This window comes from Listeria rocourtiae FSL F6-920 (assembly GCF_000525975.1).
GTDB classification, from domain to species: domain Bacteria; phylum Bacillota; class Bacilli; order Lactobacillales; family Listeriaceae; genus Listeria_A; species Listeria_A rocourtiae.
The window spans coordinates 1-115,343 of the sequence record NZ_AODK01000007.1; the positions used below are offsets into that span (position 1 = coordinate 1).

Sequence of the window (115,343 nt, forward strand, 5' to 3'; positions counted from 1 at the left end):
GCGTCAGCATCAGCATCGGCGTCAGCATCGGCGTCAGCATCGGCGTCAGCATCCGCATCGGCGTCAGCATCGGCGTCAGCATCCGCATCGGCGTCAGACTCTGGCACCTCAATAAAACCTTCCGCCCAATCAGAATTCAATAAATCCGCATCCACTAAAAAGTCATCAGCCACTCGACCGGTAAAATCTAAACGATCATCACCAATTCCAGCAGGTAAAGACATTACTCCTAATGCTTCTAAATCAATTGTCAGTGTAAAAGTAGTTAGCCCAGCTACCGATAATCCTAGTCCATTCGAAATATTAGTACCAATTGTTCCATTCATAGCATCCACTAGTATATCGTCGGCCGTGACAGTCCCACTATTCGATAATTGGACACCCAAAAAACCTAAATAAGGAATGTCATAAGCAATACTCGAATTAGCTTTTATAGCTGGATTGGATAGTAGTGTCTTCAGTTCGTCTGGCAACTTAAAATAGGGATGATAATTTTGTAATAACCCAATATTAGCAATTTGAGTTCCTTGAATTGTAATAATTAATTTTCCATCCACATAAGTTGGTTGCAAAGTAGTGCTCCCTAACAAGCTAATGCTTGCCGCTTCGGCCTGCGTCCCGCTCAATGAAAAACTACGATCAAATCCATCATAATTAATCGTTATTGGAGATGCTACGATTGTTGCAGCTGTAAACAACGTAGCCAGTACTTTTGCTTTCTGTTTATTTTTCAAATTCATTCTGCGCTTGTAATCTACCTGATTTCTTTTCATTGTTTTTCCCCCTTGAACCTTATCCCTGTAAGGTTTAATAAAAATCAACAAGTATTTACCAACTAGCAATCAAGTCATTTATTCCTATCAAGACACAGCGTTCACCCCTTAAAAACGTTAGTATTCTTACAAAAAACACTTTACCCTTATTTGTTAAAAATATTCAAAGATGATTAAAGAAGTTAAATTTAAATTTAATACGCATAACATTACTTAAATTTGAGTATAAATACCTATTATCTATTATCCCCTTTTTATTCAAATTCATCGTGTTCATTTTCTCAAGCGAGGCCCCCCCTTTTATTAAGTTATAAAAAAACATACTAAATACCTAGTTTAATTTTTTTATTTCTCTGTCTATTCATTATATATGACTCATTTCATTAAAAAAAGTGTAAAAACCCTAGATTGGATTCTTACACTTTTTTGATTTTCCATATCAAAATGGCAATTTAAAATTACCAAACCCGCCACGCTTTTTCTTTCCTTTACCGCCGCCTGCACCAGACATTTGTTTCATCATTTTTTTCATCTCATTGAACTGCTTTAAGAGCCGATTAACTTCTTGAATCGGGCGACCCGAACCACGTGCAATACGCTTCCGACGATTCGCATTAATGATATCTGGATGGTCTTTTTCCGCTTTTGTCATTGATTTAATAATGGCTTCAATATGCGTCAATTGCTTTTCATCAACATTCATATTATCGAGCCCTTTCATCTTGTTTGCGCCTGGCATCATTTTTAAAAGCTCATCTAATGGACCCATTTGGCGTACTTGTTGCAGTTGCTCCAAGAAATCATCGAGCGTCATTGACATATCTTTTACTTTCTGCTCCAGCTCACGTGCCTTATCCTCATCCACAGAAACTTGCGCCTTCTCAATAAGCGAAAGTACGTCCCCCATGCCGAGAATACGCGATGCCATCCGATCTGGGTGGAAACTTTCTAGCGCCTCCATCTTCTCACCCATCCCGACAAACTTAATCGGTTTTTGCGTAACTGAACGGATAGAAAGAGCCGCGCCTCCACGTGTATCGCCATCTAATTTTGTTAAAACAACACCCGTAATATCCAACTGCTCATTAAAACTTTCTGCCACATTGACAGCATCTTGCCCCGTCATTGAGTCAACAACGAGTAGAATTTCCGATGGGTTAGCAATCTCTTTTACTGCAACCAGTTCATCCATTAATTCCGTATCAATATGCAGGCGCCCTGCCGTATCAATTAGAACATAATCCAGATGATCTTCTTTTGCCTTTGCAATCGCCTGTTTCGCAATTTCGACAGGACTGACTTGATCACCTAAAGAAAAGACTGGCATATCTAGCTGACGTCCTAATGTTTCTAATTGTTTGATCGCAGCTGGTCGGTAAATATCAGCGGCAACAAGAAGTGGTTTACGATTATATTTTTTGCGCAGTAAATTAGCAAGCTTCCCGGTCGTTGTTGTCTTACCAGCACCTTGGAGTCCGACCATCATCACAACGGTTGGTGGCTTATCAGCAACCGCAATCTTGCTCTCCTCGCCACCCATCAATGATGTTAATTCTTCTTGTACAATTTTGATAACTTGCTGGCCTGGCGTTAAGCTTTTCATAACCTCACTGCCAACAGCGCGCTCACTTACTGTTTTAATAAATTGTTTGACCACTTTAAAGTTAACATCCGCTTCTAGTAAAGCAAGCCGGACTTCACGCATCATTTCTTTTACATCCGCCTCATTCACTTTCCCTTTTCCGCGGATTTTGTTCATCGTCTCTTGTAATCGGCCAGCTAATCCTTCAAATGCCATGTATGCCGCCTCCTAATCCATATTTTTAAGTTGTTGAAGCAAGGCAGCTATTTCGTTTTTCAACACCTGCTCCTCTTGTAATTGCTGCTCTAAGCGTTCAATCAATTGCTCGCGTTCCTGATATTTCTTTAAAACACCGAGCTTTTCTTCATAATTTTCGAGTACCGCCTCAGTTCGCTTAATATTATCATACACCGCTTGCCGACTCACTTCGTACTCCTCTGCGATCTCCCCAAGCGATAAATCCTCCAAATAATAAAGCGAAACATAGGATCGCTGCTTCTCTGTTAAAAGCGAATCATAGATATCAATCAAAAAATTCATTCGCGTCGTTTTCTCAAACACATCCGCACCATCCTTCCAAGCGAAAACTCGCTTACACTATATAAGAATACGTGTAAAAATGAGGGATGTCAAGCGCTGAAAGGCTGAAAGAGCCCGTTTAGATCCGAAAAAACTGAGCAAGGAACGAATGCTCCAGTTTTCGAGGAGTTGGCCGTTGAAGCTGGATCCGGAGGCGCATCACGTGATGCAGTACGTGGATTACATGCTCACTGCGTTCGCATGCATATTGAGGCTCTAATTCAGCAGAAGACGCTTCATAAGAGCCTCAACAATTTCCGAGAGGCTGGCTCTTGAAGCTAGACAAGACGTGAAGTACCCTCCAAACGAACGTAAAACATGATTTATAGAGCTTGGAATATAACAGAACATAATCTTTTATAAAATCATGAGATAATCGGGACTTTGACGCGACCTGGGAGATGCGTGGTGTATTAGCGAAAGTCATGGAACGAATGCTCGCTTTGCTCACACTCATATTGTGGCTCTAAATCAGCAAGGGAGGCTTCATAAGAGCCACAACAATGTATTTGCTTTTTTTTATAACTACATGAGATAATCAGGAATCTAACTAGGCTCTAAGGCACATGGTGTGACAGCTCATAGTTTGGAATGAATACCCACTCTGTTCACACTTATATTGTAAACTCTAATTCCAAAGGAGAGATAATACTATGCGAAAAGTAGTTTTTTACGGTGCTGTCAGTCTAGATGGCTACCTATCCGACCAAAATAATAATTTGACCTGGCTTTTCGAAACTGAAACTGGCGGGGAAACAACTTATGAGAAATTCATCCAAAACATCGATACGGTCATCATGGGTCGTGTTACTTACGAGGAAGTCCTAAAACTTCAACAAAGCGAGCCACTTTATCCAAATCAAGAAGTCATCGTCTTCACAAGGGACACCAATAAAAACTTTAAAGATGTACAAACCGTTCATGAAAACCCTGTTTCTTTTATCAACAAACTAAAAGAAAGAGATGGTAAACCAATCTGGGTTGTCGGTGGTGGTAATTTACTAAAACCACTTTTGGAAGCTAACATGATTGATGAGTGGTGGATTCAGATTACTCCTGTCCTATTAGGCACGGGAAAACGATTATTTGAAGAAGGTAACTACCTAGAACGATTAGAGCTAGTTGAAACAACGACATTTGGTCAGTTTGTCGAGCTTCACTATAAGAAATAGAAACAACCTGTTCACCATTTTCTGGTGAACAGGTTGCTTCTATTTCTAAATAATTTATTCTTTCGCTTCATCAATAATATCGGCAAATAATCCGTATACGTATTCATTTGCATCGAAAGCTTGCAGGTCATCCATCTTCTCACCTAAGCCGACAAATTTCACTGGAATATGTAGCTCATTGCGAATCGCAATCACGATTCCACCTTTTGCTGTCCCGTCTAGCTTGGTTAGCACAATTCCACTTACATCTGTCGCTTCTTTAAACTGTTTCGCTTGTACGAACGCATTTTGGCCAGTTGTCGCGTCTAAAACAAGCAGAACTTCATGGGGCGCATTTGGTACTTCGCGCGTAATCACACGCTTCACTTTTTCTAACTCATTCATCAAGTTTACTTTATTCTGTAAACGTCCAGCCGTATCACAGAGTAAAACATCCACTTGACGCGCTTTGGCCGCTTGTACTGCATCAAACATAACTGCTGCCGGATCACTGCCTTCTGCTTGCTTAATCACTTCCACACCAACACGCTCGCCCCACACATCTAGTTGATCAATGGCTCCAGCTCGGAACGTATCACCAGCTGCTAGAAGAACACTCTTACCTTGTGATTTCAAATGATGCGCCAGCTTTCCGATTGTTGTCGTTTTACCAACACCGTTCACGCCAACGAAAAGAATTACTGTCAGACCATCTGTTTGCATATTTAGTTCTGGCAATTCCTCCTCTTCCCCATGATAAATCGCAACTAGCTTCTCAACGATTACTTCTTGAACTTCTTTTGGATCTTGGATATTGCGCAATTTCACCTCTTCACGCAACTGCTCGACTAGCTCCATCACTGTCTCAAATCCAACATCTGCCTGAATCAGAATCTCTTCCAATTCTTCAAAGAACTCCTCATCCACCTTGCGATAACGCGCCACAAGTTCATTCATTTTCCCTGAAAAATTATCACGCGTTTTTGTCAAGCCTTCTTTAAATTTTTCTGTCACCGAATCGGTTTGTTTCGTTAACTTGTCTTTCATTTTCTTGAAAAATGTCATTGGGTTTGCACTCCTTTATTTGATTAGTTCAGCTGTTTCTTCTAAGCGCACTGAAACGAGCTTCGAGACACCTGATTCTTGCATTGTTACACCGTAGAGTACATCTGCTTCTTCCATCGTACCTTTACGGTGAGTAATGACGATGAATTGAATATTCGTTTCAAATTTCTTCAAGTAGCGACTAAAACGCGTTACATTCGCCTCATCAAGCGCTGCCTCTACTTCATCTAGGATACAAAACGGCATCGGACGTACACGAATAATCGCAAACAATAAGGCAATTGCAGTTAAAGCGCGTTCGCCACCTGAAAGTAAGCTAAGATTCTGCAGTTTTTTACCTGGTGGCTGCGCTTCGATATCCACACCAGTCGTTAAGACTTCATCCGGGTTTTGTAAAATTAATCGAGCTTGTCCGCCACCAAAAAGTTCAGGGAAAACAATCGCGAATTCGGCTTGAATCGCTGTGAAAGAAGCGTCAAACCGCTTCTTCATCTCTTCATCCATTTCATCCATCACTTGAAATAGCGTTGACTTCGCTTCGAGTAAGTCTGCTTGTTGCCCATTTAAGAAATCAAAACGTTCTTTAATCCGTTCAAATTCATCGATAGCACCTATATTCACTACACCCAGTTCATCGATAGAGCGTTTTAATAGACGTACTTTTGACCTTGTACTATCAATGTCCATATCCGCTACCGTCCGAGTTTTAGCCGTCTCAAATGTGAGTAAGTAAGCTTCTGATAAACGCTCTAAACGGTTGTCTACATCTGCATTTAATCGGCTCATACTAATCTCTGCCGTCGTTTTTTGCTCCATATAAAAACTTGCTTGGTTGTGTTTTTGTTGCAAGGATTCTTCTTGTTCTGCTAAGCTCTTTTGTAATGCTACTCGCTTTTCACGTAGTTGATCGCGGTTGATAACGGTTTGTTCTTTTTTATCACGCTCGTCCTCGATGGCCTCGGCTAACTCTTCTGTACTTGTATGAGCTGTTTCTAAGTTCGTTTGAAGCATCGCAAGCTTGGATGTGATTGCTTCTTTTTGGTTGCCGTAATCTGTTAGCTCGGTTTCCAAATTACGCAAAGCTTGCTCAGCGGTCTGCAATTGTTCACGACTAACTGCCACACGAGATTTAAGTGTCGAATAACTTTCTTGATCGCTTGTGCGGTTATGTTCTTGCTCCTTGCTTTGTTTAATCATCCGTTGAACTTGTTCATCTTTATCGACAATCTCAAGCGCTAACACCGCCAATTCTTGTTGCAATTTCTCTTTGCGCTCGGTTAGCTGCTGTTGTTCAGATGTGCCTTCTTCTTTTTCCATATCATAAATTTGGAGCTGTTTATTAGCGATTGCAAGGCGTTCTTCTGCACGTTCCTTTTTGCCGAGTAATTCGGTCTCTTGCAAACGCAATGTTTCGCCTACAGATCGTGCTTCTTCCAATTGCTCACGCTTTGTCTTTACTTCTTCTTTTAATGTTGCAAATTGCTTTTCTTTTTTCTCAACAGACATCGTCATTTGTGCAATGGTCTTACTCAAGTTCTCCAATTCGTGTTTGCGCGTCATAATCGATGACTTGCCCTGTGCTGTGGCACCACCAGTCATTGAACCACCAGCGTTCACAACATCACCTTCCAATGTCACAACCCGATATCGGAAATTAACTAGTTTGGCAAGTGCATTGGCGCCTTTTAAATCTTTCGCCAAAATTGTCGTTCCTAGCGCATTCAAAATCACATTTTCCACTTGGGCATCGTATGTTAAGACATCGCTAGCCAAAGCCACAAAAGCTGGTTGCTGTTCTAACGTATGTTTTGTTGCCATCGGGATTTGACGTGGCTGAATCGTTGTCAGCGGTAAAAATGTTGCCCTTCCAGCCCGCATTTGCTTCAAGTAGCCGATTGCTTCACGCGCAGCTTGATCATCGCGCACGATAATATGTTGCGCATTTGCACCCATTGCAATTTCCAATGCCTTCTGATAATGCTCAGGAATCTCCACCAGCTCGACGAAAGCACCCATAATCCCATTTAGTTTCTTCTTAGCCTTCAAAACTTCACGCACGCCTTGGAAAAATCCAGCATAATCATCAGCCAGTTCCGCCAACGTTTCCTGTCGTGATTTCGCCTGCTGAATTGCCTCATATTGTCGATACATTTCACGCTCTTCTTTCGTGAAAACAGCTTCTTGCTTCGCTAGTTCCTGCTGAACCATCTGATAATGCGTCATCTGATCGGCCAGTTTAACGCGCATGTCATCCACATGTTTTGTCAAAATTTCCACATTCGCGATAATTTCATTTCGCTCCGTAATATGTTGCTGATTCTCATGATCCAATTTTTCCGAACGACCTTGCATCTGTGATAATTGACGCTCTAAATAGCCAATATCATTTTTCATCGTCGTCTGTGTATGACGTAACTCAATGTAATCGCTCTTCATGTTCTCGATTTTTTCTTCGGATAGGTTGCTATACTCCGCTAGTTTAGCCTCCAAAGCTTTCTTTTCTTTTAAGAAGATTTCGAGCGCCGTCTCTTTTTCTAGCTTTTCTTGTAGGAGCACTTGTTTTTGCATCTCAAATGCTGTGATTTTTGCTTCCAACTGCTGTAAATTCTCGTGCATAGCCAACTCATTTTCATTGCTATGCTTTTTCCGCTCCAATGCTACATTTCGTTGTCCTTCCAATTGTTCCAGCCGTTCAGTCACACCCAAAAGCTCTGCCTGCATCAATTCCATCTGCTCATCAATATTTGCCAATCCCTGTTTCTGGTCGAAAAGCTGATCTTCTTCCTGTTTAATCTCTGCTTGTAACCCAATCAAAACCTCGCTATTCTTCTCAAATGCTGCTTTTTGGAGAGCAATTTTTTCTGTGAAGGCCTCAATTTCAGCTACAAGTAGCGTCACTTCATATTTCTCCAACTCTTCTTGCTGGAACAAATAATCCTTCGCCACACTCGCCTGCATCTCTAGCGGCTCCAACTGTCCCTCAAGCTCATATAAAATATCCTGAACCCGGTTTAAGTTCTCTTCCGTTTCAAAAAGTTTATTTTCTGCTTGTTTTTTCCGATGTTTATATTTTTAAAAACGCCTGCTGCTTCTTCAAAAATCGATCGTCGCTCTTCTGGTTTACTATTTAAAATCTCGTCAATTTTCCCTTGACTAATGATGGAAAACGATTCACGCCCAAGTCCAGAATCCATAAAAAGATCCACAATATCTTTCAGCCGACAAGATTGTTTGTTAATTAAATAATCGCTGTCTCCATTACGAAAAATACGTCTTGTCACCGAAACCTCACTATAATCAAGCGGTAAAAAGCGATCCTCATTCTCAAAAATAAGTGATACTTCCGCAAAATTAATCGGTTTTCGTGAATCACTCCCGGCAAAAATAACATCACCCATCCGGCCACCGCGAAGGCTTTTGGCAGATTGCTCACCAAGTACCCAGCGAATCGCCTCGGTAATATTACTTTTTCCACTTCCATTTGGGCCTACTACCGCTGTAGTGCCCGGTACAAAATCAATTACCGTTTTATCAGCAAAAGATTTGAAACCATTCATTTCTAACCGCTTTAATAACATGTCCGGACTCCTTACTGCTTAGTTTTGACGCAATGCTTGGATAGCACTTTTAGCGGCATTTTGTTCCGCTTGTTTCTTCGTTTTTCCAGTTCCAGCGCCTCGTTTTTCTTGATTGATTGCTACAATAGCTTCAAACGCCTTGCTGTGTGCCGGTCCTTTTTCGTCTAAAATAGTGTACGTGATAACGACATCGCGATCTTTTTGCACGATTTCTTGTAATTGCGTTTTGTAATCGACGGTTTGCTCGAAAAAGCCAGCATCGATTTTCGGAAACACGACGCGCTCTAAGAAACGAACTACCTTATCCAGCCCTTGATCGAGGAATAGCGCCCCAATAAAGGATTCAAATACATCAGCAAGTAGAGCTGGGCGCGTCCTGCCACCGGCACGCTCTTCCCCGCGTCCAAGCCGAACGTAACGCGAGAAGTTGACACTTTCTGCAAAATCAACGAGTGAAGGTTCACAAACAATTGCCGCACGCATTTTTGTCATTTGCCCTTCCGCCATTTTTGGAAATTTTGTGAATAGATAATGGGATACCGTAACCTCAAGCACCGCATCTCCCAGAAATTCCAAGCGTTCGTTATCCTCAAGTTTTTCCTTACGATGTTCATTAACGTAGGACGAGTGTGTAAAAGCCGTTTTTAGAAGATTCATATCCGTAAATGTAAAACCAACACTTTCCTGCAATTCTTCCCAAAGATTCATTTGTAAAGCCCCCATTTCGGTCAATTAGAAACACACATCAGAGCTTTATTTTCTAAACATCTTAAGATAAGAGTCTGCTTAGAAAATAAACTTTAATGTGGAAAAAAAAAGGATGCCCAGATTGCACCAGAATTTTTAACCGGAAAAACCGTCTAAAACAGTCTGTGCTACCTAGACACCCTCGTTCATTTGTTTAAACAAGTCGGAATTATGCGTTCGCCTCTATGTATTTCACAGCGTCCCCAACTTTTTCAATATTTGCTGCATCATCGTCTGAAATTTCTACACCAAATTCATCTTCAAGTTCCATAACCAATTCAACAACGTCTAGTGAATCTGCACCTAGATCGTCTTTGAAGGAAGCTTCTAAAGTTACTTTAGATTCCTCGACACCTAAACGGTCAACGATAATCTTAGTTACTTTCTCTAATACTTCTGCCATTGTTTACTTCACCTCCCTCCAAGTATTATATAGGATTTCTGCGTATTCGTAAACTATTAATTAAAAAAAGACAAGAAAATGTGCGTGAGACTAGAAATGTAAGAACGTTTTAGCCAAATTCTGACTAAACCCCTAATTCTTTCCGTGTCACCAAACCGCCGGGCGACGAGAAATGCCCAGATTCTAGGCAAAGTCCTCTAATGACTACAGACTCACTCTGTTCCTCTGCATATTGAGGTTCTAATTCGCTTTGCTTCAAAGAACCACAACAAAGACGGGTATTTCTCGTCGCCTGGCATGGCACGATTACATGGTCATGCCACCATCAACCGCAATCGTCTGCCCCGTCATATAGCTTGAAGTATCACTCGCCAAGAACAGAACCGCATTCGCAACATCTTCTACCGAACCATATTTACCAAGTGGAATTTGCGCTAACATTGCTTCTTTAGTCGCTTCGTCTAAATCACCAGTCATTTCTGTGGCGATAAAACCTGGTGCAACAGCGTTTACGTTAATACCACGCGAGGCTAATTCACGCGCTGTTGTTTTTGTAAGTCCGATAACGCCAGCTTTACTAGCTACGTAGTTTGCTTGACCTGCGTTTCCAATCAAGCCAACGACAGAGGTAATGTTGATAATCTTGCCGTAACGCTGCTTCATCATTGTACGTGAAACTGCTTTTGTGCATAGAAATACACCTTTTAGATTAGTATCGATAACTGCATCCCATTCATCGACTTTCATACGCATTAATAGATTATCGCGCGTAATTCCCGCATTGTTAACTAGAATATCAATGCGTCCATATTTGTCGACCGCTTCTTTGAATAATGCTTGTACATCTTCTTCTACTGCCACATTTGCTTTCATTGCTGCTGCTTCTCCACCAGCTTCTACAATTTCGTTGACGATGGCTTCTGCTGCTTCTTGAGAGCCGTTGTAGTTAAAAAATACCGTTGCTCCTTGTTTGGCTAATGTCATTACGATTTCGCGCCCAATACCGCGCGAACCGCCTGTTACTAATGCTACTTTTCCTGTTAATGTCATTTTGTAGGTGCCCCCTTTAATTGTGCTGCCACTTCTTTGACAGAGGAAACGTCTCCCGCTGCAAGAATTGTTACATCGCGATTAATTTTCTTGATTAGTCCAGAAAGTACTTTTCCTGAGCCAATTTCAACAAAAGTATCTACACCTTGCGCTATAAGGTTCATGACAATATCTTCCCATAAAACTGGTGAATAAATTTGTTGTACAAGCTTTTCTGGAATCACGTTTTTGTCAGTTGTCGGTTGTGCATCGACGTTGTTTACAACCGGAATGGCTCCGTCTTGGAACGCAACTTTATCTAGCTCTGATTGGAATTGCTCGGCTGCAGGAACCATTAATTTGGAATGGAATGGACCACTTACTGCAAGAGGTAACACGCGTTTAGCACCGGCAACTTTTGCTTGTTCGCCAGCTTTTTCAACACCTGCGATCGTCCCTGAAATGACGATTTGGCCTGGACAATTGAGGTTAGCTAACTGTACATCATCACCTTCTGCCGTTACAGCTTCTGTTATAGCGCTAAGTGCCTCACGATCTAGTCCTAAAACTGCTGCCATCGCGCCTTGTCCGTTTGGTACCGCTGCTTCCATCAGTTTCCCACGACGGTGAACTAAGTAAATCGCATCTTCTGCAGACAAAAAGCCACCTGCTACTAGCGCGCTGTATTCACCTAGACTATGCCCGGCAACAAAATCAGCCTTTACACCATATGTTTCTAATGCTTTTAAAATCGCCACACTTGTCGATACTAGAGCCGGTTGGGCGTTTTCTGATTTCGTTAAAAGTTCCATTGGACCTTTTTCAATGACTTCTGTGATAGCGTAACCTAATTTGGCGTCAGCAGCTTTATAAACAGCCTTAGCTTCTTTGTATTCGGCCGCGACATCTTGTCCCATGCCAACTTTTTGTGAGCCTTGGCCAGGGAATACGAATGCAATTTTATTCATTTTTCGTGCCTCCTTGATTTTCTTGTTCTGCTTTTAAATGACCGCTTGCGACTTCACTAACAATAGTCTCAACGACTTGCTTTTGAACCATATCGCGTGCTTGACGGATCGTTGAAAAAATAGCTTGGGCGTTCGATGATCCATGTGCTTTTATAACAGGAGCTTGGACACCAAATAGACATGCACCGCCGTACTCGCTGTAATCCATTTTAGCTTTTAGTTCCATCAAGTCTTTTTTCAAGAATGATGCTGCAATTTTATTTTTGAAGCCATTCATTAAACTCATTTTCATTAAACTAAAGAAGGCTCCCGCTGTTCCTTCAATCGATTTTAGAACCATATTTCCTGTAAAACCGTCTGTTACGATGACATCGGCAACATCCATCATCACATCGCGTGCTTCAATATTACCGATAAAATGGTATGCTTCTTGATTTTTCATCAGTTCAAAAGCGCGTTTCGTCAAATCATTTCCCTTGGTTTCTTCGGTTCCGATATTAAGCAGTGCCACGCGCGGACGCTCCATTTTACGAACTTTTTCTGCATAGACTGAGCCCATTAAGCCGAACTGCAAAAGATGTTCGGGTTTTGCTTCGGAATTCGCGCCTAAATCAAGCATGACAAAACCTTTTCCAGTGACAGTAGGCAAAGTTGGCGCTAATGCCGGACGTTCAATCCCTTTAATGCGACCAATCACAAATAAACCTGTTGCCATCAATGCTCCTGTGTTTCCAGCTGAGATACACGCATCGGCTTCCCCATCTTTTACGGCTTGCGCTGCTAATACCATGGAAGCCTTCTTTTTGCGTTTGACAGCGCGAACTGGTTCATCATCACTTTCGATTTTTTCATCTGTATGTATGACTTGAATGCGTGTTTTATCGGCTAAATATTCGTTAATTTTTACTTCATCACCAAAAAGGAGAAACTCTACATCTTTGTATTGTGCAGCTGCTTTCATGACACCTAACACAATTTCTTTAGGTGCATTATCCCCGCCCATTGCATCTATTGCAATTCTCATTTCACGTCACTCCTTTTTTCTTTTGTATGGTACATCTCAAACTTGCCTTTTAAAATCAATTCATCGCCGACATAGCTGTTCACATCAACAATTGTGATTGATTTACTATCACGACCTTCGCGTACTTTCGCTTTTGCAATCACTCGCTCGCCTTCTTTAACTGAATGAACAAATCGTACAGTTGCTTGAGTGGTCAAAGCTAAATCGTTCGGGATTATCGCGGTCGCAAGCGAGTTAGCTTGGGCAAATAAATGATGTCCGCGCGCAATTTTATTTCGTTTAAAAACATGTTCTGGACCTACTTCAAAAATCGAAATGGCGCCTTTATTTAATTCAATATCGATAATTTCACCAATGATTTCTTCAATTGGAAGGGAGCGAACGGCATCTGCATAATTTTTGGAAGCTACATGTTTAATTCGTTCGCGTAATTCTGGAATCGCGAGCGCAACTCGATCTAGCCGGACTGTCTGCACGCTTACTTGGAACTTTTCAGCCAATTGTTCATCTGTAATAAACGGATTTTCTTCAATTGCTTGGACCAAACGCGTTTGTCTTTCCTTTTTTGGATACTTTTTCATCCGCGTTCCCTCCTCCTCTTCTTGTTTGAATTTTAATACCAGATACTAAGAGTAATATATAAAAAATGCTCCCAACTTGCAAGTTATAAGGCTAGAAGTTGTCGTACCTCAGTCTAGTTTTTGTTCCCCAAAAACACCATTAGCTTCAAAAAAATCGCGTAATGAAGCGTATTCTTCTCGTTCTAAAAAGCCATCATGATAGATGATTTCAACAGCGTCTTGACGAGCAATTTCTAAAACCCGATAATCATGTACCATATCAGCAACTTTGAACTCTGGGATTCCACTCTGTTTTTTACCGAAAAAATCACCAGGACCTCGGAGTTCTAAATCACGCTCACTAACTATGAAACCGTCATTTGTTTCGGTCATGATAGTCATACGCTCTTTACCAACCTCCGTTTTAGGGTCAGCAATGAGTACGCAAAAGGATTGCTCAGCACCACGTCCAACCCGACCACGAAGTTGATGAAGTTGCGCGAGACCAAAACGGTCTGCATCATAAATGACCATCATTGTTGCGTTTGGGACATTGACACCGACTTCTACAACCGTCGTGGATATGAGACAGTCGATTTTGTGATCATTGAAGTCTCGCATAATTTGGTCTTTTTCCACCGATGGGAGTTTACCGTGCATCAGCCCTGCGGAGTGCTTTCCTTGCCATTTGCCATTCAAAATATTGTACATATCAATGGCATTTTGGACATCTAGTTTTTCGGATTCCTCGATGAGCGGACAAATAACATAAGCTTGACGCCCTTTCGTAATCTCCTGCTCAATGAAATCAATGACGCGATCGAGCATTTGGTGTTTCACCCAATACGTTTCGATTTGTTTACGACCAGCTGGCAATTCATCGATAACAGACACGTCCATTTCACCAAAAGCTGTGATAGCAAGCGTTCGTGGGATTGGTGTCGCTGTCATGAAGAGGACATCGGGAAATGAGCCTTTTTCACGTAAAACACGTCGCTGTTCGACACCGAATCGATGTTGCTCATCCGTAATAACAAGACCTAGCTTGTTAAAAATAACCTCGTCTTGAATGAGAGCATGCGTCCCAACTAAAACATCGATTTCTCCTGCTTCTAATAATGCTAACATTTCACGGCGCCTCTTTCCCTTGACACTACTTGTTAATAGTCCAACGGTGACATCGAAGGATTGCAATAAATCGACTAAAGAATTCGCGTGTTGCTCTGCCAAAATCTCAGTGGGAACCATTAACGCCCCTTGAAAACCGCTTTTTGCCGCCGCGTAGAGGGCAATCGAGGCTACAACTGTTTTTCCTGATCCCACATCCCCTTGAAGCAGGCGGTTCATGTGAAAATGGGATTTCATATCGCCACATATTTCATTGACCACTCGTTTTTGTGCATCAGTCAGCGGAAATGGTAGGCTTTCAATATAATGACGCAAATCATTGACATCGTAATCAATCGAAACACCGCCAGATCGTTCACGCTCGATTTTACGGAATAATTGCATTTTTAACTGAAACAATAAGAACTCCTCGTAAACTATTCGCCGCCGTGCCTGTTTCAACTCTTCTGGACTTTTCGGGAAATGTAAAAATTGAACAGCTTCCCGTCGCGAAATCAACTGATATTTTTGCAACCATTTTTCAGGTAAAATTTCAATAATGTAATCACCGTAAGCATCAAAAGCCGCAATCGTGAATTTCAACAGCGTCTTATTGCGAATCGTGCCTTTCAGCCTGTATACACCCTCTAGCGCCTCTTCTGAGGTTTGATGCCCCAATTTATATTTACTAGCTGTAATTTGTGCGCGTCCTTTATCCCATTTGCCAGAAACCGTGACTGCATCCCCAATCGCCAACTTTCCTTTTATATATGGCTGATTAAAAAAATCAATTTTCACGACTTGATTACCTGAAGCAACACGAAAAGACAGCTTCGATTTCTTCCTACCGTAGTAAGCCAGAGTAGGCTCCGTCAAGACATCGCCCTGAACAGTCACCCGCTCCTCATGTGCCACTTCGGACAAATCCCGTAGTCGATAATCCTCATATCGATACGGAAAATTGAAAAGTAAATCTGCTACTGTCTCAATATCCAATTCTTTTAACGTTTTTGCCGTTTCAGCGCCGACACCTTTCACGTCCGTCACTGGAATATCATTCAGATTCTTCACGTTCCTCTTGCGGCGACAAACCAAAAATCTTTCTTTGTACTGCCCTACCAGTAGGTGTTGCCGCTAGACCTCCTTCACCAGTTTCACGCAATGAACTAGGCATCTGTAGCCCTACACGGTACATCGCCTCAATGACTTCATCACATGGAATTCTACTTTTTATACCAGCCAGTGCCATATCAGCTGAAATCATTGCCTGTGAAGCCCCTAGCGCATTACGTTTCACACACGGAACTTCAACAAGACCAGCTACAGGATCGCAAACAAGCCCTAACATATTTTTCATTGTCATTGCCATTGCTTCTGCGGATTGCTCCGGAGTTCCACCTGCTGCCTCCACAATCGCAGCCGATGCCATCGCACTCGCCGATCCAATTTCCGCCTGACAACCGCCCGCTGCACCAGAGATAAATGCTTTGTTAGCCACGACAAAACCGAACGCACCTGCTGTGAATAAAAAGCGTAACATTGCCTCACGAGACATGTTCAAGCGATCTTTCACAGCGTATAGCACACCAGGAACGACTCCAGCACTACCAGCAGTCGGCGTCGCACAAATCACTCCCATAGCCGCATTGACCTCATTCGTTGCAATCGCTTTGGCAACCGCGTCTAAAATTGTTTCTCCAGACAACATATTTCCTTTGGCGATATACTCCTGCATAAGAACTGCATCGCCACCAGTTAGCCCAGTAGTTGATTCAACACCATCTTCCCCACGAACAATCGCCTCTTCCATCACCGTCAAATTACGATCCATGACCTCTAAAATAGTTTCTCGTGTATTGTTGGTGACATGCATTTCGCGCTCAATCATAATTTCTGAAATTGATTTATTGTCACGATTTGCAATGTCAATTAGTTCTGCAACTGAGTGGAACATTTTTCAACCTCCTCTACGCTAACGTTCTGTTTCATGCTTACAAAATAAAACTCGCTACCTGATAAATATCCGGTAATTCTTTAATTTCATCCAAAACCACTTGTTCCACGCGCTGATCGACCTCAAGTACCATCAAAGCCTCATCGCCCTTTACTTTCCTAGAAACCTTCATTTGCCCAATGTTAATCTCATGTTTGGCAAAAATCCCTGAGACAGCTGCAATCGCTCCGAATTGATCTTTATGTAACACTAAAACAGCAGGCGACATTCCCGTGAACTCAAGCTCAAACTCATTTAAACGCACGATTTCAATTTTGCCACCACCAATGGAAGCTCCAACAAGTGTTGTCTGCTGCATACCGTTTTTAAGTACTAGTTTTACAGTATTAGGGTGAGCTGCCTCTTCTAGCTCCTCGATGAAATTAATGTGCATTCCCCATTCTTTAGCCAATGTAATCGCATCTGGCATCCGCTCATCATCCGTCTCAAAACCCAGAAGTCCACCAATAAGCGCTACATCCGTCCCGTGACCCTTATACGTTTTCGCAAAAGAACCATATAAATGAATGTCCACCTGCATCGGCATCTCATTAAACACACTCCGAGCCACAGCACCAATTCGACAAGCCCCAGCCGTATGCGAACTTGAAGGTCCAATCATCACCGGTCCAATAATATCAAACACACTATTAAATTTCATCATCCTCACCCCTTCTATTAATATCTAAATCTTTTAAATCCCGATTCATCCACCAAACCGAAAAAGACGTGGCAAGTGTTTAATCTCTAGGTAAAGCTGAGCACCTGCCGTGCCTCTTATCACTCTACGGAGAAGATGTATGGATATACCGGCTGTCCACCCGAATGAATTTCAAACTCAATCTCTGGAAACTGATTTGACACAAGCTCAGCCACTTTTTCCGCATCTGCTTCTGTCACATCCTCACCGTACAGTAATGTGACGATTTCACTATATGCATCAACCATTTCAGAAAGCGTCGCAACTGCCGATTCCTCCAGACTCGGATTACTAACCTTAATATTACCTTCTATCATCCCAATAAATTCGTCTTTCTTAATCACAACGCCATCCACTGTCGTATCCCGAACTGCCGTTGTTACTTGCCCGCTTGAGACATCTTGAATGGCTGCAATCATTTCGTTCGCATTATCTTCAAAATTAGCATCAGCTTGGAAAACGAGTAAAGCTGCCAGTCCTTGAGGAATTGTCTTCGTTGGGATAATTTTAACCTTATCTTCTCCTAAAATTAGCGCAGCTTGGTCTGCTGCCATTTGAATATTTTTATTGTTTGGTAACACAAAAACTTGCTCCGCATTCGCTGATTCAATCGCCTTCACGATATCTTCGGTGCTTGGATTCATCGTTTGACCACCGGAAAGCACAACTGTTGCTCCGACACTTTCGAACAAACGCTTAATACCATCCCCAACTGAAACTGTCACAATACCGTACGGTGCTTTTGCAGACGCTTCAACTGGCGTATCTTTCACCACTTCACGATGTTGTTCCCGCATATTGTCAACTTTCATTTTAATTAGGCTACCATATTGCTGTCCATAATTAAAAACATTTCCAGGATGCTCCGTATGCACATGAACTTTGACAACCTCATCATCTGCAACAACCAATAAAGAGTCGCCCATTTCCGAAAGATCAGCGCGGAACTTCTCTTCACTAAATTTCTTTTGTCCCGGTTTATTTTCATTAATTCGCACCATAATCTCGGTGCAATACCCGTAGATAATTTCTTCAGTTGACATGACATCTTGCACGTGACGATGATGTTCTGCGTTAATCAATTCGCCCATAGAAGCCGTATAATTCGTGATGCCATCCTCATTCCCTGTTAAAGCCGCATAAAATCCTTCATAAATGATGATAAGACCTTGCCCACCACTATCTACAACGCCAACCTCTTTTAAAACAGGCAACATTTCTTGTGTTTTAGCCAGTACAATTCTACCTTTATCAAGTATTTGTTGCATTACAAATTCAATGTCCTCTGACTCCTTGGCTGCAATAACACCTGCTTTGGCAGCCTCACGAGCAACCGTCAAAATTGTTCCTTCTACTGGTTTCATCACTGCTTTATATGCGGTCTCAACACCAGCCGTAAAAGCCGCCGCCAACTCTTTCGTATTTAATTCCGTTTTTCCTTCAATAGACTTCGAAAAACCTCGGAAAAGTTGAGATAAAATAACCCCAGAATTTCCACGCGCACCCATCAAAAGACCTTTTGCCAAACTACTACCAACCACCCCTACAGTACTCAGACTATTTCGGCCAACCTCTTGGGCGCCGCTCGTCATAGAAAGGTTCATATTCGTTCCTGTATCCCCATCTGGAACTGGAAACACATTCAAAGAATCCACAAAATCGGCATTCTTAGCTAAATTTTCTGCTCCGGCTGCGATCATTGCCGCTAATTTTTCTCCATTTAACTGATACATACTCACGATTACGTATCCTCCCTTATGCTTCGTTCGTCACACGGACACCTTGGACATAGATATTCACAGAATCCACCGTGATGCCCAACGTTTTTTCTAATGTATATTTCACGCGCTCTTGAACGTTGTGAGCGACTTCTGAAATTTTGGTACCAAAACCAACAATAATATACATATCAATATTCAAACCGTCATCTTCTTGACGAACAATAACACCTTTCGTATAGTTCTCGCGACGCAAAATATCAGTCAAGCCATCACGTATTTGATGCTGACTCGCCATTCCTACAATACCGAAATTTTCTTCGGCTGCACCACCAGCAAGCGTTGCAATCACATCTGTCGTGATATCAATTTTGCCGAGCTTTGTTTCCATTTCAATTGTCATTTTTATAGTTCCTCCTTAGATTTAAGTAGGTTTTTTGAAGAAACTTATTTTGGCTAAGCTTCTCATTAGCTTTACTTGAAAATTGATACTAACATCTCTGTTCTTTTCTATTCTACTATAATTGGGGAAGGTTGGGAAGGAGTTTGTTGTTGTTGCGGCTCTTATGAAGCATCCTCTGCTGAATTAGAGCCTCAATATGCATGCGAATGTAGTGAGCATGTAATCCACCAGTGGCTCTTAGACGCTGAATTAGCATAACCATTAAATACAAAGCGTGATAAATGTAAGCGGTAGTGAGTATTCGTTCCATGCCCCCTCCATCATGCTCAGCGTCCGCTTGGCGCCTACTTCACATTCTGACCAGCTCCAACAGCCAACTCCTCGAAATTTTCGTGGTCTCCACAAAAACCAAGAACGGGTTTGCACTGCGGCCCCCTATGTTGAGGTTCTTAAGAAGCGTATTGTGCTGATTTAGAACCTCAATATGAGTACGAACGTAGTGAGTATTCGTTCCATGCTCTTTGCCATCATGCTCAGCGTTCGCTGGGCGCCTACTTCACGTTCTGGCTAGCTTCAACAGCCAACTCCTCGAAAACTTCACGCCCTCCATAAAAAGCAAGGGCGGCTTTTTACTGCGGCCGCTCCAGTTTTTGTCGGAGCTAAACGGGCTGTTTCCGCTTTTCTATCTGTCAAGTAAAAATTCTTTGCAGGTTTTTCGCTTTAGAGGTTGCAATTGGGAATAGTTTATGATAAATTATTGTAGTGTATGAAAAACAAAAAGCTATTTTTATGCGATAGATGGTAATTAACAGCTTTTTTGAAGTAGCTCTGTAAGGAGGGAAATAACGATGGCAAAAGTATGTGTAGTCACAGGTCGTAAAACTCGTTCTGGTAACAAACGTTCTCACGCAATGAACGCAAGCAAACGTACTTGGAAAGCAAACTTGCAAAAAGTTCGTATCTTAGTAAACGGCAAACCTAAAAAAGTTTGGGTTTCAGCTCGTGCGCTTAAATCCGGTAAAGTTGAACGTGTTTAATAAGAAAATGAGTGCAGGATCTTCGGATTGCTGCATTTTTTCTTTGTCTAAATAAGCAAACAGGACGAGTTTGGGATAAAAATCGAGTGCTTGAGAGCCGATTTATTTGGGCTATGTACCAATCTCATCCTGTTCTTTGTGCACTCTAAAGTAGTACTTTCATATGTGCTTCCCGCACCTTTTGATTATAACTACCATGTTCAAAATTATACAGTCGCATAAATTTATCAAACAGAGCATTTAGTTCCTCATCAGTTACAGCATCAATCACTGAAAATAAATCACCAATTCCAAAATAGTCAACAACCCAGCCAAATTGGATGTGCACTTCTACCTGTAAATATCAAATATTTCTTAGTCAGGACTTCTAAAAGTTTCTAGATAAAAAATCAGAACCTGACAAAATATACGTTTGCCAGATTCCACCTTCACATTCTCATAAAATTAGCACCACGTTCAAAAATCCGAACGTCCTCGCCTCTTCCTTTTCCTATCTTATTGTAGATTTCTTTTTCGGTCAGCTTTGTTCCTTTCGTATCCCACGAAGTTAAGGTTAGCAACTGCCAAGCATCATCCACTTTTTGCAAAGTCAGCTCTAATTTCTCTAATTTTTCGTTATCAATAAAGGTAAACAAATAATAAATCTTATCTTGTTGGTAATAGGCACCATATAAGTAGTCTTTAGCTTCCAGTATTTCTTGATAGCTACTTTTATATGTTGGCAAGTCAAGTTTCTCATTGCCAACCGTATTTTGTTGAACACCCACCGAACCTTTCTCAAAAACAGCTTGAATTGTCTGCGTCGCTAGTTCGTCCGCTGTTTTATCAGGACTCACACTCTTATTATCATTTAATCCATTCGGAGCAGTAGAACAAGCTGTAAGCGCGAAAATTAAACTCATTGATAATAAGATTTGAAAAATTTTTCTCATCATCGTTCGCCCTTTTCTAGTTTATCGACATTAGACGTGATAACTCCCCCGATAAGAATCGCAATTCCAGGGAACGGATTAACAAATATAGCGCAGGCAATTCCAGTTATAGTAAGCGTCAGACCAGCTTTATAATAGCTTTTCTTGATGAGAAATACCAGTCCAACTACTGCGATAACCATGAAAAATAGGCCAATATAAGTCATACTCATCATGGCATTATATAGCGGATTAGCATCACTTTTTCCGAGATTGATAAATGTCGAAATTTGTACAAGAACACTTAAAACAAGTCCTATAATAGTGATAATCAGGGCTATTTTTGATCTTTTTGCGATTAAAACTGTATTATCTTTCATTGCAATACTCCTCTAGTCGTTACTTTGAATAAATAAAATTAAGCCGGTTTGAAAAGAAAATGTACCCCGTTCTGCCGAAAATTCATTACTAGAAAGCGCGGCCCCAAACGGATAATTTGCTTCGGTCAACGGATATTTAAATCCTTTTAATGTAAGCTTCGTGACATTTGCCATTGTGATAAAGGCAGCATATTTTTTATCTTGGATCTTGGAAACAGTATATTCACCAGGTGTGTACATTTTAATATAATTATAGCGATCAATGAGTTCGATTTTCGAAATCACATCCAAGAATTCCGGTTGCATAAGCATCATGATATTGGCCAGCAAATGATCAAGTCGACCACCCGTTGCACCAAAGATACGAATGAGATCGGGCTTCTGATTCAGTGCCCATTTCAGACCAATTGCTGTATCTGTTTCATCTTTTTCAGCAGGAAATTCCGTAACTTCGGTAATCGTTTTTAAGTGCTCCAATTCGGATTTTGAAAGAGAATCAAAATCCCCCATCGCGATGATTGGTATAATTCCTCTCTCCGTAAGACGAATGGCACCACGATCCACACCGATCCATGGAACAGACGCATCATATACGGATAGATCAGGAAGTTCCGATTCTGGACCTCCGACCATGATATGTAGGATATTCATTAAGATAGTTTCACTCTCCCTTTGTTGAGGTTCTTACGAAGTGGGTACCACTGAATTAGAACCTCAATATGAGTACGAACGTATTGAGTATTCGTTCCATTCTCTTCTCCGCCATGCTTGGCGTTCGTCTGGCGGTTACTTCACGTTCTGGCTAGCTCCAACAGCCCACTCCTCGAAAACTTCACACCCTCCATAAAAAGCAAGGACGGCTTTTTACTGCGGCTGCTCCAGTTTTTGTCGGAGCTAAACGGGCTGTTTCCGCTTTTCGCTATTCCCCTACAATTTCTCTCAACTTATCCATAGCTTTCTCTCTATCCTTATTTCCATAAATATACGATCCCGCAACAAAAACATCAGCACCTGCTGCAACGCATAGTGGTGCAGTCTTATCATCTACACCGCCGTCAACTTCAATCTCAATGTCTAATCCTCTTTCTTCAATGATTTTCTTCACTGCCGTAATTTTCGGTAGTACTTCTTTAATAAAACTTTGCCCACCAAATCCGGGGTTAACTGTCATAAACAAAATTAAGTCCACTTCTTCCAATACATGTTGAATCATCTCAATCGGTGTCGCCGGGTTCAAAACAACACCCGCTTTCACGTCAAATGAACGAATTAGCTGTAATGTACGATGTAGATGTCGACATGCTTCTACATGTACCGTGATGTAGTCGGCGCCTGCTTTTGCGAATTCCGGAATATAGAGATCTGGATTTTCAATCATCAAATGTACATCTAATGGTAATTTCGTAACCGGTCGGATAGCTTTTACAACACTTGGGCCAAATGTAATGTTAGGTACGAAATGACCATCCATCACATCTACGTGAATATAGTCTGCACCATATCCTTCCACTTCTTTAATATCTGCTGCTAAGTTTGCAAAATCTGCGCTAAGTATCGATGGAGCTATTTTTCCCATGTTAATACCTCTCTTTTTTGTTTTTTACTTCCGTTAAAATCTGAATGTAGTGTTCGTATCGAAATGCTGCTATTTCACCATTTGCAACTGAAGTCTTCACAGCGCATTTCGGTTCGTTCTCATGTATGCAACCCCGAAACTTGCATTCGCCACGACGACGATCTATTTCTGGAAAACAAAATTGAAGATTCTCAGTCGTTAATTCGTCCATTTCAATCGAGCTAAAACCTGGTGTATCAGCAATAAATCCAGAACCAATCGTCATTAACTCCACGTGGCGGGTCGTATGTTTCCCGCGCCCCAATACAAAAGAGATGACGCCTGTTTCAATATCTAAATCAGGATTAAGCGTATTTAACAATGTCGATTTTCCAACACCCGATTGACCTGCAATCACGGCAATTTTACCAGCAATAACGTCCAGCACAGTTTTTTTATCAATTTCCGTATTCGTTAGTAAAACTTGATAGCCCGCCTCTTCATAAACCGCTTGATAGTCAGCAATTTCGGCTTTTCGCGCCTCATCTGCTAAATCCAGTTTACTAATACAAATAACAGGCGTAACATCTTCTAATTCAATGGCGACTAAAAATCGATCGGCTAAATTGGCTGAGAAGTCAGGCTCTACCGCAGAAAAAACAAGTAACGCTAAATCGACATTTGCAATCGGTGGTCGTACTAAAGTATTTTTCCGAGGCAGTAAATCCAGCACATAGCCTTCTTTCACATTATCAGCCTGAAAAACGACATGATCGCCAACAAGTGGTGTCAAACCACGCTTTCTAAAATTACCGCGTGCACGACATTGGTAGGTTTCGCCTTCACAATAAACGTAATAAAAACCGCTTAAAGCCTTCATAATTTGTCCTTCCAGAAAAGTCACCTTCATTTCTTATGAATTTGGATAATCAATCGTTTCTTCCAAAATGACGGTATTATCGCGAACGACTTTATACCCGCCTTGTGTGCCTTCTTCAATCTCAAAAGTAAGTGTTTCCGCTGTGTCTTTTGTGATATCCATTTCTTTATAGGCCTTCGTCATACTGTTGTTTTTGTCTTGAATGTATATTTGGATATGCTGTGGTACAGGCGGTGTTGCTGTAGGATCTTCTGGCTCATACTGAATATTAATCGTCCGTCTGACCGTTTTCACTTCTTTTTCTTTCGGGCCTTTACTCATCACAACCGTCACTTTGTCACCTTTATTTAGTGAAGCACCTGCTTCTGGTTTTTGTGAAATGACTTGGCCAGCGCCGACTGTATCGGAATATTCTTCGCTACTAACGGAAATTTCGATACCATTTGAACTCGCGTAGTCATCTAAACCGACTTGGTTAAATCCAGATAGATCTTTTAATGTCAACGGTTGCGCGCCTTTACTTACGACAAAAGAAATTTCAGTATCAGCTGCCACCACTTCCGTTCCTGATGATGGATCTTGTGAAATAATCACACCAGAATCAACGGAATCGCTATATTCTTCAGTGTAACTTACTTTTTTATATCCTTGCTGTTCTAAAACTTGTTTCACCGTGTCATATGTTTTGCCTGTATAATCTTCTACTGTGATTTTTTTTCGCACCAATGCTCACATATAAATTAACAGTGGCACCCTTTTCTTCACTCATTCCAATTTCAGGATCAGTCTCAATGATTTTCCCTTCGTCCACCTTATCGCTGTTCTTTTCAAAGGTTTCCCCGACAACGAAGCCAGCATCTTGGAGTTTTTGCACGGCGGTTTCTCTCGTGTCATTCGCCACATTGGGAATTTTGACAGTGGCTGGTGGTCGACCCATAAGCCAAAGGGCAACGATGATAATCGCGAATAGAGCAATGATTCCTGCAATAATCCAGATTTTCTTTTTATTGCTTTTTTTTCTTCTGTGGCTCTGCGGGTGCTTCCTCTTTTTCAGCAGCACTGACCATTGTATTATCCAGGTTCTGCATCGCATTTTTTGTCGCGATAATCGGTATCGTTTTTGTTTCACCATCATCCACCGGAAATACGTATTTGGCTTCATTACGTCGTTCGGAATCTAATGCCGTTTTTAAGTCCGCTTTCATTTCCTCCGCGGTTTGATATCGTAAAAAAGGATCTTTAGCTGTCGCGCGAATCACAATATTTTCTAGACTTTGTGGGACTTCTGGGTTTTGCTCACGAATCGATGGTATACTTGCTTGCAAATGCTTAATTGCAATCGAAACAGGTGATTCGCCATCATGCGGGACTTTCCCAACGAGTAATTCGTAAAGGACAATTCCAAGTGAGTAAATATCTGATTTTTGTGTCGCCATTCCGCCACGTGCTTGTTCCGGTGATAAATAATGCACGGAGCCAAGCAGTGAATTCGTTTGTGTAATTGATGTTTCGGAAAGCGCCATCGCAATACCGAAATCTGTAATTTTAACAGCACCATCATGGTCAATTAATATATTTTGTGGCTTTAAATCACGATGGACGATATGTGCACTGTGGGCTACCGCAACGGCTGAAACAATTTGAAGCATGATATCCACAGCTTTTTCGAATGGAATTGGGTTATTTTCATGAATGTATTGTTTTAAATCCATTCCATCTACGTATTCCATTACGATGTAGTGAAGATCGTTCTCCTCGCCTACATCGTAAATGCTAACAATGTTCGGATGCACCAAGCTTGTCGCTGATTGTGCTTCTCGCTGAAAACGGCGTATCAAATTGCTTTCATCTGCTAAATCGATGCGTAACACTTTGACAGCTACTTTGCGGTCCAAAATCATGTCATGTGCAAGAAAAACATTGGCCATTCCGCCGCCACCGATTGCGCTGACAACTTTGTAACGGTCATTTATTCGCTTGCCGATCATCATGATACATCCCTACCTTTCTCCCTTAAATTCCGTTCTAAAAGCAACACCGTGATGTTATCTTCCCCACCATTTGCATTTGCTTTTGTTATGAAAATGTCCGCTTTTTCTGCAAGCGTTCGTTTACTTGTTAGTACTGCTTCTATTTCTTGTTCAGTCAACATGTTTGATAAACCGTCGGAGCAAAGCAGTAGCTGATCTTTTGGCTGAAATGGCAAAATAAAGACATCTGTCTCGACATTCCCTTCTATTCCCAACGCTCGCAGTAAAATATTTTTGCGTGGATGATTCTCCGCGTCTTCTTTCGTAATTTCCCCTTTACGAAGCAATTCATTGACGAGCGAATGGTCTTCGGTAAGCTGTTCTAGCACACCGTTTTTCAGTAGATAACCACGACTATCCCCAACGTTCGCTACAATGATTTGACTGTTTGAAAAAATCGCTGCAACAAGCGTTGTCCCCATCCCTTTTAGCGTTGAATCTTGTTTGGCATGAGCCAATATTTGCTCGTTCACCGCTTGAATTGCCTCGCGGAACCACGAATCAATCTCTGTTGCGGACTTCAAATCGGTCACATTTTTCCAACTATCGCTAAGAAGTCTGACAGCCATTTCACTCGCGACATCACCCGCTTGGTGCCCCCCCATTCCATCTGCGACAATAACGAGCGGGATGCCCAGTTGATTCTCAAAAATACCACCGTTATCCTCATTATGATTTCTGATTCTTCCACGGTCTGTTCTAAATTCTGCATGCATACTTGCCTACACCTCACATTGCCGGGAAAACGTTCGAAATTTCTCAAACGCAACAAATGCAAAAATTCGTCTTCCCATTGCTTATTTGTTCGTTATTTTTCGGAATGCGGCGATAAAGAAACCGTCACTTCCGATGTCTGTTGGTACTAATTCCAGATAACCTTCCTGTACAAACGGAAGCATCTTTTCAGGCACATGTACTTGTTCTAAATGAAATTCCGGATGATTCGAAAGGAAGTTCGCTACAACACCACGATTTTCCACTTGATCAATCGTACAGGTGCTATATATTAATATACCATTTTCTTTTAGTAATGCGCCAACCTCAGCTAAAATTGCTTGCTGAATCCGTGCCAAATTTTCGATATCTGACTCAGTCTTGCTATATTTAATGTCTGGTTTTCGGCGCAAAACACCGAATCCTGAACAAGGGGCATCTACTAAAATACGGTCAAAACTCTCTGGTGCAAATAGTTCACTTGCTTTTCTGGCATCTAAAACTTCCGTTGTAACATTCGTCAAATCAAGGCGCTTAGCTGCTTTATTTACTAATTTTGTTTTATGTGGGTGGATATCAAGCGCGATAATTTCACCGGTGTTATGCATTTTTTCAGCAATATGTGTTGTTTTTCCACCTGGCGCCGAACACGCGTCAAGTACGCGCAAACCATCTTCTAGTTGTAAAGCATGCGCAACAAGCATCGAACTCTCATCTTGAATCGTGCAACGACCATTATGATAAGCTTGCGTATCAGCAATCGATCCCCGTTCCATCATGAGCGCTTCTGGAATATAGGCGTTTTGCTCTGTTTCAATACCTTGTGCGGAAAGTTCCTCTTGTAGCTCGGCGACAGTCACTTTGTTCTCATTCACACGAATACTTTGCGACGGCGACTCTAAAAAGGATAGGCCAATTTCACGCGTTTTGGCAGTGCCAAACTGCGCAATCCAGCGTTTTACGAGCCATGTTGGCAAGCTGGTCTCCACTGCGATTTTCGTTGTTTCATCACTGATATCCTCGATTTTTGGAACGCCATTACGAATGACATTCCGCAAAACGCCATTCACAAATTTTGTCACGCCATCGTGTCCACGTTCACGCGCAATTTCGCCCGCTTCGTGTAAAATCGCATGTTCTGGAATTTTATCGAGGAATTCCAATTGATATACCGATAGGCGCAATAAATTCAGCACCCAATTTTCCGGCGTCTTTCGTAAAAAAAGGCTCTAAATAAAAGTCTAGTGTAATGCGGCGTTGCGTTGTTCCGTAGACGAGCTCCGTCAAAAGCGCGCGGTCCATTTGGTTTAAATTACTATTTTTAAGCGCATCATTAATTAGTAGATGGCTGAATGACTGATTATTTTCGATTTTTTCAATTAAGTCGAGCGCAATTTCGCGGACTGTTTCTGGTTTTTTCATATGTCACCAAACCTTGTTTCTAAGTTTAGATGTTGCCCGGCTCCCGCCATATAATTAGCAACAGCCATTTTTTGCTTTCCTGCTGGTTGCACGATTTCAGGCACGATAATCGTTTTATCACCCGTTGCAATCGCAAAATCATGTTTGGTCGTGCGAACAACTTGTCCGGCTGGCGCTTGTTGCTCGCTTTCTTCGATATGCGCCTGCCAAATTTTAAAAGGATTTCCAGCAAGTGTTGTATAGGCAACAGGCCACGGCGAAAGCCCGCGAATCTGGTTGAAAATTACGCGACCATCACGCGTCCAATCAATTTTTTCCTGTTCCCGCTTAATATTCGGCGCGAATGTGACCAAGCTTGCATCTTGTGGTTCCGGCATCAACTTTCCAGCCAAAAGGTCCGGCAACGTATCCATTAGAAGCGAGGCACCAACCGCGCTTAGCTTCTCAAACATCGTTCCCACGTTATCCTCATCCGTAATCGGAATGCTACGACGCGCCAACATATCACCAGCATCTAGTTGCTCGACCATATACATGATGGTCACACCCGTCTCCGTCTTGCCATCCAGAATCGCATAATGCACCGGCGCACCACCACGATACTCCGGTAAAAGAGATGCATGCACGTTGATACAACCATGTTTCGGCGCGTCTAGTAACGCATTCGGCAAAATCTGCCCATATGCCGCGGTTACAATCAAATCCGCACCAAGTCCGATTAATTCATCCAATTCCGACGAACTCCGCAACTTCTCTGGTTGGTAAACTGGAATTCCCCTCGCAACCGCAGCCTCCTTCACTGGTGGTGGCGTCAAAACACGCTTACGTCCCACCGCGCGATCCGGTTGCGTAACGACCGCAATCACCTCATATTCATTCGCCACTTGCTCTAAAACAGGTACTGAAAAAGCTGGCGTACCCATAAAAATTATTTTTGTCATCCTCATTCTCCTTTACATCATCACAAACGGCTGCACATCCATTGTTATTGTCAACCCTTTAACCTGTTCTTTTTGGTAATGCAGTAAAATATTTTTTAGTTCCGCCTTTAATTCCGGCTCAACTTTGTATTTAATAATGCATTGATAGCGATACTTATTTTTAATTCGCGCAATCGAGCTCGGCACCGGCCCTAAAATAATCGCATCCGGCCCCAACTTTCCTTGCAAAAATTGCGTAATTTCTTGAATCGTCCGTACCGCTTTCATCTCGTCCTCATCGCTTACATTAATCAGCGTTAAATAATAAAATGGCGGATACGAGCCAATTTTACGAACCCGCATCTCATGGTTATAAAAGCCAATATAGTCATGCATCTTTGCAAACTGAATACTATAATGCTCTGGATTGTAGCTCTGCACAATTACCTCGCCCGTCAACTGATGCCGGCCTGCGCGACCACTCACCTGTGTCAACAATTGGAACGTTTTCTCTGACGCCCTAAAATCAGGCAAATTCAGCATCGTATCCGCATTCAACACCCCAACGAGCGTAATATCCGGGAAATCTAGGCCTTTTGCAATCATCTGTGTCCCTAGCAACACATCTGCTTCCTTATTCCGAAACTGATTTAGCAACTTCTCATGCGAACCTTTTTTCGTTGTCGTATCCACATCCATTCGAATGACACGCGCTTCTGGTATTAATTTCGTTAAACTTTCTTGCACCTTTTGCGTTCCTGTCCCAAAATATCGAATCTGCTCACTTTCACAACTCGGACAATGATGCGGTACGCCTTCCTGATAGCCACAATAATGGCACTTCATCTGATTATGCGCCTGATGGAAAGTTAGCGAAATACTACAATTCGGACATTCCACCACATAGCCACAATCCCGACACATCACAAATGACGAGTAGCCACGCCGATTAAGAAGCAACACAACCTGCTCCTTTTTCGCTAGCCGATCCTTGATTTTTTCCAACAACACTTGTGAAAATTCCGTCCGGTTCTCATTGCGTAATTCCTCACTCATGTCAACCACTTCAACCTCTGGAAGTGCCGTATCATTCACACGCGTAGGTAATTCCAGTAACGTATACCGCTTCTTTCCAGCCCTTGCAAACGACTCCAAAGAAGGTGTTGCACTACCAAGCACAACCGGGCAACCGTATCGTCTCGCTCGCTCAATCGCCACATCTCGCGCATGATACCGTGGATTATCCTCTTGCTTATAGCTCGTTTCGTGCTCCTCATCAATAATAATAATACCAAGATTCAAAAATGGTGCAAAAACCGCAGAGCGTGCCCCGACAACAACCTTAGCCTTCCCCTGCTCAATTTTGCGCCATTCATCATACTTTTCACCGGCTGAGAGGGCACTATGAAGCACCGCAACAAGCCTGCCAAAGCGGCGTTTAAAACGCTCAACCATCTGCGGTGTCAATGAAATTTCCGGCACGAGCACAATCGCCTCTTTTCCAGCCGCAAGCACCGCCTCAATCGACTGCAAATAGATTTCCGTTTTTCCGCTTCCAGTCACACCATGCAACAAGAACGTTTCCTGATTACCTGCAACAGCTGAGTTCACAATAGCATCCCGAGCCGCCTGTTGATCCGGCAACAACGGCAACGGAGTACTCGGCTTAAAATCATGATGTTCATACGGATCTCGCGACACATGCTGATCGGTTATTTCAATCAAACCAAGCCCCGCAACCTTCTGAATTGTTGCATCGGTCGTCTGCACTTTCTCCCGTAGCGCCTTCATCGAAATATATTCCTCATCAAACACTTGAAAAAATTGTAAAACTTTCAGCTGCGCCTTAGCACTTTTAGAGAGTCCTGAAATCGCGTCCTCGAACTGCTGAACAGACGCGATTGGCTTAACTACACGCATTGTTTTTTTCGTCACCTTATTTTTCACTTGGTAGACCAATTCGACAATGCCCTCTTTCATCCACTTTTGAAGCGTTGGTAAGGCTCCCAGCTGCTCCGCCCGTTTCCAATCCATCGTTTCATATCCTTCAAAAAGACGCTCTGCCTCATCATTCGCAGTATCCAGCAACCAAAAATACTTCTCATATTTTGCACGTAAAGCCGCCGGTAACATCGCCTGGTACGCCGTAATCCGGTAAGCTAACGTTTCCTGCGCCATCCAATCACCAAGCTCCAAAAGTTCCTCATTCAAAACCGGTGCCAAATCCATCATTTCCCGAATCTCTTTTAATTTTGTGAAATCACTCGTGTCCGATGTTCCAACGACAAATCCCTGTAGCGCCCGATTCCCAAAAGGTACCGAAACGCGCATCCCAGGACAAATAATGCCTTGCCAAGCATCGGGAATGAGATAATCAAACGGGCGATCAACCTGCATCGCTGGCACATCCACAATCACTTGAGCTACTTTTGCCATCTTACTTTTCCTCCAACAAACGCGCTGCCTGTTCGATAATTTCGCGCGCTACCTCTTGTTTAGACAATAACGGAAAAACTTTCTCCGTGTCTTCCTGCCCATAAAAAGTCACCTGATTCGTATCCACGCCAAAACCTGCACCAATTTGCGCCACATTATTCGCCACAATCAAATCCGCATTTTTCGCATGCAGTTTTTTCAGCGCGTTCTCTTTCACATTTTGCGTCTCCGCAGCGAAACCAATCACGACCTGCTCCGCCTTCTTATTCTGACCAATTTCCGCCAAAATATCCTTCGTGCGCACCATCTCGATTACGTAATCGCCCGGTTGCTTCTTAATTTTGTGCTCATGAATCACTTTTGGCGTATAATCAGCAACCGCAGCGCTCATTACAAAAACATCCGCCGAACCCTGATGTTGCATAACTTCCTCGTACATTTCCTGCGCCGTTTCAATATAAACCGCCTGAACGCCATGTGGCACCGCAAGTTTCGTAGACGATGTCACCAATACAACATCCGCACCATATCTCGCAGCTACTTCCGCGATTGCAAAGCCCATTTTTCCTGTTGAATGATTCGTAAAATAACGCACCGGGTCCAATTTTTCCATCGTTGCACCGGCCGTCACCACAACCTTCCGACCAGTAAGCAATGTATTTCTCTCCGCAAAAAAGCTCGTCAAATGCCCAACAATCCGTTCCGGTTCCTCCAAACGGCCACGCCCAACGTATCCACAAGCCAAATAACCCTCGCTCGGCTCGATAAAACGAACCCCATCCGCGTACAACTGATTAATATTCCGCACTACAGCTGGATGCGCAATCATGTGCACATTCATCGCTGGCGCTACCCAAATCGGCGCCTCCGTCGCAAGCAGCGTCGTTGTTACCATATCATCCGCAATCCCATTCGCCAGCTTCCCAATCACGTTCGCCGTCGCCGGTGCCACAATCACAAGATCTGCCCAATCCGCAAGATCAATATGCGCCACTACACGTGAGTCCTTCTCATCAAACGTATCCGTATACACATCATGTCGCGATAAAACCTGAAACGAAAGTGTCGGCACAAACTCCTGCGCACTTTTCGTCATCATCACCTTCACATTCGCGCCCGCCTGCGTTAATTTACTCGTAAGCGCCACAGCTTTATAAACAGCGATTCCACCAGAAACCGCGAGTAAGATATTTTTTCCATCTAACATCTAGGTCACCTCTTTCACCTTCCCGTTAATTATACCGTTTTAGCGCGGGAAAAAACAGTGTTGGAGGTTAGAAAGGTGAAGAAAAAGCTAGAAATCAGATTTTTTGTCTGATTCCTAGCTTACTAATCAAGGTACTGCTCTAAAATTGTATAACACACCTAGTTTGATTTCGATTTTATTACCTAACTTTCGATTCACTGAAATCATACACCCTAGTGAACACTTGATACAGACGTAAAGATGTTCCTATACTCTTATACTCTATTCATTTTAGCCATTATACGCAAAATAAGCTGGACTTACGAATTCCCATTTTTCCAGGTAAGACGTACATCCTGCTTTAAACAAATCGAGCGCAAGCCTAGAAGAACCGCTTGATTGTTCTCCCTTCCTATTCTAAGCATCCTGAAAGAACGCCTATTCACGATGCTCATAGGCATTTTGGGGCTTCGCGTATTCGAACAGCCGATGGTGGATTACATGCTCGCTTTGCTCTCATGCATATTGGGGCTGTAACTCTTTTTATTCGAACAGCCCCAACAATACGAGCGCTTGTCGCCGATTTATCAGTCATATAATCCAGACTTTATTTCCAAAATACAGTATCATCTGTACTCAAACGATACGATCCATATCCCGAATCCTTCGCTTTCCCAATTGACACAATCATCACCGGCACATAACGTTTAATATCCATATCGAATGCTTCGGCAACTTCACGTCTCTCAAATCCACCAATCGGATTCGTATCATAGCCATAAGCTCGAGCCACTAGCATCAACTGCATCGCAACGAGACTACCGTCAATCAACGCCACCCTTTCCAATTCCTCACGTGGCGAATTCGCGTAATAAGGTGTCAAAGCAGCCATTTGCTTCTCTTTCACATCTGCCGGCATCAACCCTTGCTCTACCGCACTACTAAAAATTTTCTCCCCATTTTCAAAACTGTCCATGTCACCAAAAATCACAATCATAGCTGACGATGAATCATTTTGTTGCGTATTAAATCGCACGAGCGGACGCAATTTCTCTTTCTCTTCTGGGCTTTCCACCACAACAAAACGCCACGGCTGCATGTTCACTGATGATGGTGCACGCATTGCATCAGTTAGTATCTGCTCCATCTCTTCTCTACTAATTTTCACCGAGTCATCGTATGTACGAATCGAACGTCGGTTTTTGATAATATCTTCAAAATCATTATTTTTATACATGGTATTACTTCCTTTCTAGCGTACTAAGTACTTGAATAGTCGGTGGCGCACTCAACATGCTGCCAACACCTGTTTGGAACGCTTGAAAATGCTTGCTTTTATTATGGGCATCAATCGCAGCTAAATCTTCCCACTGCTCGATCATATAAAACTCAGTCGTATTCTCAACGGCACACGTCAACTTGTAGCTAATATTGCCTGATTCCGCACGCGACGCCTCAATCAATGGCTCTACTTCTTTTAAAAAAAGCAACAATCTTATCTTCCTGGACTTCCAATTTCGCTTGAATAACTAGCATTTGTTCGCCCTTCTTCCTCTGATTATATAGTTCGATTTTTTTCGAACTATAAAACTCTACCATAACATTTTTTTTATAGGCAACTAATATGTAATATGCTATGATACTTTTATGAAAAATAATAATCTGAATACAGAAAAATTGTTAGTCTTATTCCAAGCTTTAGGTGATCCAATTCGCCTAGATATTTTCCGTTGCTTGCTTCAAAAAGGCGAACAACGTGTAACGAGCAATACATACGATGTTTCCAAATCTACGATGTCTCACCATATTAAACTACTAAAGGAGGCCAATTTAGTCGCCGTTCGAAAACAAGGCACAACGCATGTTTATTCACCTAATCAAGACTTACTCGAAAAATATCCTGACTTCTTTTCAGTTTTCAAAAAATTTAAATGCAGAAAAATAGGAGCACAAATCCAAAATATGATTTGCGCTCCTGTTTTCTATACTATTACTTGTCTTTCCCCATAACCAAGTTCCCTGCATAAATCTCTTCTAACGCTTTTCCTACCGCTTTGTGCGATTTGAAATCATCCATTGTACCTGGGTCGTGGTCTTTTTGCATTTGACGGGCACGACGCGCAGCCACGGTTACTAGTGAGTATTTTGAGTCAATAACTAACAACAAATTATCAATTGATGGATATAACATCTATTCCAACTCCTCTAACATTTTTTCATATTTATGAATGACGCGCTCTGTTTTTAAGTGCTCGGTCTGAACAATCCCCTTAATTTTTTGAACGGCATTATCTACTATATCATTAACAACGGCATAATCATAGGCGTTCATCATCTCAATTTCGCGACGCGCTTCGTTCATGCGCTCTTCGACAACATCCATTGACTCTGTACCCCGCCCTATAATGCGGTTTTTCAGCTCACTCAAATCTGGCGGTGTTAGGAAAATAAATATTCCTTCTGGCATCGCCTCACGTACCTGTAACGCGCCTTGAACTTCAATTTCTAGAAAAACATCTTTTCCAGCTACCAAAATTTCTTCTACATAATCAAGCGGCGTTCCGTAATAGTTACCGACATACTGTGCGTATTCCAGCATCTTACCATCTGCAATCGCCTGCTCAAATTGTTCTTTCGTGCGGAAATAATAATCCACACCATCCACTTCGCCCGCGCGCGCTTGGCGCGTTGTCATCGAAATAGAATATTCAAATGAAGTTGTTGGGTCATCAAAAACTGCTTTTCTAACCGTCCCTTTTCCAACTCCAGAAGGACCAGATAAAACGATGAGAAGTCCTCGATCTGTCATGTTTGCGTTCCTCTTTTCTAAAATATCATACTGCTTGAAAAATTATTCCACATTCTGGATTTGCTCACGCATTTTTTCAAGTGTCGTCTTTAATTCTACCACACGATTCGTAATTTCTAAATGGCTAGCTTTTGATCCAATCGTATTTATTTCACGATTCATCTCCTGAATAAGAAAATCAAGCTTGCGTCCAATCGGTTCTTCCAGTAAAAGAATGTGCGAAAATTGCTTCACGTGACTTCCCAAGCGTTCAAGTTCTTCATTGATATCTGATTTTTCAAGTAGAATCGCAATTTCAGAAAGGACAAGTGCTTTGTCAAAATCTTCGCCGACATAACTGATTAAGCGATTTTCGAGTCGTTCACGATATGTCGCTTCCATTTCAGGAACAAACGCTTGTATCTCGTTTAATAGTTTCTCTGTCGTCTCCAAATGATGTTTGAAATGAAGCGCCAGCTCGTTGCCTTCTGTCGCCCGCATGTCGTCCAGCCTTTTTGCAGCGGCGGTTGTTGCGCCTATGAGTAATTCCTCTAACTCTGAATCCGGTTCGTTGCTCTCCACAATTTCTAAAAAGCGCGGATCAAGCAAGAGTTCCTGAATATTTAGCGCATCCTCCATCTGGTAACGCTGTGTTGCTTGGCGCATAAAGCGAATATACTCATCCGCCAAATCCCAGTTGATGACCAATTTTTCTTTCGTCGCTCTATTTCCTTCTACTGTAATCGCGCATTCCACACGGCCACGCTTTACCTGTTCTGCGATGCTCTTTTTTAACTTCGCTTCCAAATAGGCAAACACACGTGGCATCCGAAAAACAACTTCCAAATAGCGGTGATTAACAGCTTTCAATTCTACGGTTACTTTGAAATTCTCCGATTGCTTCCCTGCTCGCCCGAACCCAGTCATACTTTTTACCATTTCGATCAGCCTCTCGCATTCTAATTTCACCACCTTATTATAACATAAAAGCAAGAATATAAGGCAAGTCTCGCCCTTCTTATGGTACAATAAAAGAAAAAAGGAGAGATTGGCAACATGAAAAAGAATGTCTTAGTTTTCAGTATTGTGCTAGTTGCTTTTATTGCACTAGCTTTTGTATTACGATTAGTGATTTCCCCACCAAAAGAGGATTTTATTATTAATGTAGATAATTACAGTGGAGCTGCATCATCTGAAATAACGCTTACGAATGGTGGAAAAGTTGTTGCTACAATTCCTGCACTAAAAAATGAAACATCAAAAGAGATTAAAGTAGCACCATTTGACGTGAAGCCAGGTGGTTTTACGATGAGTTACGTTGACAAAAATGGGAAAAAGCATGATGAGCTTCAGTTTGATGTAACTGCAACAACGTCTACGATGAACAGTACACTCTATGTAGGTATCACAGATGTAGATGATGATGGCACTATGAATATTGACTATACTTATTCTTCCTCGAATGGCGAAGAGACTTCTAGTCAAACTAATTAAAATTTTTGAGGGAATGAATGAAATATGGCATTTGATACAATGTTTTTAAAAGCAATGACCGAAGAATTGACCGAGCAGTGCGAAACTGGGCGGATTATGAAGATACACCAACCGTTTGCGCATGAATTAGTGTTATATGTGCGCAAAAACCGGGAAAATCAGCGCATCTTGATTTCGGCGCACCCGAGTTATGCGCGTATTCAGATTACGAAAGAAACGATGGAAAACCCTGCGCAGCCACCGATGTTTTGTATGTTATTGCGGAAGTATATGGAGGGCGCAATTATTGAATCCATTCGCCAAGTTGCAAATGATCGTATTTTGATTTTTGGAATTCGCGGGAAAGATGAGATTGGCGAAACGCGTTTTTGTGATCTGTATGTGGAAATTATGGGGCGCCATAGCAATATTGTGCTCGTGGATCGGGAGAAAGAAACCATTGTGGACTGCATTAAACATGTTTCACCGGCTTTTAATAGTTACCGGACACTTTTACCAGGCGCTCCTTATATTCTGCCACCGAGTTCGGATAAATTGAATCCTTGGACGGCGAGTGAGGAAGATTTGTTGGCGAAATTGGATTTCAATGCTGGTAAAATGTCGAAGCAAATCGTTTCGATTGTTGCTGGATTCAGCCCCTTGCTTGCGAACGAAGTAGTTGCGCGGGCTGGATTGGTGAATCGGGATACGTTGCCGCAAGCCTTTTTTAGTGTTATGAAAGATTGTGCAAAACCAGCGGAACCTGTTTTATTTACAAAGAACGACAAAGAAGATTTTTATTTCATGCAACTTGCAGATACGGAAGTGACAGCTGAATCAGATTCGCTTGGGGCTTTGTTGGATCGGTTCTATGGTGGAAAGGCAACGCGCGATCGGGTGCATCAAATTGCGCACGATTTGGAACGATTGCTTGCGAATGAGATTGACCGCGACCGTTTGAAAATGGAAAAACTAGAGCAAACGCTTGTGGATACGGAACGCGCGGATGAGTTTCGGATTTTCGGTGAGTTGCTGACGGCGAACCTGCATTTGGTCTCTCGCGGTATGACAGAGATTGAAGTGCAAAATTTTTATGATGAGAACATGAGAACGGTGAAAATCCCGCTTGATATTCGGAAATCGCCGCCTCAAAATGCTCAGTTTTTGTTTAATAAATATCAAAAGTTGAAGAAAGCTGTGAAATTTGTCGAGGAACAGATGCGCTTGACGGAGCAGGAAATTGCCTATTTGGAAACGGTGCAGCAACAATTAGAAGATGCGTCGCCTGAGGACGTTCAGGAAATCCGGATGGAACTCGCAGAACAAGGATACATCAAGTATAAACAGAAAAAAGGCAGCAGAAAGCCGAATCAGAATCCAACGCTTGAAAAGTATACGTCGAGCACTGGATTACCCATCCTAGTTGGGAAAAATAATAAGCAAAATGATTATTTAACGAATAAAGTAGCGCGAAATACCGACTTATGGTTCCATGTAAAGGATTTGCCGGGGTCACATGTTGTGATTCAAGATGCGAATCCCGATGAGACATCAATCACGGAAGCTGCGATGATTGCGGCATTCTTTTCCAAGGCGCGACTCTCAGGCTCCGTTCCCGTGGATGCGACGCTGATTAAGCACGTGAAAAAGCCAAGTGGTGCGAAGCCAGGTTATGTGACGTATGATAATCAGACGACTTATTTTGTGACGCCTGCTGAGGAATTAGTTAAAGAATTGCGAAGTTAGATGTTAAAGATGGTTGGCATTCTTGCCAACCATCTTTGTCGCTACCTAGCTTTCACGCGTTGATACAACTGTCTTAACTCTGCTCGTTTTTGATCTGTTAATTCATTTTTAGGGATACCCTGAATGGCACTTTCTAAAGCATATAGGAAATGCAGACAAGCATCATCGTCTACTAAATCTTTAACAAGCAAATAAGCTTTTTCTGTACCTATGGCTTGCAACTCTTCCGCTGACTTTATGCCCACAGAATGCAGTTTTTCTTCATTGATTGTCCCGAGATTTTTCATATCAGATATTTTCATGTCCGTTACCTCCAAAACTACTAATGAATCTAATATTTGCTTTAATAAACCGCATCATAACATCTCCTTAAAAAAATAGTTTGTATCTTTGAACAATAGTATAGCACTACAAAGGCTTACAGTTCTATATTTTCAATCTCTACTAAAACTTGTTTTTCAAGGTTTTGCAAACGCCCTCTTGCTTCTTTCGCTGTGTCTCCGGCGCAACTAAAATAAATTTTGCATTTTGGTTCGGTTCCTGATGGGCGAATACAGAACCATGAGCCGTCTGCCAAGTGGAATTTTAGAACATCTGATTTTGGTAGTGTTATTTTTTGAGTTGTATCTGTTTGATAATTAGTTTGTACACCGGTTTGGTAATCTTCTTTACTGGTGATGCCATCGATTGTTTTCTTGCGCATTGTTTGCATGATTGCTTGGATGCGTGCGATTCCTTCTTCGCCTTTTGCAGTGATAGTATGCAGAGATTCTTCATGATAGCCGAATTCGTTGTAGATTGTTTGCAAGCCTTCGTATAATGTTTTGCCTTGTAATTGGAAAGCTAACGCGACTTCCGCTGTTAAAAGAGCTGCTTGGATAGCGTCTTTATCGCGGACGAATGGTTCAACAAGGTAGCCATAGCTTTCTTCATAGCCAAAAAGGAATGTTGCTTCACCTGATTTTTCCCATTCTGCGATTTTTTCACCGATAAACTTGAATCCAGTTAGCGTATTATAGATTTTCACGCCATATTTCTGAGCAATTTTTTCACCTAGATTGCTGGTCACGATGGTTTTGATGAGCGCGCTGTTTGCTGGTATCTTCTTCTCGGTGACTAGATAATGTAGTAATAAAGCGCCCAACTGATTACCTGTCAAAATTTGATATGTGCCTTGTTCATTTTTTACAGCAACGCCGATTCGGTCAGCATCTGGATCTGTCGCCATCAAAATATCGGCATTATCGCTTGCTTCGATTGCCATCCTGAACGCGGCATGATCTTCTGGGTTTGGCGATGTAACAGTCGGAAAAGCGCCATCTGGAATTGACTGCTCTGCGACAACGCTGACATTGGTGAAACCTGCTTGCGCCAAGCTTTGCGTCACAAGTGGTCCTCCCGTCCCGTGAAGTGCTGTATAAACAATTTTCAACTTGTTACCGTGCATTTTTGTCAATTCTTTATTTTGCGTCACAGCACGAACTTGTTCTAAATAAGCTATGTCCGCTTCGTCGCCGATTTGAACGAGTAACCCAGTTTTAATCAGCGCAGCCTCCTCCACTACTGGAATTGCGAACAAATCAGAAATACGCTTCAAATAAGCTGTTATTCTATCCGCAACGTCCAACGTAATCTGGCATCCATCTGCACCGTAAACCTTGAAGCCGTTGTATTCTGCTGGATTATGGCTCGCCGTAATAACGATACCTGCTGCAGTGCCCCATTTGCGAACCATGAACGACAACTCTGGGGTTGGGCGTAACGTGTCGGATAAATAGACTTTGATTCCAGCTGCGCCAAGAACGCGTGCTGCTTCTAACGCAAATTCCGCTGAAAAATGACGTGAATCATAAGCAATTGCCACGCCATCCGCTTGACACCCTTGTTCTACAATATGTGCCGCGACACCACTTGCGACCCAACGAATCATGTACTTATTTATCCGGTTCGTGCCACAACCAATCTCCCCGCGCATGCCGCCAGTACCAAATGCCAAATAGCGATAAAAATGCTCTCGTTTCATTTTTTCGTCAGATAATTCCGTCATCTCATGTTGAAGCGCCACATCGTCCTTCGACGCCACGCTCCATTTTTGCCAATTTACTTGCCAAGTCATCGGCTTTCATCCTCTAATTGTTGCAGAATTCCTGCCAAGCTCATCTCACAACAAGCCATCGATGTATCCGCGACACCGTAGTACATTTTGACAACATCGCCTTCTACAATCGTACCGCAACCAAAAACAACATCGCCAAAAAAGCCGTTTTTCTCGTAATCCGCTTCTGGTTCTAAAATTGGTGTTTCTGTACGTGCTAGAACTTTCATTGGATTATCTAAATCAAGTAGGACCGCTCCCATACAATAGCGATGTTCTTTCGTCGCGCCATGATACAGCTCTAGCCAGCCTTTTTCGGTTTTAATTGGCACGGCACCACCACCGATTCGGCCGCTATCCCAATAACCTTCGCGAACGCCAAGCAAGTGTCTGTGATCGCCCCAACTATGCAAATCTGGCGAAGACGCAATCCAAATATCCAAATTTCCGATACTTTTCAAGCTTGGGCGGTGCAATGCATAATATTTTCCATTCACTTTTTCTGGAAAAATTAATACATCTTTATTCTCCGGCGCAAAAATATTTCCTTCGTATTCATAGCTCACAAAGTCCTTCGTCGAAATCATCGCGTCCGCAACGCCCATCTCTGAAACAGCACTGAAATTCACATAGTAAACATCATCAATCTGCGTCACACGTGCATCCTCAATACCAAACGTTTGATATTCATTAAATGGATACAAAAACGGTTTTTCATCAATAGTAAAGTTGTGTCCATCCTTGCTTCGTGCAATCCTGATATACGAAAGCGACGTCAAATATGTGAAACCTTCCAGCTTATTTTTTTCACGAATCATCCGTGGATCTTCAAAATCATACGTTGGATCATCTAGTCGAAACTCCAAAATATCCAATTCTTTTGTTTCCATATTAAAAATTGGCGCCTTAATAATATTTGGGTCCTCACTAATTGGTTTCTCTGCCACGCGTAAAAGCAATAAAGTTTCCCCTTGATATTCAGCAACACCTGCGTTAAACGCTCCCAAGACTTCAAAATCGGGACGGTGCGGCTTCACGTCCGCCGGTGTAATTAACGGATTTTCCTCATAACGATAAATATTCATAATTCTTAATCTCCCTATCCTTCAAATTTCATAAATGGATCGCGAATCGTTCGTTTTTGCGCATCCGCGTCGCTTATTCCTACGTATAAATCAGCTGTTCCAGACACATTTCGAATCAGGCCTCCACTAAAAACAACATCTTTCAAATCGGCTCGCTTCGTTGGTCCTACTAGAAAGTCTGCACGTTCTGCGATAATTTCCATCGGCACAACTATCGCTCCCGTTTTCGGATCGATTACGCAAATCGCCGCATAGTAATGCCGATCACCAGCCGCATCAAAATTCGCAATATGGCTGAGCACTCCTAGATTGCCATTTTTCAAAAGATGCATTTCGTTGGCTCCACCCCATTCTTCATCCGCAAAATGTGGTTCGAGTAGCGGTGCATCCTCAATCAAAACCACCGTCAAATCCGCCAATTTTTCAATCAAGCAAAAACCGATTTTGCCACGCCCACCTTTTTCACCTTGCGGCCTTGTCAAAACAACAATCTCACCACTCGGCAACTGCTTCAAGCGCAAATCCTTCATCCCAACCGGGCCTTCAAAAAAGAGCGTCAAATCGGCAATGTCTTTACCTCGATATAAACAAGTCCGCCACGCTAATTTTTCAGGATCATCCTTACTTGGAAATACTTCCACACCACCGATCATCAAATCCCCATCGATGCGCGTCACAAATGGATCTTGTAGCGCTAATTTAGGCATATTCGCAAGTAATACCCACGTCAAATCTTGTTTTTCAAAAAAGCCGATTTCTGCCATTTCGCTGTCCCGTGACTCCATTCGTCCAGCAATCACTTCTTTGCCATCCACAACAAACGGCGCCGAAATATTGTACACATCCTTATCACCCGCACCAACAAAATTCAAGCGCTCCACTTTTGCAGGCTCATTTCCTGCCCGATATTCCTTCAATAAAATTGCAATATCTTTCATCATAAACTCCTTCACATCTTAAAAATAACCGCTCCAAACGCTGGCAATTCAATCTTATCAACGTTCACAACCAAATCCTTATTCGCCAAAACAAGCGTCACGTTCCCCCACTTGTTCTCCATCTCACGTGCTGCCCCAAAATTAAGACAAACGAGATACTCGCCACGAACATACGTCAACAACTCTCCATCCACCTCAAAATCACGATATCCTGGCTTGCAAAAATCAATTGTTTTTCTAAGTGAAATCAATGTTTTATAAAATGCAAACATTCGCTGTCCACGCGCAAAATCAGGCGTCACTTCCCCAATCCAAGCCTGCGCTTTATCCGAGAAACCTTCTGGCCAAGTCATCAGTGACCTCGCTTTATCCCGCGTCTTACCTTGCGCTATAGCCAATGCTTCACACTCCGACTTACCATCCTCCAAAGCCAGCTCGTACGCATAAAATCCCTGTACATCACGCATTTCATTCATCGACTCCGGTACAAAATCCACCATCCCAATCTCCTCACCAAAATACACAAACGGAACACCATGCGCCGTCAACATCAGCATCGCCAGCAACTGTGCTACATCTTCACGCTCGTCCGCCAACCGATTCCACGAACGACTCATATCATGGCTCCCAAAAAACAACGTTGGCATCCGACCATCCGCATACACCTGCTGCATCCGAGCAAACTCCGCCACAATCCCATCACGATTGGCGACACTGCCAAAATTAAAATTAAACGTCACATCCAGTCCGCCAGGCCCAGCATACCGCTCAATTTCCGTCAAATTATCCGAACTAATCTCGCCCACCGTGAAATAATCCCCACGCGCCCGAATCCGTTCGCCAATCTCCGCCATTTTCGCCGTCATGCCCGACTGATCCTTATCATACAGATGTTGCTGCTCGCCATCCACCACAGGATTATCCAAAAAGTCCCGCGTCAACGTCAAATTATTAATCACATCCAGCCGGAAACCGTCCAATCCCTTATCCAACCAGAAATCAAATACCTTCCAAATCTCGCGCTCCACATCAGGGTTGGCCCAATTCAAATCCACCTGCTCTTTTGCAAAGCTGTGATAATAATATTGCTCCGTAACCGCGTCCCATTCCCAAGCCGAACCTCCGAAAAATGATTCCCAATTATTCGGCACATCCTTCCACACGAACCAATCACGCTTCGCATCATCCCGCGAACGCCGGGCTTCCTTAAACCACGCGTGCTCTGTCGACACATGATTCACGACCATATCCGCGATCACCCGAATCCCATATCGATGTGCCTCAGCGACAAACGCCTCCAAATCCGCCATCGTTCCATAATCCGGATCAACTGCATAATAATCACTTACATCATAGCCATTATCCACTTTTGGAGACGGGTAAAACGGCGTCAACCAAACCCCACCGACACCAAGCTCAGCCAAATAAGGCACTTTTGCAAGTAAGCCTTTAAAGTCGCCAATCCCGTCCCCATTACCATCCTTAAATGACGGCATATAAATCTCATAAAAAACTGTTTCCTGCCACCATTTCAACATTGTCTAAACTCCTTACTTTAATGTAAACTGCATACCCTCTTGGAATTTTTTCGAGAAGAATAAGAACAGAATAATGAGCGGTAACGTCAACACAACGGATGCTGCATACATCGGACCCGGGTACGTTGCATAAGGTCCAAACATTTGCGAAATCAACACGTTAAGCGTCACTGTTGCATCACTTTTCGTTACAATTAAATCCCATAGCAGATTCGTCCAGCGATCCGTAAACAAGAACAAGAAAATAACCGTACTAATCGATTTCGACATTGGCAAAACAACACGGAACAAAATTTTCAAATCGCTTGCCCCATCCAATTTCGCCGCCTCAATCAACGTATCTGGAATCGCCTTGAAAAAGTTCGTATACATAAAAATCGCCCACATACTCATCATTGTTGGAATAATCATCCCAGCATACGTATCAAGCAGCCCAACATTCGTCACCATCAAAAATTGTGGAATCAATAAAATAATCGCTGGGAAAAACATTTGGAATAAAATCACGTTATTCACGAACACTTTCCCTTTAAATTTCACTTTTGCAAGTGCATAGCCGACCATAATCGCAAATAATAGCATGAGTCCTGTTGCAATCGTCGCTACAATAATGGTGTTAATAAATGCGTGAATCCAAGGCGCCGGGGCCGCGACCGTTGCATTTCCAAACAACCAGCTCCAAGATCGTGTTGTGAATGCCGTCGGAATAATTTTTCGATCCACTTGATCCCATGCTGCAAACGAGTTGAGTACGAGATAAATAAACGGATAAATCATGACTAACAAAATCAAGGTGGTTAATGTATAACGAATCGTCATACCCCACTTACTTTTACGACCAACCATTTCTCTCGCCCCATTTCTCTAGTCCTTTTTTAATAACACCAATCGATGCAAACGTTACAACCGCTGCCACTAGCGAAATCGCCGAGGCATAACCTGACTTCAAATTAACAAACGCTTGATTATAAATCTCCATTTGCCACGTATTCGTCGCAAAATTCGGCCCTCCGCCAGTTAGTTGGTAAACCTCTGTGAATATACCGAAACTCACGCCTACTGCCAACACGATTACTGTGAAGAGTGCGGGATACATCATCGGTACAGTCACTTTCCAGAAAGTACGGAATCTGCCGGACCCATCCATTGCAGCAGCCTCATAGATTTCTTCGTTAATACTAGATAATCCTGATATCAAAATCAGTGCGTAATACCCAGACATTTTCCAAGCAATCATCAGAGAAATAACGAATAGCGATGTCATCGGCGTTCCCAGCCAATCAATATTTAGGCCAAAATGGTCACGCAAAAATATATTTAGCGGACTGTTATAAGATAGCAAACCTTTCACGATTAAAGACGTAACAACGCCTGATGAAAGATAAGGTAGAAAAAAAAGCAACTAAGTAAAGCCCTTTAAATCTTGGTAGCCCGTTCACAAGTACTGCGACGACCATCGACATAATAATCGCGAGTGGTACGAAAACAATCAAGAACTTGTATGTTACCCAAAAAGAGGCTTTCACCGCTGGGCTCGCAATCGCCTTTGTGAAATTATCAAGACCGACAAAATTAATTTCTGGACTCATCATATTCCAATCGGTAACAGAAAGCCAAATCGCCCAAACAAGCGGAATTAGAAAGAAGATGATGGTAAAGATAACATAGGGGCTGGTGAACGACCAGCCCAATTTATTGTTTAGCTTCTTCATTTCTGAAGCACCTCATCCTCAGCTTTCTTCATATCGTTCCAAGCTTTTGCAGGTTTTTTCTCACCGCGAACGACTGGGTTCCATGCTTGCTCACCAATAATTTGTTGAATGTCATTGTAATCCGCATTATCCATCGCTGGAATTGCGTTTGGAACGTTTTCTGCATATACTTTTAGCGCTGGATTTTCTTTGAAGAATTCTGTGAATATCGCGTTTTCTGTCGCATCATCACGCGCCGGAATTAAGTTCGTTGTTTCTAGGAATTTCAAGTCGTTTTTATCGTTACTGTAAACGAAATCAAGAAATTTAACTGCTGCTTGTTTCTCAGCATCTGTTGCTTGCGCGTAGAAGACAATTCCTTTTGCATCTGAGTATGTGTTTACATTCGCTTCCTCTTTTAGTGCATCCGGAACCGGTGGCGTGCTAACTGTGTAAGTTTCACCATTTTTTAGCTCTGGGAATTTCTCTGCCCAGTTTGGAAATGACCACGGACCAAGATCAGCCATAATGCTCGTTCCTGTTTCAAATGGATCTGTCGCTTGTCCTGCAAGTAATAGATCCTTTTTTTGTAATTCGGACATAAACGTTAGCAATCCTTTTCCAGCCTTATCATCTGCTACCAATTTGCCATCTTTTACAAACGGGTTACCTTTTGATGCAGCATTGTATAGTGGGAAGAAGTCGAACCAGCGCATCCAAGCAGTCGGATCTGCCAAATCTGCTTTTGCCCAAATAACTTTATCTGGATATTTTTCTTTTAGCTTTTTACCTGCTGCAAGTACCTCGCTATATGTCTTTGGCGTTTCATTTACACCAATTTCTTTCAAAATATCAGTACGCCATGCAAAAAGAATCGGGTTCGAGTAAACGGGGAACACGTATTGGTTACCATCCGAGAACTTCCAAGCGTCTAAACTATCTACCATTTTACGTTTTTCTGCTACTTCTTTCATACCATCGATTTTGTTAATTGGTACGATTGCTTTGCTGTCTGCCAATTGTGCTGCGAAACTACGATTTATATTTTCCGAAATAGTTGGTGCGGTTTTTGACGCAATAGCAGCTTGCACTGTTGCTTCGGAGGATGGACTTTCTTTCATTTGTGATACGTCTATTTTAATATCTGGATTTTCTTTCTCAAACGCTGTTGCCATTTCTCCCCAAAATTTCATTTGCGTTGGATTTGGTGCAGCCCAAAAAGTTACTTTTGTCTTGCCATCAGCCGACGCATCGTCTTTACTTCCCGAGCCACATCCCGCTAGCAAACTCCCTACCATTGCTACGGATAAAACAGAAAACACCACTTTTTTTTAATTTCATCTTCCATGTCCTCCTAGTTAGATCATAATTGTAATTTTGTAAGCGCTTGAATTACAATTACATTATTACATTACCATTTTGTAATGTCAACAATTACTTTCGTGTACCATTTAATAAATAGTGCTTTTATACGTATAAATAATCCGTTTACAATTACATTACAAATTACATTACTTTTCAATTGCTTTCTAGAACTAATACTCTTATAATGAAATGAGAGAAAGTCCCATCTAGGAGGAAAATGAATGAAAAAAGTCACGATGCAAGATATTGCTGATGCACTACATATTTCAAAAAACTCAGTATCACAAGCTTTAGGGAACAAAAATGGCGTCGGCGAACAAACAAAGCGACTCGTTTTGCAAAAAGCTGATGAAATGGGTTACCAATACAAAAAAGATGTGATTTATACGCCTACGGATAATCAATTTGCCCTTGTGGCAACAGAATTCGCTTTATCACAAAAAAGTTTTTTTTGGAGAGATTTGCCTAAGTTTGGAGCAAGAGATGACTGCTCGTGGTTTTTATTTATCGACACTCGCTGTCGGGCCAGAGGCGATTGCCTCAAACCTTTTGCCACGTGAATTAAAAGAGAAGAATTGGCGAGGTATTTTTATTTTATCGCACATTAGTGATGTTTTTGTGAAACAGATTTTGGCGTTAGATGTGCCGACAGTGATGATTGATCACCATGATCCTCATTTGCGAACGGATACGATTTTGTCACAGAATAAAGACGGTGCGTTCGTGGCTACAGAGCATTTGATAAAACTTGGACACGAGCGAATTGGGTTTGTTGGTGATGTTGATTTTTCACCGAGTTATGAGGAACGTTTTGAAGGATATTCTAAGGCGCTACGACATTATCAGTTACCAGTGAATTCAAATTATACGATTACAAGTATTAAAGAAGAGCAAGCAGCCTTATTTCAGGCACTGGAAGGCTTGAAAGAATTGCCAAGTGCGTGGTTTTGCGTGAACTCAGGGCTTGGATTTATTTTAAATTCATATTTTCAATCGAAGGGATTTGCGATTCCTGAACAGGTGTCGATTGTTTGTTTTGATAATACGGAGTTTGCGATATTAGCACAACCGCCTCTGACAACAATGTGTACTGATTTGCGATTTATGGGGAGAAAAGCCGTGGAAACAATGGAATGGCGCTTGCGAAATCCGAGTGCTCCGATGGTGAATATAGCGATTGGAACGGAGTTGATTTTGCGGGAGTCAGCAGGGGAATTTAGACATTAGTAGCTAACTAAAGCCAGAACAAAAAAATAAAACGCTACCTAGGACGATATATCCGTAGATAGCGTTTTATTTTGGCGAAGTTATTTATTATTTCCCCCAATTTTCAGGGTCTTTATTCCACTCTTTCAGTGTTGTCATGTCACCTTCTGATACATAACCTTCATCCAAAGCTACTTCAAGTAATGCATCATAATTGGTTAAGGCCGCTACTTCCACGTTAGCTGCGCCAAGCAATGTTTTTCCTTTTTCTAATCCGTATGTAAAAATAGCAGCGATTCCTAGTACTTCACATCCTGCTTCACGCAAAGCTTCTACGGCTGTAATCGAGCTCCCGCCTGTTGAGATTAAATCTTCAATCACGACTACTTTTTGGCCTTTCGAGATAGGACCTTCGATTTGGTTCCCTTTGCCATGTTCTTTTGCTTTGGAACGAACATAAACCATTGGTAAGTCTAGGATGTCGCTTGCCCATGCAGCGTGCGGAATACCAGCTGTTGCAGTTCCTGCAAGCACTTCGACACCAGGAAATGTGGTTTTTATTTTTTCTGCAAGTGCTCCTGCGATGAATTGACGTGTTTTTGGAAAACCTAATGTCAGACGATTGTCACAATAGATTGGTGATTTGATGCCAGATGCCCATGTGAATGGCTCGTTTGGCTGTAAAAATACGGCTTTTATTTTTAGTAGTTGTTCGGCCACTTGTTTTTCGACAGTCATTTGTTCCACTCCTTTAAAATAGTTTCGTACGCTTGATACGGATTGCTTGCTTTCGTGATGGACCTGCCGACGACAATTGCTGTTGCACCAATTTCGCGAGCTTGGTGTGGCGTTACGACACGTTTTTGATCGTCTTTTGTATCGGTTTCTAAGCGAATTCCTGGTGTGACACGTAAAAATTCAGGTCGAGTGATTTCTTTAATCTTGCCAGCTTCCAGGGCAGAACAGACGACACCATCGAGACCTGCTTCATTTGCGAGTTTACTGTAATGAAGTACCGAGTCCATAAGACTTGCTTGGATAAGCTGATCCGACTGCATCTCGGCTTCGCTCGTGCTCGTTAGTTGTGTCACTGCAATGAGACGTGGACGACGGGAAGAGCTAGAACCGATTTCTAATCCTTCAAGTGCAGCTTCCATCATTGCGCGACCTCCTGCTGCATGCACGTTTACCATATCGACACCCATGCGAGCAAGTCCAATCATAGCACTCTTCACAGTGTTCGGAATGTCATGCAATTTTAAATCGAGAAAAATTGCATGACCATCATGTTTTAGACGTTCCACTAGGTGCGGACCTTCTAAGTAAAAAAGTTCCATACCTACTTTGACGGACAATGTATCCCCTTTTGGAAAATGTTTTAAAAAATGCTTCGACTTGGGCGTATGAGGCGAAATCGAGCGCGATTATTGGTTTTGTCATGCGTTTGTTCTCTCCTTTTTTAAGTCGGCTAATGTTGTGATTCCTAGTTCGTCCATGCGAGCTGGCAGGGCATCAATTAAATTTGGGCAAATGTAGGGTTCCGTAAAATTGAGCGTACCAACTGCAACAGCATCTGCGCCTGCGATTAGGAATTCGAGGACGTCATCTACTGTTTGGACGCCGCCCATGCCGATAATTGGAATGTTGGAAACAGCGCGTACTTGATGGATGAGGCGAATTGCTATAGGTTTGATGGATGGGCCTGATAAGCCACCAGTTCCATTTGCCAGTATTGGTTTGCGCGTTTTAAGATCAAGACGCATACCTAAAAGCGTGTTAATCATCGTAAGTCCGTCAGCGCCTGCTTCTTCAATCGCCTTAGCAATTGGGACGATATCTGTTACGTTTGGCGAAAGCTTAACGTAGATTGGAACACTCGCTACTGCTTTTACTGCTTTCGTGAGTTGGTAGGCTACTTCTGGATCTGTTCCAAATGCGATGCCACCGTGCTTTACATTTGGGCACGAGATGTTAAGCTCAATGGCCTTGACATTTGGTGCATCACCAATTCGAGCGCAAACTTTGACGTAATCTTCTTCGGATGCTCCTGCTACGTTCGCGATAATAGGCGTTTCAAACTGCTCTAGCCAAGGCATTTCGTTTGCCATGACGTGATCGAGACCAGGATTTTGGAGACCAATCGCGTTTAGCATGCCAGATGGTGTTTCTGCGACACGTGGCGTTGCATTACCATAACGTGGTTCTGGAGTTACTGCTTTTGCCATGATTGCACCGAGTAAGTTCAAATCATAGAATTTACTATATTCTTTGCCAAACCCAAAACAACCGGACGCTGGCATGATTGGATTTTTCAATGACAATCCTGGTATTTCAACGGCTAAACGGTTCATATAACTACCTCCCCAGCCCGAAAAACTGGGCCTTCATCGCATGCTTTAAAGCTCTTCGTCGGATCATCAGTACGCTGGTAAATACAAGCATAGCAAGCTCCAACGCCACACGCCATCCGTTCTTCTAATGACAAGAAAGTTCGCTGATTCGCAAAACGTTCAGCTACAACACGTAACATCGCAGTCGGCCCACAACTGTACACTGTATCTGGTAGGAAATCAAGCGCATCGGTAATCGTCGTCACAAAACCTTGCACACCTTGCGTCCCATCTACAGTTGCGACAAAACAATCGCCTAGTTTTCCCATTTCCTTTTCATAGAAAACATCTTTAGCCGAGCTAAAACCTAAGACAAACGTGACAGTGGAGCCCTGTGCTACCAAATCTTTGCCGAGCTGATAAAGCGGTGGAACTCCGATGCCACCACCGATTAATAGCGCGTGTTCACCAGGCTTCGTTTCTTGTGGCGCGAAACCATTACCAAGCGGTGCAATCACATCGATTGTATCCCCTGCTCCTAATTCCGCAAAATCCGCCGTCCCGTCTCCATCCACGCGATACAATAATGTACATTGGTTTTGCGCTTTATCAATCCCACAAATACTAATCGGGCGTCGTAAAAGCAAATCCGATCGCCGAGGTTTAAGCTGCATAAATTGTCCCGGATGCATCTCCGTCACAATGTCCCCTTGTAAAACCAGCTCAAACACCCGATCCGCGATTAACTTTTGACCGACTACTTCCATCTTCGTTTGTCTCAACGTTCTCCACCCCGTTCTTTATACTGTTTCGATAACTCGCGCTGGCTCCATCGCTTCCATTTCGAATGACCGCGACTCTAACACACGCAAAATGGCCTCTGCTGTATCGAGTGACGTACAGACCGGCACACCATTTTCAACCGATTCCCGGCGAATTTGGAAACCATCACGCTCTGGTTGTTTTCCAGTCGTTAATGTGTTCACGACAAGCGTTACTTGCCCATTGCGAATGTAATCAATCAACGTTTCCTGATTCTCGCCGATTTTCTTCACTTTTGAAACCGGAATGCCTTGCTCTTCTAAAACAAGCGCCGTTCCAGATGTAGCCATAATAGTGAAACCGATATTTTTAAATCGTTTTGCAAGTGCTGTCGCCTCTGCTTTATCACGATCTGCCACCGTCAATAACACCGTTCCGTAATCGAGCATTTTCACGCCACTCGCCACAAAACCTTTGTACAAGGCCTTTTCAAGCGTACGATCTTTACCCATAACTTCTCCAGTCGACTTCATTTCAGGGCCAAGCGACGTGTCTACGCTACGTAATTTGGCAAACGAGAATACCGGTACTTTCACAAAAATCTCTTGTTTTTCCGGTGCTAAACCTTCTTTATATCCAAGTTCTACCAATGTTTTCCCTAAAATAACCTTAGTCGCCACATTCGCCATCGGAATATCCGTAATTTTGCTTAGGAAAGGTGCCGTTCGACTCGACCTTGGATTGACTTCAATAACAAAAACTTCCTCATCCGCAACAACGTATTGAATGTTCAGCATCCCGATGATGTTTAGACCTTTCGCAAGTCGCGTCGTGTAATCAACAATCAAATCTTTCACATGTTGCGATAAGCTTGGAGCAGGATAAACCGCAATCGAGTCACCCGAATGGACGCCAGCCCGTTCGATATGTTCCATAATACCTGGAATCACGACATTCACACCGTCACTAATCGCATCCACTTCCACTTCTTGACCTTGCACGTAACGATCCACAAGCACCGGGTGTTTCGGATTTACTTTTACCGCGTTATTCATATAATAACGTAATGCTTCTTCCGATTCCACAATTTCCATCGCACGACCACCGAGCACATACGAAGGGCGCACGAGGACAGGGTACCCAATCATTGTTGCCACCGCAATGGCCTCATCGATTGACGTTGCTGTCTTCCCAGCCGGTTGTGGGATTTCAAGCTCCACCAGTGCCTTTTCAAATTTATCACGATTTTCAGCACGATCGATGTCCTCAAGTGATGTCCCGAGAATTTTTACGCCGCGTTCTGCCAAACCATCCGCCAAATTGATTGCTGTCTGACCGCCAAATTGTACGACAACGCCCAGTGGCTTTTCAAGTTCGATTACGTGCATTACATCTTCTAGCGTCAACGGTTCAAAGTAAAGTTTATCTGAGATACTGAAATCTGTCGAAACTGTTTCTGGATTATTATTGATAATGATTGCTTCATATCCCGCTTGCTGAATCGCCCAAACCGAATGCACCGTCGCATAGTCAAACTCAACACCTTGTCCAATCCGAATCGGCCCAGAGCCAAGTACAATAACGCTTTCCTTTTCCGTACAAATCGATTCATTTTCCTCTTCGTAGCTACTGTAGAAATATGGTGTACTAGACTCGAATTCCGCTGCACATGTATCTACCATTTTATAAACCGGAATTATTCCCGCTTCTTTACGAATATCGTATACTTCAAAGGTTTTCATATTCCAAAGTTTTGCAATCGCTACATCACTGAATCCATTCCGTTTTGCCGCACGTAAGCATTCCAAATCGCCAACATTCGTTGCAATTTCTGATTCCTGTTCAATAATTTTTGCCAATTTATACAAGAAGAACAAATCAATTTTCGTTTTTGCGTGTAAATCTTCCATCGTCCAGCCTTTGCGGAGTGCCGCAGCTAAGAAAAACAGGCGGTCATCTTCCGGAAAACAAATTTTGCGTTCCAACTCCTCTAAACTCGCGTTCTCTGCTTCATCCAAATACAGGTGCGCTGTACCAATTTCAAGGGAGCGAACCGCCTTCAAAAGTGACTCTTCCAAATTCCGTCCAATCGCCATAACCTCACCAGTTGCCTTCATTTGCGTTCCCAAACGACGATCTGCTTTTTCAAATTTATCAAAAGCAAAGCGAGGAATCTTCGACACAACATAGTCTAGCGCCGGTTCAAAATGCGCATACGTTGTTCCTGTTACTGGGTTCTTCATCTCATCCAACGTCAAGCCAACAGCAATTTTCGCAGCTAATTTTGCAATCGGATAACCTGTTGCCTTTGAAGCGAGCGCCGACGAACGGCTCACACGCGGGTTCACCTCAATAACATAATAATCGTAACTATCCGGGTCAATCGCTAGCTGGACATTACAGCCACCTTCTATTTCCAGTGCTCGGATAATTTTGAGCGACACATCACGAAGCATTTGGTATTCCCGATCTGAAAGCGTCTGACTTGGCGCGACAACGATTGAATCTCCTGTATGAATGCCAACTGGATCAATATTTTCCATATTACAAACGACCATCGCGTTATCATTCGCATCGCGCATCACTTCATACTCGACCTCTTTAAAACCAGCGATACTGCGCTCAAGCAAACATTGCGTCACCGGACTTAGTTTCAAACCACTCGCCACAATCTCTGCCAAGTCCGCATCATTTAGGCAAATCCCACCACCCGAACCACCGAGCGTATACGCCGGGCGAACAATAACCGGATAACCAATTTTCGCAACAAAGTTTTTCGCCTCATCCAAACTATGAATAATATCGCTCTCAGGAACCGGCTCACCAAGCTCATGCATCAAATCACGAAACGCCTCGCGATCCTCTGCTTTCTTAATCGCTACCAAATCCGTTCCTAAAACTTCCACACCACACTCATCCAAAATGCCAGCTTCGGCAAGTTCCATCGCCATATTAAGTCCTGTTTGACCACCAAGCGTTGGCAAAATGGCATCTGGGCGTTCCTTCCGAATAATACGCGATACAAAATCAAGCGTAATCGGCTCAATATAAACTTTATCCGCCATCTCCACATCCGTCATAATCGTCGCCGGATTCGAATTCACAAGTACAACCCGGTACCCTTCCTCTTTCAAGCTCAGACACGCTTGTGTTCCCGCGTAGTCAAATTCCGCAGCTTGTCCGATAACAATAGGACCAGAACCAATCACTAAAATAGTTTGAATATCCTCACGTTTAGGCATTTTGCTCCGCTCCCTCCTTCTCCATCATTGCTATAAATTGGTCAAACAAATAATTCACATCACTCGGCCCAGGATTTGCTTCTGGGTGGTATTGCACTGTATAAGCCGGAAATTTCTTGTGTGCCAAGCCTTCCACCGTTCCATCGTTCAATTCCACGTGCGTTACAACAATGTCTTTATCCACAAGTGAATCGGCATCTACCGCATAGCCATGGTTTTGCGCCGTAAAATCAACACGTCCCGTTGCCAATTCCTTCACAGGATGGTTCGCCCCGCGATGTCCGAATTTTAATTTAAACGTATCCGCGCCGTTTGCTAAAGCGAAGAGCTGGTGTCCTAGACAAATCCCGAACAGTGGCACTTTTCCTTGCAAACCACGAATCATTTCCATCGCTTCTGGTACGTCTTTCGGGTCTCCAGGACCATTGGAAAGCATCACGCCATCAGGATGCATTGCAAGAATTTCTTCTGCTGTCGTGTTATAGGGCACGACGGTAATATCACAATCACGACGATTCAACTCACGCATAATGCTACTTTTCACACCGTAGTCTACAAGCACAACCCGTTTTCCTTCACCTGGATTCGTAAACGCCTTCGAACAAGAAACTTCGCGAACTTGGTCGACTGGAAGGCGCACGGAACGCAGATGATGCAACAACTCTTCACGATTCGCCTTTTCCGGAGCCAAAATCCCTTTTAGCGTTCCTTCCTGACGAATAATCTTTGTTAATTTACGCGTATCAATTCCCGCAATCCCTGGAATATCTTTTTCCTTCAAAAACTGATCTAGCGTCATTTGGTTCCGCCAATTTGACGCAAACTCTGCCGCCTCACGCACAACCACGCCTTTGACAGCTGGGTGAATCGACTCAAAGTCGTCACGATTCACACCATAATTCCCAACGAGCGGATATGTAAACGTGATGATTTGTCCATAATAACTCGGATCGGTAATCGTCTCCTGATATCCTGTCATTCCCGTGTTGAAAACAACTTCCCCAATCGTTTCGCGGTCACTACCAATCGCCTCGCCGATAAAATAATTACCATCTTCCAGCATCAAAATCCGTTTTGTCATGCGTTATTCCACCCCTTCTTCAAAAACAAGCTTACCCTCAGCAAACGTCGCAACCGGCCAACCAATGCAATCCCAACCAGTAAATGGTGTATTTCTACCCTTCGATGCAAAATTTTCTGGGTTAATCGTGGCTTCTTTTTCCAAATCGATTACTGTCACATCCGCAATACCTCCGATTTCCAGTACACCATACGGAAGATTAAAGCACGCCGCTGGTTTTACCGTCATCCAATCAATCAATTGCTTGAGTGTCCATTCACCTGTTTTTACAAATTGCGTATAAAGTAGTGGGAATGCTGTCTCCAAGCCAACGATTCCAAACATCGCTTTCTCCATCGGCAGGTTCTTCTCTTCTGCCGAATGTGGCGCATGGTCTGTTGCGATAAAATCAATTGTCCCATCAAGCAACCCTTCTAGCAATGCCGCATGATCTTCTTGCGAACGCAATGGTGGATTCATTTTCCAATTCCCATCATTCTTCGGAATACTCATCTCATTCAAAATCAAGTGATGTGGCGATACCTCCGCTGTAACGCGAATTCCTGCACGTTTCGCATCACGAACCGCACGAACCGATTCCTTTGTCGAAATGTGACACACATGATAATGGCAATTCGCCGCTTCCGCAAGCAAAACATCACGTGCAATTTGAACCGATTCCGCAATATTAGGAATACCTGCCAAACCTTGCTCTTTTGCAAAAATTCCATCGTGTACAACTCCGCCGTATACTAATGAATTATCCTCACAATGCGCAACAATTGCCATATCAAGTGCCGCAGCTTCCTTCATTGCCTCATACATCGTGCCAGCCGTTTGAACCCCAACACCATCATCCGTAAAAGCAAATGCCCCTGCTTCCTTCAAAGCTTTAAAGTCTACCAACTCGTCACCTTTCAAGCTCGTTGTGATTGAAGCGTATGGCAACACACGAACCGCGGCTGTTTCCTTAATCCGATCCACAACCTGTGCCATAACCTCCGCTGTATCCGGCACCGGTTTCGTATTGGGCATCGCGCAAACCGTTGTGTACCCGCCGCGAGCCGCAGATGCCGTTCCTGTCGCAATCGTCTCCTTATGCTCCCCACCTGGCTCGCGCAAATGAACATGCACGTCTACTAATCCTGGTGCAATCAATTTTCCAGCTACATCGATGACACGCGCTCCTTCACTTGCTTCAATCCCATCACCAATCGCCACCACACGACCATCTTCAATCGCTACATCCTTCACTACTAAATCCCCAGTTTCCGTCAATACTTTCCCATTTTTCAATACGTACATGTCGTCACCCTCATTTCTTTATCTTGGCACACAGCCTCTAAAATCGCCATTCTAATATAAACACCATTTGTCATTTGTTCTACAATGCGTGATTTTTCGCACTCTACTAAACAATCTGCAATTTCTACGTCCCGATTCACTGGACTTGGATGCATGATAATCGCGCGCTCCTTCATCTTCGCCGCTCTTGCTTCCGTCAACCCATACAGCGCATGATAGTCCGACTTCGTAAAACTAAGCAAGCCATCATGCCGTTCCTCCTGTACACGCAGCAACATAATCACATCCATTTGTTCTACCAAATCGTCCATCGCCATATAGGTCCCAAGCTCCGCGCAACTCTCACGCATCCACTCCGGTGGCCCAGCAAAAAACACCTCAGCACCCAATCGTTTCAGCGCCTGCATATTTGAATTCGCCACTCGGCTATGCACGATATCCCCGACAATCGCAACCTTCAATCCTTTAAAGCCACCAAACTCTTCTTTAATCGTAAACAAATCCAGCAATGACTGGCTAGGATGCTGTCCACAACCATCGCCACCATTCACGACCGCAATACCTAATTTTCGAAGTGGTTCATAATAATTCTCATCCGAATGCCGGATAACCGCAACATCTACACCAATTGCTTGCATAGTCAATGCCGTATCATATAGCGTCTCCCCTTTTGTCACACTTGATTTAGATGGGTCGAAAGAAAGAACATCGATGCCAAGCTTCTTCTCAGCCATTTCAAAACTATTATGCGTTCGCGTACTCGCCTCAAAAAACATATTCACCGCATACATTTGCTTTTTCGGAGTCCAAATTTCCCCTTGCTTGAAGCGCCCTGCTTGCTCCAATAACTCGCCAATTTCCGCTACAGAAAGTTCCTCCATCGACACTAAATCCTTCATTCGAACCGCCACCTTTTCTAAAAAATGAAATGCTATTTATAGGAAAACCTCCAAAATTGCGTTTTTAGAGGTTTTCGTAAGATGTTATTTATGTGCTGTTTTCTTTTCTGGTATGACAAGGTTTAAAATAATACCAATAAGCGCTGCCATCGCCATTCCTGACAGTTGGAACGAGCCGATGTTAATCATCAAACCACCGATTCCGACAACAAGTACAACCGATGCGATAATCATATTACGATTCTGGCTTAAATCCACACGACTCTCAATCATCATCCGCAAACCACTCGTTGCGATAACTCCAAATAACAGCAAGGAAATCCCACCAAGCACCGCAGTTGGTACCGATGTAATCACTGCATTAATATAGCCAATAAATCCGAACGCGATGGCAAGCACCGCCGCACCGCCAATAACGAATACACTATACACTTTCGTAATCGCTAGCACCCCAATATTTTCCCCATAAGTCGTAACAGGAGGTCCACCAATCAGCGAGGCAATAATCGAAGCCGTTCCATCCGCCGCAAGTGAACGATGTAATCCCGGATCTTTAAAGAAGTTACGATTTGTAATCCGATTCAAAAGCAACTGATGCCCCATATGTTCCGCCATCGTAACAAAAGCTAGCGGCGCCATTGAAAACACAACGGTCAGTGTCACAACTGGATCCATATTTACAAATGGAATCGTGAAGTCTGGAATTTGGAAAAGACTCGCATTTTGAATCAATGTATAATCTACCAACCCAAAAGCCATGCTCACCAAGTACCCAATGACAAAGCCACAAAGTATCGGGATTAGTCCGAAAAAACCTTTGAAAAACATCATCGCGATAATCGTTGCGACAAGGGTGATGAGAGCCACCGCCAAAATTTTATAATCATATGCTCCGCCGCCATTCGTCCCCATCGCCATCGCCGCAGCGCTTGGTGCTAGTGACAAACCAATAACCATGATAACCGGCCCAACCACGATTGGCGGAAGTACCCGTTGAATCCATTCAATCCCTACATAATAAACGAGTAGCGCCACAATCGCGTATACGACGCCGACCGAGAACGTACCAACCATTACCGCGCCAGGTCCGCCACCCGATTTCGCCGCAAGCAGCATCGTTATCGGAGCTATAAACGCAAATGATGATCCTAAGTAAGCAGGAATTTTCCCCCGTGTAATAATTAAGTAAGCAAGTGTTCCAAGGCCACTCGATATCAGCGCAACACTTGGGTTCAAATGCGTCACAGTCGGTACAAATATTGTCGAGCCAAACATCGTGAACAGATGCTGGATGCTCAGCACAATCCATTTGTTCCATGTTGGTTTCTCGTGAATATCTAATACTGGTTTTACATAATGTTCCGATGTCGTTTCTTCTGTCATTTTACTCCCTCTTTTCCGGTTCTAAGTCATAAAAATACTCTTTGCCAAATTGCGACAAAGAGCAGTTATGTACTGGACTAGGTTAAAACCTATTTCCATTCATCACCCTTTATCAGCCTCTCTGGACTGCCCATTAAAAGTGTATTCCAGTTTGTCGACTTCGTCGTTAAAGTCTGCGCGCCAGTGCCTGGCTTTGCCTAGGATCTAAGCATTTGTCGACACGCTGGGGTTCGGCGAATAGTTTACGAAAAGTGTTTTTCAACATTCTGGATTATCCTATTTAATTATCATAACAGCATCTGCTGTGTGATCAACGTCTGTCAAATGTACCTCTACCCGTTCCTCGCTCGATGTTGGAATGTTTTTACCAACAAAATCCGCTCGAATTGGTAGTTCTCGATGTCCTCGATCTGCCAAAACCGCCAATTGAATACCAGCCGGTCGTCCTACATCCATCAGCGCGTCCATTGCGGCACGCACCGTTCGGCCTGTATATAGCACATCATCAACTAGCACAACCTTTTTCCCATTAACATCAAAAGGAACATTCGTACCATTTAGTGACGGCTCTGAGGATTCATTTTTAAAAGTTAAATCGTCTCTGTAAAGCGTGATATCCACATCACCGACAGGAATTGTCACATCCTCAATTTCTTTGATACGAGCCTGCAAGCGATTCGCTAAGAAAATACCTCGTGTTTTGATGCCGACAAGCGCCAAATCCTTGGTTCCTTTATTCCGTTCGATGATTTCGTAACTCACCCTCGTAAGCGCCCGTTTAATCGCCGCTTCATCCATCACAACAACCTCTTCTGGCATTTTTTCCCCTCCCAAATCAATTAGGCAAAATAAAAACCCTCCACCAAGAGTTTGGCAAAGGGTACATGTCTAGAATCAAATTGGGCACAAAAACCCAAATATCACGTCACCTTCTTAGCCTCTCTGGACTATGTTAAAGGACTGTTATTTAACTAGATTTAGTTTATCGTACTGGACTCGGTTTGTCAACTAGTTTCATCAAGCTTTCGATAAAGCGCAAATCAGGTTAATCACAACCTTTGAAATAAACGCCTTTTTATCCTCTCAACGATTCCAAAGCTTCCTGAAAAATCACAGGTAAAGGTGCCTCGAACTTCATTCGTTCTCCTGTTGTTGGATGTGTAAATCCAAGCTCTGACGCATGTAAAAATTGCCCTTCACCTTTCATCGTGTTCTTCAATCCATATTTCGGATCACCAGCAAGTGGGTGCCCAATATATTTCATGTGTACGCGAATCTGATGTGTCCGGCCAGTCTCTAAACGGCATTTGATTAACGTATAACCTTTAAACCTCTCCAATACTTCAAAATGCGTCCGCGATTCTTTGCCATCACTCACAATACCCATTTTTTGACGATCTTCTTTAGAACGGCCAATCGGAGCGTCAATCGTTCCTTTTTGATGCTTAATCACGCCATGAACAAGCGCGATATATTCTCGATCGCTTGTTTTGTCGTAGAGCTGTTCTGCCAAAGATTCATGCGCTTTATCATTTTTAGCAACCATCAAAAGACCGGACGTATCTTTATCAATACGATGCACGATGCCTGGTCGAATTTTTCCATTGATGCCGGAAAGGTCTTTGCAGTGAAAAAGCAAAGCGTTAACAAGCGTTCCTGATATATGACCTGCAGATGGATGAACGACCATACCCTGAGGTTTATTAACGACAAGTACGTCTGCGTCCTCATAATAAATATCAAGCGGAATATCCTCAGCCACGATATCAAGTTCCTCTGCTTCACGAACGATATACGTGATTTCATCGCCTGTTTTGCATTTATAATTCGCTTTTGCTTTCTCGCCATTGACTAGAATTACATCGTCTTTTAGCAAGGTTTGAATGCCTGAACGTGTCATTCCCAATAGTTCTGCGAGACCTTTGTCCAAACGTTCAAGATTTAGTTTTTCCGGAATAATTACGGTTTTTTGCGTCATGTTTTCGTTCCTTTCGATTTGCGATCATCCAAGAACACGTAGACAATGAGTAAAATCACGCCTATCGTCAAACTTGCATCCGCCACATTAAAAATTGGGAAGTAATAATTTCCCCAAATGGTTTGTACAAAATCAACCACTTCCTGATGGAGTACACGATCGATAAAATTCCCAATCGCACCTCCTAAAACAAAGGCTAAACTTACACCTAAAAGCTTACTATTTTTCGCGTAACGTTGCATGAAATAAATCAGTACACCGATAACAACGAGCGTAATCAGATAGAAAAACCACATCTTACCCTCTAAAACCCCCCACGCAGCACCAGAATTTCGATGCGACGTGATATTTAGAAAACCAGGAATGATTTCCACAACTTCCCTTAGGTCTAAATTTTGCACGATAAGCCATTTTGTAAACTGATCGATCACGATAATAACAAGTGCGATTAGATAATAATAAATCACGATGATTCCTCTTTTCTTTGTTAAATATGTAATGAGATGAGTCCGACAAACGTGCTAGACTCATCTCACACATGATCACTGCAGTATAAATTGTAACAAAAATAGAGCCGCAATGATATACATAAGTATCGGCGTACGCGTGCGATTTTTTGCGAATAATTTCAAAATCGGGTATGCGATAAATCCGACTGCAATTCCGTCTGCGATACTATACGAGAATGGAATGATAACGACGATTAGGAGCGCTGAGAAAGTATCGGCAGCATTTTTAAAATCCATTTCTTTGATTTCCTGCACCATGGACATACCAATTACAATTAAGATTGGAGCAATCGCGCTATTTGGAATGAACGAAATGTATGGCATTAACACAAGTGACGCTAAAAAGAAAATACCAACCGACACAGATGCAAGTCCTGTTCTGGCACCACTTCCAGTCATCGAACCACTTTCTAACGCCGAAATCGTCGGGCTCGTTCCAAACAATCCAGATAAGAAAGCCGTGAAACTGCTTGCCTGCAAGACGCGTGGTAATTTTTCCGTCTGGTTTAATTGTTTCGTTTGGCCAAACGTCAAGCCCACCGTTTCAAACACGAGTACCATTGTAAGCGAAAACACACTTGTCCAAAACGCTACTTGTCCGAAACCAGAAAAATCAGTCTGAAACAAAACTTCTTTCCAAGGTGCCAAACTCATCGCATCTTTTGAAACTTCACCATGAACCCCGAATAGAACACTAACAACCGTTCCAATGAGGATGCTCCATAAGAAAGCGCCTGGTACTTTACGAACAAGCAGAATCAGTGTTAACACCAGCGTAATAACCGTTGCAAGCACAAACGGATCATGCATGTTTCCAAACGCTAAAATCGCATGTTCCCCGCGCATGACGATTGCCCCCTTTTCAAGACCAAGCAACACCAAAAACAGCCCTAAACCGACCGTAATCCCTTGCTTTAAAATAAGCGGGATTGTGTCGTTCAACTTTCTAGCTAACGGTGTGAATGCTAAAATCATGAATAAGAAGCCACTGATGACAACAACAGCCAGCGCTTGCTGCCAAGTCAATCCGAGCGTTTGCACGAAATTGTAAGCGAACAGCGCGTTAATCCCCATTCCTGGCATCAAAATAAGCGGTGCATTTGCCCAAAACCCCATCACTAAACAACCAACAACCGATATAAAAATTGTTGCAAGGATGGCACCTTGGTACGGTACACCCGCCTCAGCCAAAATCGAACTATTAACAACAATAATGTAGACAACGGTGAAAAAACCTATCATCCCAGCTAAAAGTTCCGTTCGAACAGTCGTCCGATGTGCTTTCAACTGAAAGATTTTGTCCAATAATTTGTGCATCATAATTCCTCTTTATTCAATTATCCCTCTCCCAACCCGTAGAGTCTCGCCCCTACCACGAATCCTTATTATAACAGACACGAGCGAATTCGCATAGAGCTTTACTTTCTAACTAGAAAAAAGAGTACCTCGTTTTCGTGACGAGGCTTTGTCATCTGTGCTATAATCGGGTGTTGAAGGGTTTTCAAGAAAAGGGAGGAACAACATTTTGGAACAAACATATACGCGCAGTGAAAAATGGCGCCAATTTTTAGTTATATTCACACCTGTCGTTATCTCACAATTAATGCTGTTTTCAATGGCTTTAATCGATACGATGATGTCGGGGCATTACTCTAACGAAGCGCTCGCTGGGACTGCTATCGGGAACTCACTATGGGGACCTTTTAATGCAAGTTTATCTGGATTATTGATGGCCGTGACCCCGATTATTGCGCAGTTATTAGGCCGCGGGGAGCATCACGATATTAAACGAACCGTGAACAATGGGCTCTATATCGCAATTGGCTTGGCCGCCCTATTACTCGCGCTTAACTTTCTATTTGTGCCTTCGATATTGCACGCGATGGGACTCGAACCTGCCGTTGCAGATATTGCAAAACATTTTTTAAATGGCATTTGTTTTGGGATACCGGCATTCTTTTTTTTACTCTGTCTTGCGAGCATTTATTGACTCGCTTGGATTGACTCGAGTTACAATGATGATTACACTAATCACTGTTCCTGTAAATATTTTCTTGAACTATTTACTAATCTTCGGAAACTGGGGCTTTCCAGAAATGGGCGGCGCTGGAAGTGGCTACGCAACAGGGATTACATATTGGATTGTATTACTCGTCACGATTATTCTAATTCAAAGTCAAAAAAGACTTCGCGATTTTCACATTTTCTCTGGATTCACTAGATTTGATTGGGGAAAAATCAGAGAAATCATCAAACTTGGCGTACCAAACGGCTTAACAATTCTTTTTGAAGTTAGTATTTTCTCAGCGGTAACGGTATTTATGGGGCGCTTTGGAACGGATACGATTGCGGCGCATCAATCAGCAATCAGCGTACCGACCTTACTTTACGCATTTCCACTCAGTATCGCGGCTGCATTAACTATTTTAGTTGGATTTGAAACTGGTGCAAAGCGTATTGCTGATGCAAAAAAATATCGGCATATCGGGATGATTTCAGCCATCTCTATCGGTGTGTTGAATGGCGTTTTGCTATTAGTATTCCGCGACCAAATTTCGTTGCTCTACACCTCAGATCCTGAACTTGCGGACTTGATTACTCACTTCTTGATTTATGCTGTTCTTTTCCAGTTTGCCGATGCCTTACTATCGCCTGTACTCGGAGCATTACGTGGCTATAAAGATGTTATGGTGACCTCCATCGTCGCCTTCATCTCTTACTGGGTCATAGGGTTGCCACTTGGACTCATTTTGTCCTACACAGACCTCGGCCCATTCGGATTCTGGATTGGCCTTAGCACAGGATTGTTTATTGCAGCATTTATCCTGTCTATCCGAGTTCGATTTACAGAACGAAAATTAATGCGATTTTAAAATAGATGAGTTTGGGGCATAACCCAGATAAGCCGGCGACAAGCGTTTGTATTCAAAGGGTTTTGCTCGATTTGTGTGAAGCAAGATTTACGTCTTACCCAAAAAAAGGAAGTCGTGATATCTTGCTTATTTTTGTGTACAAACACCTTTTGTCACGGACTCATCTATTTTTTTAGTTGTTATTTTTTAATCCGTCGTATATCTTATCTATGTTCCAGCGCATCATTTCTAAATAAGAGTCGCCTGTTTCACCGGACTTTGCAGTAGAATCTGTGAATAACTTAGCTGAAATAGGGACGTTCGTCTCGTTCGATACGCTCTCCATACTTCTCGGGTCAACACTTGTTTCTACAAATAGAACTGGTACTTTTTTTTACTCGAATCGTCTCAATAATTTGCTTCATCTGATTTGGTGTCCCTTGATTTTCTGTGTTAATCTCCCATATATAAGCTGCATCCAATCCATATGCTGCACCAAAATATTTAAATGCGCCTTCACTCGTAACTAGTGTCTTATGCTTCAAATCGGCAAATTTCGTCTTTGCTTCTTTATCAAGCTTTTCCAATTTTCCAATATATTCTTTAGCCCGTACTTTATAATAATCCGCGTTTTCTGGGTCTTTTTTCATCAGTGTATTCCTCGCATTTTCTGCATACTTGATGCCATTTTGCAAGTCCAACCAAGCATGAGGATCTGTTTCACTTTCCTTCCCCTTTGACGTCAAAAATTTAGGTGACACACCTTCACTAAGCGATACGGCCTCCTTTTTTCCCGAAGAAGCTATCAATCTGTCGAACCAACCATTCCCTGTTTCCAGATTCAGACCGTTATTAAATATCAAGTCCGCATCCGCCATTTTTTGCACATCTTTTGGCAACGGATCATATTCATGAGGGTCTGTTCCAATCGGCACAATACTATACAAGTCAATTTTATCCCCACCAATCTGGTTCACAATATCGTATAAAATCGAATACGTTGTCACTACCTGTAACTTCTCTGTATCCGCCTTCTTCTCACTCCCTCCGCACGCAGACAGTAAAAATAGAGCAACACCAATAACACCTGCTAAAACTAATTTTTTCATGACTTCACGCTCCTTCTTCCAAAAATAAGTCCTTGTTTCGGCGAAAATAGAAAGACGATGATAAATAACCCCGTCGCAGCCAGAACGATCGATGCCCCTGAGGCCAAATTATACATATAGCTAAAATAGAGACCGATAACAGCGCTCACCGCCCCAAAAACTGCTGCTAAAAACAGCATGATAGATAGGCGGTTCGTCAACAAATAAGCCGTCGCAGCTGGTGTAATAAGCATTGCTACAACTAAAATAATTCCCACTGTTTGTAGCGATGCCACCGTCACTAATGTTAATAAAGTCATCAAAAAATAATGTAGCATCCGAACTTTTAAACCGTAACTTTGTGCCATCGTGGGATCAAACGAGCTAACCAACAGCTCCTTATAAAACAACGCCACCAATAAAATAACAAACACGCCAATCCCAATCGTCATCCACATATCACTACTACGAACCGCCAACACATTCCCAAATAAAATGTGATACAAATCCGTTGAACTTTGTGCAAGTGAAATCATAATAATTCCGAATGCAAAAAATGAGCTGAAAACAATCCCAATGGCCGTATCATTTTTAATCCGACTGTTCTGATTCACGAAGCCAATTCCAAGTGCCGCAACAATACCAAACGCTGTAGCACCTAAGAAAAAATTGATTCCCAACATATACGAAATCGCGACTCCTGGCAAGACCGCATGAGAAATCGCATCCCCCATCAATGACATGCCTCGCAGAATAATAAAACTACCAATCACGCCAGAAACAACGCCAACAATAACCGATGTTAGCAATGCTTTTTGTAGAAACTCGTACTGCATCAATCCATCTAAAAATAACATTAGTGCCTCACCTCCCAGTCAAACCCTTGTCCGTATGTTCTCAAAATATTTTCTTTCGTAAATACTTTTTCTGTCTCACCGTGCGCCACTAATTGTTGATTTAATAAAATAACATTATCGAAATACCGCGCCACTTTATGGAAATCATGGTGTACAACGATTATCGTCTTCCCTTCATCTCTCAATTTTTTCAATACTTCGATAATAAGCGCTTCACTTGTCATATCGATTCCAACAAACGGTTCGTCAAGCAGAAAAATAGTAGCCTGTTGTGCTAAGGCGCGTGCAATGAAAACACGTTGTAACTGCCCACCTGAAAGTTCACCGATTTGACGTTTTGCGAACTTCTCCATTTCAACTTTTGCTAAGGCTTTGCGCGCGATTTCACGCTCTTTCTTTCTTGGTAGCTTGATAGGACCGAGTTTCGGATACGTGCCTATGAGTACCGTGTCTAGTACTGTGATTGGAAAAGTTAGATCTACACTGTTTCTTTGGGGAACGTAAGCAATTGAACCACGCATATGCTCGATATCATGTTCTTCCCAAGTTACCGCGCCTGAATTACGAGGAAGCAAGCCGATGAGTCCTTTTAAGAACGTTGATTTCCCTGCACCGTTTGGACCGATAATACCTGTCATCTTACCTTTTTCTATTTGTAGGGAGATATCCTCCACAACAAGTTTTTGACCGTATGCAATAGATAGATTTTTAATTTGCATTTATATCACCTTATTTCTCTCATCATAATTTTAGATTAAACTAACAATGTTTCTTTTGCGCAACTTTTTAGTTATTATATCCTATATTATTCAATTTGTAAAGAGTCACGCCAATAAAAAAAAGAGCGGCTTTATCGAGGCCGCTCTTACTCTTTAATTTTCCGCTAACTTCTTCAACAATGCCTGAAACTGCTCGCGTTCTTCGTCTGTAAACACAGAGAAACGGCGAACAATCATTTCCTTTTTCTTCTGTTCAATCGAAGCTACAAAATCCCTTGCTTCTTCAGTCAGTTCTAGCACCACAATGCGGCGGTCTACTTCTGAGCGGTGTCTCGTTATAAAGTTATTCGCCACTAAAGAGTCTGTAATCGCCGTGATGTGACTCGCTGAAACGTCTAGCTTCTTGGATAAATCAGTCGTACGATTAACACCACTCGAAATGAGACTCAGCACACGGAATTCGCCACCTGTTAGTTTCCGATCTAAAATGCTATCTACCTCATGACGGAAACTATTAAAAAACGCGCTTCACAGATGTTTCTATTTCAAGAAAATTATCCATGTCAAGCCCTCCTTACTTCAATTGTTCTTGCACTAATTCAACTGCTTTCTTCTCTTGCGGATCATTGACTTTTAACTCTTTTTGAATCGCTGTTATTAATGCATCCGTTGTTGCGCCGGTAACAATGCCATCCACTTTAAGTTTGCTTGCTTCTTGGAATGCCTTCACACCTTCTGTAGTATCTGCATCAAACAGACCATCTACTTTTCCAACATTATATTTAAGTGCATCAAGCATGGTCTCGATTGTTTTCACATCATCGCCAAAACTGCCTTCTTTATAAGTTTTAGAGGCATCAGGAATCGCCATTGTCGCGTAAGCTGGTAACGCTACTTCTACATTCGGTTTAATTCCCTTTTCATGAATCCATTCGCCGTCCGGAGTTAGCCATTTCGCGATTGTTAATTTCAATAATGAGCCATCGCTAAGTGGAAATGCTGTTTGTACTGTTCCTTTCCCGAACGATTTCGCACCGATTAATTGAATACCACCTGATTCACGTGCTGCTGCTGCCAAAATTTCAGAGGCACTTGCACTGCCTTCATCAATCAGCATCGTAACTGGTACTTTTACTTTGTACCCGTTATGCGCACTACTATCAGCTTTAATTGATTGTTTTGAACCATCTTTTTCCTGTTCTTGAACGATAACTTTTCCATCAGGTAAGAACAAACTCGCAATATCTACCGCTTGGTCAAGTAAACCACCTGGGTTTCCGCGTAAATCTACAACTAACCCTTTCATTCCTTTAGATTCCATATCTTTCAATGCTTTTTCGAATTCACTATACGTATTTTCTGAGAAAGTTGTAATTTGAATCCTTGCAATTTTGTCAGCACCCATTTCTGCGTATACTGTCTCAATTGGAATTTCGTCACGAACAATTTTCACATCAAATGGCTTATCTGTACCAGGACGCGAAATAGTGAGCGTCACACTTGTCCCTTTCTTTCCACGAATCTTTGTTGTTGCCTCGGTTGAGGAGATACCTTTAATCGATTTGCCATCCACTTCAACAATCTTATCGTTAGGGCGCAATCCCGCTGCTTCTGCTGGAGAATTTTTAATTGGCGATACAACAGTTATGTAACCATCTCTTTCTTGAATCTCTACACCAATACCTGAAAAACTTGAAGAAATTGTATTATCAAATTCCTCTGCTTCCTTCGATGTCATAAATGAAGAATACGGATCTCCAAGAGAAGCCACCATACCATTTATTGCGCCTTCCATCATTTTATCGGTATTTACATCCTTAAAATATTTATTCTGAATATCATCGTACACTGTATAAAGTTTCGTAAATTCCTTACGTTCAGGAATCGCCACTTTCACATGCTTATCTCCGCCCACAGACATTACAATCGCTGTTACCAAAGCCGTTGCAAACACACATCCGAATAACAGCATAACAAATGGGAATATTTTCATTTTCACGATACCTTTTCTCGTAGCCCCATCTTTCTTCTCTTCATTTTCTGATTCATTTGGATTTGTCGGTCCTTGTTCCATTCCTATGTTCACCACTTTCTCACTAAACAACCTAGTATGATATTTTTAACTTTCCTTTATTCTATCAGCTTTTACTCCGAAAGGGTAGCTTTTGTTGTTGTACCTATAAAAAAAAGATGGGCCTCCCATTTCCAGCTCGAAAGCCTTCAAAGTTTGACTCATCTCCTTATCATTTAAATGGCAACCTCATAACCAGCTTCATCAACAGCTTCCTCGATAGCATCTTGTATGTTTTTCCCCTCAACATACGTCACTTCTGCGGTTCCAGCTTCAAGCGAAATGACAGCTTTTTCGACACCTTCCACAGATTCAATCGCCTCGCGAACTCGTTTTTCGCAATGCTCACAGCTCATGCCTTCAATCTCTACTACTAATTTAGCCATTCTCTCCACTCCTTTATCGCCTTATCTACACTTATTATACCCTACCTGGGTAATTATTGCACAGATAATGAGCGCTTTTCCTCCGATTCATGCCATTCCAGCAGTCCATAAACAGCATTAAAAAGATAAATCGCATACTGTGTGGCGATAATCGGATTTTTCGTATAAATATTAAGCGAAATCACAAGCATGTTCATTATAATCCACAAATACCAATTAAAACTAAACCGCGCAATCATTAAAAATTGAGCTGTAACACCGAGTGCAAAAATAAAGTTATTCAGCATTAGTTGATACGGATCATTTGCAACACCAAGAATTCCAGTCAAATACATATTCACAAAAGAAGCTCCAATGATAAACAAAATAGCAATTCCAAAATGGCGTTCCGTCAACTTTCTAGGTTCCAATGTTGCCTCTGCGTCCAAATGTTTTTTCCAAGTTACCAAGCCAAAAATGTGCGTCACAAAATAATATAAACTAGGCAATGCCGCCCCGATATTGCTCCCTAAAAAATTCCCACTCATTTCGCCAAACGCCGCCAACATGCCAAAAATATTTCCACTATTTTTGCCTTTAGCTAGTAAAATAACACAAATCAAGCCACAAATTGCACCAACATAAGATAATAGATATCGCCATTCAAAATTCACCAATGGGTTCGTTGCTAAGAACGCAATCGTAACAAGCAAAACACAAAGATAAGGATAAACTTTATTCCGACCGATTTTCATCACGACTGATTTCATCTGAATTCTCCTTTTTATCGTTCAATAATTGTTCCACAAGCTGGATACTTTCCAAATAGCGCTCCTCATAATTCCCCGAAGTAATAGCCACGTAAGGAATTCCATTTTCCGTTAGCAATTTTTCCAATAAATCCTGAAACTCCTTGCGCTTAGCCTTACTTCCAAGATGCCGCAGCCCATCATTCACCCATGGCGTATTGTTCTCTAGCAAAATAACTAAGTCAAATCGCTGCGTCTCAATCATAGCTTGCACAAACGGATGCTCACGCCCTTCATACGTCATACAAAACGCTTGTGTCGTTACATAATCCGTATCAATGAACGCCACCTTATTCGCATATTTCACTGCAAAATCAATATACTGCGCGTGACCAAGCGAGATTTTATCATAATCGGAAAATTGAAGAGCCTTCTCATTACCACCGAGATGAGAGAAGACGTAATCCCGTCCATATTCCCAAGCACTCGTGGTATTAAACGTATTCGCCAGTTTATTCACAAGCGTCGATTTCCCACTTGATTCTCCACCTAATATGGCAACTTTCCTCACAAAAAACGGTTTGACTTCCGTTGGAATATAATCCCAATAACGAAATGGCTCTTGCCTAATTTGTGTCGCACTAATATTCATAAACGAACGCTCTGCATCAATGACAACCGTATTTACACCAAGTAGCTCCTGATAACGAATTGCATCCTTTGGCTCACTCGAATAAATCGCATTCGCCTGAATATGATTATCTGCAAGCAATTTTTTCGCTCGAATCGCCCACTCATCCCAGCCATCCGGATATGGCGGAATACCATCTTCCGACAAATCGTGAATTTTAATGTTATCCTGGTACTTAAACGTCTGTAACAACCAACGCCAGCGATCCTCCACAGTTGGTTGCTTCGTCATGGAACTTTTTTTGAAAAAGCTCGAAATCACGTACAGCATCGTGACAAAGAATGACATGAAGCTCATCTACTTGGCTCGCAGCCCGCTGAATTAAATAAATATGCCCCGTATGTAACGGATAAAATTTCCCAAAGACAACACCGATATTTTTTTCACGAGGAGGATATTCTAAATGCAGTACCTCATGTAAAGCTTGCAGTTTCTGAGCGCTCGGTTCCTTGATTTTATTGTTAATAAGTTGACTGAGATAACCTTTCGTAACACCAATTCGATCCGCAGCTTGCTGCAAAGTAAAGCCATTTTCTTTTAAAGCTAGTTTTAAATATGTATAGCGTTGCATGATTATCGCTCCTAACTCACTTTTGTTTATTATATTAAACAAAAACCCTGTAAAAGTCAATAACACTTACAAAATCTTTTCAAAAATGCGTTATTGTGTATCCATTAAAAAAGCTTAGAAATCCATTTTCCAGATGATTTCTAAGCTTTTTCTTGTTATTTCAACTTCAATCGTTTCAAACGCAGGGCATTCACTACAACCGAAACCGAACTGCCAGCCATCGCCAATCCTGCCACCCAAGGCGCTAACAAACCAAGCGCTGCTATCGGAATTCCTGCGCAGTTATACGCTAACGCCCAGAAAAAATTTTGACGTATATTCCGCATCGTTGCTCGACTTAATTGAATTGTTTGTGGAACAAGCGTCAATTGGTGTCCAACAAGTGTCACATCCCCCGTCTCAATTGCAATATCCGTTCCCGTTCCAATACTAATCCCCGTGTCTGCCGTCGCAAGCGCCGGTGCATCATTAATCCCGTCGCCAACGAACGCTACCACTCGACCTTTCTTTTGCAAATCAGCTACGAGGTCACTCTTATCATTCGGTAGTTGTTCTGCATAAACTTCATCAATCCCAAGCTCTGTCGCAATATTCTCTACAACAACGCTTTGGTCACCAGAAGCAATAGCCGTCTTAACGCCCAATTCATGAAGCCGTAAAATCGCTTCCTTAGCCTCTTTTCGTGGTGTGTCCAACAAGCCGAACGCACCAGCAAATACACCATCGATACTCATCGCGACAATCGTTTGCCCAGCTTCCATCCACTTTTGCATCGTATCAACTACGTCTTGCTGTATAGCGACAGATTGTGCAATAAAACGATACGAGCCAAGCGACACGCTAGCATCGTTTAGTATACCCACCATACCATGTCCTGCCTTTGCTCGAATTTTCTCTGCACGTGCCTCTTCTATATCGCCTAAATAAGCCAACACAGCTTTTGCAATCGGGTGTTCCGACCGTGCCTCCATTGCACCTGCAAAACGTTTGAAATCCACGTGACTATCTAACATATTTGTCACACGTAATTTCCCTTCCGTCAGCGTTCCTGTTTTATCAAAAATAACCGTGTCCACTTTCGCCGTCCGCTCTAGATGTTCGCCACCTTTAAAAAGAATACCGCTTTCGGCAGCTTTCCCAGTTCCCGACATAATCGCAGTCGGCGTTGCCAAACCCAGCGCACATGGACATGCAATCACAAGTACTGCAATCGCGACTTGTAGCGACTGATCAAGTACGCCACCTGTTGCAATCATCCAAACCACGAATGTCACAAGCGCAATCCCTAGCACAATAGGCACAAAAATCCCCGAAATTCGATCTGCCAAACGCTGAATTGGCGCTTTCACACCCTGCGCCTCTTCTACGAGCCGAATAATCGTCGAAAGCACTGTATCATCCATCCGTTTCGTTACCTTCGCCTGAAATGTTCCATCGAAATTCACCGTGGATCCAATCACCGCATCCCCCACCTTCTTCTCGACAGGTACCGGTTCTCCCGAAATCATCGACTCATCAACACTCGTTTCCCCTGTCAAAACAACCGCATCAATCGGCACTTTTTCACCAGGGCGCACTAAAATTACATCGCCGACCGCAAGCTCATCTACAGGCACCTTCCACTCCTTGTTCTCCCGCAGCACAACAGCTTCCTTCGATTGGAGTTTAAGCAGCCCCGCAATGGATTGCGTTGTTTTCGATGTAGCATAACTCTCCAACAACTTCCCGAGCAAAATTAATGTAATCAATATTGCACTCGTCTCAAAATAATAATGTGCTTCTATATTAGGATTTAGCATTTGCCGGACATACTCTGCCAAGCTATAAAAATAAGCTGCTGATGTCCCAAGTGCCACAAGCACATCCATGTTGGCGCTCTTACCACGGAGCGACTTATACGCCCCAACATAAAATCGCCAACCAATATAAAACTGAATCACCGTTGCCAAGATTAGCTGAACCGTCGGACTAATCAACGAATCAACTCCCATTGCAAATGACGTATGATGTAAATACGGGATATGCGTCACCATGGTCAGCAATAACGGGAAGGCCAAAACAGCAGACAGCGCAAACTGCCGCACCTCACGTCTAAACTTCTTCTCCAATACCGCATCTTTTTCTTCTTTTGACATTTTCTCCGCTGCCTCATACCCCGCATGCTTCACAATATCAATCAATTGTTCTGTTCCTATCTGCTCGGGATCATAATACACTACAGCACTCTCTGTCACCAAATTCACACTGGCTCGCTCCACACCAACTGCACGTTTCAACGACTTCTCCACCCGTGTCGAACAAGCTGCACATGTCATACCGAACACATTCAAATCTTGCCTCTTCGCTTCCATTTTAAAATCCCCCCGATCTATCACGTTTTTGAGAACTGCCGAATTACCTTCAACAACTCATCCATCACTTCATCCGACTCACCATTTTGCGCAGCATCTACGACACAGTGCTTCGCGTGATGCTCCAAAACTTGTAAACCAACCTTCTTAAGCGCTGAATTAGCCGCTGAAATCTGCACTAAAATATCAACACAGTAACGATTCTCCTCCACCATCTGCGCGATTCCACGAACCTGCCCTTCCACACGCCGCAAACGATTCAACACCTGTTTTGTATCTTCATCCGAACGTGGCACAATTGGTTTATCATGAACCATTATCATCCAACTCCTCTCACAACTCTATGACCTCATTATACCTATAGGGGGTATTTTAGTCAATCAACTTGTTTCCTTTCATCCATAAAAAAGACCCCCACATCACGTGAGAGCCCTTCATCATTCACTATTTAGGCATTATCAATTTTCTTTTGCAATGCTTGCACATGTTCGAAAAACTCTTCAAGCGTCCAATCATTCTCATAAATAATCGTTGCCGCGCCTTTCCCAACATAGCGATAGTGCCAAGATTCATATTGATATTGCGTCACAGCTTCCTTACCTTTCATATACCTTAAAATAAAGCCATAATGATGCGCGTTCTTTTGCAACCATTGACCCTCCGGTGTTTCACCAAAAGCCTCCGTCAAGTTAAATCCTTGATTACTCGATGAGATATCCATTGCAAGACCGGTTTGGTGCTCACTTGTACCTGGAACAGCCACAGCTTCCTTTGCCTTTGCTTCACCTTTCGCAGCAACCTCCGCGCTAAAAACCTCCTGCTGACGTTTATACGAACGATACCCCGAGACAGCATATAATGTCAGACCATCTTTCTTGGCCGCCGAAAACATCACCTCTAACTGAGATCCAGCTTCCTTCCGCATCTGCGCTTTTTCTACCTGTGCATCACCGAATGAAAAGGTTACATTCGGGCGAACAAGATCGGGCGGCGAATAGCTTGATTCTAGAGAATACTCCTTATTCGCGAGCACTAATATGTTCTCAGGGTTCGTAATAAATTGAACACCTTCTCTTTTTACTAATTTATTTTGCTGAGCAATGTAAGGATAAAGCGGATCATCTTGGTAATTTGTACCCTCCGCCTTGTTATTCTTTTCCGTACTATCCTTACTTTCTGGTTGTTCTGTATTTACCTTTTGGTCTGCTGTCGCTGTTTCCACACTAGGATGGTTGAGGTCACCCGTTACATAATCTGTTGACGTATTCAAACTAGCCAATCCTAGCGCTATTATGAATGAAATAAAATGCATCATCTTGTCTTGTTACCTTCCTTCGTCAGATTCTCCCCACAAATATTTCATCCCTACTTCAATGTAGACTCTAACGCAACCACAATCATATCATTGAACGTCGTTTGGCGCTCTTCTGACGTCGTTTCTTCCCCAGTAAAAATGTGATCACTGACTGTCAAAATCGCCAATGCTTTTCGTCCAAATTTCTGCGCAATCGTATAAAGTGCCGCTGCTTCCATCTCGATGCCAAGCACACCATGGTCCGCCAATTGTTGCTTATCCAACTGCTCATTATAAAAGCGATCTGATGAAAAAACATTTCCAACACGCATTGCTAGGCCTTTTTCAAGCCCTGCATCATACGCATTTTTCAACAATTCAAAATCAGCTACTGGTGCAAAATCTACGCCTGCAAATGTGTTACGATTAATTTGCGAATCCGTCGAAGCCGCTTGCGCAATGACGACATCGCGAACTTTCACGTCTTTTTGGATTGCGCCCATTGTTCCAACGCGAATCAAATTTTTGACATCATAACTTTGAATCAATTCATTCACATAAATCGAAATCGATGGAACCCCCATACCAGTACCCATAACCGATACACGCTTCCCCTTATAAGTCCCCGTATAGCCAAGCATATTACGAACTTCATTAAAACAAGTAACATTCTCTAAAAAAGTTTCTGCAATATACTTCGCACGCAACGGATCTCCCGGTAAAAGAATCGTTTCTGCGATTTCGCCTTGTTTTGCCTCAATATGAATACTCATCGACTATCGCCTCCCATTTTTTTTCTTCATCCAAAATATAGCTATTCCAAATATCATCAAACAACGTCATGCTCGGAATATATGGAGCATTCAACTCCAAATACTCGCATAACTCATAATAATCAGTAGACTGCTTCGGAAAACTGTGATCTTTAAAAGCATCATTTGCAAATTTCGTCGCTGCATCCCGTTTAATCGTATCGCGGTAAGTCATTAAATAATGATAAAACGATCGTCCCAAGCCGCCCATTCCTTTCTGTTGTCAACTTTCCACATGTCGCAAAATTTCTTCACAAATCCGATGCGTTTCAAGCGCTGATTTTTTTTGTAACTGGCTCTGTCTTGCCCTCACGTACCGCATCCAAAAAGGCCGTAATAATCGACTCGAACCCACGTTTATAAAGTGTCGTCTCCCAATCACCAAAACGCACAATCGAATGGCCCGTCCCTTCGTATACATGCAACTCTGTCACGTGCTCCACTTCAAATTTCGCATCCGGTGTAAAGACAGTCAAACGCTCCTCGCTTGTACCGCTTTCTCGATTCATAATCGCCGTTGCCGTCCGACCATTCGCCAAAAACTGCACTGTAATCGCTGATAATAATTCCCCATTCATCGTCGGAAAAACCGTCATTTTCTCCACCGGTGCATCTAGTAAATGTAATACCGTATCCACAACATGAATAAAATCATCAAAGATAAACGTACGTGCATCATTTGCCTGCGCTTTCCGATGTTTTTGCATCAAAATCATATTGGTATCTGTTTTTTCTGCCAACGCCGCATATCGAGGCGCAAAACGGCGATTAAAGCCAACCATCAATAACGTATTTTTTGCCTCAGCAAGCTCAATCAATTCCTTCGTCGTTTCATAATCGTCCGCAACCGGCTTGTCTACATAAACCGGAATCTCCGCCTCTAAAAATGCGCGAACAATTTCTGGATGGCTTGCCGTTGACGTATGTATAAACACCGCATCGACTTGCGCACGAATAATCGAATCAATGGAATGATGCGTATTATGAAATCGGTATTTCTCACTAATAGCCTTCAACTTCTGCGCATCACGCGTAAACAAATGTACCTCCACATTATCCAAATGCGCAAACACCGGTAAATAGGCTTTCTGCGCAATGCCACCTAAACCAAGCACAGCAATTTTCTGCATCTTCATTCCTCCTTGGAAAAATACAAACTAATACCCCTACCAATTCTATCATAACCTGGCAGAGGTATTCAACGCTAAAACTACAACATATGCTAAATATAGCGACAACAAGCGGTAGCTCACCATCATTTAGCAAAGGTCCGCACCATTCCACCATCACTCAAAAAGCGGCAAATACACACCATAACCAGCTTCTTCAAGCGCATCTTTCGGTACAAAGCGAAGCGCCGCGGAGTTAATACAATAACGCATTCCACCTGATTCACGCGGCCCATCAGGAAAAATATGACCCAAATGGGAATCAGCATCCACCGAACGAACCTCCGTCCGAATCATTCCGTGCGATAAATCTCGTTTTTCCAAGACCTCAAGCGGATCAATCGGCTTCGTAAAACTTGGCCAACCACAACCAGCATCATACTGATCCAGCGAGGAAAACAACGGCTTCCCAGAAACGATATCCACATAAATCCCCGGTTGTTCATTATCCCAAAATTCATTTTTAAATGGGCTTTCCGTTCCTTGCTCCTGTGTCACTTTATATTGCAAATCGTTCAATTCCTTCAATCGTTTTGCTTTATCCTCTTGCTTCATTAGCGAATCACCCTTTCCAATTAGCATCGATAAATGGGTCACGCCCCGAATGACTGCGATAATTCTTGTAGTGACTCGGATCCTTCTTATAAAAATCTTGATGGTACTCCTCCGCCACATAAAACGGTCCAGCCTTCTCAATTGCTGTCACAACAGGTCGTTTTAAAACGCCCACTCGCATCCAAATCTGCTTTCGATTGCTCTGCTATAGTACGCTGTTCCTCTGACGTATAAAAAATAACCGGTCGATAAGACGATCCACGGTCTACAAATTGACCACCTGCATCCGTTGGGTCCGTCTGCTGCCAGTAAACCTCAACCAATTTCTCATAAGGAAAAACAGCTGGATCAAATGTAATCTCGACCGCTTCTGTATGTCCCGTTGTCTCACTACAGACCTCTTTATATGTTGGATTCACCGTATGACCACCCGTATAACCGGCAACCACACTCTCAATTCCAGGTTGCATATCAAACGGCTTAATCATACACCAAAAACAGCCACCCGCAAAAATTGCTTTCTCACTCATTGTCTTACCTCCCCATCTTAATTTGTCGGTACTAACAGTGTAAACGAAATATCATCCTTCTTCAAATCAAGCGCATCGACACGCACCCTTACACCGCCCTTTAATTCCAGTTTATTCATATCCAAATAAATTTTCCGACTTTTTGGAGACACCGTAACCCAATCCGGCAATTCCACCTGGTTTTGTACATACTTCATCGCAACCGAAACGGGGAGCGGCAATGCACCTATTCTTAAGTCCACTTGCTTCAAGACAACAACGCCATCTTTTCGTAATGTTGGCGTAAAATTAAGTCCTAAGTCCACAGGTTGTCCTAAAAAGCGAGCCTCTGCGGTGAAAACAACATCATCCGCTAAATACACATCATACGTTATATCCGCATCATTATCCTTTTGAAAATCTTGCAAATAATGCGCAATCAATGCATTCAAATCTGCTTTATTCGTTGATGATGGAAATTCCACCATGTCTTTTGTACTCACTTTACGCCCTGCATCTTCCGGCACATGCGGTGAAAACCAAAATATTGACATGTAAATCCAACAAAAGCTGAGCACTAGAATACCAGCAAAAGTAAGAAATGCCCATTTCCAAAAATTTATTTGCTTATTCTCCGCCTTCAATTCCAGTCACCTTCTCTATCTTATATTTCCCTCATGAATGGATGTTACCATTTCTTTATAAAGCGCATCTGCCATCTTCTGATAACCTTCATGGTTCGGGTGAAATAAATCGCCTGCTAGATTCGGATTTGCCTTCCCAACTGCTGTGTCCCCACGTTCTTCCAATTGCTTCGTGACCGAAATAAAATGCGCATCGTCGGTTTTCGCTAGCGTTTTTTTTCGTAGCCGCATTCCATTCTGCAATAATTTCGTCGAACACTTCAAAATCAGCGAAATAAGTGGTGTACGGGTTATAAATACCGAACACATAAATTGGCGCATCAGCATTTAAATCACGAATTTCTGCCAACAATTCTTTCAATTTTTGATCGAATATCTTGCTTGCTTTTGTAAAGTCCTGTTTCTCTGCGTCTAGTAATTTAGAGCGCACTACTTTCATCACGTCATTGCCGCCAATCGTGATTGAAATCGCATTTGCTGCTTTGACATCTTTTTGAAAATCAGGCTGTGTATCTAGGCGCTTCATCAACTGATCAATTCGGTTACCACCAACGCCATAATTTTCTGTCTTCACACTTCTTACATCTTCACGCTTAGACAACATGGACGCAATAATCCCAACGTATCCACCATTATCTTTCTCATCGCCAGATCCTTCCGTTAACGAATCACCCATCGCAACAAGATTTACCGCAATACGAGCTTCCTCGCGCTTTCTTTCTTGCTCTTTCTGGACAAAATAAAAGGTAAGAATCGCCGCAAAAATGATAATAGCAATTCCCGCGAACCAATATTTTTTCTTATTCAAGTTCTTCACCTAACCTACTCTGTATAGTAAATCATTGCAAAAGCACCATTTCCAGCATGCGTTGAGATGACCGAATCAGCATTTAAAACCAACACATTAGACAGATGGAAAATTTCCTTGGCATGTGTTTTGATTTCTTCGGCCATTTGCAAACCATTCGCATGTTGAATGTTGAGCTCCTTTACCTTCTTCGTTTCTGCTTTCAAAATATCAACTAAATAATCCATCGTTTTCTTCTTACTACGAATCTTAGCTTCCTCCACTAGCGCACCATCCTGCAATCTGGCAATCAGCTTGATATTCAAGAGGCTTCCAATAATCCCTTGCATTCTGCCAACACGCCCACCTTTAATAAGGTTTTCAAGCGTAACAACACAAATATAGAGCTTGGTTTTCGCACGAATAGATGAGATTTTCGTTAAAATGTCTTCTACTGTGTTCGATTCCTTTTGTGCCATTTTCGCCGCCTCAATCACTTGGAAAGCCAAGGCGCGTGCAATGTAATCAGAATCAATAACCGTTACTTTTCCTGGTACCATATCAGCTGCTTGTTGTGCAGTCAATACTGTACCACTTAATTTTTCCGTCAAATGAATCGCTAGCACTTCACTACCGTCTGCGGTTAATTCCTCAAATAAAGCTACAATATTCCCAATTGCTGGTTGCGATGATTTTGGAAGTTGCTTTGCAGCTGCCATTTTCGCCATGAAATCAGTTGGTTCTAGCTCTGTTGCATCGTAATTTTTCCCGTCAATTTCAACGGTTAACGGTAGAATATGAATGTTATATTTCGCCACTTCTTCGGGCGTTAATCCTGCAGTTGAATCAGTCACAATTTTAATTTTTGTCATTATTTCCACATCCAATTCTAGATTTTCTTTTTTTCTATTATAGCAAGAAAATCACAATAGTACTATTCTAATAGCTAAATATCCAGCGGAAGTTGTACCTTATAACGGTATTTTGACATGCTTTACATTATCTTCAATTTTAGCGCGCTTTTTTGCTTTCTATTTCCCTGTAAAAAGCGTATTATGAAAGTAAGAATTGAAAATTGAATTTTTCAGAAAAGTTTGGTGATAAATATGCACGAAGCATATAATTGGAAAGAGGAAATCGCAAATGCTGTAACTCACGGAATCGGATTTTTACTTAGTATCCCAGCACTCGTGATGCTTATTATCTTCGCAGTACAACGAGATAACCCGGTTTATTTGGTCAGTTTTTTAATTTATGGCATCTCCTTGATGTTACTCTATTTCTGTTCGACAATGTTGCATAGCTTTAAACCAGGAAAAGCTAAACAATTATTTAATATTTTAGATCATGTGGCCATCTACGTTTTGATAGCTGGCTCATACACTCCACTCGTATTGATAACACTACAAGGTTCACTTGGGTGGACGCTCTTCGGAATCATCTGGGGACTCGCCATAGCTGGGATTATCTATAAATGCTTCCTGCTCGGAAAATGGAAACTTATCTCAACACTCTTTTATTTGCTGATGGGATGGCTTGTTATGATTGCTATCAAACCACTCTACCTATCGCTGGAACCAACTGGGTTTTGGCTACTTGTAACCGGTGGTATCATGTTCACCGTTGGCGCCGTTTTTTATAGCATTCCAAGAATTCCTTACATGCACGCAATTTGGCATCTATTTGTTATTGCGGGAACTGGGTTTATGTATTTTTGTATTTTGATTTATGTATAGATTAGGAAAAGGTACCCTTAAATTTGGATGCCTTTTTTGCTAGCTATTTTGTTTCATTGTAGCAATGCCAACTCGCAAATACTAGGATTTAATGGAATTTCATTTTAAATCGCTTATTTAGATGTCATCATTCCAAAAACAAAGAAAAATATACATAAAGCCACTAGTACAAATACAGCAGGGATAGTGACAAACCAGACAAGAAAGAACAATCCGGCAAGCAGGCCAAGGAATAAAGCTAAATGTATCCATGCAAGCCGCTCTTCTGGAACCCGATATAAATGAAAAGTCCCCGAAAAAGCAAGAAGATACACTAAAACTGAGCTAAACAAGAAGAAAACAACAAAATGATAAGATATGTCTGGTAAAACGAGCATTTTAATACCCGCCGCAGTTGTTGATAGGGACAGGAAGATAAATAAGTGTCCGTAAATAATCAACTGCCCTGCAGTAAGCTGCTCCTTATCCAATTTTTTCTCTAAGTTATCAAAATACTGCCACCAGATGAGTAACACAAGAACGATGGCGCACGCCGCATAAAAAATAACCCCCGCATCCATAACTTCCGTCGACAGTACAGAAATAATCGATACGATAGATTCGCCCAGCAAAATAATGGTGAATAAGCCAAAACGTTCCAAAAGATGCTCCGTATGTATCGGGACTTGCCGCAATTTTTTTCGTCCTAGAAGCGGTACTAGAATATCTAGTAAAATACCTGCGTAAAGCATAATATACCGCCAATCACCATCAAAGAATAATGACAATGATGACACAAAAATACCAATCCAAAAATATTTACCCAGGAAAAGCGCCACGTTTTTGCGCGCTGCTTTTTCTTTCTTTGCCGCAAACAGATACTGAATTGCCGTAATCATCCGCAAACCAATATATCCAATGAAAAATGTGATATATGTTTCATCAAACTGAATATTAAAGCTCGAAATCATCAATAGTACAAACATGATTTCCAAGCCAATAAGCAGTCGTTGGGGTAACAAATCATTTCCATAACGGTTGATAAATAACGTCTGACCTACCCATGCCCACCATAACGGCACAAACATTAAAACAAACTTCCAAAAGATAGTGCCATGGATTACACCGTCCTCTATGTGTAACAACACATGCGTTACGGACGCAATCGCACCAACAAATAATAAATCAAAAAATAGTTCTAGCCAAGTTACTTTCTTTGGCACAGTAAACTTCTCCTCCTCTCACCTTGTGATAATTATAACGTAGCTATGTGGATAGTGCAAAAATAGGGAATATATCTTTATATAGTATGACATATTAATCATTTGCATTTAATTATGCCATACTATATAATAAACAGCATATCCTATATCGAAATGAGGTGAGCCAAATAAAACTCTCAGCAAGACAACTAGCTATCATTGAATTTGTAAAAGAGCATGAACCCGCAACTGGAGATCAAATCGCACGCTCTTTGGAATTAACCCGTGCTACAATTCGTGCCGATTTATCGATTCTAACAATGACTGGTATTTTAGATGCCCGTCCAAAAGTCGGATATTTTTATTCAGGACTCGATTTAAATCCTACCATTTATGAAGATATTCGCCAATTGCAAGTCGAAGCAATCATGACAACACCAGTTTTTGTAACGAAAGAAACCTCGATTCACGATGCGATAGTAACACTTTTTTTTAGAGGATACTGGAAGTTTATATGTTATTGAATCATCGGCTTTGATTGGTATCGTCTCACGCAAAGACTTGTTAAAAGGCGCGCTTGCCGATACTGATAAAAAGGCTACACCAATTGCGACAATTATGACACGTATGCCTAATATTTTAACTGTTACTAAAAACGACACAGCGCTTTATGCCGCACAACAACTCGTGATTCACCAGATTGACTCATTGCCTGTTATGGACGCAGAAAAAGCGATTGGTAAGGTGTCAAAAACGCGACTTGTTCAACTTTTTGTAGATACATTTAAAAATGAATAATTTGGAGGTAAAAATGAAGTCTACTGTCATCATTTATGTTATTTCAGACGCAATCGGAGAAACCGCACAACATCTTATTCGGGCTGCTACTGCTCAATTCACATTAGAAGGTGGCGCTGACATTCGCCGTCACGCTTTTGTCCGAGACGAAGATGCTTTACTTGAAATTTTGGATGAAGCAAAAAAAGCTGATGCTATTATCGTCCAAACATTAGTTCAAAAAAAATTAGCTAAGCTTTCTAGTGAATTTTGCACACTACACAACTTATCGTGTATTGACCTTGTCTCAAACCTAACCGCCGCTATCGAGCAAAAAACTAGGCAGCAATCAAAAGAAGATCCCGGAAACATGCGCAGGCTCGACCAACATTATTTTGACCGAATCGCGGCCATTGAATTCGCGGTCAAATACGATGATTGCAAAGATCCACGTGGCTTATTAGAGGCAGATATCGTACTCATCGGGATTTCTCGTACAAGCAAAACACCACTCAGTAGCTATCTCGCTAATCAAAATTATAAAGTTGCCAACGTTCCGCTCGTTCCGGAGGTTCCAATCCCTGCAGAACTCACGCAAATACCGAGAAATCGGATTATCGGTTTAACGAATAGTCCAGAAAAGCTCTCAGCAATTCGTAAAGTTCGATTAAAATCCATTGGTTTGGATGAAACGAGCAATTATTCTAGTGAAAATCGGATTTTAGAAGAACTTGACTACGGCTATCAGATTTTTAAACAGCTCGGATGTCGCGTTATTCAAGTGGAAGACAAAGCAATCGAAGAAACCGCCGCCCTCATCATTGAAAAAGTGAAGTGAACTAAAAATCTAATGTTAGAGGTGACTATTTTGAGAAAATTTGTGTATCATTTTAATGAAGGTTCGAAGGAAATGAAGTACTTATTAGGTGGAAAAGGTGCTAATTTAGCAGAAATGACGAATATTGGCCTACCTGTACCCCCAGGATTCACGATTACAACAGAAGCTTGTAAAGACTACAATGAGCACCATCAATACTTATCGGATGATATCTATACTGAAATGATGACACATCTACAAATTTTAGAAGAAGAGACGGGAAAAAAATTTGGCGATGCTATGAATCCCCTCCTTATCTCCGTTCGTTCTGGCGCACCTTTTTCGATGCCTGGGATGATGGATACCATTCTTAATCTAGGACTCAACGATCAGTCTGTGATAGGCCTTGAGCGGGTTACCGATGATGCGCGCTCTAGCTATGATTGCTATCGGCGTTTCATCCAGATGTTCGGTGATGTTGTGTTTCAAATTCCCAGTTACCGTTTTGAGCAAGCGCTTACTGATTTGAAAGAAAGCAAAAATTATACGCTTGATACAGAACTAACTGCATCGGACTTAAAAGATTTAATTATGACGTATAAAGCAATTTATGTCAGTGCTTCCGGCCGTGATTTCCCACAAAATCCTTTCGAGCAGTTGCGCTTGTCTATTACCGCTGTTTTTGATTCGTGGGAAAATCCTCGCGCTGTTGTGTATCGCCGCCTCCACCGGATTGATAACCAACTTGGAACCGCTGTCAATATCCAATCAATGGTATTTGGGAATACTGGCGACACGAGCGGAACTGGCATTGCGTTTACACGTAATCCTTCGACGGGTGAAAATCTCTTCTTCGGGGAATATTTGTTGAACGCGCAAGGTGAAGATGTCGTTGCTGGAATCCGAACGCCAGAACCGATTTCACACTTAGAAAATACAATGCCCGAGGTTTACAAACAATTGCTTGATGTAGCCACCCTACTCGAACTACACTATTTAGACATGCAAGATATCGAATTTACGATAGAAAAAGGCGAACTTTTTGTATTACAGACACGAAATGGTAAGCGGACGGCACAAGCTGCGATTAATATTGCAGTGGATCTTGTACACGAAGGAAAATTAACAAAAGAAGAGGCGATCATGCGTATTGATGCAGCTCAAATTGACCAATTGCTCCATCCTTCTTTTGATGAAATGAGTCTTGCTAATGCGAAATCACTTGCCACCGGCCTCCCAGCTTCGCCAGGTGCAGCAACCGGCCAAATTTATTTTAATGCGGAAGATGCTGTAAAAGCTGCTGAGCGCGGAGAAAAAGTCGTGTTGGTTCGCAATGAGACTTCGCCAGAAGACATTGAAGGTATGGCGAAAAGCGTTGCCATTTTAACAGCGCACGGTGGTATGACTTCACATGCGGCAGTTGTTGCTCGCGGAATGGGAAAATGCTGCGTGGCTGGCTGTGATTCGATTACGATTGATGACAAGAAAAAAGAGATGCGGAGTACAACGGCCACTTTGACAGAAGGCGATTTTCTCTCGCTCAACGGCTCTACAGGAAATATTTATCTCGGGGAAATCCCGCTCGTTGAGACAGAAATCGGCGGACATTTTGAAGAGCTAATGAGCTGGGTAAATGAAACTAAGAAACTGGTTGTTCGGGTGAATGCTGATTCGCCAGAGGACTTAGAAGTTGGTCTACATTTTGGAGCAGAAGGCGTTGGACTTTGCCGTACCGAGCATATGTTTTTCCAAGAAGATCGGATTCTGAACGTTCGCGAAATGATTATAGCCGAGACAAAGGATGAACGAATGGCTGCCCTTGCCCATTTAAAAACGGTGCAAAAAGCAGATTTTGTAGAAATTTTCCGCGCAGCAGATGGGAAGTCTGTTAATATTCGCTTATTAGACCCACCTTTACATGAATTTTTACCAAAAACAGATTGGGATATTGAGAAATTAGCGCAAGAAATTGGAAAATCCTCAGTAGAAATCAAGCAACGTGTGCATGAGTTGGCAGAAACCAATCCTATGCTTGGACATCGAGGCTGCAGATTAGCCATTACTTTCCCAGAAATCTATATCATGCAGGCAGAAGCAATTATAGAGAGTGCCATTCAAGTTCATGATGAAGGGATTGCTGTGTATCCTGAGATTATGGTACCGCTCGTTTCTAGCAAAGAAGAAATCACTATCATTAAAAATCAATTGAAAGAGGCAATTCAAGCGATTTTCCGAAAAGAACAGCTGGTATTGCCGTTTGATATTGGAACCATGATTGAAATTCCTCGCGCTTGCGCTACCGCAGACGAAATCGCAGAAGAAGCTCAATTTTTCAGTTTTGGTACAAATGACCTAACACAATTGACATTTGGTTTTTCCCGAGATGACGCGAATAAATTCCTATATGCGTATCAGGAGCAAAAGATTTTACAGATAGACCCTTTCCAATCAATTGATCAAAAAGGCGTTGGTACATTGGTGACAACAGCCGTACAACGAGGTCGGATGACAAACCCCTCACTTAAAATGGGCGTCTGCGGAGAACACGGAGGAGACCCCGCTTCCATTCAATTCTTCCACCGTTTAGGATTGCAGTATATTTCTTGTTCACCCTATCGGATTCCAATTGCTCGAATTGCCGCAGCCCAAGCATCAATTTTAGAAGAGCAAGAAAAAGTTGCTGATACTCTTATGAAGCATTCTTAGAAAGAATTGTTGAGGTTCTTATTAGGCATACCTTGCCGATTTAGAACCTCAATATGCAGGAGAACGGAGTGAGCATGTAATCCTTATACAGCATCACATGATGTGCCTCCGGATCCAGCTTTGTTGTGGTTCTTAAGAAGCGTAGTATGCTGATTTAGAATCTCAATATGCAGTTGAATGCAATGAAACTGCCTTCCTCTTAGCCAACTCCTCGAAAACTTCACACCCTCCATAAAAAGCAAGAACAGCTTTTTACTGCGCCCCCTAACAATTTCTGTCGAGCCTAACGGGCTTCTTCAGCTTTTCATCTGATCCAGCTTCTGATGCCAGTCTCTCGGAAATTTCGTGGCCTCCGCAAAAACCAAAAGAGGGTTTTCACTGCGCCCCCTAACAATTTCTGTCGAGCCTAACGGGCTTCTTCAGCTTTTCATTCTTGACAAACTCTTTTTTTCCATGTAATCTAATACCAACAAATCTTATCGGAATTATAAAATATCATAATTTCTAGATTTAAATGGTAAGGGAGGAATTTTTACATGGATACAGCATTTTTAATTATTAACCTAGTCGTAGCTGCCATCATTATCTTTATGTTTGGCTGGCTCGCAAAGCGTCATGTTTCTTTTTCAAAACGAGTATTATTAGCACTCGGCATCGGTATTGTTGCTGGTTTTGTCTTACAATTTATTTACGGGGCGGCGTCTGATGTTACGAAACAAACGACGGATTGGCTAGGAATCATTGGAAGTGGTTATGTGAAACTGCTTCAAATGGTTGCCATTCCACTAATTTTCATCTCTATCGTCACGGCTTTTACACGATTACAATTGAAAGCTAACATCGCGAAAGTTGGCATGTGGATTATTGGAACACTTGTCATCACAGCCGCTATTGCGGCTTTTATCGGCATCGGAGTGGCACTTTTATTCCATCTTGATGCAAGTAATATTTCACAAGGAGCAACAGAAGCAGCACGTGCAACGGAGCTACAAGATAAGTTCGCTGGAATTAGCGATTTATCATTCCCACAAAAAATCGTGGAACTCTTGCCAGCTAATCCCTTCCTTGATTTCACTGGAGCGCGCGCAACTTCTACTGTCGCTGTAGTTATTTTTGCAGCATTCATCGGAGCAGCTTTCCTTGGCGTGCAGCGTAAACAACCCGATGAGGCAGCTATTTTTGCAAAAGGTGTCGATGCGATTTATGCGATTATCTTGCGTATTGTGAAGCTGATTCTTCGCTTAACACCTTATGGAGTTTTTGCGATTATGACAAGTACTGTTGCTCTAAGTGACACATCCGCGATTCTAAAACTAGGAAACTTTGTGATTGCGTCTTATGTAGCCCTTATCGCAATGTTTATTATTCATCTCATTATCGTTAGTTTCACTGGAACAAGTCCAGTGACGTACATTAAAAAATCAATGCCCGTCTTGACACTCGCCTTTACATCTAGAACGAGTGCTGGTGCACTCCCACTAAACATCGAAACACAGAAAAAACTTGGTGTGCCTAACGGTATTGCTAATTTCGCAGCATCATTCGGTTTATCGATTGGGCAAAACGGCTGTGCTGGAATTTATCCGGCAATGCTTGCAATTATGATTGCCCCAGCAGCTGGAATTGACCCATTCTCTTGGAAATTTATTTTAACTGTTATACTCGTAGTTGCAATCAGTTCATTCGGGGTTGCTGGTGTTGGTGGTGGTGCTACATTTGCCGCGATTATTGTACTTTCTACATTGAATTTACCAATAGCACTTGCTGGTGTTTTGATTTCCATCGAGCCATTGATTGATATGGGGCGCACAGCGCTTAACGTGAGCGACAGTATGGTTGCCGGAATTGTCACAAGTAAAGCGACAGGCGAACTAAAACAAGAAGATCAAAAATTAGTAGAAGCCTAAAAAGAAAAATGGCGTTAAATCAAGGTCTCCTATCTTGATTTAACGCCATTTTTATATTGTTTTCTGGATTTTCAATGTTGGTACAATCAATCCTGCCAAAACTAGACAAACTGCCAAATAAATAAACGTTGTCGCATAGGAACCACCTGAGAGATCAAGCAATCTTCCAATCAAAATCGGTGAAACAATTCCTGCAATCGAGCCAAGACAGTTCACAACAGAAGAGCCCGTTGCCATCTGATCTGTCGGCAAAATATCAACAACAATCCCCCAAAAAAATACCTTGTGATAAAAATAAAAACCATGCCGTGACACATTGTAGTAAGAGCGCTATTTCAACAGATGGCACTTTAATGATAAAAAATAAAGAAATCGCTGCAATCAAAATCGAAAATGCAAAGATAAACCGACGTTGCTCTTTAAATCGATCCGACATTGCCCCACCGCACAGCATCGCCACCGTACCTACCAAATATGGTAAAGCATTGTAAAAGCCTGTCGCCTGTAAACTCAAGTCACGTTCATTCATCAAATAAGATGGTAACCAAGAAGTAAAGCCCCAGAAAGTCAAATCAAAGAAAAACCAAACAAGCCCCGCTTTCCAGACTAAACTGTTTTTAAAAATCGCCGACATCTTTGCTTTAGGCTTAGTGACGTTAGTAGCTGGTTCATCTTCTTTCAGCTCCTGCAGTGCCTCAGAACTCATCCGTGGATTATCTTGTGGCTTATCACGAACCAATCGATAAAATAAGAACGCAATCACAAAACCTGGAATTGCTAGAAAAATAAACAGATGCCGCCAACCAAAAATACTAATAAAATATGCTGCCAGAACACTCGCAAAAGCCGGTCCAAGCGTATTCACCGTTGATTGAATACTTGTCATACGTCCACGAAGCCGTTTCGGATAATACGTCGCAATTGCTTTATAAGAAGATCCAGGAAGTGGTGCCTCTCCTATCCCAAAGAAAAAACGTACTCCTAAAAATAAAGGATAATAAAAAACAACTCCTGTTAGCATCGTAAACAGCGACCAAAATCCAACCGCAATACTTGTCATTTTCCGGAAGCCAAAACGATCAGCCAGCATTCCCCCTGGAATTTGAAACAGCGCATACCCCATGAAAAAGGTACTAATAATCAATCCTTGATGCGTAGAAGTCAACTCAAAATCTTCTGCTATGTAAGGTAAAGCTACCGTGATGACCATCCGATCTAAAAACGATAATAACCAACAAAACCATAATAAAACTAAAACCGTACCACTAGCTCGCCATTTCGCATTTTTGAAAAACATTGTTAACAGTCACCCTCTTTTCAAATGGGTCTGGGACATAGTCCAGATAAATCGGCTCTCAAGCGCTCGCATTGTTGGGACTGCTCGAAATGAAATGAGTTACAGTCCCAATATACATGAGAGCAAAGCGAACAAGTAATCCTTTCTTAAATCCCTCGAATACAAACGCTTTCGCTCGATTTGTGTGAAGCAAGATATACGTCTTACCCAAAAAGTGGGTAGAGCGATTTTTTATCTCGTCTGGAGTTTTGTCACAAACTCTTTTTCGGTATATTCTTATAATTTATCATGCACGTGGCTATTTGTAATTATTCATTTCGGACAACAATTACAAACCTCTTAGCCGAAATAAACAAGAGTTCAATTAATGAACTCTTGTTACCATCACCATTATTAAAAAGAAGACATACGCGACAGGAATTACAATTAGCCAGAGAAAAAAGAGACGCGTCGATAGTTCCTTCGTACGCCATATTCCAATTAGACCAATAATAAAGCTAAGCAAAATGAATTTAGCAAATAAAACTAATGATACAACAATGCTATCCTGCACATCACTAGCTCCTAGTATTAAACCAGCACCTGCAAACAATAATGTTACTAGAAAATAGCCCAATACGTGAAACCTAGAAATCATCGCTTGTGTCTGATTCATTTGCTCCCCCTGATTATTTCGCTTCTTTTTCATACCAACCGTACCAAAAGTCAAGATCATTTTTAGCATCTCGAACGCCGTCTTCGCGCTTAATCAGTTTCCATTTTTTCCAATCAATAGCAGGAAACCGTGTATCTCCACCACATTCGGCCTCCACATGTGTTACTATTAAAACATCTGCATCATCTAGAAACAACTGATAAATTTCGGCACCACCAGTAATGAAAACAGATTTCTCCGTAGCCAATTCTAATATCTCTTCTTTCGAATGAACCACTTTTGCGTCCGGTAAAACGTAGTTCGGATTGCGCGTCAAAATGATATTTTCGCGATTAGGCAAAGCTTTTCCGATTGATTCATATGTTTTTCGCCCCATCACAATCGTTTGTCCGTCCGTCTCTTTTTTAAAATGTTGCAAATCAGCAGGTAAACGCCAAGGCATCGTATTATCCTTACCGATATAGCCATCCCTATCCTGTGCCCAAATAAATGTTAACATCGTCGCCCTCCTCAAACCGAAATCGGTGCTTTTATCGCTGGGTGCGGATTATATCCTTCAAGCGTCACATCCGCCACATCAAAATCAAAAATGGAAGCCGGTTTTTCCGATAAAACAAGCCTTGGCAAAGCTCTTGGCTCTCGCGCCAGTTGCTCCTTCACTTGTTCGATATGATTATTATATAGGTGCGCATCTCCCATTGTATGCACAAATTCACCAACATCCAGCCCCGTTTCTCGCGCTATCAAATGCGTCAAGAGCGCGTAAGAAGCAATATTAAATGGCACTCCTAAAAAAAATATCCGCACTCCGCTGATACAACTGACAGCTTAATTTCCCGTCCGCTACATAAAACTGAAACAATGTATGGCACGGCGGTAATGCCATACTCGGCACATCCTCAGGATTCCAAGCCGAAACAATCAGACGTCTAGAATTCGGGTTTGTTTTAATCATTTCAATCAAGTCTGCTAACTGATCAATTGTTTCACCAGTTGATGTCCTCCATTCCCGCCACTGCTTTCCATAAATATTCCCAAGTTCTCCGTACTGCGTGGCAAAATCATCATCCTTCAAAATTCGTTCCTTAAAACGTGCCATTTCTTCTAGATAAACTGCTTGAAACGCTATATCTGATTCTGCTCGCAAACCGAAATCAGTCATATCCGGACCAGTGTACTCAGAACTTTTTATCCAACGTTCAAAAGCCCATTCATTCCAAATATTATTATTGTGCTCTAAAAGGTAACGAATATTCGTATCACCGTGCAAAAACCAAAGCAATTCACTGACAACTAATTTAAAAGGAACGCGCTTAGTCGTCATAATTGGGAAACCCTCTGCCAAATCATAGCGCATTTGGTAACCGAATGTACTGATTGTTCCCGTTCCCGTCCTATCACCCTTGTGCGTACCGTTTTCCAACACAAACTTTTCTAAATCTAGATATTGCTTCATCAATCATAACCCCATTTCTAAGTTAATCAGCAAACTGCGATAAATACTCCCAGCGTTCCATCAAGCGTTCCAACTCACTTTCTGCCTCCAAAAGTGCGCTATTCAACTCATTCGCCCTCGTAAAATCCGCACCTACATGTTCCAAATCGGAACTGATTGCCGTGATTTTAGCTTCCTGCGCCTCAATCACCCCTTCAATCTCTGCCCACTCACGCTTTTCTTCAAATGTGTGCTTCACTTTCTCTTTTGGCTTCTCCACTATAACTTCCTTCTCCGGCTCCACCGCAAACATTTTTGTTTTTCCTTTTCGCGATTCATATTCCGCTAAGAAATCACTATATTCACCCAAATACGTCTCAATTTGGCCGATTCCAGTGAACACGAGCAGTTTCTTCGCAATCTTATCTAAGAAGTAACGGTCATGACTAACCGTAATCACCGTTCCATTAAACGTCTCCAAATAATCTTCTAACACCGTCAATGTCTGTGTATCCAAATCATTCGTCGGTTCATCCAGCAACAATACATTCGGCCGCTCCATCAAAATTTTCAATAAGAACAAACGACGCTTTTCGCCACCAGATAGACTTCCGATTTTCTTGCCATGTGTTACAGGTGGAAATAAGAAGCGTTCCAACATATTAGAAACAGAAATCACTTCACCATCAGATGTTTTCACGACTTCACTTGCCTCTTGCAAATAAGCAATCATCCGCTGATCTGAGTCCATTTCCTCATTTTGCTGTGTATAGTAACCAATTCGAACCGTCTGCCCCGTCGAAATTTCACCAACATCAGGTGCCAAGCGACCAGCCAACATATTGAGCAATGTTGATTTTCCTGTACCGTTATTCCCAGTAATACCGATGCGCTCTCCGGGTTGAATAATCAAACTGAAATCCTGCAAAACATGCTTCTGTGCAAAACGCTTATCCACATTTTCAAGTGTAAATACTTGTTTGCCAAGTCTTGACGTCGCAAAATCAAGCTGTAACTCTGTATCATCCGTTTTCGATTTCACTTTTCCCTCAAGGTCTGCGAATCGATCTTGACGCGCTTTTTGTTTTGTAGAACGAGCTTTCGCACCACGGCGCATCCAAGCAAGCTCCTTACGATACAAATTACGATTCTTCTCCCCTTCACGCATTTCATTTTCCATCCTAATCGCTTTGGACTCCATAAATTTCTCATAATTTCCGACGTAGCGATACGCCATTCCACGATCAATTTCTAGCATATGATTCGTCACCCGGTCTAAGAAGTACCGGTCATGCGTCACAAGCAAAACCGCACCACGGAACCGATTCAAATAGTCCTCTAAAAAGCGAATCGATGTAAAATCAAGATGGTTGGTAGGTTCATCCAAAATCAGCAAATCTGGCGTCTCAATCATTACTTTTGCGAGACCCACACGCTTGCGTTGCCCACCAGACAAAGAACCAACTTTTGCTGTTAAGTCCGTAATCCCCAATCGATCCAAAATCGTCTTCGCATCCGTATTCACATCCCATGCATTCGTTGCATCCATCTCATGCTGTGCCCTAGTAAAACGGTCATGAAGCAACGTATCGTCGGGATTAATAGCCATTTCAAGCAAAACCTGCTCATATTTTCGAACCGCTTGAAGCGCCCGCGTATCTCCTTGGAAAACTTCCTCCAAAACCGTGTGCTCATCCATTAAAACAGGATCTTGCGCTAAGAAACCAATCGTATAATCTTTCGCTTTCGTAATTTCGCCCTTATCGCCTTCTTCCATACCAGCAATAATTGAAAGCAGTGTCGATTTTCCAGTCCCGTTCACACCAATAACCCCGATGCGTTCCCCTTCCGTAATCGCAAACGTTACATTTTCAAAAAGGCTTTTTTCGCCATAAGTTTTTGTCAAATTTTCTACTTTTAATTGTTTCATTTTTTCCCATCCATTCCGTGTCTGTCTTCTCTATTTTAGCGAAGTTTGCGCAAGTAATCAACCAACAAAAAAGCTGGGAAATCTATATTCAGATTCCCAGCTCATCTCACATATAAACTTTAGAATAACCCCATTGCGTTTCCTTTTTCATCCACATCCATATTTAGTGCCGCTGGTTTTTTCGGCAATCCTGGCATCGTCATTACATCCCCCGTCAAAGCAACGATAAAGCCTGCTCCAAGTTTCGGAATGAACTCGCGAATATGAATCACGAAATCGGTTGGACGACCAAGCATCGTTGGATCATCCGTAAGCGAGTATTGCGTTTTTGCCATACAAATCGGATAACGATCCCAGCCATACTTTTTGAATTCCGTGATTTGCTTCAATGCTTTGCTCGAAAGCTCCACACCGAGACCGCCGTATACTTTTGTAACGATGGCTTCTAATTTCTCTTCAATTGAATCTGCATCATCGTACATCCGCGTATAATTTGCTTTACCAGTTTCAACTGCCGCAATTACTTTATCTGCCAACTCAGCACCACCAGCTCCGCCTTTTTCCCAAACTTCTGTTAAGGAGAACGGGATGTCATGTTCTTTACAGAGCGCCTCTAATTGCGCCACTTCTGCATCAGAATCGGTAATAAATTTATTAATCGCAATCACATAAGGAAGTCCGAATTGCGTCACCGTGTCCACATGCTTTTGTAAATTCGCAAAACCTTTTACGAGCGCCTCTACGTTTTCGGCTCCAAGATCCGTTTTCGCCACGCCACCATGCATTTTAAGTGCGCGAATCGTTGCTACAATAACAACACAATCTGGTGCTTTATCAAGTGCAGGCACCTTAATATCAAGGAATTTCTCAGCACCAAGATCTGCACCAAAACCAGCTTCCGTCACGACATAATCCGCTAATTTAAGAGCTGTTTTTGTCGCTGAAATACTATTACAACCGTGCGCAATATTCGCAAAAGGACCACCGTGCACAATTGCAGGTGTATGCTCAAGAGTCTGTACCAAATTGGGTTTAAGCGCTTCCTTCAAGAGCAGTGTCAACGCGCCCTCATAACCCATTTCACCAACCGTAACAGGCTCGCGATCATAATTATAGCCAATGACAATCTCACTCAATCGACGTTTCAGATCTTTCAAATCGCTCGCCAAACAAATAATTGCCATAATTTCAGAGGCAACCGTAATATCAAAGCCATCTTCACGTGGCACACCTTGAACTGGACCACCAAGTCCGACAATCACCTTTCTTAAAGCACGATCATTCAAATCAACAACACGCTTCCAAACAATACGACGTTGATCAATTCCTAACTCATTTCCTTGTTGCATATGATTATCGATAAACGCTGACAATGCATTATTCGCTGCCGTAATCGCATGAAAATCGCCTGTAAAATGAAGGTTTATATCCTCCATTGGTATAACTTGTGCATAACCGCCACCAGTCGCGCCACCTTTAATACCCATTGTTGGGCCAAGCGATGGTTCACGAAGCGCAATCATTGTTTTTTTCTTTTTCGCGAGAGCGTCCCCAAGTCCAACCGTTACCGTCGATTTACCTTCGCCAGCTGGTGTTGGATTGATCGCTGTCACCAGTATCAATTTTCCATCTTCTTTGTTCACGAGTGAGTGGATTGTATCATAGCTCAGCTTCGCCTTATACTTACCGAACAACTCCAATTCTTCTACACTTAATCCAATTGCCTCTGCAACCTCTGTGATTGGTTTGATTTCTGCTACTGATGCGATTTCAATGTCAGACTTTACTTTGTTTGCCATTTAAATTCCCCTCTCAATATGTAACTATTAAAAAATCCCTGACAGCGTTGCACACCGACAAATACTCATCTTTGGCTAAAGCATTAACCTTCGTCAGCACACAATGTAACGGCTTTCTTTTTGTTGCACCGGAAATAAACCGGCTTTCGTACTAGTCATGAGCCTTCTACAATTGCGCGTAAAAAGCCGTTAGCACTGACAGGAAATCTTTTTACAAATTAATCTTCTGGATATCGTGATACATGCTGCATTCCCTGGAGTTTCGCAAGAGCATCGGGGTTTTCTTCAAAAAATTGGACAACATCGCCAATTCGGTTAATTGAATTCCAGCTTAAATGATGCTCAATCCCTTCCACATCTTCGTAAATGCGCGCTTCTTCCACACCAATAATACCAAGAAAATTCTCAAGCAACGCGTGTCGTTCCAGCAATCGTTTCCCAATCGTTTTCCCCTTTGGCGTTAAAATTAAGCCACGATATTTCTCATACACCAGATATTCATCCTTATCTAGTTTCTGAACCATTTTTGTAACAGAAGACGGATGCACTAAAAGCTCCTCCGCGATATCTGATACTCGAGCATAACCTTTATTTTCAATCAATGAATAGATTTTCTCGATATAGTCTTCCATGCTTGGTGTTGGCATTTGTATTTTCCTCCAACCTTGATTTCTTTCACCCCTTCATTCTAACACACCCTGCCAAAATCGCCTCTCCAAGGGTTCAAAATCCTGAAAAAAAACGAAACAATGTAATCGCTTCAAAAACAACTTGACGGAATACTAGCCTCAGGTTTATGATTAACGTATCATACTTGCTTGTCGACACACCTTGCCGTATGAAAAAAGGTCTACCTAGTTTCTATTACTAGCCATTTGACCGCACTTAGGAGGAGTTTGTTCAATGCAAAATGGGAAAGTAAAATGGTTTAGCAATGAAAAAGGTTACGGTTTCCTAGAGTTAGAAAATGGCGAGGATATATTCATTCATTTCACTGCCATTCAAGGAGACGGCTACAAAACACTCGATGAAGGACAAAACGTCACTTTCGAAATCGTAGAAGGAAACCGCGGCCCACAAGCTACAAATGTCGAAAAAGTATAAGGACTGAGGCCGAGACAAAACATATTTCAGCACAAAATAAGTAAGATATCACAATTCCCTTTTTCTAGGTAACACGTAAATCTTGTCTGACACAAATCGAGCGAAAGCGCTTGTATTCAAGGGATTTAAGAAAGAATTACTTGTTCGCTTTGCTCTCATGTATATTGCGACTGTAACTCTTTTCATGCGAAGCGTCTGCGTAGAAGAACCGGAAGTCTGCTGAATCCCTTGATTGCAAGCGCTGACCGCCGATTTATTTGGCTTATGGCCCAAGACCCATTATTTATGTTATAAATATAATGTGCAAGGAGGTTCCTACTTTGGAAATTTATGCAGATGGTGCCAGTGCTGGTAACCCAGGACCAAGTGGCATCGGCATTGTCATTACAGCTGACGGAATCCATGAACAAATAAGCATCCCACTTGGTATTTTGAGCAATCACGAAGCAGAATTTATTGCTATCAAAACAGCACTTGCAAAAGCGATTCCTTACAATCCTAGTTTCATTCGTCTCTACTCCGATTCCAAAGTTGCGGTGGATGCCATCGAAAAACGTTATGTCAAAAACCCGCTATTTCAATCCCATTTGGATGCCATCCTTCATTTCATCGAACCTCTTGATTTATTCTTCATCCAATGGATTCCCAGTGCCTCTAATAAAAAAGCGGATGACCTAGCACGTCAAGCTATCCATAAGCACAAAAAAAACTAATTTTTTTCTTGCCTAGGAAAAGAAAAACAAGCAGACCGTTGCTTCTTACAGCACAACAACCTGCTTGTTTTTTTATAGCATGATATCTCTTCTCAGTGATTTCAAACCGTACTGCTCCACGACGTCCATTGCTTCTGGTAGTATTCCTCGGTAAACACATTGTGCAATATCAAAATCCAATGGCACGCTTGTGTGAATTTCTGCTAATTGCCTTGACAAACGCAATATCTCCAAGTCTTCCTTTAGTTTTGCTTGCTGGCCTGGTTTTAGTTCCTCCATATGCAACAAAATGCCATCAATCGTCTCATATTGCTGAATAAGCTTTAGCGCAGTCTTTTCACCAATACCGCGAACACCTGGATAACCGTCGCTCGTATCACCCATCAATGCCTTCACATCAATAAACTGCGCTGGCGTAATACCCCACTCCTCGACAAAAACTGCTTCATTATATTGCTTATAATTCCCGTATCCTTTTTGCAAAATCCATACATCATTCGTCGGAGCAATCAATTGCAATAAATCTTTGTCACCACTTAGGACGGTCGTGTCAATACCCGTCCCAGCCATTTTCACCGTTACCGTGCCAATACAATCATCTGCTTCAAATCCCGGAACACCAACATTAATAAAGCCAAAAGAAGCCGCTACTTCTTTTACTAAATCAAATTGCGGAATTAACTCTTCCGGTGGCGCTTTACGCTCCGCCTTATACCCACTGTATAGCTCATTCCGAAACGTCTGCGAACCCATGTCCCAACAAATAAGCGTATGTGTCGGATTATTTTGACCGATAGCTGCAAAAAGATGTTTCATAAAACCTTGCACACCATTTGTCGGCACACCGTGTTGATTCACCATGAACTGTTTTGAAACTGCTGTTGCGAAAAAAGCACGGAATAGTAAGGCCATGCCATCCACGACTAATAAATTATCTTTTTGATTCGTCATCTTCGCTCCTCCTAGGTTTCTATGTAACCCTCATTATACCATAGAAATCAGCCATAAACGAACGCTACACATCAATACGCGCCGGCTCCCCAGCTTCTTTTTCGTTGCGATGCGGAATCATGTTAAAGATAATATTTAGTACAATCGCTGTAATACTACCAGCCACAATCCCATTACTTGTAAACAATTGAATAAAATCTGGCAACACTTTGAAAAGATCTGGAACAACCGTCACACCGAGACCAACACCTACAGAACAAGCAATAATTAGTAAGTTTTCCTGTGATGTGAAGTTAACTTTGCCAAGCATCTTAATCCCCTGCGCCACAACCATTCCAAACATGGCAACCATTGCCCCACCGAGAACTGGCGTCGGAATAATTGTCGTGACCGCGCCTACTTTTGGCAATAAACCAAGCACGATTAAAATCCCGGCTGTTACGTAAATCACCTTGCGCGTCTTAATGCCAGATAACTGTACTAAACCAACATTTTGAGAATAAGCTGTGTACGGAAACGTATTGAAAATCCCGCCTAAAACAATAGCCAGCCCCTCTGCACGATATCCTTTTGTTAAATCCGATTTCTCTAGCTTACGTTTTGTAATATCCGAAAGCGCGAAATAAACGCCCGTTGATTCCACCATACTGACTAATGCAATCAAAATCATCGTCAAAATGGCCGCCCAATTGAATGTCGGCATACCGAAATAAAATGGCGTAGGCACATGAAACATCGGCGCATCTACAACTGGCTGTACTGAAATACCACGATAAATTGCCGCAAAAACAGACCCCGCAACGAGCCCAATCAAAACTGCAATTGCCTTACTAAAGCCACGACCAAAACGATATACTAAAATAATCACGAGCAACGTCCCAAAACCTAATCCTAAATTGTAAAGCGAACCAAAATCCGCAGATCCTTGACCACCAGCTAAATTATTAATCGCTACCGGAATCAATGTCAAGCCAATAATGGTGACAACTGAGCCCGTCACAACAGGTGGGAAGAATCTCACAACCATCGAAAAGAATGGTGCAATTAGAACAACAAAAATTCCGGATACAATAATTGAGCCATAAATCGCCCCAACTCCATACTGCTCACCAATCAAAATAATCGGTGCAATTGCCTGAACCGCACACCCTAAAACAACTGGCAATCCAATTCCAAAAAAGCGATTCATCGTCAATTGCAATAAAGTCGCAATCCCACACATAAAAATATCAATGGAAACTAAATATGTCATCTGTGCACTTGTAAACCCAAGCGCACCACCAATCAGAAGCGGTACAATAACTGCCCCAGCATACATCGCTAATACATGTTGAAAACCAAGTGCTGCAATTCTCCCATTACCAAACATCTCTTATTCCCCCTCCACAAAACGAATTTGTTCATTTTCCAGAGAAGCAATCCGTGCTAATGAATAGATTGGATAACCCGTTTTTTCAAGCAATGCCCGCCCTTGTTGAAAAGACTTTTCAATCACAATACCAATACCTAAAACCTTAGCTTCTGACTGTTCTGCCACTTCTAGCAAGCCTAAGACCGCCTGCCCATTCGCTAAGAAATCATCAATAAGTAGAATTTTATCCGAATTGCCTAAGAAATTTTTTGAAATTGAAATATCGTTTGTCTCTTGCTTCGTAAATGAATACACACTGCTCGTATATAAATTTTCCGTTAACGTTAATGACTTTTTCTTCCTTGCAAAAACAACCGGAACACCTAATTCTAGCCCAGCAAAAACAGCGGGTGCAATACCGGAGGACTCAATTGTTACTATTTTTGTGATTCCCATATTTTTAAACCGGTCTGCAAATTCTTTTCCAACAGCCTGCATTAAAATAGGATCGATTTGATGATTCAAGAAAGAATCGACTTTCAATACGTTACCAGGCAAAACAGTACCTCGATTTTTGATGTGTTCTTCTAACAATTTCACAGCTTGATGACCCCTCTCTGAATTTAAAGAGCGCGGGAACGAAAAACGCCCACTACTCATACTAATAATGAGAAGTAGACGTAAAAAAGCGGTATAATTAACCACTCAATATAAAACGTTACTCTCACTCATAGTCCGGTCATTTACGGTAACCGGGTAGAAACTTGCTGTCCATATCACAGCTTTTATATAAGTGGTTTTCCGCGGTACAAGACCGCAATATAATCTAGTTATTCCATTATTATAGCTTTCAACAAATTACGGGTCAACCTTGTTTTTCAATGAAAACGCCATCACGCCTCATTCAATTTATAAATGAATTCGTAGCGGTCATTTAGTAGTTGAATTAAATAATCTGGATTTAATCCCTCACCTGTCGTCTCCTCTAGGATCTCTAACGGTTTCTTAAGCATTCCGTACTGATGCACATGCTCCGTCAACCACTCGCGAATTGGAGAATAATCATCACTAGAAAGAATTTCCGAAATGTTTGGAATATCTTTTGAGAGCGTCGCAAACAATTGTGCTGCATACATATAACCTAGCGCATATGACGGGAAATAACCAAAATCGCCACCAGACCAGTGAATATCTTGTAAAATACCATCCGCATCCGTTTTTGGGCGAACACCAAGATACGCCTCATATTTATCATTCCAAGCATCGCGTAATTCATCGACACCAATTTCTCCATTCATAATCGCCTTCTCCAACTCGTAACGAATCATAATATGGAGCGGGTAAGTCAGCGTATCCGCCTCAATCCGAATCAACGAACTTTCTGAAAGATTTACTGCACGATAAAACTCCTGCACAGAAATGTCATCAAATTCCGGTGCCGTAATCTCTTGAAAGTCCTTATAATTACTCTGCCAAAATTCAAAACTCGAGCCTAAAATAATTTCATAAAATAGTGATTGTGATTCATGAATACCCATCGAAGCACCATTTGCAAGCGGTGTTCCAACCAAGTCGGGACTAATATTCTGTTCGTAAATTGCATGTCCGCCTTCGTGAATAATTCCAAAAATAGCCATTTTGAAATTCGCTTCATCATAACGCGTTGTAATACGTACATCACCAATATTAAGGCCTGTCGCAAACGGATGCACTGTATCATCCAAACGGCCCGCCTCAAAATCAAACCCCATTTTAGCTAAAATACGTTCGCTAAACTCTTTTTGTTTAGCTCTCGATACTTTTTTATGAAGTAGTGTTCCGTCCGGTTGATAGCTTGCAGTTGCTACCTTTTTACGCAGCGTCAAAATCGAGTTCCTTAGTTTGGCAAAAACCTCATCCAAAACAGCAACTGTCATACCTGGCTCATATTGATCCAGCAACGTGTCATAAGGATTATCCTGATAACCCCAGTATTCTACAAAGTGGCGCTTACTTGCAATAATCTTCTCCAAGTACGGCTTAAATAACTCATAATCATTCGTTTCACGTGCTGCCGTCCACACCGTTTCTGCCTGCGCTACTAATCTCGTATACGCCTCATATTCATTCGCTGGAATCTTCTTATTTAAATCATATTCCTTCTTGCACGCTTCCAAAGAGCGACATGTAACATCAGATAAATTCGCTCTTTCTATCCAAAGGCCCGCAATAAAAGCCGCCATTTCCTCCGAAACCTTCATTTTGAAAATTTCGCCACTCAGCGTCCCAATCACTTCCGAACGTTGTGTTGCCCCTTTTTCAGGTGCACCAGTCCGAAGATCCCAATAAACTAAGCTAAGCGCCTCTTCAAACGCACTAATTTTTTTCACATAATCCAAAAATTCCTGTTCTAGTTCTTGTAAACTCTCCGACATTCTGATTCCCCACTTTCTTTAATTTCTACGTGGCGGTCTTGGTCCCCAATATTGATACAAATCCGTCCGTAAATAACCATTATATAGTTTACGTTTCTTCGTTGCTCGTTTCGCGTAAACCTCCTCAAACATTTCATAACTTGTCAACACATAGACAGACCAAGTGGGCATATCTCGATACACTGCACGCATTTCACGATACAATTCTCGAACTGACCCTTCGTCCTCTAAACGCTCGCCATAAGGCGGATTGGCAACGATAACCCCATACTCTTTTTCCGTCGTAAAATCAGCTACTTGCATTTGCTTAAATTCGATCACATCTTCAAGCCCAGCTTTAAGAGCGTTCTGCTTCGAAATTTCAATCATGCGATGATCAATATCCGTACCCACTATATCAAGCGGCTGCTCATAATTCGCCGCAGCTTCAGCTTCCGAACGAGCCTCTTTCCAAATATTCGCAGACATCCAATCCCAAGTCTCACAGACAAAGTCACGACGCAAACCAGGTGCGATATTCCGTCCAATCCAAGCCGCCTCAATCGGAATTGTCCCAGAACCACAAACCGGATCATAAAACGGGCGATCTGGATGCCAACTCGTAAGTAAAACCAGGGCCGCAGCCATCGTTTCCTTCAGCGGAGCACCACCTTGACCAACACGATATCCGCGTTTATGTAATCCAGCACCACTCGTATCCAACGTGATCGTAACCTCGTCCTTCAAAATAGAGACCTCGAGCTTAAAAAGTGCCCCTGATTCCATCAAGCGTCCCTGCCTACGATACTTCTCACTCAAACGACTCACAATCGCTTTTTTCGTGATAGCTTGGCAATTCGGCACACTAAAAGCGTTGACTTCACTGATTTTCCAGCAACAGGAAAGTTCGCATCAAGGGGCAATAAATCCTCCCAGGGTAACGCCTTTGTATGTTCAAATAACTCATCAAACGTTGTTGCCTTAAAGCGCCCCACAACAATTTTCACACGATCAGCCACACGAAGCCATAAGTTTGCCTTCGCAATTGCCATTTCGTCCCCTTTAAAATAAACCTTTCCGTTATCTACTTCACACTCATAGCCTAGTCTGCGAACCTCTTTTGCCACAATCGCCTCGAGTCCAGCCGCAGCTGTTGCCACTAATTCAAATTCCCTCATAATCGCCATCCTCACCTTATAAAATCTAAAAAAGAGCTGCTCCAAAGGCACACGCTCCTAGTCACACACAGTGTACTAAGTTATGGCATCTCTTAAACCTAAGAAATCGACCATACGTCCGACTTTGAAACAGCCCTCATTTTTTTAATTCATCCTGATAATAGCGTTTTGTAAGCCATGTTCTGTACTTCTGTGATTACAGGGTCACACAAAAGTGGTAATCATCTATCTGCACATAACGGTGAAGCTATGTACCTCGTCCCTCGTTGTTATTCCTCAGGAAAAGTGCCCCTACCAATATTTGGGTTTCTCGCTCGTGGGGTTTACCTCGTTCCACTTCCACCATTTCTGATGAAACTTCGTCACTGTGGCACTTTCAAGGTTCGAACACCATATCCGAAGACTTAGGTGCGTCACCTGCCGTCAAACCGCTAAACGGAATGCCCTGGCTTATTGTTTGACCAGGCACGATCACTACGGGCAATTTCAGCACCGTGCGAGCATGGACTTTCCTCTGTTTTCATAGGGAAAACAGCAATTACCCAAACGCTATCTCAATTATTCTAACACGTTTATTGATTGTCGTCTAGCTTATTTCCAAAAACATGTTTTTCTAAGTTGCTCAAGCGTTTTAGGATATCAAAATTTGTTGTACCAGCAGGTTGTGAATTTTGTTGAAAACTCGGTGCTACCACCGCTTTTGGCGCATCCTCTAATTCCGAACGAAGGCGCAGATTTTCTTGTTGCAAAGCTTCAATTTCTTGTGAAAAAGTACTATAATCATTAATCACTTTATCTAGAAATTCATCGACATCTTCCGGGTTGTAGCCACGAAGACCTGTTTTAAATTCTTTTTCTAAAATCTCTTTGCCAGTCAAATTATATTCAAATTGTTCAGAAGCCATTTAACTTCACCTCTATATCTAGTTTCTATATGCTAACGCCACCTAGTGTTAAACTCACGTTACATAACTCTATTTTTTCAAAGTTCTGCTCATTTGTCAATTTATAATCCTTCATTTTCTAAAAAAGACACTTAAAAATCAGCATTTAGCGATTCTACAACTTCCTGCAATTCGTAAAAATCAATTAACAAAATCGGATAATCTTCACTTTCAGCATATACTTTTGCCTTTTCATAAAAAAACTTGGGCGCACCCTCCCGCTCCGTATCATAAACAAGCAGCGTTCCGTCGGTATGATCCAACACAAATTGATCCTTCAGCTGAAACTGACTCGGATTCTCATACTCCCGCTTAGTCACAGCCGCTACATAATTTGCCGCTCCAACAACCTCATTGTACCAAAGTTGATTGCCTTCATTCCAATTACTTTCCTGATTCAAAAACGGCATCAAAACTGCTAATTTCAAAGCACACTCCTCTTTATTCAACTCAGCAACCACCTCGCCGGCCCAGAGCTCCACGCCCATTTGCCCTGAAATAATCACCCACTCCAAGCCATCGTCCATTAACCCCAACAGCCTACGCTTTATCGCCTCTTTAATAAATATTGCTTCTGGCGCATCTCGTTTAAAAATACCCAATTCAAAATTCTTATAACCTGAAACGAAAACCGACTTCATAACGCCTTCTCCAAAACTCGCTTCAACGTATACTCCACCGATTGGTAATGATCATTGAAATGTTTATAAAACGATTTTCCATTAAACGCGCTGACTGCAATCATTTGTATATTTTCAGCTACCTGCTCTAGTTGCGCCTGCCCGAGATATGTTGGGCGCGCCGTATTCACCCATGGAATAACAAGCGCCAACCACTGATCAGATGTCTCCTTCACTGCATCAACAAATGGCTTCATATCTTTATAAAAATCAAATGTTTGTTGGTCCGCACGGTTAGCCAAATAAAGCTCCCAAATAGCCTCATTATGTTCTAACATATTTATTGTTAAGTCTTTTATTTCACTCATATAAAACCCATTCCTTCTATATAAAAGTATGAGGATAGCATAACATATTTTATGGCAATAGCCCATTTTTCTAATGAGGGATATATTAAAAATTACGGTAAAATCCCTGAAACAAAAAAAAATTTTAACCTTTTTCGAAACAGAGGGAATCCAATGCGAAGGTACGTTCTGTCTTGCTTTTCGCTATCTCCTCGAAATTTAAGAAAACACTTCTAGGCAGATTCCCTCTATCATTTTCATTTATATTTGTTATAATAGGTTGTAGTCCAAATTAAGAATGGCTAGTTCTGCCATTCTATCGATTTAAAAGAGGTGAAACACGGATGGCCATACGATATCCTAATGGAAAAAAGTATCAGCCGAATACACCTGCTTCCTCCAATGCACAAAAAAAAGACGGTCTCTTACGGAAAGCGTGGCATGTCACTCGAGCAAGATCTAAACGACACGAATACCTACTATCTCACTCATGGGCTAGCTGTGATTCATAAGAAACCCACCCCTGTGCAAATCGTTGGTGTTGATTATCCAAAACGAAGTAGTGCAAAAATTAAGGAAGCCTACTTTAAAACACCATCCACCACGGACTATAATGGTGTTTACCAAGGAAAGTATATCGACTTTGAAGCAAAAGAGACTAAAAATACGAGCTCTTTTCCTCTTAGCAACTTTCATCAGCATCAATTAACTCATATGGAAAGCGTCCTAAAACAAGGCGGTATCGTTTTTGTTATCATTGCTTTTCAAACACTTGGTGAGGTTTACTTTATGCCTTTCGAATGTTTTCAGCCATTTTGGCAACGAATGCTCGATGGTGGAAGAAAATCAGTAACCCATCAAGAATTAAAGCACGTTGCAGACCAAATTCCTTATGGTCTAAATCCGAGGTTAGACTATCTACAGATTATTAAAAAGCATTATTTTTAAAACAGTCGCCTCAACATTAAAGGAGAGAAATTTTCTATGGCAGATAAACCGCAGACAAGATCTCAGTACCGCAATAGCCAAGCAAAGCAACCTGAGACAAGCAAACCAAAAGGGAAAGGAAAACTTATCACTGGAAATATTTTCAAAGTGATATTCTTTACTGCACTCTTTCTCGCATTTGCAGGCATTGCTGGTGGTGCAAGCGCATTTTATTCGTATGCAAAAGAAGCGCCAAAACTGACAGATTCCAAATTGCGTGACCCTCTTTCATCAAAGATTTTAGATAAGAATGGAGATGTCTACGCAGAAATCGGTAAAGAACGCCGGGAATATATTGAGTATAAAGATATCCCAAAACAGCTAGAAAACGCAGTCTTATCAACGGAAGATTCCCGCTTTTATGAGCATAATGGAATGGACCCAATACGACTTGCGAGTGCAGCAGTAGGCAATATCACTGGTGGCTTTGGTTCCCAAGGTGCTAGTACATTAACACAGCAAATCATTAAAATGTCCTATCTAGATTACACAAACAAAACACTCGATCGTAAAGCACAAGAAGCGTGGATGGCTATCCAGCTTGAACAGAAATACAGCAAACACGAATTGCTAGAAATCTATATCAATAAAGTATATTTATCCGACGGTATTCATGGTATGGAAACAGCCGCTGAGCATTACTATGGCAAAAAACTAAAAGATTTGAATTTGGCACAAACAGCTTTAATCGCTGGTATGCCACAGAGCCCTAACCGTTTTAATCCGTTTGAGAATCCAGATTTAGCGAAAAAGCGTCGCGATATCGTCTTGACATTAATGTATAACAACAATAAAATTTCAAAGTCAGAAATGGAAGCCACTCAGGCAATTCCTATTACAGACGGCTTAGTAGACGAAGCTACACGTAAACAAAAAACATACGCTTATGATACGTATGTCGATCAAGTTATCGATGAGATTGGTGATAAGTATAATCCATTTACAGACGGCTTAACAATCTATACTGCACTCGATCCAGATGCCCAGAAATACACAGAAAAAATGTTAAACACGAATGAAGTTATTAACTATCCTGATGCGAAATTCCAAGCTGGTGTTGTTATCATGGATACAGAAACCGGTCGTGTGCAAGCTCTTGGTGGCGGACGTGACACTAGCAAAAAGAAAGTATCACGCGGACTTAATCGTGCAACCGATATTAAACGCCAACCAGGTTCTACAATGAAGCCCATCTTAGGCTACGCACCAGCTATTGAGTACTTAGACTGGTCAACTGCTCATATTTTAGATGATGCCCCATATCAATACTCCAGTGGACAAGAATTGCGAAATTATGATTCTGGTTACCTTGGAGAAATGTCGATGCGTCGCGCACTCTATTTATCCCGTAACGTCCCTGCTGTGAAAGCCTCTAAAGAAGTTGGCTATGATCGTGCACGTGACTTTGCGAATAACCTCGGTTTAAATTATAAAGAAGTTTACGAATCAACAGTAATCGGTAGTGGTGAAGCTTCCCCTATTCAAATGGCTGGTGCTTATGCAACATTTGGTAATGGCGGTGTCTACAATAAGCCGCATACTGTTACTAAGATCCTTCTTTCTGATGGCGAAACAGAAGTCAACATGGAACCTGAATCTGTTGTTGCAATGAAAGCATCAACAGCCTACATGATTAGCGATATGCTAAAAGATGTTCTGACACAGGGTACCGGTACGCGGGCAAATGTCCCTGGCTGGAATATTGCCGGTAAAACTGGTACAACAAACTACGATGAAAACATCCGTATCCAAAATGGCATTCCAAGTGACGGTACGCCTGATGCATGGTTTGTTGGTTATTCTCCTCGATACACTGTATCGATTTGGACCGGCTATGACGAACCAAATAAGAATTACCTGTCACCAAGCGAGACACGTATTGCAGCCTATATGTTTAAAGCAACGATGGAGCATCTCGTTTCTGGCGAGAAAAATCCCGACTTCAAAAAACCTAGCAACGTCAATGAGATTCCGGTTATCATTGGTACCAATCCAATTGTACGTGCATCATCCGGTGCTAGTGGTGGAAACATCTCTTATGAGCTATTCCTAGATGGAACTATCCCATCAAGATCAGCTGCTGAGAAGAAACCAGATACAAAAACAGATGACGAAAAAGCCTCAGAGGAAGCTGCTAAAAAAAGCCGCACGAGAAAAAGAGCAGAAAGATAAAGAGAAGTCTGAATCTGAAAGACTGAAAAAACAACAAGAAGAAGCCGAAAAGCAAGCCGCAGAAGCAGAAGCACAGAGAACAGCATTGCAAGCACCTGCTGGTTTAAATGGCTCATACAACGCAGCTAACAAAACCATTTCCGCTAGTTGGGCATCCAATGGTCCTGGTGTCACATACGATGTTAGCGTTAACGGTCAAACCCAGAATTATGCTACAACTTCAATTACTGTAAGTGGTGGCTCCCCTGGTTCTAGCGTCGTCATCATGGTTGTTCCAGTAAAAGATGGTAAACGAGGATCACCAGCAACGACTACCGTTGCGATTCCTGCTGACCCAACACCACCTGACACATCAACTAATGATGATACTAATACGAATGACACACCAAACAATGACACAACGACACCACCTCCTGCTAATTAGAATTGGAGGAAAGCCACTCTGCTTTGGCAGGGTGGCTTTTTTTGGCTATCAAAAAACGCACCTCAAATTGAAATGCGTTCTCTAGATTCCTTTAAGCACTAACTTCCTTTGCTCTTGCACTAATTCATTTAGCTGTTTAAATGCGGGATAACCATCTGATTTATCCATAATAAAATGGAGCCGTTCCTCTAAATTCATTGGCACAAGTTCCAATGTTTTCATATGTTTATCAAGCTCATCTAGCTGGACAGGCCTCCTATTGCTCCAAAAAAGCATCGATAGGTAAATACCTAAGCCATCACGAATAATCGATAAATCAGGCTTCTCTCTCAATTTAAAGGAGGCATCCAGCTCTTGCACAACATTTCTCCACTGCTTTGCCAGCCGTCGACAAGCTTGCTCTGGATTTGTGTGCCACGGCATCTCACCGCGGCCTCGCGTATAAAAAAGTTGTTCCTGCCAAAAAGGTAATCCTGTAACAAAAATCGATCCCTCATCTATTTCTTCTGTTGCCACATGAGGTGTTCTAAACAAAGGATGCATCAATTCTTTCGCATATTGAAAATCAGCCATCAAAACCTCTCGCTTTCGCTTGTTTTTTACCTTCTCGACAAAGGTATAGAAGTGGGCATGTAGAACATTCTGGTTTTTTCGCTTTACAGTGGTAGCGTCCGAAAAAAATCAAATCATGGTGCGCCTCTGACCACATTTCTTTTGGTAGCTTTCGCATTAAAGTCTTCTCAACTTCGATTACAGAGTCCTTCCAACGACAAATTCCCAAACGTTTAGAAACCCGCTCTACATGCGTATCAACAGCAATTGCGGGAACCCCAAATCCAACAGAAAGCACAACATTCGCAGTCTTTCTACCGACACCTGGAAGACTCTCCAACTCCGCATGTGTTCGTGGTACCTCACCATCAAATTCCATCATAATTTTATGAGATAGAGCTTGAATATTTTTCGCTTTGTTGCGATACAAGCCTATGGAACGAATATCATTTTCGAGCTCTTCCACCGGCACACTAATGTAGTCTCTCGGTTCGTGATATTTCTCAAAAAGCGATGCTGTAACACGATTCACTAAAATATCTGTACATTGCGCAGAAAGGACAACAGCAACTAGTAATTCAAATGTATTCTTATGCTCAAGCTCACAATGGGCGGTAGGAAACATCTCTGCCATTGTCTTGATGCACATCACAGTTTCTTTATTTGTTAACATGTGTTCACCCTTTTCTCTTGTCTAGCCAGTCATAGAGTGGAATCGAATTCTCACTTTTCCTCACCCTCGTCACATTGCTTTTATCTGGCGCATTGCTTGCTACTTGTTCATGAAAAGCCACAGATGCCGCCCGTGCCTGCTCTGGTGTTTTAATATTTTTCCGATTCCAGTTAAGCAAAATTCGATCCATATAGCGAAAACTTAATTTTTGGGAAAGAACAGCTTCTTTTAAAGCCTCACGAATCAATTCTGGGCTATTATGATCCTGATCAATCCAAGCAGATAACATTTCGGCTTCCATTGGAGATAGCGGTCGTCCAAACTCCTGCTCAAATTGTGAGTATAAACTCATTTGTTCTGTTTCTTGGAATACGATATTTTGCTCTAGATACATGTTCTCGAAAAAAATCATTAACTTCTCCAAAAGCGGATCTAGCGTATAGCTTTCTGTAAAGACCTGCTCCCCTTCATTCACTTGCTTAATTGATATAAAGTGCTTATTCACTAATGCTTGAATAATGCGAAAAGCTTTTTCTGTACTAAGCGTTGTTCGTTCAGCAATTTCTTCCATCGATGGAAAATAGATTCCTTTTTCAAGAAACGAATGTAGTTGTATAATAATAACAAACTCTTGCTCATCCATTCCAATTTTGGCGTAATTCTCCACTAATACTTGTGATAGCGTCACATTACCCGCATTTAACCATTTTTGCATTATTTTATTGTCCATCATGAAACACCTCATTAAAATTATACCACGAAAAACAAGAGAAACGTGATGAAAAACCTTTTTTGGGTGATTTTTTGTTTTTTTTAGTCTACAGAGAAATAATTTTTCATGTGTTTTTGAAAGAAAACAGCCAGTAACGGCACAAAATAATCTTGTACTGTTACTGGCTGTTGCATTTTTTACTGATTGAGAGATTTTTTTATCCAAGATGCCCGACATTTTTACACGTCTATCCATTATGGATACAATCTGTTCAGCAGTCTCGGGAATGGTATCGTTTCACGAACATGCTCGGTTCCTGAAATCCAAGCAACCGTTCTTTCCAAGCCTAAACCAAAACCAGAGTGTGGCACAGAACCATAGCGAGCTAAATCTAAATACCAGCTATAAGCTTCTAAATCTAAATCGAATTCTTTCATACGCGCCTCTAAAATCGCTAACTCGTGAATACGCTCTGATCCACCGATAATTTCTCCGTATCCTTCAGGTGCAATCAAATCGGCACATAAAACGACTTCTCTATTGTTCGGATCTTCCGGCATATAAAATGGCTTGATGGCTTTCGGATAATGTGTAATGAAAACTGGTTTTTCAAAATTATCCGCAATAGCCGTTTCGTGCGGCGCCCCAAAATCATCGCCCCATTCGATATCTTCAAATCCTAATTTCTTAAGTAATGTAATTGCCTCTGTATACGTAATACGTGGAAACGGCGCAACCATTTTTTCTAAATGAGAAATATCTCGGCCTAATCGCTCTAATTCTAGACGGCAATTCTTAAGCACTGCTGAAACAAGAAATGCTACATAATCTTCTTGCACTTTCAAGCTATCCTCTAATTTGTAAAAAGCCATTTCAGGTTCAATCATCCAGAATTCAATTAAATGACGGCGTGTTTTTGATTTCTCAGCACGGAAAGTTGGCCCGAATGAAAATACTTTTCCAAATGCCATCGCTGCGGCTTCCATGTATAATTGACCACTTTGGGATAAGAAGGCATCCTCTTCGAAATATTTCGTATGGAATAACTCAGTTGTTCCTTCTGGTGCACTTCCTGTCAAAATTGGTGGATCAATTTTTAAGAATCCTTCCTTGTTAAAAAATTCATATGTCGCACGAATAATCTCATTACGAATTTTCATAATCGCATGCTGACGGTTAGAACGCAACCATAAGTGACGATGGTCCATCAAAAATTCCGTACCATGTTCTTTTGGTGTAATTGGGTAATCCACAGACTCACTAATTACTTCGATCCCCGTTACAGCCATTTCATAACCAAAAGGGGAGCGCGCATCTTCGTGAATCGTCCCAGTTATATAAAGACTCGTTTCCTGTGATATCCCTTTAGCTATATGAAAAAGCTCTTCACCGACCTCTTCTTTCACAACAACACCTTGCATAAATCCGGTTCCGTCACGTAATTGCAAGAAAGCAATCTTACCACTAGAACGTTTGTTGCTGAGCCAACCTCCAATTTTCACTTCTTTATTCACATAATTTCCAGCTTGGTTAATCGTAATTTGCATGTTTACACTCCCTAATTTTTCATAAAATCTTTCATTCGATCAAGCGCTTGTTCAAATAGTGATGGGTCTGTCGCATAAGAAATCCGAATGTAGTCTGGCATACCAAATCCTGATCCTGGCACAACCGCGACAAACGCATCATCTAACAAACTTTTTGAAAATGCATCAACATCAGCAAAACCTTTCATACGCGCCGCTTCTGCTACATCAATAAAGAAGTAAAAAGCACCGCTCGGTTTCTTCGGTTTAAATCCAGGAATTGACTCTAATACTGGATAAAAACGCTCCATTCGCTCTTCAAAAGCTTGGTACATACTTTCAGGTACCGTTTGATTGCCATTATAAGCTTCAGCTGCACCATACTGAGCATTCGCTGTTGGATTACTCGTCATATGATCTGCAAGTTTCCCCATACTCGCAATGATTGACTCAGTGGCAGCGGCATAGCCAATACGCCAGCCAGTCATCGCATAAGCCTTCGACACGCCATTGATCACGATAGTCAATTGATACAGCGCGTCGCTTAATGAAGCAATCGACACCAAATCCTTCTTATCACCATAATATAACTTCTCATAAATCTCGTCAGAAACAACATAGATACCATGTTCCTCCGCTACTTTTCCAATCGCCATAAGTTCTGCTTTCGAGTATGTCATGCCTGTTGGATTATTAGGCGAATTAAGCACAATAGCTCTCGTTTTTGGCGTTACAGCCTTTTCGAAATCTTCTGCGGATATCTTGAAATCCGCATCAAAACCTGTCTCTACAAAAATTGGCACACCACCAGCAAGCTTGATTTGTTCTGGATAAGTTACCCAGTAAGGTACAGGCACTATAACCTCATCCCCAGGATTCAGAATGGCTTGAAAAGCACAATAAAGCACATGTTTTGCACCGGTTCCAACAAAAATTTGATTCGGCTTATATGCTAGTCCCTGATCTTGTTGTAACTTTCCAATAATAGCCTGCTTTAATTCTGGTATTCCCGATGTTGCCGTATATTTCGTAAACCCTTTGTTCATCGAATCTACAGCAGCATCAATAATGTTTTGCGGTGTATTGAAGTCTGGCTCCCCAGCTCCCAGACCGATCACATCAATACCAGCTTGCTTCATTTCTCTTGCTTTCGCTGTAATCGCAAGTGTTGGCGACGCAGCAATTTCTTGGACACGTTTCGATAGCGGTAGGTCCATGCACGTTCCCTCCTAAATTCTAAAAAGTTTTATAAATTCTCAATTGCTCGGTACCAATCTCCGGTTTCAAAATCTACATCAAAATAATTCAAATTATTATCTTTATCTAAATAGGAAATCTCCCAAATTGGTACCCCTTTATCCATACCGAGTGTCACATTTAAAATCTTAACTGGACTCTTCTCCTGCTTCACCTTAGCGATTGCCTCATCTTTCGAAATACCATCTTTTGCATATTTAACAACCACAGTTCCCTTCTTACTCTTTGGAACCCAAACAATAATGTTTTTATTTTTACTGTTCTTCCCAGTCAGCACATAGTACACACCATTTGCACCATTATATAAGTAAAAATCCTCTTGTTCTTTCAAATCTACTTTGCCTTCAATTCGTGCAAGTGCTTCCTTTTCATCTGCGCGAACTGGTTTTTGCGCGCTGTAGAAAAAGATGAAAAATCCTGCTGTCACCACAGCAATTGCAGCAATACTAATCCAAATCCACTTCCAGTAACTTTTTTGATTACTTTTTCGCAACATATCTACTCTCATTTCTATTAGCTTTACGCTGTTGTCGCCTATTTCTAGCCTAGATTCATTATAGCAATACCTTCACGATATTTGAAGCGAAAAAACAGTTATTCAAAAAATTTCTTCACTTCCTCCAATAATTCTAACTCCCTCCCTTTTATAATTGGAACCTCTGGAATCGAATGCAAGAACGTTTTTCCAAAAGCAGTCGTATCTACTCTATTATCAAAAACAAAAACAATCCCACGATCAGTCTCTCTGCGAATCAGTCTTCCGAACCCTTGCTTGAAACGAAGCACGGCCTCTGGTAAAGAATATGTCTGGAATGCATTTAAGCCCATTTTTTTGCGTAAAGCAATCTGAGCTTTCGTATATGAATCTTCA

At 42.1% G+C, this 115,343-nt stretch carries 95 protein-coding genes, 1 other RNA gene, 19 pseudogenes and 1 riboswitch (1 of these 116 running past the window's edge); of the genes and pseudogenes, 16 read left to right on the forward strand and 99 right to left on the reverse strand.

The features are described 5' to 3' along the window. The 3 genes from PROCOU_RS17690 to PROCOU_RS03480 all read right to left on the reverse strand — a co-directional run. A partial coding sequence (locus PROCOU_RS17690) for an Lmo1799 family Asp-Ala repeat surface protein (protein WP_036069672.1) occupies nt 1-773 on the reverse strand: 773 nt, incomplete at its 3' end. 439 nt (nt 774-1,212) lie between these two features. Next, nucleotides 1,213-2,571, reverse strand: coding sequence for a signal recognition particle protein (gene ffh / locus PROCOU_RS03475; protein WP_036069674.1), 1,359 nt, complete (start codon nt 2,569-2,571; stop codon nt 1,213-1,215). A 12-nt stretch (nt 2,572-2,583) separates the two neighbouring features. Then, nucleotides 2,584-2,916 carry a putative DNA-binding protein gene (locus PROCOU_RS03480; protein WP_036069676.1) on the reverse strand — a complete coding sequence of 111 codons (333 nt, stop codon included), beginning with the start codon at nt 2,914-2,916 and terminating at the stop codon, nt 2,584-2,586. A 671-nt stretch (nt 2,917-3,587) separates the two neighbouring features. Between PROCOU_RS03480 and PROCOU_RS03485 the strand changes: the two genes are divergently transcribed. Then, entirely contained in the window at nt 3,588-4,106 is a 519-nt protein-coding gene (locus tag PROCOU_RS03485; protein WP_036069678.1) for a dihydrofolate reductase family protein, read from the forward strand. Between the two features lie 54 nt (nt 4,107-4,160). On the opposite strand, the gene ftsY is transcribed toward PROCOU_RS03485, so the two are convergent. The 13 genes and pseudogenes from ftsY to PROCOU_RS03550 all read right to left on the reverse strand — a co-directional run bounded on the left by ftsY (nt 4,161) and on the right by PROCOU_RS03550 (nt 19,380). Next, nucleotides 4,161-5,150, reverse strand: coding sequence for a signal recognition particle-docking protein FtsY (ftsY, locus tag PROCOU_RS03490; RefSeq protein ID WP_036069680.1), 990 nt, complete (start codon nt 5,148-5,150; stop codon nt 4,161-4,163). A 15-nt stretch (nt 5,151-5,165) separates the two neighbouring features. Beyond that, nucleotides 5,166-8,728: pseudogene (gene smc, locus PROCOU_RS03495) on the reverse strand (chromosome segregation protein SMC). An 18-nt stretch (nt 8,729-8,746) separates the two neighbouring features. Then, a complete protein-coding gene (rnc, locus tag PROCOU_RS03500; protein ID WP_036069681.1) occupies nt 8,747-9,436 on the reverse strand; it encodes a ribonuclease III in 690 nt (229 codons plus the stop codon). 208 nt (nt 9,437-9,644) lie between these two features. Next, nucleotides 9,645-9,878 (reverse strand): acyl carrier protein, encoded by a 234-nt coding sequence (locus tag PROCOU_RS03505; RefSeq protein WP_036060159.1) that lies wholly within the window; start codon nt 9,876-9,878, stop codon nt 9,645-9,647. A 306-nt stretch (nt 9,879-10,184) separates the two neighbouring features. Continuing rightward, the gene (fabG, locus tag PROCOU_RS03510) at nt 10,185-10,928 is read right to left on the reverse strand and encodes a 3-oxoacyl-[acyl-carrier-protein] reductase (RefSeq protein WP_036069682.1); all 744 of its coding nucleotides are present in this window, start codon (nt 10,926-10,928) and stop codon (nt 10,185-10,187) included. Next, nucleotides 10,925-11,875 (reverse strand): ACP S-malonyltransferase, encoded by a 951-nt coding sequence (gene fabD / locus PROCOU_RS03515; RefSeq protein ID WP_036069683.1) that lies wholly within the window; start codon nt 11,873-11,875, stop codon nt 10,925-10,927. The genes fabG and fabD overlap by 4 nt, the downstream gene beginning before the upstream one ends. Further along, complete coding sequence (plsX, locus tag PROCOU_RS03520; protein ID WP_036069684.1) at nt 11,868-12,899, reverse strand: phosphate acyltransferase PlsX; 1,032 nt, start codon at nt 12,897-12,899, stop codon at nt 11,868-11,870. Before plsX ends, fabD begins: the two co-directional genes overlap by 8 nt. Beyond that, complete coding sequence (gene fapR / locus PROCOU_RS03525; RefSeq protein WP_036069685.1) at nt 12,896-13,480, reverse strand: transcription factor FapR; 585 nt, start codon at nt 13,478-13,480, stop codon at nt 12,896-12,898. The genes plsX and fapR overlap by 4 nt, the downstream gene beginning before the upstream one ends. Before the next feature lie 108 nt (nt 13,481-13,588). Beyond that, nucleotides 13,589-15,637, reverse strand: coding sequence for an ATP-dependent DNA helicase RecG (recG, locus tag PROCOU_RS03530; RefSeq protein WP_036069686.1), 2,049 nt, complete (start codon nt 15,635-15,637; stop codon nt 13,589-13,591). Next, nucleotides 15,621-16,520, reverse strand: coding sequence for an L-serine ammonia-lyase, iron-sulfur-dependent, subunit alpha (gene sdaAA / locus PROCOU_RS03535; protein WP_036069689.1), 900 nt, complete (start codon nt 16,518-16,520; stop codon nt 15,621-15,623). The genes recG and sdaAA overlap by 17 nt, the downstream gene beginning before the upstream one ends. Before the next feature lie 37 nt (nt 16,521-16,557). Beyond that, nucleotides 16,558-17,220: an L-serine ammonia-lyase, iron-sulfur-dependent subunit beta gene (gene sdaAB, locus PROCOU_RS03540; protein ID WP_036069830.1), complete on the reverse strand. Its 663-nt coding sequence runs from the start codon at nt 17,218-17,220 to the stop codon at nt 16,558-16,560. Between the two features lie 119 nt (nt 17,221-17,339). Then, on the reverse strand, nt 17,340-18,998 hold the full coding sequence (locus PROCOU_RS03545) for a DAK2 domain-containing protein (RefSeq protein ID WP_036069691.1): 1,659 nt from the start codon (nt 18,996-18,998) through the stop codon (nt 17,340-17,342). A gap of 16 nt (nt 18,999-19,014) precedes the next feature. Further along, complete coding sequence (locus tag PROCOU_RS03550) at nt 19,015-19,380, reverse strand: Asp23/Gls24 family envelope stress response protein (protein WP_036069692.1); 366 nt, start codon at nt 19,378-19,380, stop codon at nt 19,015-19,017. Between the two features lie 848 nt (nt 19,381-20,228). Between PROCOU_RS03550 and rpmB the strand changes: the two genes are divergently transcribed. Next, the gene (rpmB, locus tag PROCOU_RS03560) at nt 20,229-20,417 is read left to right on the forward strand and encodes a 50S ribosomal protein L28 (protein WP_036069695.1); all 189 of its coding nucleotides are present in this window, start codon (nt 20,229-20,231) and stop codon (nt 20,415-20,417) included. Nucleotides 20,418-20,562: 145 nt separating this feature from the next. Here rpmB and PROCOU_RS03565 read toward each other — a convergent pair whose 3' ends face one another. From PROCOU_RS03565 to PROCOU_RS03630, 14 genes and pseudogenes are all read right to left on the reverse strand, one after another. Further along, nucleotides 20,563-20,745, reverse strand: coding sequence for an L-arabinose isomerase family protein (locus PROCOU_RS03565; protein WP_036069697.1), 183 nt, complete (start codon nt 20,743-20,745; stop codon nt 20,563-20,565). A gap of 100 nt (nt 20,746-20,845) precedes the next feature. Continuing rightward, on the reverse strand, nt 20,846-21,352 hold the full coding sequence (locus PROCOU_RS03570; protein ID WP_036069700.1) for a hypothetical protein: 507 nt from the start codon (nt 21,350-21,352) through the stop codon (nt 20,846-20,848). After that, a complete protein-coding gene (locus PROCOU_RS03575; RefSeq protein WP_036069702.1) occupies nt 21,349-21,708 on the reverse strand; it encodes a hypothetical protein in 360 nt (119 codons plus the stop codon). Before PROCOU_RS03575 ends, PROCOU_RS03570 begins: the two co-directional genes overlap by 4 nt. Before the next feature lie 12 nt (nt 21,709-21,720). Continuing rightward, the gene (locus PROCOU_RS03580) at nt 21,721-22,359 is read right to left on the reverse strand and encodes a thiamine diphosphokinase (RefSeq protein ID WP_036069703.1); all 639 of its coding nucleotides are present in this window, start codon (nt 22,357-22,359) and stop codon (nt 21,721-21,723) included. A 268-nt stretch (nt 22,360-22,627) separates the two neighbouring features. Next, nucleotides 22,628-23,284: a ribulose-phosphate 3-epimerase gene (gene rpe / locus PROCOU_RS03585; RefSeq protein ID WP_036069704.1), complete on the reverse strand. Its 657-nt coding sequence runs from the start codon at nt 23,282-23,284 to the stop codon at nt 22,628-22,630. 1 nt (nt 23,285) lies between these two features. Next, nucleotides 23,286-24,173, reverse strand: a complete 888-nt coding sequence (gene rsgA / locus PROCOU_RS03590; protein ID WP_036069706.1) for a ribosome small subunit-dependent GTPase A — start codon at nt 24,171-24,173, stop codon at nt 23,286-23,288. A 3-nt stretch (nt 24,174-24,176) separates the two neighbouring features. Continuing rightward, a pseudogene (pknB, locus tag PROCOU_RS03595) lies at nt 24,177-26,134 on the reverse strand (Stk1 family PASTA domain-containing Ser/Thr kinase). Continuing rightward, nucleotides 26,131-26,889, reverse strand: coding sequence for a Stp1/IreP family PP2C-type Ser/Thr phosphatase (locus PROCOU_RS03600; protein WP_036069710.1), 759 nt, complete (start codon nt 26,887-26,889; stop codon nt 26,131-26,133). Before PROCOU_RS03600 ends, pknB begins: the two are co-directional and overlap by 4 nt. Before the next feature lie 81 nt (nt 26,890-26,970). Then, nucleotides 26,971-28,309, reverse strand: a pseudogene (gene rsmB / locus PROCOU_RS03605) (16S rRNA (cytosine(967)-C(5))-methyltransferase RsmB). After that, nucleotides 28,306-29,250, reverse strand: coding sequence for a methionyl-tRNA formyltransferase (gene fmt / locus PROCOU_RS03610; protein ID WP_036069712.1), 945 nt, complete (start codon nt 29,248-29,250; stop codon nt 28,306-28,308). The pseudogene rsmB and the gene fmt overlap by 4 nt, the downstream one beginning before the upstream one ends. Nucleotides 29,251-29,262: 12 nt before the next feature. After that, a complete protein-coding gene (gene priA, locus PROCOU_RS03615) occupies nt 29,263-31,665 on the reverse strand; it encodes a primosomal protein N' (RefSeq protein ID WP_036069713.1) in 2,403 nt (800 codons plus the stop codon). 1 nt (nt 31,666) lies between these two features. Then, complete coding sequence (gene coaBC, locus PROCOU_RS03620; protein ID WP_036069714.1) at nt 31,667-32,872, reverse strand: bifunctional phosphopantothenoylcysteine decarboxylase/phosphopantothenate--cysteine ligase CoaBC; 1,206 nt, start codon at nt 32,870-32,872, stop codon at nt 31,667-31,669. 586 nt (nt 32,873-33,458) lie between these two features. Continuing rightward, nucleotides 33,459-34,088 carry a nitroreductase family protein gene (locus PROCOU_RS03625; RefSeq protein WP_036069716.1) on the reverse strand — a complete coding sequence of 210 codons (630 nt, stop codon included), beginning with the start codon at nt 34,086-34,088 and terminating at the stop codon, nt 33,459-33,461. A gap of 4 nt (nt 34,089-34,092) precedes the next feature. Further along, entirely contained in the window at nt 34,093-34,341 is a 249-nt protein-coding gene (locus tag PROCOU_RS03630) for a putative quinol monooxygenase (RefSeq protein WP_159101182.1), read from the reverse strand. Between the two features lie 157 nt (nt 34,342-34,498). Here PROCOU_RS03630 and PROCOU_RS17025 point away from each other — a divergent pair. Beyond that, a pseudogene (locus PROCOU_RS17025) lies at nt 34,499-34,762 on the forward strand (ArsR/SmtB family transcription factor); the annotation flags it as partial. A gap of 79 nt (nt 34,763-34,841) precedes the next feature. Here the strand turns inward: PROCOU_RS17025 and rpoZ are convergent. The 3 genes from rpoZ to PROCOU_RS03645 are packed head-to-tail and all read right to left on the reverse strand — an operon-like array spanning nt 34,842 to nt 36,578. Then, complete coding sequence (gene rpoZ, locus PROCOU_RS03635; RefSeq protein ID WP_036064566.1) at nt 34,842-35,042, reverse strand: DNA-directed RNA polymerase subunit omega; 201 nt, start codon at nt 35,040-35,042, stop codon at nt 34,842-34,844. Beyond that, nucleotides 35,043-35,660 carry a guanylate kinase gene (gmk, locus tag PROCOU_RS03640; protein ID WP_036069717.1) on the reverse strand — a complete coding sequence of 206 codons (618 nt, stop codon included), beginning with the start codon at nt 35,658-35,660 and terminating at the stop codon, nt 35,043-35,045. Between the two features lie 42 nt (nt 35,661-35,702). After that, complete coding sequence (locus PROCOU_RS03645) at nt 35,703-36,578, reverse strand: YicC/YloC family endoribonuclease (RefSeq protein WP_036069718.1); 876 nt, start codon at nt 36,576-36,578, stop codon at nt 35,703-35,705. A gap of 117 nt (nt 36,579-36,695) precedes the next feature. Between PROCOU_RS03645 and PROCOU_RS03650 the strand changes: the two genes are divergently transcribed. Then, entirely contained in the window at nt 36,696-37,133 is a 438-nt protein-coding gene (locus PROCOU_RS03650; protein ID WP_036069720.1) for a hypothetical protein, read from the forward strand. Between the two features lie 24 nt (nt 37,134-37,157). Beyond that, the gene (locus PROCOU_RS03655) at nt 37,158-38,858 is read left to right on the forward strand and encodes an Rqc2 family fibronectin-binding protein (RefSeq protein ID WP_036069722.1); all 1,701 of its coding nucleotides are present in this window, start codon (nt 37,158-37,160) and stop codon (nt 38,856-38,858) included. Between the two features lie 41 nt (nt 38,859-38,899). Here PROCOU_RS03655 and PROCOU_RS03660 read toward each other — a convergent pair whose 3' ends face one another. From PROCOU_RS03660 to PROCOU_RS03695, 8 genes and pseudogenes are all read right to left on the reverse strand, one after another. Further along, a complete protein-coding gene (locus tag PROCOU_RS03660) occupies nt 38,900-39,160 on the reverse strand; it encodes a TfoX/Sxy family DNA transformation protein (protein ID WP_036069723.1) in 261 nt (86 codons plus the stop codon). Between the two features lie 116 nt (nt 39,161-39,276). After that, nucleotides 39,277-40,974, reverse strand: coding sequence for a phospho-sugar mutase (locus PROCOU_RS03665; protein ID WP_036069724.1), 1,698 nt, complete (start codon nt 40,972-40,974; stop codon nt 39,277-39,279). Beyond that, nucleotides 40,971-42,038 (reverse strand): BtaManbiosPhlase, encoded by a 1,068-nt coding sequence (locus PROCOU_RS03670; protein WP_036069726.1) that lies wholly within the window; start codon nt 42,036-42,038, stop codon nt 40,971-40,973. The genes PROCOU_RS03665 and PROCOU_RS03670 overlap by 4 nt, the downstream gene beginning before the upstream one ends. Before the next feature lie 14 nt (nt 42,039-42,052). Beyond that, nucleotides 42,053-42,976 carry a DUF1861 family protein gene (locus tag PROCOU_RS03675; RefSeq protein ID WP_077913314.1) on the reverse strand — a complete coding sequence of 308 codons (924 nt, stop codon included), beginning with the start codon at nt 42,974-42,976 and terminating at the stop codon, nt 42,053-42,055. A gap of 11 nt (nt 42,977-42,987) precedes the next feature. Further along, nucleotides 42,988-44,511, reverse strand: coding sequence for an alpha-amylase family glycosyl hydrolase (locus PROCOU_RS03680; protein ID WP_376700400.1), 1,524 nt, complete (start codon nt 44,509-44,511; stop codon nt 42,988-42,990). A gap of 15 nt (nt 44,512-44,526) precedes the next feature. Then, entirely contained in the window at nt 44,527-45,360 is an 834-nt protein-coding gene (locus tag PROCOU_RS03685; protein WP_036069728.1) for a carbohydrate ABC transporter permease, read from the reverse strand. After that, nucleotides 45,347-46,226, reverse strand: a pseudogene (locus PROCOU_RS03690) (carbohydrate ABC transporter permease). The gene PROCOU_RS03685 and the pseudogene PROCOU_RS03690 overlap by 14 nt, the downstream one beginning before the upstream one ends. After that, entirely contained in the window at nt 46,223-47,503 is a 1,281-nt protein-coding gene (locus PROCOU_RS03695; protein ID WP_051994180.1) for an ABC transporter substrate-binding protein, read from the reverse strand. The pseudogene PROCOU_RS03690 and the gene PROCOU_RS03695 overlap by 4 nt, the downstream one beginning before the upstream one ends. A gap of 288 nt (nt 47,504-47,791) precedes the next feature. Between PROCOU_RS03695 and PROCOU_RS03700 the strand changes: the two are divergent. Next, nucleotides 47,792-48,797: pseudogene (locus PROCOU_RS03700) on the forward strand (LacI family DNA-binding transcriptional regulator). Between the two features lie 87 nt (nt 48,798-48,884). Here PROCOU_RS03700 and pyrE read toward each other — a convergent pair. The 13 genes and pseudogenes from pyrE to PROCOU_RS03765 form a co-directional block, all read right to left on the reverse strand. Continuing rightward, nucleotides 48,885-49,514 (reverse strand): orotate phosphoribosyltransferase, encoded by a 630-nt coding sequence (pyrE, locus tag PROCOU_RS03705; RefSeq protein ID WP_036069731.1) that lies wholly within the window; start codon nt 49,512-49,514, stop codon nt 48,885-48,887. Further along, nucleotides 49,511-50,216: pseudogene (pyrF, locus tag PROCOU_RS03710) on the reverse strand (orotidine-5'-phosphate decarboxylase). Before pyrF ends, pyrE begins: the two are co-directional and overlap by 4 nt. Continuing rightward, nucleotides 50,213-51,127, reverse strand: coding sequence for a dihydroorotate dehydrogenase (locus PROCOU_RS03715; protein ID WP_036069733.1), 915 nt, complete (start codon nt 51,125-51,127; stop codon nt 50,213-50,215). The pseudogene pyrF and the gene PROCOU_RS03715 overlap by 4 nt, the downstream one beginning before the upstream one ends. Further along, nucleotides 51,124-51,888, reverse strand: coding sequence for a dihydroorotate dehydrogenase electron transfer subunit (locus PROCOU_RS03720; RefSeq protein ID WP_036069736.1), 765 nt, complete (start codon nt 51,886-51,888; stop codon nt 51,124-51,126). Before PROCOU_RS03720 ends, PROCOU_RS03715 begins: the two co-directional genes overlap by 4 nt. An 18-nt stretch (nt 51,889-51,906) precedes the next feature. Beyond that, nucleotides 51,907-55,110: a carbamoyl-phosphate synthase large subunit gene (gene carB / locus PROCOU_RS03725; RefSeq protein WP_036069738.1), complete on the reverse strand. Its 3,204-nt coding sequence runs from the start codon at nt 55,108-55,110 to the stop codon at nt 51,907-51,909. Beyond that, entirely contained in the window at nt 55,103-56,191 is a 1,089-nt protein-coding gene (locus tag PROCOU_RS03730; protein WP_036069741.1) for a carbamoyl phosphate synthase small subunit, read from the reverse strand. Before PROCOU_RS03730 ends, carB begins: the two co-directional genes overlap by 8 nt. A gap of 3 nt (nt 56,192-56,194) precedes the next feature. Then, complete coding sequence (locus PROCOU_RS03735) at nt 56,195-57,475, reverse strand: dihydroorotase (RefSeq protein ID WP_036069743.1); 1,281 nt, start codon at nt 57,473-57,475, stop codon at nt 56,195-56,197. Continuing rightward, nucleotides 57,463-58,374 carry an aspartate carbamoyltransferase catalytic subunit gene (locus tag PROCOU_RS03740; protein ID WP_036069745.1) on the reverse strand — a complete coding sequence of 304 codons (912 nt, stop codon included), beginning with the start codon at nt 58,372-58,374 and terminating at the stop codon, nt 57,463-57,465. The genes PROCOU_RS03735 and PROCOU_RS03740 overlap by 13 nt, the downstream gene beginning before the upstream one ends. Before the next feature lie 84 nt (nt 58,375-58,458). Then, nucleotides 58,459-59,757 carry a solute carrier family 23 protein gene (locus PROCOU_RS03745; RefSeq protein ID WP_036069748.1) on the reverse strand — a complete coding sequence of 433 codons (1,299 nt, stop codon included), beginning with the start codon at nt 59,755-59,757 and terminating at the stop codon, nt 58,459-58,461. Between the two features lie 276 nt (nt 59,758-60,033). After that, complete coding sequence (pyrR, locus tag PROCOU_RS03750; RefSeq protein ID WP_036069750.1) at nt 60,034-60,576, reverse strand: bifunctional pyr operon transcriptional regulator/uracil phosphoribosyltransferase PyrR; 543 nt, start codon at nt 60,574-60,576, stop codon at nt 60,034-60,036. 256 nt (nt 60,577-60,832) lie between these two features. Then, nucleotides 60,833-61,735, reverse strand: coding sequence for an RluA family pseudouridine synthase (locus PROCOU_RS03755; RefSeq protein ID WP_036069752.1), 903 nt, complete (start codon nt 61,733-61,735; stop codon nt 60,833-60,835). Further along, nucleotides 61,732-62,199, reverse strand: coding sequence for a signal peptidase II (gene lspA / locus PROCOU_RS03760; protein ID WP_036069837.1), 468 nt, complete (start codon nt 62,197-62,199; stop codon nt 61,732-61,734). Before lspA ends, PROCOU_RS03755 begins: the two co-directional genes overlap by 4 nt. 78 nt (nt 62,200-62,277) lie before the next feature. Continuing rightward, nucleotides 62,278-63,561: an NCS2 family permease gene (locus PROCOU_RS03765; RefSeq protein WP_036069753.1), complete on the reverse strand. Its 1,284-nt coding sequence runs from the start codon at nt 63,559-63,561 to the stop codon at nt 62,278-62,280. 208 nt (nt 63,562-63,769) lie between these two features. Between PROCOU_RS03765 and PROCOU_RS03770 the strand changes: the two are divergent. After that, nucleotides 63,770-65,117 (forward strand): annotated as a pseudogene (locus tag PROCOU_RS03770) (MATE family efflux transporter). A gap of 172 nt (nt 65,118-65,289) precedes the next feature. Here PROCOU_RS03770 and PROCOU_RS03775 read toward each other — a convergent pair. The 20 genes and pseudogenes from PROCOU_RS03775 to PROCOU_RS03865 form a co-directional block, all read right to left on the reverse strand. Next, nucleotides 65,290-66,205: pseudogene (locus PROCOU_RS03775) on the reverse strand (metal ABC transporter solute-binding protein, Zn/Mn family). Next, nucleotides 66,202-67,041: a metal ABC transporter permease gene (locus PROCOU_RS03780; protein ID WP_036069754.1), complete on the reverse strand. Its 840-nt coding sequence runs from the start codon at nt 67,039-67,041 to the stop codon at nt 66,202-66,204. The pseudogene PROCOU_RS03775 and the gene PROCOU_RS03780 overlap by 4 nt, the downstream one beginning before the upstream one ends. After that, entirely contained in the window at nt 67,041-67,760 is a 720-nt protein-coding gene (locus PROCOU_RS03785) for a metal ABC transporter ATP-binding protein (RefSeq protein WP_036069755.1), read from the reverse strand. The genes PROCOU_RS03780 and PROCOU_RS03785 overlap by 1 nt, the downstream gene beginning before the upstream one ends. Before the next feature lie 153 nt (nt 67,761-67,913). Further along, nucleotides 67,914-68,322 (reverse strand): annotated as a pseudogene (locus PROCOU_RS03790) (MarR family winged helix-turn-helix transcriptional regulator). Nucleotides 68,323-68,334: 12 nt separating this feature from the next. Continuing rightward, nucleotides 68,335-69,834, reverse strand: a complete 1,500-nt coding sequence (locus PROCOU_RS03795) for a lmo1851 family serine protease (protein ID WP_036069757.1) — start codon at nt 69,832-69,834, stop codon at nt 68,335-68,337. A gap of 173 nt (nt 69,835-70,007) precedes the next feature. Next, the gene (locus PROCOU_RS03800; RefSeq protein WP_036069759.1) at nt 70,008-70,217 is read right to left on the reverse strand and encodes a heavy-metal-associated domain-containing protein; all 210 of its coding nucleotides are present in this window, start codon (nt 70,215-70,217) and stop codon (nt 70,008-70,010) included. 53 nt (nt 70,218-70,270) lie between these two features. After that, on the reverse strand, nt 70,271-70,966 hold the full coding sequence (gene pnuC, locus PROCOU_RS03805; RefSeq protein ID WP_051994176.1) for a nicotinamide riboside transporter PnuC: 696 nt from the start codon (nt 70,964-70,966) through the stop codon (nt 70,271-70,273). Continuing rightward, nucleotides 70,932-71,924: a multifunctional transcriptional regulator/nicotinamide-nucleotide adenylyltransferase/ribosylnicotinamide kinase NadR gene (nadR, locus tag PROCOU_RS03810; protein ID WP_341871247.1), complete on the reverse strand. Its 993-nt coding sequence runs from the start codon at nt 71,922-71,924 to the stop codon at nt 70,932-70,934. Before nadR ends, pnuC begins: the two co-directional genes overlap by 35 nt. Beyond that, complete coding sequence (locus PROCOU_RS18020; protein ID WP_208855799.1) at nt 71,812-72,207, reverse strand: adenylyltransferase/cytidyltransferase family protein; 396 nt, start codon at nt 72,205-72,207, stop codon at nt 71,812-71,814. Before PROCOU_RS18020 ends, nadR begins: the two co-directional genes overlap by 113 nt. Before the next feature lie 155 nt (nt 72,208-72,362). Beyond that, nucleotides 72,363-74,558 (reverse strand): heavy metal translocating P-type ATPase, encoded by a 2,196-nt coding sequence (locus tag PROCOU_RS03815; RefSeq protein ID WP_036069761.1) that lies wholly within the window; start codon nt 74,556-74,558, stop codon nt 72,363-72,365. Nucleotides 74,559-74,578: 20 nt separating this feature from the next. Then, nucleotides 74,579-74,875: a metal-sensing transcriptional repressor gene (locus PROCOU_RS03820; RefSeq protein WP_036069763.1), complete on the reverse strand. Its 297-nt coding sequence runs from the start codon at nt 74,873-74,875 to the stop codon at nt 74,579-74,581. 131 nt (nt 74,876-75,006) lie between these two features. Further along, a complete protein-coding gene (locus tag PROCOU_RS03825) occupies nt 75,007-75,873 on the reverse strand; it encodes a M15 family metallopeptidase (protein WP_036069765.1) in 867 nt (288 codons plus the stop codon). Between the two features lie 50 nt (nt 75,874-75,923). Then, the gene (gene deoD / locus PROCOU_RS03830; RefSeq protein ID WP_036069766.1) at nt 75,924-76,625 is read right to left on the reverse strand and encodes a purine-nucleoside phosphorylase; all 702 of its coding nucleotides are present in this window, start codon (nt 76,623-76,625) and stop codon (nt 75,924-75,926) included. Then, nucleotides 76,609-76,866 (reverse strand): YozE family protein, encoded by a 258-nt coding sequence (locus PROCOU_RS03835; RefSeq protein ID WP_036069768.1) that lies wholly within the window; start codon nt 76,864-76,866, stop codon nt 76,609-76,611. Before PROCOU_RS03835 ends, deoD begins: the two co-directional genes overlap by 17 nt. Nucleotides 76,867-76,887: 21 nt before the next feature. Beyond that, nucleotides 76,888-77,794: pseudogene (locus PROCOU_RS03840) on the reverse strand (Gfo/Idh/MocA family protein). 156 nt (nt 77,795-77,950) lie between these two features. Continuing rightward, on the reverse strand, nt 77,951-78,388 hold the full coding sequence (gene msrB / locus PROCOU_RS03845) for a peptide-methionine (R)-S-oxide reductase MsrB (RefSeq protein ID WP_036069770.1): 438 nt from the start codon (nt 78,386-78,388) through the stop codon (nt 77,951-77,953). Between the two features lie 7 nt (nt 78,389-78,395). Further along, a pseudogene (gene msrA / locus PROCOU_RS03850) lies at nt 78,396-78,918 on the reverse strand (peptide-methionine (S)-S-oxide reductase MsrA). Between the two features lie 17 nt (nt 78,919-78,935). Continuing rightward, the gene (locus tag PROCOU_RS17415; RefSeq protein ID WP_036069771.1) at nt 78,936-79,547 is read right to left on the reverse strand and encodes a YpmS family protein; all 612 of its coding nucleotides are present in this window, start codon (nt 79,545-79,547) and stop codon (nt 78,936-78,938) included. Between the two features lie 9 nt (nt 79,548-79,556). After that, nucleotides 79,557-80,349: pseudogene (locus tag PROCOU_RS03860) on the reverse strand (SGNH/GDSL hydrolase family protein). Between the two features lie 14 nt (nt 80,350-80,363). Continuing rightward, entirely contained in the window at nt 80,364-81,200 is an 837-nt protein-coding gene (locus tag PROCOU_RS03865; RefSeq protein ID WP_036069772.1) for a DegV family protein, read from the reverse strand. 234 nt (nt 81,201-81,434) lie between these two features. Between PROCOU_RS03865 and trhA the strand changes: the two genes are divergently transcribed. Next, entirely contained in the window at nt 81,435-82,064 is a 630-nt protein-coding gene (gene trhA, locus PROCOU_RS03870; RefSeq protein WP_036069773.1) for a PAQR family membrane homeostasis protein TrhA, read from the forward strand. A gap of 113 nt (nt 82,065-82,177) precedes the next feature. Here the strand turns inward: trhA and PROCOU_RS03875 are convergent, their stop codons facing one another. Continuing rightward, a complete protein-coding gene (locus tag PROCOU_RS03875; RefSeq protein WP_036069775.1) occupies nt 82,178-83,266 on the reverse strand; it encodes a low temperature requirement protein A in 1,089 nt (362 codons plus the stop codon). A 158-nt stretch (nt 83,267-83,424) separates the two neighbouring features. Between PROCOU_RS03875 and ccpN the strand changes: the two are divergent. The 4 genes and pseudogenes from ccpN (at nt 83,425) to PROCOU_RS03895 (ending at nt 89,452) form a co-directional block, all read left to right on the forward strand. Beyond that, nucleotides 83,425-84,043 (forward strand): annotated as a pseudogene (gene ccpN, locus PROCOU_RS03880) (transcriptional regulator CcpN). A gap of 13 nt (nt 84,044-84,056) precedes the next feature. Continuing rightward, nucleotides 84,057-84,860 carry a pyruvate, water dikinase regulatory protein gene (locus PROCOU_RS03885; RefSeq protein ID WP_036069777.1) on the forward strand — a complete coding sequence of 268 codons (804 nt, stop codon included), beginning with the start codon at nt 84,057-84,059 and terminating at the stop codon, nt 84,858-84,860. A gap of 30 nt (nt 84,861-84,890) precedes the next feature. After that, nucleotides 84,891-87,545 carry a pyruvate, phosphate dikinase gene (ppdK, locus tag PROCOU_RS03890; RefSeq protein WP_036069779.1) on the forward strand — a complete coding sequence of 885 codons (2,655 nt, stop codon included), beginning with the start codon at nt 84,891-84,893 and terminating at the stop codon, nt 87,543-87,545. Between the two features lie 536 nt (nt 87,546-88,081). Then, on the forward strand, nt 88,082-89,452 hold the full coding sequence (locus PROCOU_RS03895) for an L-cystine transporter (protein WP_036069780.1): 1,371 nt from the start codon (nt 88,082-88,084) through the stop codon (nt 89,450-89,452). Between the two features lie 51 nt (nt 89,453-89,503). On the opposite strand, the gene PROCOU_RS16360 is transcribed toward PROCOU_RS03895, so the two are convergent. The 8 genes and pseudogenes from PROCOU_RS16360 to mntR form a co-directional block, all read right to left on the reverse strand. After that, entirely contained in the window at nt 89,504-89,704 is a 201-nt protein-coding gene (locus PROCOU_RS16360; RefSeq protein ID WP_051994177.1) for a hypothetical protein, read from the reverse strand. Nucleotides 89,705-89,708: 4 nt separating this feature from the next. Further along, nucleotides 89,709-90,749 (reverse strand): MFS transporter, encoded by a 1,041-nt coding sequence (locus PROCOU_RS03900; protein WP_051994178.1) that lies wholly within the window; start codon nt 90,747-90,749, stop codon nt 89,709-89,711. Nucleotides 90,750-91,113: 364 nt separating this feature from the next. Continuing rightward, nucleotides 91,114-91,404: a hypothetical protein gene (locus PROCOU_RS03905; protein WP_036069781.1), complete on the reverse strand. Its 291-nt coding sequence runs from the start codon at nt 91,402-91,404 to the stop codon at nt 91,114-91,116. A gap of 13 nt (nt 91,405-91,417) precedes the next feature. Beyond that, nucleotides 91,418-91,903 carry a dihydrofolate reductase gene (locus tag PROCOU_RS03910; RefSeq protein ID WP_036069782.1) on the reverse strand — a complete coding sequence of 162 codons (486 nt, stop codon included), beginning with the start codon at nt 91,901-91,903 and terminating at the stop codon, nt 91,418-91,420. Between the two features lie 11 nt (nt 91,904-91,914). After that, nucleotides 91,915-92,860: pseudogene (locus PROCOU_RS03915) on the reverse strand (thymidylate synthase). Between the two features lie 22 nt (nt 92,861-92,882). After that, nucleotides 92,883-94,769: an ABC-F family ATP-binding cassette domain-containing protein gene (locus PROCOU_RS03920; RefSeq protein WP_036069784.1), complete on the reverse strand. Its 1,887-nt coding sequence runs from the start codon at nt 94,767-94,769 to the stop codon at nt 92,883-92,885. Between the two features lie 119 nt (nt 94,770-94,888). After that, nucleotides 94,889-96,568 (reverse strand): formate--tetrahydrofolate ligase, encoded by a 1,680-nt coding sequence (locus PROCOU_RS03925; RefSeq protein WP_036069786.1) that lies wholly within the window; start codon nt 96,566-96,568, stop codon nt 94,889-94,891. 218 nt (nt 96,569-96,786) lie between these two features. Beyond that, the gene (gene mntR, locus PROCOU_RS03930; RefSeq protein ID WP_036069788.1) at nt 96,787-97,215 is read right to left on the reverse strand and encodes a transcriptional regulator MntR; all 429 of its coding nucleotides are present in this window, start codon (nt 97,213-97,215) and stop codon (nt 96,787-96,789) included. A gap of 256 nt (nt 97,216-97,471) precedes the next feature. Between mntR and PROCOU_RS03935 the strand changes: the two genes are divergently transcribed. Together PROCOU_RS03935 and PROCOU_RS03940 are read left to right on the forward strand one after the other, a co-directional pair. Beyond that, nucleotides 97,472-97,672, forward strand: a complete 201-nt coding sequence (locus tag PROCOU_RS03935) for a cold-shock protein (RefSeq protein ID WP_036069790.1) — start codon at nt 97,472-97,474, stop codon at nt 97,670-97,672. 320 nt (nt 97,673-97,992) lie between these two features. Continuing rightward, on the forward strand, nt 97,993-98,385 hold the full coding sequence (locus tag PROCOU_RS03940; protein WP_077913315.1) for an RNase H family protein: 393 nt from the start codon (nt 97,993-97,995) through the stop codon (nt 98,383-98,385). Between the two features lie 72 nt (nt 98,386-98,457). Here PROCOU_RS03940 and PROCOU_RS03945 read toward each other — a convergent pair whose 3' ends face one another. The 9 genes and pseudogenes from PROCOU_RS03945 to PROCOU_RS03980 all read right to left on the reverse strand — a co-directional run bounded on the left by PROCOU_RS03945 (nt 98,458) and on the right by PROCOU_RS03980 (nt 106,190). Continuing rightward, nucleotides 98,458-99,336, reverse strand: a complete 879-nt coding sequence (locus tag PROCOU_RS03945) for a 5'-3' exonuclease (RefSeq protein WP_036069795.1) — start codon at nt 99,334-99,336, stop codon at nt 98,458-98,460. 64 nt (nt 99,337-99,400) lie between these two features. Beyond that, a complete protein-coding gene (locus tag PROCOU_RS03950; RefSeq protein ID WP_036069796.1) occupies nt 99,401-100,705 on the reverse strand; it encodes a nucleobase:cation symporter-2 family protein in 1,305 nt (434 codons plus the stop codon). Nucleotides 100,706-100,708: 3 nt separating this feature from the next. Continuing rightward, nucleotides 100,709-101,287 (reverse strand): xanthine phosphoribosyltransferase, encoded by a 579-nt coding sequence (locus tag PROCOU_RS03955; RefSeq protein ID WP_036069798.1) that lies wholly within the window; start codon nt 101,285-101,287, stop codon nt 100,709-100,711. Between the two features lie 111 nt (nt 101,288-101,398). After that, nucleotides 101,399-101,500: riboswitch (purine riboswitch) on the reverse strand. Nucleotides 101,501-101,580: 80 nt separating this feature from the next. Further along, the gene (locus tag PROCOU_RS03960; RefSeq protein WP_036069799.1) at nt 101,581-103,101 is read right to left on the reverse strand and encodes a carboxypeptidase M32; all 1,521 of its coding nucleotides are present in this window, start codon (nt 103,099-103,101) and stop codon (nt 101,581-101,583) included. An 18-nt stretch (nt 103,102-103,119) separates the two neighbouring features. Further along, nucleotides 103,120-104,258, reverse strand: a pseudogene (locus PROCOU_RS03965) (THUMP domain-containing class I SAM-dependent RNA methyltransferase). Between the two features lie 166 nt (nt 104,259-104,424). After that, nucleotides 104,425-104,808, reverse strand: an RNA gene (gene rnpB / locus PROCOU_RS17030) — RNase P RNA component class B. A 22-nt stretch (nt 104,809-104,830) separates the two neighbouring features. After that, nucleotides 104,831-105,163, reverse strand: coding sequence for a cell division regulator GpsB (gene gpsB, locus PROCOU_RS03970; protein WP_036069801.1), 333 nt, complete (start codon nt 105,161-105,163; stop codon nt 104,831-104,833). Between the two features lie 131 nt (nt 105,164-105,294). Continuing rightward, nucleotides 105,295-105,843, reverse strand: coding sequence for an SLOG family protein (locus PROCOU_RS03975; RefSeq protein WP_036069803.1), 549 nt, complete (start codon nt 105,841-105,843; stop codon nt 105,295-105,297). Continuing rightward, nucleotides 105,840-106,190: a YppE family protein gene (locus tag PROCOU_RS03980; protein ID WP_036069805.1), complete on the reverse strand. Its 351-nt coding sequence runs from the start codon at nt 106,188-106,190 to the stop codon at nt 105,840-105,842. The genes PROCOU_RS03975 and PROCOU_RS03980 overlap by 4 nt, the downstream gene beginning before the upstream one ends. A 323-nt stretch (nt 106,191-106,513) precedes the next feature. On the opposite strand from PROCOU_RS03980, the pseudogene recU reads away from it, so the two are divergent. Both recU and PROCOU_RS03990 read left to right on the forward strand, forming a co-directional pair. Beyond that, nucleotides 106,514-107,117, forward strand: a pseudogene (recU, locus tag PROCOU_RS03985) (Holliday junction resolvase RecU). Nucleotides 107,118-107,153: 36 nt separating this feature from the next. Then, a pseudogene (locus tag PROCOU_RS03990) lies at nt 107,154-109,752 on the forward strand (transglycosylase domain-containing protein). A gap of 81 nt (nt 109,753-109,833) precedes the next feature. Here PROCOU_RS03990 and PROCOU_RS03995 read toward each other — a convergent pair. From PROCOU_RS03995 to dinG, 7 genes and pseudogenes are all read right to left on the reverse strand, one after another. Next, entirely contained in the window at nt 109,834-110,325 is a 492-nt protein-coding gene (locus tag PROCOU_RS03995) for a YpoC family protein (RefSeq protein WP_036069807.1), read from the reverse strand. Beyond that, complete coding sequence (gene nth / locus PROCOU_RS04000) at nt 110,318-110,977, reverse strand: endonuclease III (RefSeq protein WP_036069809.1); 660 nt, start codon at nt 110,975-110,977, stop codon at nt 110,318-110,320. Before nth ends, PROCOU_RS03995 begins: the two co-directional genes overlap by 8 nt. Before the next feature lie 4 nt (nt 110,978-110,981). Next, nucleotides 110,982-111,707: a DnaD domain-containing protein gene (locus PROCOU_RS04005; protein WP_036069843.1), complete on the reverse strand. Its 726-nt coding sequence runs from the start codon at nt 111,705-111,707 to the stop codon at nt 110,982-110,984. A 236-nt stretch (nt 111,708-111,943) separates the two neighbouring features. After that, the gene (asnS, locus tag PROCOU_RS04010) at nt 111,944-113,236 is read right to left on the reverse strand and encodes an asparagine--tRNA ligase (protein ID WP_036069810.1); all 1,293 of its coding nucleotides are present in this window, start codon (nt 113,234-113,236) and stop codon (nt 111,944-111,946) included. Between the two features lie 11 nt (nt 113,237-113,247). Continuing rightward, the gene (locus PROCOU_RS04015; protein WP_036069812.1) at nt 113,248-114,432 is read right to left on the reverse strand and encodes a pyridoxal phosphate-dependent aminotransferase; all 1,185 of its coding nucleotides are present in this window, start codon (nt 114,430-114,432) and stop codon (nt 113,248-113,250) included. A 29-nt stretch (nt 114,433-114,461) separates the two neighbouring features. Then, on the reverse strand, nt 114,462-114,980 hold the full coding sequence (locus PROCOU_RS04020; protein ID WP_376700383.1) for a cell wall elongation regulator TseB-like domain-containing protein: 519 nt from the start codon (nt 114,978-114,980) through the stop codon (nt 114,462-114,464). Between the two features lie 86 nt (nt 114,981-115,066). Further along, nucleotides 115,067-115,343: pseudogene (dinG, locus tag PROCOU_RS19015) on the reverse strand (ATP-dependent DNA helicase DinG) (it continues 2,503 nt past the right edge of the window).

Excerpts from the sequence above, each read along its gene's own strand:
- msrB (WP_036069770.1), bottom strand. The coding sequence starts at position 78,388 with ATGAAGCAAGAGGATAAAGCAAAACGATTGAAGGAATTGAACGATTTG.
- PROCOU_RS03945 (WP_036069795.1), bottom strand. The coding sequence starts at position 99,336 with ATGACGAATCAAAAAGATAATTTATTAGTCGTGGATGGCATGGCCTTA.
- fmt (WP_036069712.1), bottom strand. The coding sequence starts at position 29,250 with ATGACAAAAATAATTTTTATGGGTACGCCAGCTTTTTCAGTACCTGTT.
- rsgA (WP_036069706.1), bottom strand. The coding sequence starts at position 24,173 with ATGAAGGTGACTTTTCTGGAAGGACAAATTATGAAGGCTTTAAGCGGT.
- PROCOU_RS04005 (WP_036069843.1), bottom strand. The coding sequence starts at position 111,707 with ATGGACAATAAAATAATGCAAAAATGGTTAAATGCGGGTAATGTGACG.
- PROCOU_RS03670 (WP_036069726.1), bottom strand. The coding sequence starts at position 42,038 with ATGAATATTTATCGTTATGAGGAAAATCCGTTAATTACACCGGCGGAC.
- PROCOU_RS03895 (WP_036069780.1), top strand. The coding sequence starts at position 88,082 with ATGGATACAGCATTTTTAATTATTAACCTAGTCGTAGCTGCCATCATT.
- PROCOU_RS03885 (WP_036069777.1), top strand. The coding sequence starts at position 84,057 with ATGAAGTCTACTGTCATCATTTATGTTATTTCAGACGCAATCGGAGAA.
- PROCOU_RS03900 (WP_051994178.1), bottom strand. The coding sequence starts at position 90,749 with ATGTTTTTCAAAAATGCGAAATGGCGAGCTAGTGGTACGGTTTTAGTT.
- PROCOU_RS03485 (WP_036069678.1), top strand. The coding sequence starts at position 3,588 with ATGCGAAAAGTAGTTTTTTACGGTGCTGTCAGTCTAGATGGCTACCTA.
- PROCOU_RS03780 (WP_036069754.1), bottom strand. The coding sequence starts at position 67,041 with ATGTTATTTTTAGATGGATTGATGCAGTACGAGTTTCTACAAAAAGCA.
- ffh (WP_036069674.1), bottom strand. The coding sequence starts at position 2,571 with ATGGCATTTGAAGGATTAGCTGGCCGATTACAAGAGACGATGAACAAA.
- PROCOU_RS03675 (WP_077913314.1), bottom strand. The coding sequence starts at position 42,976 with ATGAAAGATATTGCAATTTTATTGAAGGAATATCGGGCAGGAAATGAG.
- PROCOU_RS03660 (WP_036069723.1), bottom strand. The coding sequence starts at position 39,160 with ATGAAAATATCTGATATGAAAAATCTCGGGACAATCAATGAAGAAAAA.
- rpmB (WP_036069695.1), top strand. The coding sequence starts at position 20,229 with ATGGCAAAAGTATGTGTAGTCACAGGTCGTAAAACTCGTTCTGGTAAC.
- PROCOU_RS03980 (WP_036069805.1), bottom strand. The coding sequence starts at position 106,190 with ATGAGTGAAATAAAAGACTTAACAATAAATATGTTAGAACATAATGAG.
- PROCOU_RS03815 (WP_036069761.1), bottom strand. The coding sequence starts at position 74,558 with ATGGAAGCGAAGAGGCAAGATTTGAATGTGTTCGGTATGACATGTGCA.
- PROCOU_RS03730 (WP_036069741.1), bottom strand. The coding sequence starts at position 56,191 with ATGACAAAACGGATTTTGATGCTGGAAGATGGTAATTATTTTATCGGC.
- PROCOU_RS03755 (WP_036069752.1), bottom strand. The coding sequence starts at position 61,735 with ATGACGCAAAAAACCGTAATTATTCCGGAAAAACTAAATCTTGAACGT.
- fabD (WP_036069683.1), bottom strand. The coding sequence starts at position 11,875 with ATGAATAAAATTGCATTCGTATTCCCTGGCCAAGGCTCACAAAAAGTT.
- pyrE (WP_036069731.1), bottom strand. The coding sequence starts at position 49,514 with ATGACTGTCGAAAAACAAGTGGCCGAACAACTACTAAAAATAAAAGCC.
- sdaAB (WP_036069830.1), bottom strand. The coding sequence starts at position 17,220 with ATGAAATTTAATAGTGTGTTTGATATTATTGGACCGGTGATGATTGGA.
- trhA (WP_036069773.1), top strand. The coding sequence starts at position 81,435 with ATGCACGAAGCATATAATTGGAAAGAGGAAATCGCAAATGCTGTAACT.
- sdaAA (WP_036069689.1), bottom strand. The coding sequence starts at position 16,520 with ATGTTCCACTCAGTTGCAGAACTAATTGACATTGCAAATCGTGACAAT.
- nth (WP_036069809.1), bottom strand. The coding sequence starts at position 110,977 with ATGTTAACAAATAAAGAAACTGTGATGTGCATCAAGACAATGGCAGAG.
- PROCOU_RS03570 (WP_036069700.1), bottom strand. The coding sequence starts at position 21,352 with ATGATGAGAAAAATTTTTCAAATCTTATTATCAATGAGTTTAATTTTC.
- PROCOU_RS03935 (WP_036069790.1), top strand. The coding sequence starts at position 97,472 with ATGCAAAATGGGAAAGTAAAATGGTTTAGCAATGAAAAAGGTTACGGT.
- PROCOU_RS03740 (WP_036069745.1), bottom strand. The coding sequence starts at position 58,374 with ATGAAGGATTTAGTGTCGATGGAGGAACTTTCTGTAGCGGAAATTGGC.
- PROCOU_RS03865 (WP_036069772.1), bottom strand. The coding sequence starts at position 81,200 with ATGACAAAAATTAAAATTGTGACTGATTCAACTGCAGGATTAACGCCC.
- PROCOU_RS03905 (WP_036069781.1), bottom strand. The coding sequence starts at position 91,404 with ATGAATCAGACACAAGCGATGATTTCTAGGTTTCACGTATTGGGCTAT.
- PROCOU_RS03910 (WP_036069782.1), bottom strand. The coding sequence starts at position 91,903 with ATGTTAACATTTATTTGGGCACAGGATAGGGATGGCTATATCGGTAAG.
- PROCOU_RS03665 (WP_036069724.1), bottom strand. The coding sequence starts at position 40,974 with ATGACTTGGCAAGTAAATTGGCAAAAATGGAGCGTGGCGTCGAAGGAC.
- pnuC (WP_051994176.1), bottom strand. The coding sequence starts at position 70,966 with ATGAAATCAGTCGTGATGAAAATCGGTCGGAATAAAGTTTATCCTTAT.
- rpe (WP_036069704.1), bottom strand. The coding sequence starts at position 23,284 with ATGGGAAAAATAGCTCCATCGATACTTAGCGCAGATTTTGCAAACTTA.
- plsX (WP_036069684.1), bottom strand. The coding sequence starts at position 12,899 with ATGAGAATTGCAATAGATGCAATGGGCGGGGATAATGCACCTAAAGAA.
- priA (WP_036069713.1), bottom strand. The coding sequence starts at position 31,665 with ATGGCAAAAGTAGCTCAAGTGATTGTGGATGTGCCAGCGATGCAGGTT.
- PROCOU_RS03995 (WP_036069807.1), bottom strand. The coding sequence starts at position 110,325 with ATGGCTGATTTTCAATATGCGAAAGAATTGATGCATCCTTTGTTTAGA.
- fabG (WP_036069682.1), bottom strand. The coding sequence starts at position 10,928 with ATGACATTAACAGGAAAAGTAGCATTAGTAACAGGCGGTTCGCGCGGT.
- ftsY (WP_036069680.1), bottom strand. The coding sequence starts at position 5,150 with ATGACATTTTTCAAGAAAATGAAAGACAAGTTAACGAAACAAACCGAT.
- gpsB (WP_036069801.1), bottom strand. The coding sequence starts at position 105,163 with ATGGCTTCTGAACAATTTGAATATAATTTGACTGGCAAAGAGATTTTA.
- PROCOU_RS03645 (WP_036069718.1), bottom strand. The coding sequence starts at position 36,578 with ATGGTAAAAAGTATGACTGGGTTCGGGCGAGCAGGGAAGCAATCGGAG.
- PROCOU_RS03975 (WP_036069803.1), bottom strand. The coding sequence starts at position 105,843 with ATGAAGTCGGTTTTCGTTTCAGGTTATAAGAATTTTGAATTGGGTATT.
- mntR (WP_036069788.1), bottom strand. The coding sequence starts at position 97,215 with ATGCCAACACCAAGCATGGAAGACTATATCGAGAAAATCTATTCATTG.
- PROCOU_RS03765 (WP_036069753.1), bottom strand. The coding sequence starts at position 63,561 with ATGCACAAATTATTGGACAAAATCTTTCAGTTGAAAGCACATCGGACG.
- PROCOU_RS03575 (WP_036069702.1), bottom strand. The coding sequence starts at position 21,708 with ATGAAAGATAATACAGTTTTAATCGCAAAAAGATCAAAAATAGCCCTG.
- rnc (WP_036069681.1), bottom strand. The coding sequence starts at position 9,436 with ATGAATCTTTGGGAAGAATTGCAGGAAAGTGTTGGTTTTACATTTACG.
- PROCOU_RS03650 (WP_036069720.1), top strand. The coding sequence starts at position 36,696 with ATGAAAAAGAATGTCTTAGTTTTCAGTATTGTGCTAGTTGCTTTTATT.
- asnS (WP_036069810.1), bottom strand. The coding sequence starts at position 113,236 with ATGCAAATTACGATTAACCAAGCTGGAAATTATGTGAATAAAGAAGTG.
- PROCOU_RS03505 (WP_036060159.1), bottom strand. The coding sequence starts at position 9,878 with ATGGCAGAAGTATTAGAGAAAGTAACTAAGATTATCGTTGACCGTTTA.
- rpoZ (WP_036064566.1), bottom strand. The coding sequence starts at position 35,042 with ATGTTATATCCATCAATTGATAATTTGTTGTTAGTTATTGACTCAAAA.
- deoD (WP_036069766.1), bottom strand. The coding sequence starts at position 76,625 with ATGAGTATTCATATTGAGGCAAAACAAGGCGAAATCGCAGAAACGATT.
- PROCOU_RS03580 (WP_036069703.1), bottom strand. The coding sequence starts at position 22,359 with ATGAATATCCTACATATCATGGTCGGAGGTCCAGAATCGGAACTTCCT.
- PROCOU_RS03745 (WP_036069748.1), bottom strand. The coding sequence starts at position 59,757 with ATGACAGAAGAAACGACATCGGAACATTATGTAAAACCAGTATTAGAT.
- nadR (WP_341871247.1), bottom strand. The coding sequence starts at position 71,924 with ATGTCATTCTTTGTCACGATGCTGTACGTGATTTCGAGCTTTTTCAAA.
- carB (WP_036069738.1), bottom strand. The coding sequence starts at position 55,110 with ATGCCTAAACGTGAGGATATTCAAACTATTTTAGTGATTGGTTCTGGT.
- PROCOU_RS03655 (WP_036069722.1), top strand. The coding sequence starts at position 37,158 with ATGGCATTTGATACAATGTTTTTAAAAGCAATGACCGAAGAATTGACC.
- PROCOU_RS03550 (WP_036069692.1), bottom strand. The coding sequence starts at position 19,380 with ATGACAATTGAAATGGAAACAAAGCTCGGCAAAATTGATATCACGACA.
- PROCOU_RS03960 (WP_036069799.1), bottom strand. The coding sequence starts at position 103,101 with ATGTCGGAGAGTTTACAAGAACTAGAACAGGAATTTTTGGATTATGTG.
- PROCOU_RS03735 (WP_036069743.1), bottom strand. The coding sequence starts at position 57,475 with ATGTACGTATTGAAAAATGGGAAAGTATTGACGGAAACTGGGGATTTA.
- PROCOU_RS03685 (WP_036069728.1), bottom strand. The coding sequence starts at position 45,360 with ATGGTTGGTCGTAAAAGTAAGTGGGGTATGACGATTCGTTATACATTA.
- gmk (WP_036069717.1), bottom strand. The coding sequence starts at position 35,660 with ATGACAGATCGAGGACTTCTCATCGTTTTATCTGGTCCTTCTGGAGTT.
- PROCOU_RS03715 (WP_036069733.1), bottom strand. The coding sequence starts at position 51,127 with ATGAACCGTTTAGCCGTTGAAATACCAGGATTGTCATTGAAAAATCCA.
- PROCOU_RS03825 (WP_036069765.1), bottom strand. The coding sequence starts at position 75,873 with ATGATGCATTTTATTTCATTCATAATAGCGCTAGGATTGGCTAGTTTG.
- PROCOU_RS04015 (WP_036069812.1), bottom strand. The coding sequence starts at position 114,432 with ATGGACCTACCGCTATCGAAACGTGTCCAAGAAATTGCTGCGTCGCCA.
- PROCOU_RS03920 (WP_036069784.1), bottom strand. The coding sequence starts at position 94,769 with ATGAAACAATTAAAAGTAGAAAATTTGACAAAAACTTATGGCGAAAAA.
- PROCOU_RS03600 (WP_036069710.1), bottom strand. The coding sequence starts at position 26,889 with ATGCATGCAGAATTTAGAACAGACCGTGGAAGAATCAGAAATCATAAT.
- PROCOU_RS03950 (WP_036069796.1), bottom strand. The coding sequence starts at position 100,705 with ATGTTTGGTAATGGGAGAATTGCAGCACTTGGTTTTCAACATGTATTA.
- PROCOU_RS18020 (WP_208855799.1), bottom strand. The coding sequence starts at position 72,207 with ATGCAACGCTATACATATTTAAAACTAGCTTTAAAAGAAAATGGCTTT.
- PROCOU_RS03800 (WP_036069759.1), bottom strand. The coding sequence starts at position 70,217 with ATGGCTAAATTAGTAGTAGAGATTGAAGGCATGAGCTGTGAGCATTGC.
- fapR (WP_036069685.1), bottom strand. The coding sequence starts at position 13,480 with ATGAAAAAGTATCCAAAAAAGGAAAGACAAACGCGTTTGGTCCAAGCA.
- PROCOU_RS03785 (WP_036069755.1), bottom strand. The coding sequence starts at position 67,760 with ATGCAAATTAAAAATCTATCTATTGCATACGGTCAAAAACTTGTTGTG.
- PROCOU_RS03820 (WP_036069763.1), bottom strand. The coding sequence starts at position 74,875 with ATGGTTCATGATAAACCAATTGTGCCACGTTCGGATGAAGATACAAAA.
- PROCOU_RS03925 (WP_036069786.1), bottom strand. The coding sequence starts at position 96,568 with ATGGCAAACAAAGTAAAGTCTGACATTGAAATCGCATCAGTAGCAGAA.
- coaBC (WP_036069714.1), bottom strand. The coding sequence starts at position 32,872 with ATGTTAGATGGAAAAAATATCTTACTCGCGGTTTCTGGTGGAATCGCT.
- PROCOU_RS03695 (WP_051994180.1), bottom strand. The coding sequence starts at position 47,503 with ATGGTAGGGAGTTTGCTAGCGGGATGTGGCTCGGGAAGTAAAGACGAT.
- pyrR (WP_036069750.1), bottom strand. The coding sequence starts at position 60,576 with ATGCCAGAAGAGGTTGTTGTGATGGATGAAGCGGCGATTAAACGGGCG.
- PROCOU_RS04020 (WP_376700383.1), bottom strand. The coding sequence starts at position 114,980 with ATGAGAGTAGATATGTTGCGAAAAAGTAATCAAAAAAGTTACTGGAAG.
- PROCOU_RS03625 (WP_036069716.1), bottom strand. The coding sequence starts at position 34,088 with ATGTATAAAAATAATGATTTTGAAGATATTATCAAAAACCGACGTTCG.
- PROCOU_RS03795 (WP_036069757.1), bottom strand. The coding sequence starts at position 69,834 with ATGGAACAAGGACCGACAAATCCAAATGAATCAGAAAATGAAGAGAAG.